Source organism: Cellulomonas alba (assembly GCF_030362835.1).
Taxonomy (GTDB): domain Bacteria; phylum Actinomycetota; class Actinomycetes; order Actinomycetales; family Cellulomonadaceae; genus Cellulomonas; species Cellulomonas alba.
Genome location: NZ_JAUCGQ010000001.1, coordinates 1,426,797 through 1,539,127, shown reverse-complemented (window position 1 = coordinate 1,539,127; position 112,331 = coordinate 1,426,797). Strand labels below are relative to the sequence as shown.

Sequence of the window (112,331 nt, the reverse complement as noted above, 5' to 3'; positions counted from 1 at the left end):
GCGGGCCAGGACCCGTCGTTCGTCGGCCGGATCCGGCAGGACGAGGGCGCGCCCGAGGGCCGCGGCCTGGCGTTGTTCGTCAGCAACGACAACCTGCGCAAGGGTGCCGCGCTGAACGCGGTGCAGATCGCGGAGCTGCTCGCGGCGAAGCGTCTCGTCACGGCCTGACGCCGCAGGGGCGCGGCTACGGCACCCGCCGCGCCCCGCGGCTGTGCCAACCGGCCGCGCCCCGCGGCTGTGCCCACCGGCCGCGCCCCCGTGGCTACGCCACCGCCGCGCCCCCGCGCCCGCGGGCACCGCCACCGCGCAGCGAGCGCCACGCGCCCCACGTCAGCAGGCCGAGCGCCGCGCAGGTGACGAGCGCGGCGCTCGCCGGCCCCGGGCGCGCCGCACTGGTGAACACGCCCCCCGTGGCGGTCGGCACGAGGCCGTCGAAGCTCGCGAACACCAGATGGTCCGGCACGTGCGTCCACCAGCCCCGCGGCGCCGCCGTGGTGGCAGCCCGGACCGCCGGCTCGACGAGGAAGGCGCCCGCGACCACCGCGACCACGGCGGCGGTCTGGGAGCGCAGCGCGAGCGCCAGCATCAGCGCGCCCAGGCCCCAGGCGAGCACGCGCGCCACCTGGCCGAGCACGAGGTCGGCCCGGACGCCGCCGAGCGGGAGGCCGGTCGCCGCGAGCAGGGCGCAGGCTGCCAGGACGCCGGCCACCGCGAGGGCCGCCGCCGCGAGCGTGACGAGCGCCGCCTTGCCGGCGAGCAGCCGCCCGCGTCGTGGCGTCACGAGCAGCGAGAGCTCGAGGAGCCGGTGGCGGTGGTCCATCCCCCCGAGCACGGCACCGAGGATCGCCGCGGCGAGCGGCAGGAACGGCGGCCCGGAGACGACGAGCCGCGCGACGTCGACCGGGGTGTACCCGCCGGCGGGCGCCGGTCCGTACGCGACGAAAGCCGCGACGGCGCCCGTCACGAGCGTGTGCACGCCGAGCCCGAGGCCCACGAGCAGCCACGTCGAGCGCAGCCCCGCGGCGCGCACGAGCTCGAACCGCAGCCCGCTCACCGGGCGCCCGCGATCGTCAGGTACGCGCTCTCGAGGGAGCCCTCGTCGGTGCCGAGCGCCAGGAGGAGGCCCGGTGCCGTCTTCGCCACTGTCGCCACGTCGGCGACCGCGAGGCCGCGGACGCGCAGCTCGTCGCCGTCGCGCGTGACGTCGGCGCCGCGGGCGACGAGGGCGTCACGGAGGGCGCCTGGTTCCGTGGAGCGCGCGACGACGACCGATGGGGCGACGGAGCGCACGATCTCGGCGCAGGTCCCCGAGGCGACGAGGCGACCGTGCGCGATGACCTCGACGCGGTCCGCGACGTGCTCGACCTCGGAGAGCAGGTGGGACGACATGAGCACCGTGCCGCCGCTGTCGGCGAACCCGCGCAGGAACCGCCCGAGCCACCGGACGCCGTGCGGGTCGAGCCCGTTCGTCGGCTCGTCGAGCACGAGGACGCTCGGCGACCCGACGAGCGCGGTCGCCACCGCGAGGCGCTGCCGCATGCCGAGGGAGAGCGCCCGGGCGCGCACTCCTCCGGCGTGAGGCAGGTCGACGAGCGCGAGCAGCTCGTCGACGCGCCTCGCGGGCGCGCGCAGCGCGGCGGCGACCGCCCGCAGGTGCCGGCGCGCGCGGAGGCCGGGGTGGATGCCACTCGCGTCGAGGACGGCTCCCACCACGGTGGCGGGCTCGTCGAGCGCGACGTACGGGCGGCCGTCGAACAGCGCCGTTCCCTGCCCCGGATCGATCCCGAGGATGCGGCGCAGCAGCGTGGACTTGCCGGACCCGTTCGGTCCGAGCAGCCCGGTGACGGTGCCCGACGGGACCGTGAAGCTCACGTCGTCGACGGCGAGCGCGTCGCCGTAGCGACGTGAGACCGAGCGGACGTCGATGGTCGTCATGCGGGGAGCTCCTCGGGGTCGAGCGAGAGCCGGCGCGCGGCAGCGCTGCCGGTCGGGGCGGTGTGGCTGACGAGCAGGACGAGCGCGTCGCGCGCCCACGTGGCGATCTCCTCCGTGAGCGCGGCACGCGAGTCAGCGTCGAGGCCGTCGAACGGCTCGTCGAGCAGCAGCAGGTCGGCGGCGCCCACGGTGCACAGCGCGATCCAGGCCTTGCGCGCGGTGCCGGTCGAGAGCGTGCCGGCGCGGGAGTCCAGCCACGGGCCCAGGCCGAGCCGCTCCGCGCGGGCGAGCGCGTCGTCGCGTGGTACCGCGCGGGCGAGCGAGCCGAACGCGAGGTGGTCGCGGACCGTCATCTGGGGGAACAGCGCCACGCGGCTGCGGCACACGCGGCGACGGTCGCGCGCGGTCGGCAGGTGCGCGGGGACGCCGAAGACGTCGACCGTGCCCACGCGGGGTCGCAGGTAGCCGCTCGCGAGCTCCACGAAGGTCGACTTGCCGCGTCCGTTCGGGCCGACGAGCCACACCAGGCCGGTGCCGGTCAGCTCGAGGTCGAGCCCCTCGAGCACGGCCGGCCCTTCCCCGTAGCCGGCGGTCACGCCGCGGAGGCGGAGTGCGACATCGTGGTCACGGCGCGCGTCGCGCATGCGGCACCTCCTCCCAGGAGGACGGCGACGACCGTCGCGGCGGCTGCGGTCCGGACGGCGGCAGGCCCGGCGGCGAGCACGCCGAGCACGGGGACCGCGAGCATCACGCCGAGCGTCGCCCCGGAGACGGAGGGGGTGACGGAGCCGTCGGGCGCGCGCCGCGGCGGGACCACGACGTCGGCCAGCACGAGGGCACCCGCGACCCCGAGCGAGACGAGCACCGGCGAGGCGTCCAGGGGCGGCGCGACGAGGCCGGCGACGAGCGCGACGCCGGCACCGACCGCCGCGACGTCGACGGCGACCAGCGCGACCGTGCTGGCGCCGAGCCACCAGCGCGGCACGCCGAGCTCCCACGTCATGCGGCGCTGGCCGGCGAGCGCGTTCGGGCCGGCCGCCGACAGCACGACCTCGACGAGCGCGAGCGAGACCACGAACGTCAGCGAGAAGGCGGCGGTGTGCAGCGACAGCCCCGGCACCCGCCGCACGAGGGGCGCGAGCCCGAGCGCGGCGACCAGGGCGAGCACGAGGCCGACGTGGATGCGCGTGCGGACCCGGCCCGGTCGACCGGCGAGCATCGCCGACGCGGTCGCGGCCACGGACCACGTCTCCGGTCGGCGCGCGCCGCTGCGGCGCCGGGGCCGTCGCGGCCCCGCACCCTCGTCGCGCAGCGGGAAGCCGTCGAGAGCCAGCACCCACAGCCGGTGGCCCACCGTCGCGAGGCTCGCCACGACCGCGACCGACGTCGCGAGCCGGAGCACGAGCGACGTCGTCGCCGCCGACGCCGTCGGGGCCGTCGCCAGCGCCGTGCCGTCGACGACGCCGGCAGCCCGGCGCCCGGCCAGCGCGACGGCGCCGACCGCGAGGAGCACCACCACGACGGCCGTGCGCGACGTGCGCGCGCTCGTGGCGAGCACGGCGGCGACGGCGACCTCGAGGCACGCGCCGGCCGCGAGGACGCCGAGCAGGAGCGCCGGCGGATCGACCTCGGTGCGCAGCTCGGGCGTGAACTCCTGCAGGAACGGCACGGCGACCACGAGGACCACGAGCCACCGGCGCACGATCGGCCAGGCCACCCAGAGCACGAACACCGTGACGGCGTTGAGGTCGACCGCGCGGTACACGTCGACGTGCGCGGGGTGGGCGACGAGGTCCCGCCGCCGGGTGAGCGTCTCCCGGCAGACCCCGAGCCCGACCAGGTAGCCGACCCCGGCGACGGCGAGCGGCACGAGGTGGCCCTGCGGCACCGGGTCGACCACGGACCGCGCGAGGTCCGCCGCGAACGTCGCCGCGCCGGCGAGGCAGACGAGCCCGACCACCATGCCGAGACGCGCCGAGCGGCGGAACCACGAGGTCGTGACGTCCCAGCCGAGCGCGTCCACCTGCAGGAACGCGCGCAGCGTCGCGCCCGCGCGCCACTGCGCGACAACCAGGTGCACGGCTCAGTCGATCGACGACGTGCGCGCGGACTCGGCGGCCTCGGCACGCACGAGCGTCGCCACGACCGCGATCGCGAAGAACAGCACGAGCGGGACGACCGCCACGCCCCCGGCCACGGTGGCGCGGACGGCACCCCACAGCCCCGCCGTCGCGACGAGGCCGAGCACGGCGGTGACGACGGCGCCCAGCGAGACGGCACGCCGACGCTGGCCGACCAGCACGACGGCCGCCGCGACCCCCACGGCGCAGAGGGCGAGCGGCACCGCGACCGGCACGTCGAGGTGGTCGGCGACGAGCACCAGCACCGCGACGAGCACGAGCACGCCGCCCGCGACCGCCGCGGCGGGTGCGAGGGCCTTCCGGTAGAGGGACGAGAGCACGACTTGCCTCCGATCGGGCCTAGATGAGGGTGGCCAGCAGGCCGAAGACGGTGGCCGCCGCGAACAGCACCGCGATGCGGCCGGCACCGACGTCACGCCAGTGCCGGCGGTAGAGCAACGGCGCCCCCGCCGCGAGCACGAGCACCGCGACGTAATACCACGGGCTCGTGCGCAGCGTCACCCGGGAAAGAACGACGCACGCCGCCTGGAATGGCAGCGTCACCGCGACAGAAATGACGAAGAACAATCCGACGCGAATGCGCGGGCGGCCGATGCTCGGCGTGAAGACATGGCGTTCCAGCGCTCGCGCGAGCGATTGATAGAGAAGGAGCAGCGCGAGGCTGGTCGCGACCGCCAGGCCGAGACCGATGTTCACGGCGAGGCGCCGCAGGTGCGGGTCGTCGAGGCCGTCGAGAACGCCGGGGTGGTCGGCGAGGAGGTCGTCCACGTAGCCCCGCAGGACGGGTGTGCGCGCCGCGAGCAGCACGCCGGTCAGCGCGAAGGCGACCCGCCACATCAGAGGTGCGGTCGGCCGCGGGCGGTCGGCGCCGGGGTCGCGCGCCGGCGGTGCGCCGTCGGTCTCGCGGACGCGCGCGCCGGCGAGCGTGGACGTGTCGGTCATGGTGTCCGTCCGTGGATGACGAGGGCCTCGACTGCCGCGGCGACCACGAGCAGCGCGATCGACAGCAGCAGCAGGCCGAGGCTGGGTGGGAGTGCGGCGGCGTACGCGTCTCGGCGGCGCACGGGCTCGGGACGAGCGGCGACCGCCGCCGCCGGGAGCAGGCCCCCGACCGCGGCCACCACGAGGCCGGCCAGCTCGATCGGTGCGTAGGACGCGATCGACCCGAACGCGCTCGCCGTGCCGACCGCGGTGGCGGCCGTCGCGAACGTCGCGCCCACGTACCCTCCGAGCAGCAGCAACGCGACGACGGTCGAGCTGGCCGCGGTGGCGACGCCGGAGAACAGCAGGAGAGCGGCCGGGACGTTGCGCGCCAGGATCTCGCCGAACGTCGCGCTCGACGTGATCGCGGCAGCCGTGCCGCCGTGGCTGCCGCGCAGGCTCACGTAGCCGAGCGCGGCGCCGGCGAGGGCGACCACCGGCGCCGCGACGAGCGCTCGGCCGAGGCCGCGTCGCCACGTCGCGGCACCGGCGACGACCGTGTCGGTCATAGGGATCGGCTCGGACGTCAGGCGACGGCCGCGGCCTTGCCCCACTGGGTGATGGCCCAGCGCGCGGTGGCGACGACGACGCCGGCGATGCCACCGGAGATCGCGGCCATGACGACGGCCAGGACCCAGCCGCCCACGCTGACCGCTGCGACGATCTGGCTCGCGAACGCCGTCGACAGGCCGAACAGGCCCGCGATGTACATCACGCTCAGGCTGGCGGCGACCAGCCCGAGGCCACCGGCGGCGAGCGCCAGGGTCTGGACACCGCGACGTGAGACATTGCTCATGTGACACCTCTTTCCGTGTGCGTTGAACTTTCTTGTCGATATTCGTGCACCGCGGAACTCGGGTGAACAAGAGCTGCCGTGCCCCCGCGGCGGGCCGATGCTTGCGCAATCCGAACCGCGCCGCCAAGCGGACGTCCACGGAATGACATGGACCCGCGTTCAAATGCCTGGCGCACTAATCCTCGCGGGAATCGGTGTCGAGGGGCGCGCCGGTGGTGAACCGTTTCGGTGCCTGGACGCCCCCTGTGCGCCTGGCGAGGGTGGCACGGCCGCCGGCACGGCACCGGCACGCGCATCGTCGCGCGGCCCACCACCCGCGAAAGGCCCGCACATGTCCTCACCACACCGACGGACGGCGAGGGCGGCGCTGTCGCTCCTCGGCGCCGCGTCGCTCCTGGCTGTCGCCGGGGTCACGTCCGCGCAGGCGGCGACACCGTCGCTGATCCAGGCGCTGCCGTCGAACGTCAAGCTCGCAGCCCCGCTGGCGGCGGCGACGAGCGACGACGACTACAAGCAGCGCTTCCTCACGATGTACAACAAGATCCACGACCCGGCGAACGGCTACTTCTCGCCGCAGGGGATCCCGTACCACTCGGTCGAGACGCTCATCGTCGAGGCACCCGACTACGGCCACGAGACCACGTCCGAGGCGTACAGCTACTACGTCTGGCTCGAGGCGCTGTACGGCCAGGTGACGGGCGACTGGTCGACGCTGAACACCGCGTGGAACACGCTCGAGAAGTACATGATCCCGGCCAGCGTGGACCAGCCCACCAACTCGTTCTACGACCCGAGCAAGCCCGCGACGTACGCGTCGGAGTACAACACCCCCGACAAGTACCCGTCGCAGCTCAACAGCGGCGTGTCGGTCGGCAAGGACCCGCTCGCGGCCGAGCTGAAGTCGACGTACGGCACGTCGGACATCTACGCCATGCACTGGCTCGCGGACGTCGACAACAAGTACGGCTTCGGCGCGACGCCGGGCACGGGCTGCGAGCTCGGCCCGTCGGCGACCGGCACGTCGTTCATCAACACGTTCCAGCGCGGCCCGCAGGAGTCGGTGTGGGAGACCGTGCCGCAGCCCTCGTGCGACGAGTTCAAGTACGGCGGCAAGAACGGCTACCTCGACCTGTTCACGGGTGACTCGTCGTACGCCAAGCAGTGGAAGTACACGGATGCGCCCGACGCCGACGCGCGCGCGATCGAGGCCGTCTACTGGGCGAACCAGTGGGCCACCGCGCAGGGCAAGCAGGCCGACATCGCCGGCACCGTGGCCAAGGCCGCGAAGCTCGGCGACTACCTGCGGTACTCGTTCTACGACAAGTACTTCAAGCAGCCCGGCTGCACGTCGCAGTCGTGCCCCGCGGGCAGCGGCAAGGACAGCTCGAACTACCTGCTGTCCTGGTACTACGCGTGGGGCGGCGCGCTCGACACGAGCGCCGGCTGGGCCTGGCGCATCGGCTCGTCGACGTCGCACTTCGGCTACCAGAACCCGCTCGCGGCGTACGCGTTGTCGACCGACCCGTCGCTGACGCCGAAGTCCCCGACCGCCAAGACCGACTGGGCGACGTCACTGACGCGCCAGCTCGAGTTCTACACGTGGCTGCAGTCGTCCGAGGGGGGCATCGCCGGTGGCGCGACGAACAGCTGGGACGGCTCGTACTCGGCGCCGCCCTCGGGCACGCCGACCTTCTACGGCCTCTCGTACGTCGAGGCGCCGGTCTACCACGACCCGCCGTCGAACCAGTGGTTCGGCATGCAGGCGTGGAGCATGCAGCGCGTGGCGGAGCTCTACAACACGTCGGGCAACGCGCAGGCGAAGGCCGTGCTCGACAAGTGGGTCCCGTGGGTGGTCGCCAACATCAAGATCAACGGCACCGACTGGCAGATCCCGTCCGACCTCACGTGGAGCGGCGCGCCCGAGACGTGGAACCCCACGTCGCCCAAGGCGAACACCAACCTGCACGTGACGGTCAAGAGCTACGGCCAGGACGTGGGTGTCGCGGGTGACACGGCCCGTGCGCTCCTGTTCTACGCGGCCAAGGCGAAGGACACGACGGTCCAGGCGAAGGCGAAGGCGCTGCTCGACGCCATCTGGGCCTCGGACCAGGACACCAAGGGCGTGTCGACGACCGAGACCCGCACCGACTACGGGCGGTTCGACGACGTCTACAGCGGCGCCGGCTCCGACGGCACGTACATCCCGTCCGGCTGGACCGGCACGATGCCGAACGGCGACGCCATCAAGCCGGGCGTCTCCTTCCTGGACATCCGCTCGTTCTACAAGAACGACCCGGCGTTCTCGAAGGTCGACACCTACCTGAAGGGCGGCGCCGCGCCGACCTTCAACTACCACCGGTTCTGGGCGCAGACGGCCATCGCGGCCGCGCTTGCGGACTACGCACGCCTGTTCGGCACCACGACGACGACCGACACCACCGCGCCGACCACGCCGACCGGCCTGCAGGCCGGGACGGTCACGTCGAACTCGGTGGCGCTCAGCTGGACGGCGTCGACCGACGCCGACTCCGGCGTCGCCGGCTACGACGTCTACCGGGGTACGACGAAGGTCGGCTCGCCGACCACCACGTCGTTCACCGACACCGGGCTGACGGCCTCGACGGCGTACAGCTACACGGTGCGGGCGCGCGACGTGGCGGGCAACGTCTCGTCGGCCTCGTCGGCGCTGTCGGTGACGACGAAGGCGGCGTCCGGCGACACGACGGCTCCCTCGGTGCCGACGGGTCTCAAGGCCGGCACGGTCGGCCAGGACAGCGTGTCGATCAGCTGGACGGCGTCGACCGACGAGACCGGCGGCTCGGGCCTCGCGGGCTACGACGTCTACCGCGGCACGACGAAGGTCGGCTCGACGACCACCACGTCGTTCACGGACACGGGCCTCAACCCCTCGACGGCGTACTCGTACACCGTCCGGGCCCGTGACGTGGCGGGCAACGTCTCGGCGGCGTCGTCGGCGCTCTCGGTGACGACGTCCGGCCCGACGCAGGACACCACCGCGCCCTCCGTCCCCTCGGGCCTGACGGCCACGACGGTCACCGACACCTCGGTGACGCTGACGTGGACCGGCTCGACGGACACGGGCGGCTCGGGCCTCGCGGGCTACGACGTGTACCGCGGCAGCGCCAAGGTCGGCTCGACCGGTGCGGCGGCGACCACGTACACCGACTCGGGCCTCACGGCCTCGACGGCGTACCAGTACACGGTCCGCGCCAAGGACGTCGCCGGGAACGTCTCGGCCGCCTCCTCGGCGCTGTCCGTCACGACCAAGGCGGGCTCCTCCACGGGCGCGTGCAAGGTCACGTACGGCCACAGCGACTGGAACACGGGCTTCACCGCGCAGCTGCACCTCACCAACACGGGGACGTCGGCGATCAACGGGTGGACGCTCAAGTTCTCGTTCGCGGGCAACCAGCAGGTGACGCAGGGCTGGAGCGCGACGTGGTCGCAGTCCGGCTCCGCGGTGACGGCGACGGCGATGGACTGGAACAAGTCGATCCCGGTCGGTGGCAGCACCGACATCGGCTTCAACGGGTCGTACTCCGGCTCGAACGCGACGCCGACGTCGTTCACGCTCAACGGCGCGACCTGCACCGTGGGCTGACGCCGCTGACGCACGAGGGCCGGTCCCGGGTTCGCCCGGGGCCGGCTCTCCGTCGTTCGCCGGCGGCCTCTCGCTGCCCCGCCCGTCAGTCGCGCTCGACGAGGTACGGCCGCCCGTCCGGTCCGACGACGCGCTCGAACCCGCCGCGCAGCTCGGCGTCGCGCGCGCGGTCCTCGGCCGTCACGACGACCGGCCGCGCGGTGCGCTCGACCGACGGCGGTCCGACGAAGCGCAGGAAGAAGAGCGTGACCTTCTCGTTGAACGCGTCGTACGCGTCGACCAGTCGCATGATGAGGCCCCTATTCGTGAGGGCACTCATCATAGGCTCGTCGGATCTACCATCGACCCATGCGCGAGACCGTGCCCGAGACGCTCGACCCGCTCGCCGTCGAGGCGCAGCTGTGCCTGGCCGTCGCGGCCGCCGCCCGCGCACTCGTCGGCTTCTACCGTCCGCTGCTCGAGCCGCTCGGGCTGACGCATCCGCAGTACATGGCGATGCTCGCGCTCTGGCAGCACGGCGACCTCGCGCTCAAGGACCTCGCGCGGCTGCTGCACCTCGAGCCGCCCACCACCTCGCCGATCGTCAAGCGGCTCGAGGCGATGGGTCTCGTGACTCGCCGGCGGAGCGCGGCCGACGAGCGACTCCTCGCGATCAGCCTGACGGACGCGGGCCGGGCGATGCGCGAGCACGCCGTCGGCATCCCCGCCGCGATGGTCGAGGGCCTCGGCCTGACGTTCGACGAGGTGGAGCGCATCCGCGGGGCGGTGGACGTGCTGGTCGACGCGACGACGCGCGCGACCGACGCCGTGCGCGCCCTGCCTCCCGCCCCGGCGGGCGGCGCCTGAGGCCCGGGCCCCTCGCCCGACCCATCGGTCGCTGCCCGCGCGGGCCAGGTCTACTTTCGGTCGTGGTCGGCCGAAGCAGCCCGGCCGACGACGGGGGGCCGCAACGACCCCTCGGTTCCTCATTCGAGAGGTGCCGGATGCCCCAGTCCCCGATGTTGCTCTCCCGCCGCCGGCGGTTCGCCGCCGTGCTCGCCGCCGCCACCGTGATCGCCGCCCCGGCGCTCGGGGTCGGCCTCACCGCCACGTCCGCGGCCTCAGCCACGAACACCGAGGTCCGGCCGTTCGAGCCGGGCGAGGACGAGGTCGCGCCCGACGTCAGCGCCCCCAGGTCCAACAAGCCGTCCCATGTGCCCGCCAAGGACGTGCCGCGCTTCGCGGGCCTGCCCGTCACGAGCGCCACCGGCGTCAGCACCCGCATCGACGGGCTGACGATGAAGGACCAGCGCACGGCCAACGACGGGAACTCGTTCTCCGTCGAGCCGCCCGACCAGGGGCTCTGCGTCGGCAACGGCCGCGTGATCGAGGCCGTCAACAACGTGTTCGCCATCTACGACGTCACGGGCCAGCGGCTCGCGGCGCCGCAGTCGTTCGCGCCCTTCTGGACCGGCCAGGCGGAGATCGTCCGGCACCCCGACGGGACGGCCACCTACGGGCCGGACGTGACGGACCCCAAGTGCTACTTCGACCCCGCGCTCGGCCGGTTCTTCATGACGGAGCTGCAGCTCGGCACCGAACCGGCGACCGGCGACTTCACGGGCGAGAGCTTCGAGAACATCGCCGTGAGCAAGTCGGGCACGCCGAGCACGTCGTCGGCGGACTGGTACATCTACCGCGTCAACGTGCGAAACGACGGCACGCAGGGCACGCCGTCGCACCCCGGCTGCCCGTGCCTCGGCGACCAGCCGCTCATCGGCGCCGACGCGAACGGCTTCTACGTGTCGACGAACGAGTTCTCGATCGACGGCCCCGAGTTCAACGGCGCGCAGGTCTACGCGTTCGACAAGGCCGCGCTCGCCGCGGGGACGATGAAGGTCCAGCGGATCGAGAGCGCGAGCCCGTCGCTCGCCGAGGGGATCGCGTACAGCGTGCAGCCGGCCACGTCGCCGACCGCCGCCGAGTGGTCCAGCGCCGCGAACGGCACCGAGTTCTTCCTGTCCGCGCTCGAGTTCACCGGCGGCTTCGACAACCGCATCGCGGTCTGGGCGTTGACGAACACGCGCTCGCTCAGCACGGCGAACCCGGACGTGCACCTGACGAGCAAGGTGCTCGCCTCCGAGGTGTACGGCGCGCCGCCGAAGGCGCAGCAGAAGAGCGGGCCGACCCCGCTCGCCGACGCCCTCAAGTTCAAGGAGGAGCTGATCGAGTCGAACGACGACCGGATGAACCAGGTCGTCTACGCGAACGGCGCGCTCTGGTCGGGGCTCAACACGGCGATCAAGACCGCGAACGGCCCGACCACCGCGGGCATCGCGTACTTCGTGGTCGCGCCGAGCGCGAGCAGCGCGACGGGCGTCTCCGGCACCGTCGCGAACCAGGGGTACGTGGCGGCGAACGGTCAGAGCACGATCTTCCCGGCCATCGGGGTGCGACCCGACGGGCGGGCGGTCATGGTGTTCACGCTCACCGGCCGGGACTACTACCCGTCGGCCGCGATCGTGCACCTCTCGAGCGCGGGCGACGTCACGTCGGGCATCCAGGTGGTCGCCGCCGGCGCCAAGCCGGACGACGGCTTCACCGGCTACCCCGCGTACGGCGGCAACGGCGTCGGGCGATGGGGCGACTACTCGGCCGCCGTCGCGGACGCCTCCGGCAAGGTCTGGGTGGCCACGGAGTACATCCCGGGCACGTTCGGGTACCCGGACTTCATCGCCAACTGGGGCACGTCCGTGGCCGGCGTGACGCCCTGACCCGCGCAGGACGACCGAGCCCCCGGCGCCTCCTCGGTGCCGGGGGCTCGGCCCTGTCCCGCCGTGCCGGCGCGCGAGCCCGCGGACAGCACGCCCGCGACGACGATCGCCGAGCCGACGAGCTCGCCCGCCGACGCGTGCTCGCCCAGCAGGACCCATGCCGCGGTGATCCCGACGACGGGCACGAGCATCGAGAACGGCGCGACGCGGCTCGCGGGGTGGCGCCGCATCAGCGCGGTCCACAGGCCGGAGCCGAGCAGGGTCCCGACCAGCACGGTGTAGGCGAGACCCGCGAGCGCCTCGACGCCGGTGCGCGACGTCAGCCCGTGGAACGACCCGGCGATCCGCGCCGGGCTCTCGACGCCGAGCGACACGGCGAGCATCGGGAGCGGCGGCACGACGCTCATCCACAGCACGAGGTGCAGCGGCCGGCCGGCGCCGGCGAGGCGGTTGCCGAGGTTGCCGAAGGCCCAGCCGAGACCGCCCGCCACCGTGAGCAGGAACGGCAGGAGCGCCGCAGACTCCCAGCGCTGCCAGCCGACGACCGCGAGGCCCGCGACCGCGACGAGGATGCCCGCGACCTGGCGCCCGCTGACGCGCTCGCGGAGCAGGACCGCGCCGAGCACCACGGTGAACGGGGCCGACGACTGGAGCACGAGCGACGCGAGCCCCGCGGGCATCCCCGCCGCCATGCCCCAGTAGAGGAAGAGGAACTGCAGGATGCCGAACCCGGTGCCGTAGAGCAGCCACCAGCGGACCGGGACGCCCGGCCACGGGACGAGGAGCAGCGTCGGCACGGCGATGAGCGCGAACCGGAGCGCGACCAGGAACATCGGCGGGAACTGGTCGAGCGACGCGTCGATGGCGACGAAGTTGAGCCCCCAGGCGACGGCCACCGCCACCGCGAGGAGCCGGTCGCGTGGAGTCATGACCCGAGCCTGCGTCGCTGCGGAGCGCGGCACAATCACATATCCGTACAGAACTCTGTAGGTTGCCTACATGGACGTCCGGCATCTCGAGCTCCTGCGGGACCTCGCGCTGCACGGTGGCGTGGTCGCCGTCGCGCAGGCCACGCACCGCACGCCGTCCGCCGTGTCGCAGCAGCTCAAGGTCGCGCAGCGGCAGCTCGGTGCGACGCTCGTCGAGCCGGACGGCCGCGGCCTGCGACTCACCGAGGCGGGCCGGGTGCTCGCGGAGTGCGGCGAGGACGTCGACGTCGCGCTCGCGCGCGTCCAGGCCCGCTGGGACGAGTTCCGGGGCGCGACCGGCGGCACCGTGCGGGTCGCCGCGCTCCCCAGCGCCGCCACCTTCCTGCTCCCGGCCGTCCTGGCCGACCTCGCCGCGGCCGGGATCGACGTGACGATCGACGACGTCGACGTCGCCGAGGACGAGTACGCGGCGCTCGTCAGCACGCACCACCTGGTGATCGCGCACAGCCTCGCGGGGCCGACCCCGGCCGGGGCCGAGGGGCTGCGGACGCGGCTGCTCGCGCGCGAGCCGCTCGACATCGCGATGGCCGCGAGCCACCGGCTGGCGGCGGACGACCATGTGACGCCGTCGCAGCTGGCCGACGAGTCGTGGATCGGCGTCCCGCGGGGGTACCCGTTCGACAGCGTGCTGCGCTCCGTGGCGGCGCACGTGGGCCGGGACCTGCGTGTGGTCCAGCGCGTGCGCGACAACCGGCTGGTGGAGGCGCTGGTGGCGGCCTCCGGCTGCGTCGCGGTGCTGCCGCGGTTCACGACGCGCGCCGACGGCGACGTGGTGCTGCGGCCGCTGCGGCACGTGCCGGCGGTGCGGTTCGTGGTGGCCGTGATGCGGCCCGACCGCGCCGAGCGGCTCGTGGTGCTGCGGGTCGTGGACGCGCTGCGCCGGGCGGGCGTGGCGGCGGCCGCGCGGTAGCGCGGCGGCTCAGGCCGCAGCGGCTGCGCCGGGAAGGGGCGGTCAGTCGCTGGGCGTCCAGTGCAGCCCGGGCCAGTGCGCCCACTCCTCGAAGTGCCGCACGCGGCCGTCCCCCGCGAACCGGAGGATCCACAGGTCGCGGAACTCCTGGTGGCGCTCGTCCTCGTAGTGGACCTCGACGCGCACCACGGCGGTGTCGCCCTCCGCCGCGACCGGCTCCGCCGTCATGGTGAACGGCGTGGGGTCCGGCCAGAACTCCCGCACCGCGTCGATCCCCGTGAGCCCGTCGTCGTACGCCGAGCGCAGGTAGCGCACGTCGGGCGTGAAGAGCTCGTCGAGCGCCGCGCCCGCGTCCTGCGCGCGCCACGCGTCCTCGTACCTCGCGACCCAGGCCATGACGTCCATCCCCCGAGCGTGCCCCCGACCACCGACACGCGCCCGGCCGCCGCGACGGGCCGCCAGGCGCCGGTGCGCTCATCGGCGCGCCCCGAGATGCCGATGAAACCGATGTTCACGCCTGCGGCGAACACGGCCATATCAGCGCGAGCCCCGCAGTTAGCATCGAACAACGCCGCCTCGTCGACGCCTCTCGCTCGGTCCCCGAGCGGGGAGAACCGGCGAGCACGCCGCTCGTGAGGAGTGCACATGTTCGAGAGATTCACGGACCGAGCCCGCCGGGTCGTCGTCCTCGCCCAGGAAGAGGCGAGGATGCTCAACCACAACTACATCGGCACCGAGCACATCCTCCTGGGCCTGATCCACGAGGGCGAGGGTGTCGCGGCCAAGGCGCTGGAGTCGCTCGGCATCTCCCTGGAGGCCGTGCGGGCGCAGGTGCAGGAGATCATCGGCGAGGGCCAGCAGGCTCCGTCGGGGCACATCCCGTTCACGCCGCGCGCCAAGAAGGTGCTCGAGCTGTCGCTGCGCGAGGCGCTGCAGCTGGGTCACAACTACATCGGCACCGAGCACATCCTGCTCGGCCTCATCCGCGAGGGTGAGGGCGTCGCCGCGCAGGTGCTCAACAAGCTGGGCGCCGACCTCAACCGTGTGCGCCAGCAGGTCATCCAGCTCGTCTCCGGCTACCAGGGCAAGGAGCCGGTCGCGGCCGGCGGCCCGCAGGAGGGCCAGCCCTCGGGCTCGGCCGTGCTCGACCAGTTCGGGCGCAACCTCACGCAGGCCGCGCGCGACAACAAGCTCGACCCGGTCATCGGGCGCGAGAAGGAGATCGAGCGGGTCATGCAGGTGCTGTCCCGCCGCACCAAGAACAACCCGGTGCTGATCGGCGAGCCCGGCGTCGGCAAGACGGCGGTCGTCGAGGGCCTCGCGCAGGACATCGTGCGAGGCGACGTGCCGGAGACGCTCAAGGACAAGCAGCTCTACACGCTCGACCTCGGCGCGCTGGTCGCGGGCAGCCGCTACCGCGGTGACTTCGAGGAGCGCCTGAAGAAGGTGCTCAAGGAGATCCGCACGCGCGGCGACATCATCCTGTTCATCGACGAGATCCACACGCTCGTGGGTGCGGGTGCCGCGGAGGGCGCGATCGACGCCGCCAGCATCCTCAAGCCGATGCTGGCCCGCGGCGAGCTGCAGACGATCGGCGCGACGACGCTCGACGAGTACCGCAAGTACGTCGAGAAGGACCCGGCCCTCGAGCGCCGCTTCCAGCCGATCCAGGTCGCGGAGCCGAACCTCCAGCACGCGATCGAGATCCTCAAGGGCCTGCGCGACCGCTACGAGGCGCACCACCGCGTCTCGATCACGGACGGGGCGCTCGTCGCCGCCGCCACGCTGGCCGACCGGTACGTCAACGACCGGTACCTGCCGGACAAGGCGATCGACCTGGTCGACGAGGCGGGCGCGCGCCTGCGCATCCGCCGCATGACGGCTCCGCCGGAGCTGCGCGAGCTGGACGAGGAGATCGCCACGACGCGCCGCGACAAGGAGTCGGCGATCGACGAGCAGGACTTCGAGAAGGCCGCGCGCCTGCGCGACGCCGAGAAGCAGCTCGGCCTGCGCCGCCAGGAGAAGGAGAAGGCCTGGAAGAACGGCGACCTCGACGCCGTCGCGGAGGTCGACGAGGAGCTCATCGCCGAGGTGCTGGCGAACGCCACGGGCATCCCGGTGTTCAAGCTCACCGAGGAGGAGTCGAGCCGCCTGCTCCACATGGAGGAGAACCTGCACAAGCGGGTCGTCGGCCAGGACGCCGCCATCAAGGCGCTGTCGCAGGCCATCCGCCGCACGCGGGCGGGCCTCAAGGACCCGAAGCGTCCCGGTGGGTCGTTCATCTTCGCGGGCCCCACGGGCGTCGGGAAGACGGAGCTCGCCAAGGCGCTCGCGGAGTTCCTGTTCGGTGACGAGGACGCGCTGATCCAGCTCGACATGTCCGAGTTCTCGGAGAAGCACACGGTCTCGCGGCTGTTCGGCTCGCCCCCCGGCTACGTCGGGTACGACGAGGGCGGTCAGCTCACCGAGAAGGTGCGCCGTCGTCCGTTCTCGGTCGTCCTGTTCGACGAGGTCGAGAAGGCGCACGCGGACATCTTCAACTCGCTGCTCCAGATCCTCGAGGACGGTCGCCTGACCGACTCGCAGGGCCGCGTCGTCGACTTCAAGAACACCGTCATCATCATGACGACGAACCTCGGCACGCGGGACATCGCCAAGGGCGTCATGACCGGCTTCCAGGCCGGCGGTGACCTGTCGACGTCCTACGAGCGGATGAAGGCGAAGGTCGGGGACGAGCTCAAGCAGCACTTCCGGCCCGAGTTCCTGAACCGTGTCGACGACGTCGTGGTCTTCCCGCAGCTGTCGCAGCCGGAGATCTTCGCGATCGTCGACCTGATGATCGCCAAGCTCGACGCGCGCCTGAAGGACAAGGACATGGGCATCGAGGTCACCGACGCGGCCAAGAAGCTGCTGTCGGAGAAGGGCTACGACCCGGTCCTCGGCGCCCGGCCGCTGCGCCGCGCGATCCAGCGGGACATCGAGGACGCGCTGTCCGAGAAGATCCTGTTCGGCGAGCTCAAGGGCGGCCAGCTGGTGATCGTCGACGCCGAGGGCGAGGGGCTCCTGGGCGAGTTCCTGTTCCGCGGCGTGCCGATCGGCGACCGCGGCAAGCACGCGAAGGAGCCGGTCCCGGTCGGCGCGAGCGTCGGGACGCCCGGCTCGGGCACCGACGTCCCGCCGGCGCCGAGCGTCTCCGGCCGCGGCGACGGCGGCACGGGCACGCAGCCGCTCGCCGGCTGACGACCCGCCGCACGACGACGAGCCCCGTCCCCTTCCGAGGGGGCGGGGCTCCGTCGTGCCCGGCGCGGGCTCAGGACGTGGCCAGCACCGACCACCAGTCGTTCTGATCGCGGCCCGCGAAGCCGGTGACCTCGTTCTGGCCCGGCGCGACCGGGTGCTGGTGCGAGTGCAGCGCCGCGCCGGACGCCGCGTGCACGAGCCGCACCCGCGCACCTGCGGTCCAGGTGCCGCCGCCGTCCACCTCGATGCGCCACGTCGCGTCGTCGTCGGTCGGCACCGCGTCGGTGTCGACGCGCTGCTGGCCCGTGACGGGCGATCGGGTCCCCGCGCGGCTCGTCAGCCACCGGCCCGTCGCGACGTGGCGGAGCTTCACGGCGTCGCCGGACGCGAGCGGTGCCGGGGCTCCGCCGCCCGACGTCACCGACGCCGGCACGCCGGCGACCGAGGGCAGCGCCGGGCCGTCGTCGCCACCCGCCGCGACGAGGTGCCACAGCTCGTCGAGGTCCGCCGAGCCGGACGTCATCACGCGGTTCGCGTCGGCCACGCCCGCGTACTGCGACGTGTCCGCGCGGAGCACGAGCCCGGTCCAGGCGTGTGCGAGCCGGACGCCGCTGTCGCTCGTCACCGTGGTGCCGCGTGCCGCGGGGGAGCTCGTCAGCACGCGCGGCGGCCGGCCGTCGTAGTCCTCGACGAAGAACCCGCGCCAGCGCGGCCCGTTGGACGCCAGCCAGCCCGCGTCGTGCGACCGGGACGTCAGGCGGACCTCCTCGCCCGGTGAGTTGTTGTCGTAGACGAGCACGGTGAGCGTGCCGTCGGCGCCGCGCTCGTAGCCGTAGGCGACGACCTGGTGGTTGTCGCCGATGCGGTCGAGCCGGCGGGCGACGACGAGCCCGAGCGGCACCGGAGTGCCGGCGTCGACGGCCTCGACGACGCGGGGGAACTGGTCCTCCTTCGTCCACCGCGTCACGCCGCGGACCACGCCGGCGCCGTCGTCCGGAGCGAGCGTCCACGTGACGAAGTGCGTCGCCGAGACCGTGAGGAACGAGTCGTAGAGGCGCTTGCGGATGGTGTCGGCGAGCCAGTGCCCGTCGGGCGGCACGCGTGACGGCGCCCAGAGGCCGTCGCCCCATCGCGGCACGGGAGCGTGCGCGTGCCAGTAGTCGAGGGCGGCGTACGCCATGCCGCCGCAGCGGCCCGCGGTCTGGATCTTCCTGCCCCCGGGCAGCGTCGCGAACGTGTCGACGAACGCGTTGGGGAACGCGAACCCGTGCGTCGCGGGGTCGAACGGAGCGGTCTTCACCGGCACGGCTGCCTCCTTGCGGCGTCGCCGCGGCGGCGGCGCCCACCACTGAAGGATCGACCCGATGCGGCCCGGATACGAGGGTGGTGGGGAACGGGTGCGCGACCGGCGCGGAGAGGTCAGCGCACGCCGAGGTCGCGCAGAGCCGCGCCGACCGCGTCGCGCAGCTCGTGCGACTCGCCCAGGTCACCGACGACGTCGGTCAGCGCGAGGAACCGGTCGGCGAGGCCGTCGACGGGTCCCGCGGCTGCGGCGGCGAGCGCGTCGGCGCGCGGGTCGTCGAGCGTCACGGCGCGGCCGTCGAGCACGAGGCCGTCGCACGCGACCGTGCGCACGTACGCGATCCACGCGGCGAGCGTGGCGGCCGCGGCGTGGGGCACGGCGCCGGCAGCGAGACGGTCGCGCACCGTGCCGAGGAGCCGCTGCGGCAGCTTGGCCGAGCCGTCGGACGCGACCTGCCTCGTGGTGTGCCCCGTCGCCGGGTTGGCCATGCGGTCGAGCACCTGGTCACGGTAGGCGCGCAGGTCCACGCCGGGCGGCGGGTCAAGGGTCGGCAGCACGTCCTCGTCGACCAGCGCGCGCGCCGCGGCGAGCAGGTCCGGGTCCGCGACGGCGTCGGCGATGGTCGGCAGACCGCGCAGCGCGCCCCGGTACGCGAGCGTCGAGTGCACGGCGTTGAGGATCCGCAGCTTCGCCCGCTCGAACGGCGCCACGTCGGCGACGAGCGTCGCGCCGGCGAGCTCCCACGGTGGCCGCGGGCCGGCGAACGCGTCCTCGACGACCCACTGCGTGAACGGCTCGGCCACCACGAGCCCCGCGTCGCGCAGGCCGAGCAGGGCCTCCGCCTCGGTGTGGTGCGCCGGGGTCGTCGCGGGCACGATCCGGTCGACCATCGTCGCCGGGAACCGCACCGAGGTGTCCACCCAGGCGCGCAGGTCGTCGTCGCGCGCGTGCTCGAGCGCCTGGGCGACGAGGGCCGCGAGCACGGGGCCGTTGCCGGCGAGGTTGTCGCAGCTGACGACCGTCAGCGGCCCCGCGTCGGCGCGGCGGCGTGCCGCGAGGCCGCGGAGCAGCAGGCCGACGGCGGTGCGCGCCGGCGGGCCGTCGGGGCCGGGGACGAGCCGTGGCGTCGGCCGTGTCGGCGTCGTGCTCGGGAGTCCGGTCGCCGTCCGGGCCCCCGCGTCGAGCGCCGCAAGGTCCGCGGCCACGTCGGGGTCCGAGACGTCGAGCCCGCCGTCGGGTGCGATCCGGTACCCCTTCTCCGTCACCGTGAGCGTGACGACGTGCGTGGCCGGCGCGGCGATGGAGGCCACGACGCGCCCGGTCTCGTCGCCCGGGTACGCGACGCCGGTGTGCACGCCGACCACCCGGAGCGACGACGCCCGCGCGCCCTTCGTCAGCAGGCCATACAGCCCGTCCTGCGGCACGAGCTGGTCCACGACGCCGCGGGACCGCTGCGTCACGCCGAGCACGCCCCACCGGTCGTCGCCGGACGCGGCCATCGCGTCCTGCGTCAGCACGGCCTGGTGGGCGCGGTGGAACGCGCCGATGCCCAGGTGGACGACGCCCGTGCGCAGCGCGCGCGGGTCGAACGGCGGCGCGCCGACGCCCGCGCGGATCGCGCCGAGGCGCGCGGCGGACAGGCGCGCCGGCTCGCGGCGACGTGCGTCCGGCGGAGCGCTCACCCGAGGAATCTCGCACGGGGCGACGGGAGGTGGCAAACGGACGGCAATCGCTTGCCAGACGAGCGGGCACGGTGTGAGAGTGGTGGCCTGATGCTCGTGCCGGGGCGTCTGCGGTCGACGGCGACCGCGGTCGTCCCCCAGGAAGGACGGCCGTGACGCCTCCCGCGCTGACGCTCCACCCCGACCGCGCGCTGCCGGCCGACCCGGGCACCCGCGCGGTGGCGCGCGAGATCCTCGCGGCGACCCTCGACCTGCCGATCGTGTCGATGCACGGCCACGTCGACGTCGACGTGCTCGAGCGGGACGAGCCCTTCAGCGACCCCGCCCGCCTGCTCGTCGTCCCCGACCACTACCTCGTGCGGATGCTCGTCTCGCAGGGTGTGCCGCACGCCGCGCTCGGCGTCCCGCGGCTCGACGGCGGCCCGGTCGAGACGGATCCGCGCGCCGTCTGGCGCACGTTCGCGTCGCACTGGCACCTGTTCCGCGGCACGCCGACGCGCTACTGGCTCGAGCACGTGCTCGTCGAGGTGTTCGGCGTCGACGTCCGCCCGTCGGCCGAGACCGCCGACGCCGTGTACGACCGGATCGCCGAGGCGCTCGACCGGCCCGACCACCGGCCGCTCGCGCTGTTCGACCGGTTCGGCATCGAGATCCTCGCGACCACCGACCACGCGACGGCGACGCTCGACGACCACGCGGCCCTCGCCGCGCGCGGCTACCGCGACCGCATCGTGCCGACGTTCCGGCCCGACGCCCTGCTGCGCATCGACCGGCCCGGGTGGTCGGGCGACGTCGCGCTGCTCGAGGAGCGCTCGGGCGTGCCCGTGACGAGCTACCGCGGGTTCGTCGCGGCGCTCGAGCAGCGGCGCGCGGCCTTCCTCGAGCGCGGCGCGCGCGCCACCGACCACGGCCACCTCGGCGCCGACACGACGCCGATGGACGACGCGAGCGCCGAGCGCCTCGTCACCAGCGCCCTGCGCGCCGCCGCGGGCGGACCGCCTGTCGACGCTGCCGACGCGCGCGCGTTCGAGGCGCACATGCTGTTCCAGATGGCCCGGATGTCGAGCGAGGACGGGCTCGTCATGCAGCTGCACCCCGGCGTGCTCCGCGACCACGACCGGACCGCCGCAGCGGTGCTCGGCCCGGACCTCGGCTACGACATCCCGGTCGCGGCGGAGTTCACTCGCGCGCTGCGCCCCGTGCTCGAGGCGTTCGGCCACCACCCGGGCTTCCGGATGGTCGCCTTCACGGTCGACGAGGACACGTACAGCCGCGAGCTCGCGCCCCTCGCGGGCGTCTACCCCGCGCTGCGGCTCGGGGCACCGTGGTGGTTCCTCGACACGCCCGACGGCCTGCGCCGCTACCGCGAGGCCGTCACGGACACCGCAGGGTTCGCCAACACGACCGGCTTCGTCGACGACACGCGCGCGTTCTGCTCGATCCCGGCGCGCCACGACCTGGCGCGGCGCGTGGACGCGGGCTACCTCGCGCGGCTGGTCGTCGAGCACCGGCTCGACCTCGACGAGGCGCTCGACACCGCGGTCGACCTCGCGTACCGCTTCCCGCGCGAGGCCTACGCGCGCCGGGCCGGCTCGGCAACCGGTCCGGGCGCCACGGTCCCCGAGCCCGTCTCCCGGGGCCGGGAGCACGCGTGACGCCGCACCCGGCGCCGCCGGCCGGCGCGGTCGAGGCGCTCGTGCACCACCGGCTCGTGCCCGTCGTCGTGCTCGACGACGCGGCGGACGCACCCGCGCTGGGTGACGCGCTCGTCGCGGGCGGGCTGCCGGTTGCCGAGGTGACGTTCCGGACCCCGGCGGCGCGGACCGCGATCGCGCGCCTTGCCGACCGGGGCGACCTGCTGGTCGGAGCGGGCACCGTGCTGACGCCCGCGCAGGTCGACCAGGCCGTCGCGGCGGGTGCGGCATTCGTCGTCTCGCCCGGCACGAGCGCGGCCGTCATCGAGCGGTGCGGGGAGCACGGCGTGCCCGTCGTGCCCGGCGGAGTGACGCCCACCGAGGTGATGCGTGCCCTCGAGCTCGGCGTCGGGCTGGTGAAGTTCTTCCCCGCTGGCACCTCGGGCGGGGCGCCGGCGGTCGCCGCGCTCGCGTCGGTGTTCGCCGGGGTGCGCTTCGTGCCGACCGGCGGCATCGGTCCGCGCGAGCTCCCCGACTACCTGGCCCTCGCGTGCGTCGCGGCCGTCGCGGGATCGTGGATGGTGCCGCGCGACCGCGTCCGGGCGCGCGACGTCGCCGGTATCGCGACCCTGACGCGCGACGCGGTCGCCGCCGCCGACGCGGTCCGCCCTCGCACCCCGCCCGTCTGACCGTCCGCCGTGCTCGGCCGCTCCGGCAGCCGCAGCACCGCGGAGCCCGTCGCCGGCCGTCGCCGGCCGGACCGCCGCCGAAGGAGACGACGATGACCGACGACCCGACGCTGCCGCTCCGCCCCGCGGACGCATGCCGCTACGACGCGGTGAGCCTCGGCGAGGTGATGCTCCGGCTCGATCCGGGCGAGGGTCGCATCCGGACCGCGCGCTCGTTCGCAGCGTGGGAGGGCGGCGGCGAGTACAACGTGACGCGCGGCCTCGCCCGGACGTTCGGGCTGCGCACCGCGGTCGTGACCGCGCTCGCGGACAACGAGGTCGGACACCTGATCGAGGGTCTCGTGCTCGCCGGCGGCGTGGACACGTCGTACGTCCGGTGGCTCGCGTACGACGGCGTCGGCCGCGCGGTCCGCAACGGGCTGAACTTCACCGAGCGCGGGTTCGGCGTGCGGGGCGCGGTCGGCGTGTCGGACCGCGGCCACTCCGCGGCGTCGCAGCTCGCGGACGTCGACTGGGACCGCCTGTTCGGCGAGGTCGGTGTCCGCTGGTTCCACACGGGCGGCATCTACGCCGCGCTCTCGGACACGGCGGCCGCGACGACGCTGGAGGCGGTCCGCGCCGCACGGCGCCACGGCACCGTCGTCTCGTACGACCTCAACTACCGGCCGTCGCTGTGGCAGGCCGTCGGCGGGCGGTCGCGCGCGCAGGAGGTGAACAGGGCGATCGCACCGCACGTCGACGTCGTGCTCGGCAACGAGGAGGACTTCACGGCCGCGCTCGGCTTCGCGGTCGAGGGCGTCGACGCGGACCTAACGGCACTCGACGCGGGCGCGTTCGCGGCGATGATCGAGCGCGTCGCGGACGCGTACCCGGACCTGCGCGTCATCGCGACGACGCTGCGGTCGGTGCGCTCGGCGACCGTCAACGGCTGGGGCGCGATCGCGTGGTCGCCCGCGACGGGCGTCGTGCGCGCGACCGAGCGCCCGGCACTCGAGATCCTCGACCGCGTGGGCGGCGGCGACTCGTTCGCGTCGGGGCTGGTGTACGGCCTGCTGGAGGGCGCGAGCCTGGCGACCGCGGTCGAGTACGGCGCGGCGCACGGCGCGCTCGCCATGACGACTCCCGGCGACACGAGCATGGCGACGAGGGCCGAGGTGCTCAGGCTCGCCACGGGCGGCGGCGCGCGCGTCGACCGCTGATGCCTGCCGCCGGCACCCGCGTCAGCCCGCCAGCGGTGTCGGGACCACCCCGGCGAGCCACTCGAGCTGGCGGCGCGAGTGGAACGCGTCGCCGCCCTCGTGGTGGTTGAACGGGTACACCTCGATCGCGCGCGGGCCGGCGTACTGGTTGTAGGCCGCGAAGACCGTGGACGGCGGGCACACCGTGTCGCGCAGCCCGACGCCGAACAGGGCGGGCGCGTGCGCGCGTCGCGCGAGCACCACGCCGTCGAGGTAGGAGAGCGTGCGTCGCACGGCGTCGGCCGCGTCGCGGTGCACCGACAGGAACTGCACGATCTCGCCGTACGGGTGCGCGTCGGTGATCGCGAGAGCGCGTTCGACGTGGCACAGGAACGGCACGTGCGGCATGGTCGCCGCGAGGTCGGGCACGAGGCCCGCGACGACGAGCGCCATGCCGCCGCCCTGGCTGTTGCCGGTCGTCACGACGCCGTCGGGGTCGACGTCGTCGAGCGCGCGGACGGCGTCGACGGCGCGCACCGCGTCGGTCGCGAGGCGCCGGTAGTAGGAGGTGTGCGGGTCGAGGATGCCGCGCGTCACGAAGCCCGGTGCCGCGGGCCCGGCGCCGACCGGGTCGGCCGTGTCGCCGCCGTTGCCGTGCTGGGCGCCCTGGCCGCGCGAGTCGACCAGCAGGTGCGCGTACCCCGCGGCGGTCCAGAGCAGGCGCTCGTGCGGCAGTCCCCGGCCGCGGCCGTACCCGACGAGCTCGACCACGACGGGGAGCGCGGTCCCGGCCGTCCCGCGCGGCCGGGAGAACCAGCCACGGACGGGCTGGCCGTCGAAGCCGCGGAACGTCAGGTCCCACGTCTCGACGAGCGCGAGCCCCGTGCTCACGGGCTCGAGCCGCTCGACGGGCGTGTGGGTGCGCGCTTCGTCGAGGGTCTCCGCCCAGAACGCGTCGAGGTCCGCGGGCTCGGCGACGTCGGGCGCATAGCGCTCGAGCTGGTCGAGGGGGAGGTCGAACAACGCCACGGCAGATGCTCCTGGGTCGCGGCGACGGCGACGCCGGTGGGCGTCGTGACCTGAGCTCGCGAGCTTCGACGACGATGTGGGACGCGGAGTGCGCTTCACCCGCACCCTATGGCAAGGCACGTGGCAACCGTTAGCCATCCGTCCGGGGTGGGCGCATCGCCGCGCCAGGCCCCGGCGGCCGACGCGACGCCCGCCGTCCCCGGAGAGGTGGACGGAGGCGGCGGGCGTCGCGGCAGGCCGGGTCGTCGGGCGATCTGTGGTCAGTAGATCGTCCGGCCCCGCGCATCCGGCACACCAGACTTGCGCCGGAAGTAGGTGGTGAGCTGGTCGCGCCACTCGTGCGCGCTGCGGACCTGCTCGGCGAGGCGCTCGGCGACGCGTGCGAACAGCGCGTCGGGCACGCGCCCCTCGACGTCGGTCCACGCCTTGGCGAGCTCCTCGGTGCGCGCAGCACCCGCGAAGTGCGTGTCGTACACGTGCTGGATCACGGTGGTGCCGTCGCGCAGCACATGGCCGTACGGCACATGGTGGAAGAACAGCAGCAGCTCGTCGGGCACGGTCGCGAGGTCCTCGTAGACGTCACGCCACGGCGCGGGGTACTGGCTCGTGTACCCCGTGCCGGTGGCGCGCGTGCGGTCGACCCCGATGCCGTCGCGGTCCGCGAAGTGGTACGTGCCCCACGGCGTGTACTCGTACCCGTCGACGTCCGGCCCGTAGTGGTGGCCCGGCCGGACCATGAAGCCGACGCCGAGCGGCGACGTGTACGCCTCGTACGTGCGCCACGACTCGTCGAGCACGGCGTGCAGCGTCTCGCGGACGACGGGCTCGGTGCCGCCGCCCGGCTCGGGGCCGGGGAACGTCAGCCCGATCCACTCGTCGAGCACCGCGCGGACGTCCGCGGACGGGTCCCACGCGAGGCGCGCGAACGTGTAGAGGTTGGCCTGCGCGAGCGGGTGACCGGTCCAGAACTCGTCGTCGCCGACGTTCGACACGGCGACCAGCCCGGCGGCCGGGAAGGGCCGCGGGTCGGTGCCTCGGCCGGGGAGCCCGGCGGCGATCTCCGCCACGGTGCGCGAGCCCTCGCCGTGGAAGCCGAACGCGAGGATCTCCGACCACTGCGGCCCGAGCCACACCGCGTGCTGCTGCTGGCCCGTGTACTCCTGCGTGACCTGCAGCTCGACCGCGAGACGCGTGCGCGGCATCGCGGCGATCACCGGCGAGACCGGCTCGCGCACCTGGAAGTCCATCGGCCCGTACTTGACCTGCAGCACGACGTTGTCGTCGAACCGGCCGTCGAGCGGAGCGAAGTGGTCGTACGCGGCCCGGGCGCGGTCGGTCGAGCGGTCGCGCCAGTCCTGCGTGTGGTCGTAGACGAACGCACGCCAGAACACGGTGCCGCCGTAGGGCGCCAGCGCACGGGCCAGCAGGTTCGCGCCGTCGGCGTGGTCGCGACCGTACGCGAACGGCCCGGGCCGGCCCTCGGAGTCCGCCTTGACGACGAACCCGCCGAAGTCGGGGACGGCCGCGTAGACGTCCGCGGCGCGCGCCGCCCACCACGCCTGCACCTCGGGGTCGATCGGGTCGGACGACGGCAGCCCCCCGATCGTCATGGGCGCCGCGAAGCTCACCGACAGGTAGACGCGGATGCCGTGCGGGCGGAACACCTCCGCGAGGCGCACGACGTCGCCGAGCCGGTCGGTCAGCAGCCGCGCCTCGGTGCGGTGCACGTTGACGTTGTTGAGGCCGACGGCGTTGATGCCGACCGAGCCGAGCAGTCGGGCGTAGGCGCGCGCGCGAGAGAGGTCGTCACGCAGCTGGCCGGCGTCGTAGAAGATCGAGCCGCCCGAGTAGCCGCGCTCGACCTGGCCCATGACGTCGTGCACGTCGACGTTGTCCCAGTGGTCGAGCATGCGGACGTCCTGCACGGGCAGGTCCCAGAGCAGCTCGTCGGGTCCCTCGAACGCGCGCTCGCCGTGGCGGACGAGCGCGTGCATGCCGTAGAGCAACGCGGCGCCGGGCGCGGCGACGACGACCGCGACGCCGTCCTGGCGGCCGACGGCGAACATCCCGTCCTGCAGCGGCGCGCCGGCGTCGACCGTCAGCGCGCCGCCGAGCAGAGCGCGCAGCACGGGCGCGTACGGCGCGGTCGACGCGTGCGCCTCGCGCGCACTGCCGGAACCGGGCGTCGCGGCGTGCGAGGCGACCGCCAGCACGACGTCGTGGCCGGTCGCCGGGGTGCTGCCATCAGCGACCACGACCGTGCCGCCCCAGCGTGCAGACGCGCGCCGGAGCTCGTCGAGCACGGTCGCCACGACGGGCTCCGCGACGTCGGCGGCGAGCAGCACGCGGCGCGCCCCGAGCGCGCGGAACGCCTCGTCGGGCAGCCACATCGGGTGCACCGAGGCGTCACCAGTCATGGACCGTCCCGTCCTTGAGCCGGTTGAACGGGAGGTATGCCTGCTCGTACGGGAAACGCTCGGCGACGGCGTCGTCGTACGTGACGCCGAGCCCGGGCTCGTCACCGGGGTGCAGGTAGCCGTCCGTGAACGTGAACGACTGCCGGAACACCTCGTCGGTGCGGCTGCCGTGCTGCATGTACTCCTGGATGCCGAAGTTGTGGATCGCCAGGTCGAGGTGCAGCGCGGCAGCCATGCCGACGGGGGAGATGTCGGTCGGCCCGTGGATCCCGGACTTCACCTGGTACTGCGCGGCGAAGTCGAGGATCCGGCGCAGCGCGGTGATGCCGCCCGTGTGCGTCACGGCCGAGCGCACGTAGTCGATGAGCTGCTCGCGGATGAGCGTCTGGTAGTCCCAGACGGTGTTGAACACCTCGCCGATCGCGAGCGGCGTCGTGGTGTGCTGACGCACCAGCCGCAGCGCCTCCTGGTTCTCGGCCGGCGTGCAGTCCTCGAGCCAGAACAGGTCGTACGGCTCGAGCGCCTTGCCGAGCTTGGCGGCCTGGATGGGCGTCATGCGGTGGTGCCCGTCGTGCAGCAGCGGCAGCTCGGGGCCGAACTCGTTCCGCACCGCCTCGAACACCGTCGGGACGTGCCGCAGGTACGCGCGGGTGTCCCAGTCCTCCTCGGCGGGCAGCGGCGCGCGCTGCGCGGGCTCGTAGTCGTAGCGGCTGCCGGTGCTCGTGCGCTGCGCGGCGATGCCGTAGACCTTGTCGATCCCGGGGATGCCCGTCTGCACGCGGATCGAGCGGAAGCCGAGCTCCTGGTGGCGGCGGATCGAGTCGAAGAGCTCCGGCAGGTCGCGGCCGCTCGCATGGCCGTAGGCCATGATCCCGGTCCGGCTCGCGCCGCCGAGGAGCTGGTAGAGCGGCATGCCGGCGAGCTTCGCCTTGATGTCCCACAGCGCCACGTCGACCGCCGCGATGGCCGCCATCGTCACCGGGCCGCGCCGCCAGTACGCCGAGCGGTAGAGGAACTGCCAGGTGTCCTCGATGCGGTGCGCGTCCCGGCCGATGAGCAGCGGGACGACGTGGTCCTTCAGGTAGCTCGCCACCGCGAGCTCGCGCCCGTTGAGCGTCGCGTCGCCGAGGCCCACGACACCGTCGGCGGTCGTGAGGCGGAGCGTGACGAAGTTCCGGTCCGGGCTCGTGACGAGGACCTCGGCGCGGACGATCGCGGTCCCGGTGGAGGTGCCCGACGTGGTGTCGCCGACCGTCTCGGGCGCCCCGGCGCCGGTGGTGAGGTCGGGACTCGTGCCCGACCCGGCGGGCGTGGTCGGCGGGTTCGTGCTCACCAGGCAGGCTCCTCCGCGTGCGGCGTCGTCGCCGGGACGTCTGACGGCTCGACCCTAACCGCCGCGATATGGCGTGGCAATCGTTTGCCGTGAGTTGCCCAGCGTGGTTCGTGACGGGCAGGATGGCGCGGAACCAGCGACGTCCGACCGGAGCGGGAGCGGGGATGCCGGAACGAGCACCGACGCTGCGTGACGTCGCGGAACGCAGCGGCGTCGCGGTCTCCACCGCGTCCCGTGCGCTCACCAGGCCGGGCCGCGTCAACCAGGCGACAGCCGACCGGGTGCTCGCCGCCGCTCGCGACCTCGGCTACTCCGTGAGCCCGGCCGGCCGCGCGCTCTCGTCGGGCCGCACGGGCACCGTGGCTCTGGTCGTCCCCGACATCACGAACCCGTTCTTCTTCGGCATCGTCCGCGGCACGCAGGCGCGCCTGCGCGAGGGCGGGTACGTGCACGTGCTGGTGGACACCGAGGAGTCCGTCGAGGCCGAGGAGCGGACCCTGCGCACGCTGCGCCGATCGGTCGACGGCATGATCCTCGCGGCGTCACGCCTCGACGACGAGAGCCTCGCCGCCTGGTCGCGCGAGGTCCCGATCGTGACGATCAACCGCTCGTTCCCGGGCCTCGACTGCCCGAGCGTCACGATCGACACGCCCGGCGGCGCGGTCCAGGGGCTCGAGCACCTCGCCTCGCTCGGCCACACGCGCGTCGCTTACGCCGGCGGTCCCCGCACGTCGTGGTCCGACGGGCGCCGGCGCTCGGCGCTCGCGGAAGCCTCCCCACGGCTCGGGGTCGAGGTCGTGGGGCTTGGTCCCTACGCCCCGCAGCGCGAGGCGGGAGCCGCGGCGGCGGACGCGGCCGTGGCGTCGGGAGCCACCGGCATCCTCGCGTTCAACGACCTGCTGGCGTTCGGCATCCTCGAGCGGCTCGCGTCGCGCGGCGTCGACGTCCCCGGCGACGTCAGCGTGGTCGGCTGCGACGACGTGTTCGGCGCGGACCTCGTCCGCCCCTCGCTGACGACGGTCGCCGCGCCGCTCGAGAAGGCCGGCCACCACGCAGCGGAGCTGCTCCTCGCGGCCCTCGACCCGGTGCACCCGCGGGCCGGAGCGCCGGTCGAGCTCGGGACGCACCTGGTGGTGCGGGACTCGTCGGGGCCGGCGCCGCGGTGATCGCCGGGCCTGAGTGCCGGGGCTGAGTGCCGGGGCTGAGTGCGGGGCCTGAGTGCCGGGCCTGATCGCGGGGCCTGAGTGCCTGGCCCGAGTGCCGGGCCTGAGCGCCGCGGCTGAGTGCCGTGCCCGAGTGCCGCGCCTCCTGCAGCCTTGCTCGAGGTATTGCCGGCCGAGGCGCCGAGAATGGCGCGCACCCGCTCGCGAACATGTTCAGACGAAATGTGTCGAAAGTGCGGCGCCAATCGCGCACAAGGGTCGAGGAAATGGCGTCGCGACTGCACGTTCCTGCTCGTCGAGACGGCGCGGGCTCCGCGAGCCGTCCGGTCGCGTCGCTCGCCTCGGTGGTGTCAGTCGAGCGGCAGGGCGTAGACGCGGTTCGCTGTCCCGCCGAGCACGAGCGCGCGATCGCGCTCGTCGAGCCCGTCGAGCGTCGCGCGGAGCTCGGCCCACGCCTGCGCGTAGGTGCCGCCCGCGACCTGCACGCTCGGCCAGTCGCTGCCGAGCATCACGCGGTCCGGCCCCATGCTCTCGAGCGCGACGTCGACCGCCGGCTGCACGTCGACGTGGGTCCAGCCCGCCGGGAGGTCGGCGCCGATGCCGGCCAGCTTGATCGCGACGTTCGGAAGCTGACCGAGCGTCGCGAGCCACGCGCTCCAGTCCTTCCAGGCCACGGTGTCGCCCGCAGAGCGGGCGGCGAGCGGCGGTCGACCCAGGCGTCCGACGACGAAGGACACCTTCGGGTGGCGCTCGGCGAGCGCCGCGACGTGGGCCAGCAGCGTCGGGGTCCACGCGGTGACGTCGAACGTCAGGTTGTGCTCGGCGAGCAGGCCGAGCGACTCGTCGACCTCCGGGCGCAGCAGCCACTCGGGCTCCTCCTCGTGCACCCGGTGGCCGACTCCGACGACCGGCTCGTGCCGCCACGCGTGCAGCTGGCCGGCGGCCTCGTCGGGGCGCGTCATCGGCACCCACGCGACCACGCCAGCGACGATCGGCGAGGTGAGCGCCTGGAACAGCATCAGCTCGGAGTCGGCGCGGTTGCCGGCCGACTGGACGAGCACCACGCGGTGCACACCGTGCTCGGCCAGGTCGTCACGGACGTCGTCGAGGGACCACGGGCGGTCGGTGCGGGCGAGGCCCGGCGCCATCCACGGGTAGTGGACGGCCTGCGGGTTCCACACCTGCGCGTGGCAGTCGACGACGGTGTCAGCCATGTGGGCGACGCTAGTCCGCGCCGGCCACGCCGGAACCGTTCCGAAGGTGTTCCTCATCGAATCCTCATCGTCCCCGCTCAGGTGTTGCGTCAAAGATTGTGACACGAGCGATAACAGCCGTGACATCCCTGCGATGAAGGTTCCCCCGTCCGGTGGACCCCGGGCGACGGGTGGCCCCGGGTTGTGCGCTCGTCCGACCGCGGATGAACGCTGGGCGAACGCTCGGCGAAGGACCCGGCTCGGCCCGGAACAGGGCGCTGAGCAGCACCGATACTCGCCCGGTGGATTCCGAGCTGACCCTCCTGACCCAGCGGCTCTCGCAGGCCGTCGGCGACTACCGCGTCTCGGCCGTCTCGACCGTGGTCGAGCTCGCGCACCCGGTCGACGTGGTCGACGCCGGCCTGCCGATCGCGCGCCTCGAACTGGTCTTCCGGTCGCCGCACGTGAGCGGCGTCGCCGTCCGTGACCCGTCGGACGAGAGCCGCATCGGCCTCGTCACGCGCGGGCGGTTCACGTCCGCGATGAACGGCCGGCTCGGGTTCGGCCGCGCGGTGCTCGCCCGACGAGCCACGACCGAGGTCACCGACTGGCACCCCATGGTCGTCGCCCCCGACGCGCCCGTGTCGGAGGTCGCCGTCCGCGCGATGGAGCGCCACGACGAACGCCGGTACGACGACGTGCTCGTCGCCGCCGACGTGTGGCAGGTCGCGACGACGGCCGACCTCGTGCGCTCGTTGTCGACGCAGCTCGCGGTCCGCTCGCTGCACGACCCGCTGACCGGCCTCGCGAACCGGTCGATGCTCGGCCATGCGCTCGCCCGCCGGTGCACGCAGGCGTGGGGCACGCCGGCCCGCGTCGCGCTCGTGCTGATCGACGTGCGCGACTTCGGCGGCGTGAACGCGCTGCACGGCGAGCGGGTCGGCGACGTGGTGCTTGCCGCCGTCGGCGCCCGGCTCCGCGCCTCGGCTCCCACGGGTGCCGACCTCGGCCGCACCGGCGGCGACGAGTTCGCGCTCGCGGCGACGCTGCCCGGCGCCGCCGACGACCGGCACGCGTCGGCGCTCGTCGGGGGGCTGCGTGACGGCATCGTCCAGGCGCTGGCCGAACCCGCGGCCGGCGTGCCCGTCGACGCGTGGCCCGCGGTGCACGCCGTCTCGGTGGTCTCGGACGCCGGCCTCGCGTCCGCCCCGATGCTGCTGCAGGACGCGCACGCGCGGCTTCGCGAGGTGAAGGTGGCGGCCGCGCGGGGCGGTGGCGGGCCGGACTGGCTCGACGGCCTCGGCGACGCCCGGGCGATCCTCGAGGGGCGCGTCACGGCCTGACGGGCTGCTCCGCGCCGCGCCGCGTCAGACGCCGCCTGGGAAGCCCAGCACCCGCCAGGCCTCGTACGCCGCCACGGCCGCGGCGTTCGACAGGTTCATCGAACGGCGGCCAGGCAGCATCGGGATGCGCACCTGGTCGGCCACCCGCTCGTGACCGAACACGGCGGGCTCGAGCCCCGTCGGCTCGGGCCCGAAGAGCAGCGCGTCGCCGTCGCGGTAGTCGACGTCCGTGTACCGCCGGGTGGCCTGCGTGGTGAACGCGAAGATCCGCGCGTCCGGCAACGCGTCGAGCAAGGCGTCGAAGCTCGAGTGCACCTGCACGTGCGCGAGGTCGTGGTAGTCGAGCCCCGCACGCCGGAGCTTGGCCTCGTCGAGGTCGAAGCCGAGCGGCTCGACCAGGTGGAGCGTCGCGCCCGTGCCGGACACCATGCGGATCGCGTTGCCCGTGTTGCCGGGGATGCGCGGCTCGTGGAAGACGACGTGGAGCACCGGGGGATCGTCGCACGCGGGGGGCCCGATCCTGTATCGCGGCTGGGTCGATGACCGTTCGAGCGGGTGGCGGCGCGTGAGGTGTCCGGCATCTCTCGCGGGTAGCGAGGACGCCGTCCCGGCGCGGGCGGGCGTCGGTCACGCTTCGGGCGTCTGCGGGCGTCGCTCCTGCCCGCCGACAGATGGGTGCTTCGGCGCGTAGAACGTGCGGTCGCCAGGACCGGCGTTGTAGACCGCCCCGCTCGGTACCCAGAGATTCCACGACTCATAGTCCGGGTCCACCGCTGCCGTGATCCGGATGTTGTCCTCGAACTCGAGCGTCAGGACACCGTCATCGGTCGCGTGGCCGGCGACGATTCGTCGCCCGACCAAGTCATCGAGAGCGAACTCACCGGTGAGGTCGACGTCACCTACCGGGAGTACCTGCGTCGTGCCGTCGCGCTCGAGCGTCAGGGGGACCTCGATCATGAAGGCGCCGGACGGTTCGCACTTCACCCGCAGCGTGTAGTCGAGCGCGAGTTCTGCGACCCTGGCGCCGTCGAAGTCGATGTCCATGACCTAGTTCCATCCTCTCGGCGCGCCGTACGCGCCGTTATCGTCGATCTCGAAGTGAGTCGCCTCGCGCGTGGTCGGCTTCCCGTATGCGTCCAGCGGCTGGCCGCTCGAGTTTGTGTATCGCGCGTAGCCGAATCTGTACCGGGGCGTCGGCCCCATCAGTCGGAACTGTGCGGCGTCCGAACCGAGCAAGAACTCAGCGCGTTCCTGCCAGACCCAGCCGCTCGCGTTGTAGGCCTCGAACTTGATCCAACCGACCGTAGCGCCGGGCGGCGGCGCCGGATCAGCGACGCCTTCTCTGACCTGTCCCTTTGCGTTCGTCGAGGAGAGTCGCTCACCCTCCGGCAGCTCGTGCAGCGGGGTCCGGGTGTCGTCGGACTCCGCATGCATGATCAGATCGCTCGCGGAAGCCACGGCGAGCGTGCTCCCCGCAGCAATGGCAGCCGCGCTCGCGAGCCCGACCGGGACCCCGACGACCGCGCCCACGCCGGTGGCATCGGCGGCCAGCGAACCGAGGAAGGCGCTCGCGCCGACGTCGGCCAGGGCAACGCCGCCCACCAAGCCGAGAGCATCGGCAGGGTGATGCGCGATCGCCGATCCGCCGGAGGCCAGAGCGTTGACGGCATCGACGCCGGCGTTCGCGACGGCCCGCCAGGCGTGGTCCCACCACGGCGCGTGCCAGGTCTCTACCGACGGCGCCAGGGCGGCGGCACGGTCGAGGTGACAGACGACGGACCACGTCGAGTCGTCGAGCGCTTCTGTCGTCCGGCGCACGATTGCGTGCGCTTCCGCGTCGAGCACTGCGCCCAGGTCCGGTGAGGCCGTAGTCACGGCCCGGCGTTGGAGGTCCCTTGCGTCGTCGAGACGCGCGCGCGCCCAGCGCACCGTGTCGGCGTGGACGTCGAGCGTCGTGGCCACGTCGAGCAGTGTCTGTGCAGCGTCGAACCAGCGGTCGGGCTCGTGCGTGATGCGCTCGCGGTAGATCTCCGCTGCATGGCCGGTCCACGTGCCGAGCTCGAGCGCGCGCAGCAACGTGCCGACGTCCGTGTACGAACTGGCCTGCCGTCGGAGGTCCTCGGCCGCGCTCGAGAGCTGCGACGGATCGTCGATTGTGAGCATCACGCCCGCTCTGTCGCGGCGTGCTCGACGGGTCGAAGCCGCTCAGCGGTCGCGGAGTCGGCGTCGTCGAATGCGCGCATCGCAGACAGGAGCGTGTCCCGCGCGGTCATGGCGTCGGCAACGAGAACGGTGTGGCCTCGCGTCCACGCCTCGCTCAGGCGCTGGATCGCCGAGACGACCGGCGAGCCTGGGGCGCACGTGCCGACGGAGTGCCACGGCGTCGCCGCGGCCTCGCTCAGCCGTCGAGCCGCCGTGACGATCTCGTCGCGGTCCACCGTCAATTCGTCCATCACGCCTCCTCGCCGTCCAGCCGTAGCCCGGGACCGTAGTGGCGATACGTGCCGGCGCGTCGTTGGGGTTGTGGATGACGGCCGGCTGCGTCACGACCACGCCGGTGGGTCGCTGTGTTGTCCACAGCCGTGAGACACGTCATGACGGCCGGTGCCCGATTTCGCTAGGTTTCCGCGCATGCCGCGACACGGACGACGTCTCACCGCCGCCGCCCCTCGCCGAATCGCGCGACTGATCGCGGGCGCCAGCGCGTTGGTGGTCGTGCTGGCCGCCGCGCTGCTCGCGGGCTGCGGCCCGGAGCGCGCGCTGGCGGACCCGACTCCCGTGGCGCCCACCACACGGTCGGCGACAGCGGCTCCGAACCCGACGCCGACGCCGTCGACCGGCGTGTACGACGCGCCCGCCGACGCGTACGTGAAGCCTGTGCGCCCCGCGATCCTCGACGGAAAGCCGAGCGAGGCTGCCGCGATCGCGTTCGCGAAGTACTACCTGCGGATGTACACGTACGCGTACCTGACTGGGGACGCAAGAGATCTGAACGCGCTGGCACGGGCGGGCTGTGTCTTCTGCCGCGGGGTTAGGGCGGACATCGCTGACGAGTACGGCCACGGAGGTCGCGACGAAGGCGGAACGATGGCAGTCACGCGCGAGCGCTCACACGACTACGGCGTGGATGGTGGCTTCAGCGTGACGATGTCGGTCACGCAGTCCCCGCACAGGCAGCTCGACGCAACTGGCAAGCTCGTGTCCGCTGACGCGCAGGCAAAGGACTATTCGCTGACTTTTGTGCTCTTCTGGACGTCCGGGCGAGGTTGGCGGCTGGGCGATCTTGCGGTCGAATCCGCATGAAATGGCCGCGTTTCGCCCTGTTGACGTGTATCGCGTCGAGCATCGCGGCGTTAGTTGCCGCGCCAGCGGTGGCGGCGGACGGGGGTGGCATCGGCGGCGACCCGAAGGGTTCGACCGTCCCCGCGACTCGGACAGGGTCGGGTCCGCATACGTTCCTGCTCGGTGCGTACTTGGCTGGTCGGGAGCAGAGCCAATATGAGGCCGCGCATCCCGACCCGGCCAAGGCGCTGCGCGAGTACCGGCGCGCGATCATCTGCGGCGTCGACACCGGCGGCGCGGCTCCCGGCCCCGACTTCACCGACGACGTTTGCCCCCGCGAGGGCGGTCCCTTGCCGCCGTCCTGCGACGGCCAGGACCCCGTCCTGCCGCTCTGGGTTCGCGCCCGAGCCACCCCGCAGTCGGCGTGGCAACCGTGGCAGCTCGTATCGGGCTGGGCCTGCCCCGGCGATCTGCTCCCGCCCTTCACCGAGGCGGACTTCCGCCGCCTGCCGCTCGCGGCCCCGGCGCTCACGATGCAGCCCGCCCGCGGCTGGGTGCTCGTCAACCAGGACACGATCGCGTTCTCCGCGAACGCCACGCAGACGTTGCGCACGACCCTGCTCGGCAACCGCGTCACGGTGGTCGCGACGCCGCAGAGCTACACGTGGGACTGGGGTGACGGCACGCGCACGACGTCCGCGGGTCCCGGCCATCCCTATCCCCACCAGGACGTCGCGCACACGTACACCGCGCTCGGGACGCGACGCATCACGCTGACCGTGACTTGGACCGGCACCTTCCAGTACGCGGGCCAGGCGGCGGCGACCGCGATCGCCGGCACCGCGAGCACCACGGCGAGCACGGCACCGTTCGTGGTCGAGGAGCGTCGTGGGCACCTCGTCAGCGGTACGTGCGACCAGGAGCCGCACGCGCCCGGCTGCTGATCAGATACAGAGTCGCCGACCCGGGCGTCTCCGGCGCGCGAATCGATACGACCGACCGCGCACACGTCGTAACGTGGTCCCGCCGCCACCCGTGAGAGGACCGCCGTCATGCCCACCGTTCAGCAGTACCGCGCCGCCGACGACCGCTACGACTCCATGCAGTACCGCCGGGTCGGGCGCTCGGGACTGAGCCTGCCCGCGCTGTCGCTCGGGCTCTGGCACAACTTCGGCGACGACAAGCCGTTCGGCGTGCAGCGCGACATCCTGCGCCGCGCCTTCGACCTCGGCGTCACGCACTTCGACCTCGCGAACAACTACGGCCCGACGCCGGGCGCGGCCGAGGAGAACTTCGGCCGCCACCTCGCGACCGACCTGCGTCGGTACCGCGACGAGCTCGTCATCTCGTCCAAGGCGGGCTACGACATGTGGCCCGGGCCGTACGGCGACGGCGGATCGCGCAAGTACCTGCTCGCGTCGCTCGACCAGTCGCTGGGCCGCATGGGCCTCGACTACGTCGACGTCTTCTACTCGCACCGGTTCGACCCGACGGTGCCGCTCGAGGAGACGATGGGTGCGCTGCACACCGCGGTGACGAGCGGGCGGGCGCTCTACGCCGGCATCTCGAACTACTCGCCCTCGCAGACGCGCGCCGCCGCGGCGATCCTCGCCGACCTCGGCACCCCGCTGCTCATCCACCAGCCGAGCTACTCGATGTTCAACCGGCACGTCGAGAACGTCGCGGACGGCGAGACGGAGTCGCTGCTCGACGTGGTCGGCGACCTCGGTGTCGGCACGATCGTCTTCTCGCCGCTCGCGCAGGGCCTGCTGACGGACCGGTACCTCTCCGGGGACGTGCCGGCCGACTCGCGCGCCGCCACCAGCCGGTTCCTCTCGGCGTCGAACATCTCGTCGACGTACCTCGAGCGGGCGCGTGCGCTCGCAGAGGTCGCGGCCGGGCGTGGCCAGACGCTGGCACAGCTCGCGCTCTCCTGGGTGCTGCGCGACTCGCGCGTGACGTCGGCCCTGATCGGTGCGTCGTCGGTGAAGCAGCTCGAGGACAACGTCGCGGCGCTCGCGGCGCCGGCGCTGACGGACGAGGAGCTGGCCGCCATCGAGCCGCACGCCGTGGACGGCACCGGCCGCTGACGCTTCGCGGCTCGTCCGCTCGGCCGTCGTCGTGAACCCCTGGTTCGGTCGGCGGCGGCCGGGGCAGGCGGGCCGGTGCCGAACCGCATCAGCGGCGGTCCGTGTCGGCGGTCGGTGGCACAGTGGCGAGCCCGTACCGACGAGGGGCGCACGATGGTCAGCGACGCGATGCAGTCCGTGATCGACGGGTTCCGAGCCCGGAAGGCCGCGCGGGCGACGGAGCCGCCACCGCCGCTCGACGAGTTCCGCGCGACGTTCGCGCCCGGCGGCCGGGTGTTCCCGCTGCCCGACGGCGTGCAGGCAGAACCGGTCGAGCTTGGCGGGGTCCCGGCGACCTGGCTGCGCCCGCCGGGTGCGTCTGGCGACCGCGTCGTCCTCTATGTGCACGGCGGGGGATTCCAGGCGGGCGACCTCCGGAGCCACGGTGAGCTCGCGGCGCGGCTCGGGGCCGCGGCGGCGGCGGTCGCGCTTCTTCCCGAGTACCGCCTCGCGCCCGAGCACACCTACCCGGCGGCGGTCGAGGACGTCGACGCCGTCTGGCGCGCGCTGCGCGCGTCGGGTGCGCCCGCAGCGTCGATCGCGCTCGCAGGGGACTCGGCTGGAGGCGGCCTCGCGCTGGCGCTCGCGGTGCGTCTGCGCGACGCGGGCGAGGACCTGCCGGCTGCGCTGCTGCTCCTGTCGCCGATGCTCGACATGTCGGCGTCGGGCGAGTCCGTGGTCGGCCGCGAGGAGCGAGACGTCATCTTCACGGCCGACGCCGTGCGCGCGACCGGCGCGGCCTATGCCGGCGACGCGGACGTCCGCGACCCGCGGGTCTCGCCGGCGTTCGCCGAGCTTGCCGGTCTGCCGCCGCTGCTCGTCCAGGTGGGCACGGAGGAGACGCTCTTCAGCGACGGTGCCGACGTCGTCGAGCGGGCGACCGCGGCGGGCGTCGACGCGACGCTCGAGGTCGGCGAGGGGCTGCCGCACGCCTACCAGACGGTCGCGGATGCGCCCGAGGCGATCGCCGCCACCGACCGAGGCGGCTCCTTCCTCCGAGATCGCTTCGGGCGCGGCTAGGAGAGTCGCCGGGCGCAGCGGCCGAGCGCGACGGAGGCGCGCGACAGTCGGCGAGAGCCGCACGACGGCCGATGACCGATGCGGCGACGACTCCGGCGCGGTCCCGTGCTAGTCGGCGTCGCCGTCCGCGTGGTCCGGGTCCGCGGCAGCGGCCGCCCCTTCGCCCGCAACAGCGAGGAGCAGTCCCGGTCCGTACCGTTCGAGCTTCGTGGCGCCCACCCCGCTGATCGTCCCGAGCTCCGCCAACGACGACGGCCGCCGCTCGGCCACGGCGCGCAGCGTCGCGTCGTGGAACACGACGTACGCCGGCACACCCTGCTCGCGCGCAGCCCCCGCGCGCCACGCGCGCAGCCGCTCGAACAGGTCCGCGTCCACGCCCGACAGCTCCGCCGCCGCCCGGGAAGCGGTGCGCGCCGGTCGGCCGGACGAGCGCCCCGCGGCCGGGTCACGGCGCAGGAGCACGGACCGCTCGCCCCGCAGCACGTCGGCGGACCCGGGCGTGAGCCGGAGCGTGCCGTACCCGTCGGTGTCGACGCCCAGCAGCTCGGCGGCCAGCAGCTGGCGGACCACGCCGCGCCACTCGCCGTCCGACAGCCCGGAGCCGATGCCGAACGTGGACAGGGACGAGTGCCCGAGGGACGACACCCGCGGCGTGCTCTTGCCGCGCAGGATGTCGACCACGTGCCCGACGCCGTACCGCTGGCCGCGCTGCTCGAGGCGCACGATCGTCGAGAGCAGCTTCTGGGCGGCCGTCGTCCCGTCGAACGTCTCGGGCGGCGTGAGGCAGGTGTCGCAGTTGCCGCACGGCTCGTCGAGCATCTGCCCGAAGTAGCGCAGCAGCTGCTCGCGCCGGCAGGACGCGGTCTCGCAGAGCGCGAGCATCGCGTCGAGGTGGGCGGTGAGGCGCCGCTTGTGCGTCGCGTCGCCCTCGGAGGAGTCGATCAGCCGGCGCTGCTGGACGACGTCGGCGAGGCCGTACGCGAGCCACGCGGTCGACGGCAGCCCGTCACGCCCGGCACGGCCGGTCTCCTGGTAGTAGCCCTCGACGGACTTCGGGAGGTCGAGGTGCGCGACGAACCGCACGTCGGGCTTGTCGATGCCCATGCCGAACGCGATGGTCGCGACCATCACGACGCCGTCCTCCCGCAGGAAGCGCGACTGGTTGCGCGCGCGCACCGAGCGGTCGAGACCCGCGTGGTACGGCAACGCGGCGATCCCGTTGTCGACGAGGAAGGCCGCGGTCTCCTCGACCGAGCTGCGCGTCAGGCAGTAGACGATCCCGGCGTCGCCGGGATGCTCCTCGCGCAGCAGCCGCAGGAGCTGGGCCCTCGGGTTGTCCTTCGGGACGATGCGGTACCGGATGTTGGGCCGGTCGAAGCTCGCGACGAAGTGGCGCGCGTCGTCGAGCTGCAGCCGGGTCGCGATCTCCGCGTGCGTCGCGTCCGTGGCGGTCGCGGTGAGCGCGACGCGCGGCACGTCGGGCCAACGCTCGTGCAGCATCGACAGCTGGAGGTAGTCCGGGCGGAAGTCGTGCCCCCACTGGGACACGCAGTGCGCCTCGTCGATGGCGAACAGCGCGATCGTGCCGGCGTCCAGCAGCTCGGCCGTCTCCCGGACGCGCAGCCGCTCCGGTGCGAGGTAGAGGAGGTCGAGCTCGCCGTCGAGGTAGGCGCGCTCGACCTCGCGGCGCGCTGCCGCGTCCTGCGTGGAGTTGAGGAAGCCGGCGCGCACGCCGAGCGCCGAGAGCGCGTCGACCTGGTCCTGCATCAGGGCGATCAGCGGAGACACCACGACTCCGGTGCCGGGCCGGACGAGCGCGGGCACCTGGTAGCAGAGCGACTTGCCACCGCCGGTCGGCATGAGCACGAGGGCGTCACCGCCGCCCACGACCGTGTCGATGATCGCCGCCTGCTCGCCGCGGAACTCGTCGTACCCCCAGACCCGGCGCAGCACCTCGAGCGGCGTGCCCTCGTGCGCCGCCGCCGGTCGCGCCGTCCGAGGGGGCACGTCGACACGAGTCGCCGCCGAGGCTCCGTACGCCGGGTCGAACACGGGCGCGTCGTACTCCGGGTCGTACGGGGGCTCGTCGTCCGCGAACGGCGGCTCGTCGAACGCGGCGTCGAACGGCGGTTCCTCGTCGCGCGCCCAGGGTGCGGCGACGCCGGACGCGGATGAGGGGGCATCGGGCACCCGCCCACCCTACGAGCCCCCGCCGACACCGCCGGCCGCCCGGTCCACAGCACGCGGCTGCGGGGGAGGCCCGGCGGCGGGCCGGCGGCCAGCGCAGCGCCGCTCCGTCTGCGCGCGTGTCGGCGACCTCCCTAAGGTGGCCGCATGGGAACCGCACTCGTCACCGGCGCCAGCGCCGGCCTGGGCCTGGAGTTCGCGTGGCAGCTCGCCACGGCGCACCACGACGTCGTCCTCGTCGCGCGTGACGAGGAGCGCCTGACGCGCCTCGCCCGCCAGCTCGAGGCGGCCGCCGGCGTCCGCGCCGAGGTGCTCGTGGCGGACCTCGCGGACCGTGCGCAGGTGGACCGGGTGGCGGACCGGATCCGGTCCGACGAGGACCCTGTCGGACTGCTCGTCAACAACGCGGGGTTCGGGCTCGCGCAGCGGTTCGTCGGCGGCGACCTCGCGCGCGAGGAGCAGGCGCTCGACGTGATGGTCCGCGCGGTCATGGTGCTCTCGCACGCTGCGGCCGGGTCGATGGTCGCGCGCGGGCGCGGCGCGATCCTCAACGTCGGGTCGATGGCGGCGCTGCTCGCGTCCGGCACCTACTCGGCGCACAAGGCGTGGGTCCGCTCGTTCACCGAGGGCCTCGCGGTCGAGCTCAAGGGCACCGGCGTCACGGCGACGGCCGTCAACCCCGGCTTCGTGCACACCGAGTTCCACGCACGCGGCGACATCGACACGAGGGCGTACCCCGAGGTCGCGTGGCTCGACGCGCAGGACGTCGTCGCGGACGCGCTCGCGGCCGTGCGCCGGGGCAGCGTGCTGACGACCCCGAGCCTGCGGTACCGGACGGCCGCCGGGCTCGTGCGGATCGCCCCGCGCTCCGCGGTGCGGGCCTTCGGCCGGTACCGCAAGCAGATCGAGCACCCCAGCCTCGACGAGCCGGCCGACACCTGACGCCCAGGGTCGGGCGCGCTGTCCGACCCGGCCGATACCCTGTGCGGCGTGACGAGCGACCTCTCCCCGACGCCCCGCGACCAGCTGCTCCGACTCATCAAGGCCCTCGCCGTCGTGCACGGCCGCGTCACGCTGTCGTCCGGCCGCGAGGCCGACTACTACGTCGACCTCCGCCGCATCACGCTGCACCACCGTGCCGCGCCCCTCGTCGGGCACCTGCTCCTCGACCTGCTCGAGGAGGCAGGGCTCGGCACGGCTGAGATCGACGCGGTCGGCGGCCTGACGCTCGGCGCCGACCCTGTGGCGGACGCCCTGCTGCACGCTGCTGCGAGCCGCGGCCAGGACCTCGACGCGTTCGTGGTTCGCAAGGAGGGCAAGGCGCACGGTCTCCAGCGCCGGATCGAGGGACCGGACATCGCAGGTCGCCGAGTGGTCGTCGTCGAGGACACGTCGACGACGGGCGGCTCGGTCGCGACGGCGGTCGAGGCGGTGCGGGAGGCCGGCGCAGAGGTCGCGGGCGTCGTCGTCATCGTCGACCGTGCGACGGGTGCGCGTGAGGCGATCGAGGCGCTCGGCGTGCCGTACCACTTCCTCTTCAGCCTCGCCGACCTCGACCTGGCCTGACCCGTGGGCTCGTCCACCGTGCTGTTCGTCGGCTTCATCGTCGTCATGGCCGCCGTGGTCGTCACGGGCATGGTCCGCAACTCCCAGCGCCTCGAGGCGCTGGCCGCGTGGGCACGCCAGGCGGGCTGGAGCTATGTCGGCCGGGACGACACCCTCGCGTGGAGCATGACGGGTGACCCGTTCGGCCGCGGTGACGAGATCGAGGGCCAGGACGTCGTCCAGGGCGCGTGGCAGGGCATGCCGGCGTGCTCGTTCACGTACGTGTCGATCGACATCACGCACGACTCGGAGGGTCGGACGCAGCGGCACTCGTCGTCCCACCACGTCGTGCTCCTCGAGCTGCCCACCGCGCTGCCGTTCATCGAGGTGACGCCCGACGGCCTCGGCGCCAAGCTCATCAAGGCGGCCGGCGGCACCGACCTCGACTTCGAGTCGGACGACTTCAACCGCACGTACCGCGTGGACGCGACCGACCCGGTGACGGCGCACGCGGTGATCCACCCGCGCCTGATGGAGCGGCTGCTCCAGCCCGACGCCCGCGCGGTCGCGTGGCGCATCGACGGCCGGCGGATCGTCGCGTGGCGGCCGGGGAGCGCGCAGCCCGACCGCATCACGCCGGCGCTGACGCTGCTCGCAGACGTCGTGCGGTCGATCCCACGCCACGTCTGGCTGGACCACGGGTTCGACCCCGCCGCGACGCGCTGACCCCTAAGGTTCCAGGTATGAACGGTCTCATCATCGCCATCGTCGTCGTGGTGATCCTCGTGATCCTCGGCCTCTGGCTCGCCGCGATGTACAACTCGCTGGTCCGCCTGCGGAACCTCGTCCAGGAGTCGTGGCGCCAGATCGACGTCGAGCTGCACCGGCGGCACGACCTGATCCCGAACCTCGTCGAGACCGTCAAGGGCTACGCGGCGCACGAGAAGGAGGTGTTCGAGGAGGTCGCGCGTGCGCGTTCGGCCGCCGCGGCACCCGGCTCGTCGCCCGCCGAGCAGGCGCAGCAGGAGAACCAGCTGACGCAGGCGCTCGGGCGGCTGTTCGCCGTCGCCGAGAACTACCCGGTGCTGCGCGCGAGCGAGAACTTCCAGCAGCTGCAGACCGAGCTCACGACGACCGAGGACCGCATCGCGGCTGCCCGCCGGTTCTACAACGCGAACGTGCGCGAGCTGAACACCAAGATCGAGTCGTTCCCGTCGAACATCATCGCCGGCATGTTCCACTTCGAGCGGGCCGAGTACTTCGAGGCCGACGAGCCCGAGGTCCGGCAGGCGCCGCAGGTCCAGTTCTGACGAGCGCCGTCACCCAGACGCACGACGAGCCCCGAGGCGCGCTGCCTCGGGGCTCGTTCGTCTCGGGAGGGGGAAGGCCGCGTCAGACGCGCGCGACCAGGTCGGCGATCGAGTCGACGACCTCGGACGGCCGGAACGGGTAGGTCTCGACGTCGGCGGCACGCGTCGAGCCGGTCAGCACGAGGAACGTCCGGAGGCCGGCCTCGATGCCCGCGACCACGTCGGTGTCCATGCGGTCGCCGACCATCGCCGTCGACTCCGAGTGCGCCTCGATCCGGTTGAGCGCCGAGCGGATCATCATCGGGTTCGGCTTGCCGACGAAGTACGGCTGCCGGCCCGTCGCGGCCGAGATCATCGCGGCGACCGCGCCCGTCGCGGGCAGGTCGCCGTCCTGCGAGGGACCCGTGACGTCGGGGTTCGTCGCGATGAACCGTGCCCCGCCCTGGATCAGCCGGATCGCCTGCGTGATCGCCTCGAACGAGTAGGTCCGCGTCTCGCCCAGCACGACGAAGTCCGGCTCGGCGCCCGTCAGCGTGTAGCCCGCCTCGTACAGCGCGGTCGTCAGTCCGGCCTCGCCGATCACGTAGGCGGAGCCGCTCGGCATCTGGTCCGTCAGGAACTGCGCCGTCGCCAGCGCGGAGGTCCAGATCGCGTCCTCGGGGATGTCGATGCCCGACGCGCGCAGGCGCGCCGCGAGGTCCCGGGGCGTGAAGATCGAGTTGTTCGTGAGGACCAGGAACGGCCGCTCGGCGTCCCGCAGCGCCCGCACGAAGTCCGCCGCGCCCGGCAGCGCGACCCCCTCGTGGACGAGCACGCCGTCCATGTCGGACAGCCACGACCGGATCTCCTTGGTCACGAACCGAACGCCTTCCGCTCCACGGCCGCGCGCTCCTCGGCCTCGTCGTACGCCTGCTCGTCGGGCGCGTGCCCGCGCTTCGCGCGCCGCCTGCGACGCAGGACCTCGAACAGCATCGGTGCCACCGAGATCAGCACCAGCACGACGAGCAGCGCCTCGATGTTGTCGCGCACGAACGCGATGGTGCCGAGCGCGTAGCCGAGCCACGTGACGCCGGCGCCCCACAGCAGCGCGCCGATCGCGTTGTAGGGGACGAAGTGGCGCCACGGCATCTTGCCGACGCCCGCCGCGACGGGGGCGTACGTCCGGACGATGGGGATGAACTGGGCGATGATGATCGTCCGCCCGCCGTACCGGTCGAAGTACGAGTACGTGTGGTCGATGTACTTCTGCTTGAAGAACCGCGAGTCCGGTTTCGCGAAGACCTTCGGCCCCGCCGTCCGGCCGATCAGGTAGCCGCACTGCGTGCCGGCGAACGCCGCGAGGAAGGTCAGCAGCGACAGCACCCAGATGTTGATGTGCACCTGCAGCTGGTTCGACGCGACGAGGGCACCCGCGGTGAACAGCAGCGAGTCGCCAGGCAGGATCGGGAACAGCAGGCCCGTCTCGATGAAGACGATCGCGAGGATGCCGACGAGGGCCAGCGTCCCGAACTTGTCGATGAGGTTCTGCGCGTTGAGCAGGTCGGTGATGCCGGCGTGGACGGGGCCGGCCGCGGGCAGCGCGGCGAGGGCGCTCGTCAGGGGCATGGGCCAAGCCTACGGGGCGGCCCATGAGCCGTTGCTGAGAACGCCGCGAGCGCGCTGTGGGTACGGTCGGGCCGTGCATGACGAGGCCGCCGGCGACCAGCCCGAGCACGACGAGGCTCGCGCCGACGTCGGTGTCGGCCCCTGGCCCGGCGGACCGGCCGCGTGGCCGCGCGACGCGACCGGGGAGCTGGACTCCCGCTACGACCCGGACCTGCTGCGCCACGGCGACCGCCGGAACGTCGTCGACCGGTACCGGTACTGGACCGTCGACGCGGTCGTCGCGGACCTCGACACCCGACGGCACCCGTTCCACGTCGCGATCGAGAACTGGCAGCACGACCTCAACATCGGCTCGGTGGTCCGCACCGCGAACGCGTTCAACGCCGCGGCGGTGCACGTCGTCGGGCGTCGGCGGTGGAACCGGCGCGGCGCGATGGTGACCGACCGCTACCAGCACGTGCTGCACCACCCGAGCGTCGACGACCTCGTCGCGTGGGCGGCCACCGCGGGCCCCGACGGCGGGGCGCTGCCGGTCGTCGGCATCGACAACCTGCCCGGCTCGACGCCGATCGAGGGCGCGCGGCTGCCGCGGTCGTGCGTGCTGATGTTCGGGCAGGAGTCGGTCGGCCTCTCCGGCGCGGCTCGCGATGCGGCCGGCACAGTCCTGCACATCACGCAGTACGGGTCGACGCGGTCGATCAACGCGTCGGCCGCCGCGGCGATCGCGATGCACGCCTGGCTCACCCAGCACGCGGGTCGCTGAGCCGCGCCGACGTGCACCTCAGGCGGTGTCCAGGGGCAGGACGTCCCGGTTCGGTCCCCTGCACCTAGTGGCAGACTCAGACCGATACCCACCCCATCACGCAGGAGATGTGTGCACATGGCCATCGCCACCCCCGAGGTGTACGCCGAGATGATCGACCGGGCGAAGGCGGGCAAGTTCGCCTACCCGGCCGTCAACGTCACGTCGTCGTCGACGCTCACCGCCGCGCTGCAGGGCTTCGCCGAGGCGGAGTCGGACGGCATCATCCAGGTCTCCGTCGGTGGCGCGGAGTACGCGTCCGGCGCGACCGTGAAGGACCGCGTCGCGGGCACGCGCGCGCTCGCCGCCTACGCGCACGAGGTCGCGAAGGGCTACGGCATCACCGTCGCCCTGCACACCGACCACTGCACCAAGCAGAACCTCGACTCGTGGGTGCGCCCGCTCCTGGCCCTCGAGGCCGAGGAGGTCAAGGCCGGCAAGAACCCCACGTTCCAGTCGCACATGTTCGACGGCTCGAACATCCCGCTCGACGAGAACCTCGTGATCGCGGCGGAGCTCCTGGAGCTGTCGCAGGCGGCGCGCACGATCCTCGAGATCGAGGTCGGCGTCGTCGGTGGCGAGGAGGACGGCCACACCGCCGAGATCAACGACAAGCTGTACACGACGGCCGAGGACGGCCTCGCGACGGTCAGGGCGCTCGGCTCGGGCGAGAAGGGCCGCTACCTGACGGCCCTCACCTTCGGCAACGTGCACGGCGTGTACAAGCCGGGCGCGGTGAAGCTCCGCCCGGCGATCCTCGCGGACATCCAGAAGGCCGTCGGCGACGCGATCGGCAAGGAGAACCCGTTCGACCTGGTCTTCCACGGTGGTTCGGGCTCGACGGCCGAGGAGATCGCCGAGGCGGTCGACAACGGCGTCATCAAGATGAACATCGACACGGACACGCAGTACGCGTACAGCCGTCCGGTGGCCGACCACTTCTTCAAGAACTACGACGGCGTGCTGAAGATCGACGGCGAGGTCGGCAACAAGAAGGCCTACGACCCGCGCGCCTGGGGCAAGCTCGCGGAGGCGGGCATGGCGCAGCGCATCGTCGAGGCGTGCCAGCAGCTCCGCTCGGCGGGCCACAAGCTCTGACCCGCGCGCCGGCGTGACGCCGGCCGACGAACGACGACGGGCCCCGACCGCATCAGCGCGGTCGGGGCCCGTCCTGTCGTGTGCCCGGGTGCGGGCCTCGGTGTCAGGCGACGCCGGGGCCGGTGTCACCGGTGGCCGCCGGCGCGTTGTCGCCGCCCACGGGCTGGAAGCCCGGCGCGTCGTCGTCGACGACGTCCAGGAGCTCGCCGATGCGCGTGACCTCGAGGAGGAACCGCACGGTCGGGGGGACGCGCAGCAGCCGGACCCGGTGCTGCGAGCGGATCGAGAGCCGCGCGAGGAACGCGACGCCCGAGCTGTCCATGAACGTGACGTGGTGCGCGTCGACCTCGATGGGGAGCCCGACCTGCTCGGCCTCCTCGGTCGCTTCCTGGAGCTCGGGGCCGAGGTCGGCGTCGACCTCGCCCGACAGGACGATGCGCGTCGCGTCGGCGCCGACGATGACCTGGACTGCGCCCGGCTCCCCGTTCACTGTCCGGACCTCCTTCTCCCCAGGCTCGTCGGGTGTGGTGCTGTTACCGTCGCGCACGGTGCTCCTTCCGGCCCCATCGTGGGAAGGCTTGTGCCGGTGGTTCGACGTTTCGCCTGCTCGGCACGCTAGACGATCGGAGGTGGTAGCGGTCAACTCCTCGGCCCTGCCGATTTCGTCGGATGTCCTCGCAGAGATCGGCGTGCGTGCGCTGGCTGCGACATCCGTCCCGGTCGCGCTCATGGACTCCGCGACGCCTGGGCTGCAGGTCGTGTGGGTGAACCGCGCCTTCGCCGCGGTGACGGGGTACGACGCGACCACCGCCGCCGCCGGAGAGTCGCGCGCGCTCGCCCGCTCCCGGATGACGGAGCAGGAGGCTGCGAGCTTCCGCGCCGCGGTCGCAGCCGGCCGGTCGATGCGCCACACGCTCACCCTCACGCGGTCCGACGGCTCGACGTTCCCGAGCCTCGTCGAGCTCTCGCCGGTGCCCGCAGCGGACGGCGAGATCCGGTACTGGGTCGTCATGCTGCAGGACCTCACCGAGCAGCTGACGCAGGCCGCGGAGGCCGCGGCGCTGGTCGAGGCGGAGCGCCGGGAGAGGCGCCACCTCGGCCTGATCGCGCAGGTGTCCGACCTGCTCATGGACGTCGACGACCCGCACGCGCTCGGCGAGATCGCCCGGCTGCTGTGCCGGACGGTCGTCGGCTGGGCGGCGTTCTACCTGAACGACAACGGCCTGCGGCACGCCGAGGGCATCACCGCGTTGCGCCCGGTGACGGGCAAGGGCCGCCGGCACGGGACCGCGGCGCACACCGAGGAGCGGACACCCGTCGGCGACGGCTTCGTGCCGGGCGGCGACGCCGTGCAGGCGCTGCTCGAGGGCGAGCGGGACCGGCCGGTCGAGATCGACCTCGAGGGTGCCTTCCAGTACGGTTCCGCGTCCTCCTGGGTCGCCCGGCACGCCGGCCGCGCGCCCGGTGTCGACGGTCCGCCACCGTCGCGCCGGGCGGTCGTGTACCCCGTGCCCGGCCGACGGCGGGTGCTCGGCCTGCTGGTCGTCTTCCCGTCGGACGGCGGCAGCATCGCCAGCCTCGACTCGTCGACGCAGACGGTGCTCGAGCTGACCGCACGCCGCGTCGGCCTGGTGGTCGACAACGCGCGGCTGTACGACCGCGAGCACCGCCTGGCCGAGACGCTGCAGCGCGCCATGCTCCCCGAGCAGGCCGACGTCGACGGGCTCGACGTCTGGACGTACTACGCGCCGAACTCGGAGAACGTGCAGGTCGGCGGCGACTGGTACGACGTGCTGCAGATCGCGCCGGACATCGTCGGCGTCGTGATCGGTGACGTCGTCGGGCACGACGTCGAGGCGGCGGCCGCCATGGGTCAGCTGCGGTCGGTCGTGCGGACGTACGCGTTCGACGTCCGGACGCCGGCCGCCGTGCTCGAGCGCGTGGACCAGATCATCGGCGGCATGCGCATCCCGCGGTCGGCGGGTCTCGTGCTCTCCACGTTGACGCGCACGGGTGCCGGGTGGGAGCTCGAGTACTCGCGCGCCGGCCACCTGCCCGCGCTGCTCGTGCGTGACGGCGTCGCGACCGAGCTGTCCGAGGCCGGCGGCATGCTGATCGGCTTCGGCTCGGGCCGCCGCGACACCGGCCGGCTGGCCCTGCGGCCGCAGGACGTGCTCGTGTACTTCACGGACGGGCTCATCGAGCGCCGCGACCGGCACCTGCGAGACGGCATGCTCGCGCTGGCTGACGTCGCCAGCCGCGTGACCGCGCGCGACGCCGCCGGCATCGGCGAGGAGGTGCTGTCGCGGCTCGCGGACCACCCCGAGGACGACGTCGCCGTGGTGGTCGTGCGGGTGCCCGACCCGGCGGCCGGCGTCGAGACGACCAACGGTCCGCGGCGCCGCCGGTGGTCGCTGCCGAGCGAGCCCGCCTCGATCGGCCGCGCGCGCCACGCGGTGCTGCGCACGTGCGAGGCCTGGGGGCTGGGCAACGCCGCGAACGCGGAGCTCGTCGTCTCGGAGCTCGTGGCCAACGCGGTGCTGCACGGGTACGGGCACGTGTCGCTGCAGCTCGACGAGACCGGCGACGGGCTGCGCATCGAGGTCGAGGACGCCAACCCCGCGCCGCCCGTCACGACCGACGGGCACCCCGGCCGGGTGGGGGGCTTCGGCATGCAGATCGTGGAGCGGCTCGCCGACTGGGGCTGGCGGCCGTCCCCCGCGGGCAAGGTCGTGTGGGCGCGCGTGCGGCCGGCGCCGCTGCCGCGCAGCGGGCGGGACTGAGCCGGACGGCGCGAGCCGGGCGCGGGCGCGGCGTCGTTGACGCGCCCGCGCGTCGAAGCGACCCCGGGACGTCCGCGCTGGGGGGGAGGGGGCGGACGCCCCGGTGTCGCCGTCAGGCGGGGGTGGGTGCGCCGTCCGGGCGACGGAAGCCCGACTCGGGCACGCCGACCTCGCAGCGGTGCTCCTCGTCGATGCGGAACAGGTCGAGCGCGCCACAGACCTCGAGCACGAACAGGTCGCGCGGGTCGGCGCCGCGCAGGGCGGTCGCGCCGCCGCGCTTGCGGCCCGCGTCCGCGAGCGAGATGAGGAACGCCGCCCCGGTCGAGTCCATGAACGTCACGCGGCACATGTCGATGACGAGCAGCTGACGGCGCAGGCCGACGACGCGGGCGGCGATCTCCGGGAAGGAGTCGCGCTCCGCGAGGTCCAGGTCTCCGGCGATGGTCAGCACCGTCGTCGTCGGCGAGGTCGAGATCTCGATCATGATCAGTTCCACCGGTGGGCTGAGGGGAGGGCCGGTCGGCTGCTCGACTTTAGGGCGACCTTGCCCGTCCCGCACGTCGAACCGGTCGCGTGTCCGACTCGCCGGTTTCGTCGTCCCCCGGACGGGCGCACCGCCCGTGCGCGGTTGACCAGGGGAGACTGACCCCATGACCCACGAGAACCTGCTCGACGGACCCGCCCCCACGCTGCTGCCCGCCGACGGCCCCGAGGGAGCAGCGCTCGCTGCGCTCGCCGGCGGAGCCGCCGCCCGGGACGCGGTGCGCACCGCGCCCGCGGCGTCCCTCGTCTGGGCGCTGCTCGCCGAGTCGGCCACCGACCCGGTCGAGGCCTACGCGTACGCGCGGACCGGGTACCACCGCGGGCTCGACGCACTGCGGCGCGCGGGCTGGCGCGGGCGCGGGCCGATCCCCGCGGACCACGGGCCGAACCAGGGCTTCCTGCGCGCGCTGCTCGCCCTGGCCGGCGCGGCGGACGCGATCGGCGAGACCGACGAGGGCGAGCGCTGCCGGCAGTTCCTCGCGGACTCGGGCACGTCGGTCGCGGAGGTGGCCGCACTGCGGGACCGATCATGACCATTCCTTGACCGTCGGGTAGCCTCTCGGAGGTATCGGGCTACTGCCGCCCGTGCCGCCGGGGCCCGCGGGCGCACCGCCCGTCGCCGGCCCGCCGCAGGCAGGGGAAGTGGTGAGAGATGCCCGCCGTCGTGGTGCTCGGCGCCCAGTGGGGCGACGAAGGCAAGGGCAAGGCGACCGACCAGCTCGGCTCGCGCACCGACTACGTGGTGAAGTTCAACGGCGGCAACAACGCCGGTCACACGGTCGTCGTCGGGGGCGAGAAGTACGCGCTGCACCTGCTTCCGTCGGGGATCCTCTCGCCGGGCGTCGTCCCCGTGATCGGCAACGGCGTCGTCATCGACATCGACGTGCTGTTCGCCGAGATCGACGCGCTCGAGGCGCGTGGCGTCGACACGTCGCGGCTGCTCGTCTCGTCGGCGGCGCACGTGATCGCCGGCTACAACCGCACGATGGACAAGGTCACCGAGCGGTTCCTCGGCAAGCGCCGCATCGGCACGACCGGCCGCGGCATCGGGCCGACGTACTCCGACAAGATCAACCGCGTCGGCATCCGCGCCCAGGACCTGTTCGACGAGGGCATCCTGCGGCAGAAGATCGAGGGCGCGCTCGACCAGAAGAACCACCTGCTGGTCAAGGTCTACAACCGCCGCGCGGTCACGGTCGACGAGACCGTCGACGAGCTGCTGCAGCATGCCGAGCGCCTGCGCCCGTACGTCGCGGACACCCCGCTCGTGCTGAACCGCGCGCTCGACGCGGGCAAGACGCTCGTCTTCGAGGCGGGCCAGGCGACGATGCTCGACATCGACCACGGCACGTACCCGTTCGTCACGTCGTCGTCGTGCACCGCGGGCGGCGCGTGCACGGGGTCGGGCGTGGGGCCGACGCGCATCGATCGCGTGGTCGCCGTCGCGAAGGCGTACACGACGCGCGTGGGCGAGGGCCCGTTCCCCACCGAGCTCCTCGACGACGACGGCGAGTGGCTGCGCGCGACAGGCGGCGAGTACGGCACGACGACCGGCCGGCCGCGGCGCACGGGCTGGTACGACGCGGTGGTGGTCCGCTACGCCTCGCGCGTCAACGGGCTGACGGACCTCGTCGTGACGAAGCTCGACGTGCTCACGGGTCGCGACAAGATCCCGGTCGCCGTCGCGTACGACGTCAAGGGCCGCCGGTTCGACGAGATGCCCGACGACCAGAGCGACTTCCACCACGCCACACCGGTCTACGAGTACCTCGACGGCTGGTCGGAGGACATCTCCGGCGCGCGCGAGTTCGACGACCTGCCCGCGGCCGCGCAGCGGTACCTGCTGCGGCTCGAGGAGATCTCGGGGACGCGGATCTCGTCGATCGGCGTGGGCCCGGGCCGCGAGGCGACGATCGTGCGGCACGAGCTGCTCGCCTGACGCCTCGCCGCTGCGGCCGGCGGCGACCGGCGGCGACCGGCGGCGACCGTCGGTGCGGAGGACCCGTCGCGTGGGAGGGTGCGCCGCACGAGCGACCCGCTCGGCGGCGCACCCTCCGCACCGACGGCTCGCGCCGGCGTGCGGCGTGGCGTCAGTCGCGCAGCTCCGCCGCGTCGATGGTGCGCTGGCGCAGCACGCTCGCGGGGTAGCACGCGGCGGCGACGCTGAGCACGACCGCCGACCAGAACACGGCCTGCAGGCCCCACGCGTCGGCGACGACGCCGCCCAGCACCGCGCCGACCGGCATCAGGCCGTAGCCGAGCGTGCGGCTCGCGCCCGACACCCGGCCGAGCAGCCCCTGCGGCACCATCCGCTGGCGCATCGAGGCCGAGACGACGTTGCCGATGGTGGTGCAGAAGCCGGCGAGGAAGAGCGTGCCGGCGACGGCCCACGCGTTCGGCACGAGGATCGGCACGACGAGCACCGCCGCCGTGCTGACGCACGCCGTCACGAGCACGCGCAGCTCGGGCAGCGCCGTGACGATCCGCTCGACCACGAGCGAGCCGAGGACGGCACCGACGGCGAGCGCCGCGAGCATCAGCGGGTACTGCGACGGCGGCAGGCCCATGCGGCTCTCGGGCCCGACGGCCCACAGCACGAACACGGCGAAGTAGGCGGTGAACGCCATGTTCATGAGCGACCCGGCGATGACGAGCGGCCGCAGCACGGGGTGCCGCACCAGGAAGGCGAGCCCGTCACGGACCTCGTGGGCGGCGCGGCGCACCGCGCGCTCCGAGACGGCCGGCACGTCGTCGCCCGCGCTCGGCGCGGCCTGGGTCGGCCGGAAGTTGCCGCGGACGCCGCGCCACAGCAGGACGGCCGCGCCGAGGGCCAGGCCGGCAGGCAGGCCGAGCACCCACGCGGCGCCCAGCGCGAGCACGGCGCCGGCGATCGGTCCGCCGACGAACGTGTTGGCGACCTGCTGGACCGCGAGCACGCGTCCGTTCGCGGCCTGGAGCCGCGAGCGCGGCACGATGTCGGGCACGAGCGACGTCTGCGCGATGTCGGCGAACACCTCGGTGATGCCGTAGGCCAGGACCACCGCGACGAGCCACGCCATGCTCAGGTGCCCGCTGACGACGAGCCACATGCCGACGCCGAGCACCGCGGCCCGCGCGAGCATCGCGATCATCTGCGTCCGACGCCGGTCGGTGCGGTCGACCGCGACGCCCGCGATCAGGCCGAGCAGCAGCCAGGGCAGCCACGTCGCGGCCGACAGCAGCGCGATCTGCGTGGCCGAGCGGGTCAGCGTGAGGGCGACCAGGGGAGCGCCGACGCCGACGATGCCGTCGCCGAGGTTGGCGAGGCCGGTCGCGCCGAGCGCCGCGGCGAACGGGCGGCCGAGTGGATCGCGGGCGGGCGTGGTGGGCGGTGCCTCGGGAGCGGTCGTCCCGGTGGTCGACGACTCCGTCGCCGCCGACGCGCGCTGCTCGCTCGTCATGGTCATGGCGTCCCTCGCTAGGATTGAAGAGATCTGTTTGCAAAGAGAACTCTGCAAAGGTATCTCTGCACATGTCCGAGCACAACCCCCCGGAGCGCGCGATCGGTGTCGACGCGCTCAAGGCGTTCGCGCACCCGCTCCGCATGCGGATGTACGACTACATCAACGAGCACGGCGCGGCGACGGCCACGCAGCTCGCGCACGCGCTCGGCGAGAGCACCGGCCAGACGAGCTACCACCTGCGTCAGCTCGAGCGGCACGGCTTCATCGCCGACGACCCGACGCGCGGCACCGGCCGCGAGCGGTGGTGGACGTCCGTCGGCTTCACGATGGCGGCCGAGACGCTGCTCGACCCGTCGGCGAACGCGGCGACGCGCACGCTCATGCAGGGCATCGTCGGCGAGCAGGCCCAGGTGATGACCCGGTTCGTCGCGCAGGCCGACCCGCGCGACCCCTGGTACGACGCCTCGATCGTCGCGCGGCAGACCGTCGCGATGACGCTGGACGAGCTGAAGGCGCTGGTCAAGGCGCTGTCCGGGGTGCTGGACGAGCACTCGGCGCTGGCCAAGGCGCGCGCCACGGCGGCGGCCGAGGCGGCCGACGCGGAGCCGGTCGAGGAGCGGCGGGTCCGCGTCTACCTCGACGTCGTGCCGCTGCCCGTCGAGGGTGCGGGCGAGGAGGCCGTGGCGGGCTGATGCCGGCCGTCGTGGCGCGACGGTCGGGACCGGGCGTCACGAGGGGCGAGCGGCTGGCCGGTCCTGGGCGTCGTCGGCCGAGGCCGCGGTGTCCCGTATCCGGACCGCCCGCAGACGGGCGGCGCCGCGCCGATAGGCTCGGGCGACGTGAAGATCCTCGTCGTCGGCACCGGCGCCCGTGAGCACGCGATCGTCCGCGCGCTCTCCCTCGACCCGCAGGTCAGCGCGTTGCACGCCGCACCAGGGAACCCCGGCATCGCCGCGCTCGCGACGGTCCACGCGGTCGACCAGCTCGACGGCGACGCCGTCGCGGCGCTCGCCACCGAGCTGGGCGTCGACCTCGTCGTGGTCGGTCCCGAGGCGCCGCTCGTCGCGGGCGTCGCCGACCCGGTGCGCGCCGCCGGCATCCCGGTGTTCGGGCCGTCGCGTGCCGCCGCGCAGCTCGAGGGGTCGAAGGCGTTCGCGAAGGACGTCATGGCCGCCGCGGGTGTGCCGACGGCCGAGCCGCGGCTCGTCACAGCACCCGACGAGGTCGAGGCGGCGCTCGACGCGTTCGGCGCGCCGTACGTCGTCAAGGAGGACGGGCTCGCCGCGGGCAAGGGCGTCGTCGTGACGACCGACCGCGCCGAGGCGCTCGAGCACGCGCTCGCGTGCCTCGCCAAGGACGGCGGTCGCGTGGTGGTCGAGGAGTACCTCGACGGGCCCGAGGTGTCGGTCTTCGTGGTGTCCGACGGGGTCGACGTCGTGCCGTTCGTCGCGGCGCAGGACTTCAAGCGCGTCGGCGACCACGGCACCGGCCCGAACACCGGCGGGATGGGCGCGTACACGCCGATCCCGGCGTCGCCCGGCCTGGTCGACGAGGTGATCGACGCCGTCGCCCGGCCGACGATCGAGGAGATGGCCCGTCGCGGCACGCCGTTCGTCGGCGTCCTCTACTGCGGCCTCGCCCTGACCCGCCGCGGCATGCGGGTCGTCGAGTTCAACGCGCGGTTCGGCGACCCCGAGATCCAGGCGGTGCTCCCGCTGCTGACGACGCCGCTCGCCGGCGTGCTGCTGGCCGCGGCCACGGGACGGCTCGGTGAGCTCGCGCCCCTCGAGTGGAGCGACGACGCGGCGGTCAACGTCGTCGTCGCGTCCGCCGGCTACCCCGAGGGCCCGCGGTCGGGAGACGTCATCGGCGGGATCGACGCCGCGGAGGACCTGCCGGGCGTGCACGTGCTGCACGCGGGGACGGCGCTCGACGGGGACGGCCGGCTCGTGACGGCCGGCGGGCGTGTGCTCTCGGTCGTCGGCCGGGGGGCGGACCTCGCCGCGGCGCGGGCTGCGGCGTACGCGGGCGTCGAGCGGATCGCGTTCGACGGCGCACACCACCGGACGGACATCGCCGAGGCTGCCGCGCGGGGCGAGTGGCACACCGAGGGCGGCCTGGCCTGACGGGGCCGGCGCGGTCAGCGCCGGCGACCAACCGGGGCGGGCGGTGCGACGCTGCCGGCCGCTCAGCCGACGGCGAGCGCGAGCACGCGGTCGAGGATCTCGTCGGGCGGTGTGCCCGCCGTGTCGAGAACGCGGGCGCCGGGCCACGGGTCGAGCGCGAGAGCGCGCACCTCGGCCCACGTCGGTTGCCGATGCCCCGGGATGTCGGCGGCCCGGGACTCCACGCGTCGGCGGTGCTCGTCGGCGTCTGCGCACGTCAGCAGCAGCTCCACGAGCCGGGCGCCGGTCGCGTCGGCGACGCCTCGCCACCCGTCCCGTGCCGCGTCGACCGGGTTGACGGCGTCCGCGACCACCGACGTCCCGACCCGCAGGCAGTCGGCCGCGACCGCCATCGCGACGCCGTAGCCCGCCTCGGCGGGCGCGTCGACCCCGAGCGACGACCGAAGGATCGCCTGCTCGATCGTGTCGACCCGCACGTGCGCCGCGGGCAGCACCTGAGCGAGCCGGCGCGCGAGCGTCGTCTTCCCCGTGCCCGGCAGGCCGCCGAGCATCACGAGAACGGGTCCGCCCATGGCACTCCGCTCGCGAGACGCGGGCGCCCGCGGCGGCGCCCGCACGCCACACTAGGCGCGTGACGCACACGCTGCCCGGTTGGACGCACACCTACTCCGGCAAGGTCCGCGACCTGTACGAGCCGGCCGACGACGAGGTGGGCGCTGCGATCCGCGCCGAGCTCGGCGACGTCGTGCTCGTCGTCGCGAGCGACCGCATCTCGGCGTACGACCACGTGCTCTCGACGCCTATCCCGGGCAAGGGGACCGTCCTGACGCAGCTGAGCCTCTGGTGGTTCGAGCAGCTCGCGGACCTCGTGCCGAACCACGTCGTCTCGACCGCGGTGCCCGACGCCGTCGCGGGTCGGGCGATGATCTGCAAGCGGCTGACGATGTTCCCCGTCGAGTGCGTGGTGCGCGGCTACCTGACGGGCTCGGGCCTCGCGGAGTACCGCGTGAACGGCCAGGTCACCGGCATCCCGCTGCCGGACGGACTCGTCGACGGATCGCGACTGCCCGCGCCGATCTTCACGCCCGCGACCAAGGCGGAGCTCGGCGAGCACGACGAGAACGTGCCGTTCTCGACTGTCGCGGACCGCCTCGGCGAGGACATCGCCACGACGCTGCGCGACCTGACGCTCGCGGTCTACGCCCGCGCTGAGGGCATCGCGCGCGAGCGCGGCGTGCTCCTCGCCGACACCAAGCTGGAGTTCGGCACCGCCGAGGACGGGACCGTCACGCTCGGCGACGAGGTGCTGACGCCGGACTCGTCGCGGTTCTGGCCTGCCGACGGCTGGGAGCCTGGGCACGCTCAGCCGAGCTTCGACAAGCAGTTCGTGCGCGACTGGCTGACCTCGCCCGCGTCAGGCTGGGACCGGGCCAGCGACACCCCGCCGCCCGCGCTGCCCGCGGAGGTCGTCGAGCGGACCCGCGACCGGTACCTCGAGGCGTACGAGCGGCTGACGGGGTCGCGGCTCGCGCTCTGACGACCGGCACCCGCACGTGGGGATCTGTCGCGACACGCCGACGGCGCGCCGTGCCGAGGCGGACGGACTCGCCGAACGCGGGACGCCGTGGGTCGCCGCGCGATAGGTGTGGCGCATGGCGTTCCGGATGTCCGAGCGGGCGCACCGCGTCCTGCTCGAGCCTGTTCGGCCGAGGCTCGCGGACGGTCCCGCGTGATCGCGGAGCGACCGCCGCTCCGCGGCGTGCTGCTCTACCGTGCGCTTGGGCGGCGGCCTGACCGTCGGCACGACGGGTGGCTGCGGGCCGACCTCGACTCGCGGTGGTACCCGGTGCGTGACTCGGTGACCTACATGCCGCTGATGGCGGCCATCAGCGTCGGCATCGTGTGGCTCGGCGGATGGGCGTGGCCCGCCGCGGTGGCGGGCTTCGTCGTCGGGGCGGGGTCCGGCGTGGTCGGCGCGGCGCGTGGCCGGGCCAGGCTCCGGGCAAAGTTCTTCCCCGAAGACGAGCCTCCGGAGATCGGCCACTTCCAGCCGTACCGCGGCGCGGACGCCGTCAGCCCAGTGGCCTCCTCGACCGGCGCGTCCGACCCGTGGCCGTCCGCCGGGGGCGCTCGCCGCCGCCGGTAGAATCCGCCTCGACCCCCACCGCCGCGCGAACCAGGGAGCAGACCCGTGGGACGAGTCGTCGTCGACGTCATGCCGAAGCCCGAGATCCTCGACCCGCAGGGCAAGGCCGTGGCCGGCTCGCTGCCGCGCCTCGGTTTCGGGCAGTTCGTCGGCGTGCGGCAGGGCAAGCGGTTCGAGCTCGAGGTCGAGGGCGATGTCACGCAGGAGCACCTCGACGCGGCGCGCGAGGCCGGCGTGCAGGTGCTGTCCAACCCCGTGATCGAGGACGTCGTCGCGGTCTACGCGGACACGGCGGCGGTGCAGGCCTGATGGGCCGCATCGGCGTCGTCACGTTCCCCGGGACGCTCGACGACCGGGACGCCGCGCGGGCCGTGCGCCTCGCGGGCGCCGAGGCCGTCGCGCTCTGGCACGCCGACAGCGACCTGAAGGGCGTCGACGCGGTCGTGCTCCCCGGCGGGTTCTCCTACGGCGACTACCTGCGTGCGGGCGCCATCAGCTCGCACGCGCCGATCGTGCGCGAGATCGTCGACGCCGCCGCCAAGGGCCTGCCCGTCCTCGGCATCTGCAACGGCTTCCAGGTGCTCACCGAGGCCCACCTGCTGCCGGGCTCGATGATCAAGAACGACCACCTGCGGTTCATCTGCCGCGAGCAGGTGCTCGTGGTCGAGAACGCGGACACGCCCTGGACGCGCGAGTACGCCGCAGGCGAGCGCATCACGGTGCCGCTCAAGAACCAGGACGGCCAGTACGTCGCCGACGAGCACACGCTGGACGAGCTCGAGGGCGAGGGTCGCGTGGTGTTCCGCTACGACGGCTGGAACCCGAACGGCTCGCGCCGCAACATCGCGGGCGTGTGCAACGCCGCGGGAAACGTCGTCGGGCTCATGCCGCACCCCGAGCACGCCGTCGAGCCGGGCTTCGGCCCGGACGGCGCGAAGGGTCCGCGCACGGGCACGGACGGGCTGCGGGTCTTCACGTCGGTGCTGACCTCGCTCGTCGGCGCCGCGTGACGACGACGGCGGACCCGACCCTCGAGGTCGCGCTCGTCGGCTGGGACCACCCGGACGCCGCGCGCCTGCGCACCGCCCAGCAGCGCGAGCTGCGGGACCGGTACGGCGACGACGACATCGGCCACACCATGACGGGCGACGGGATCGTCGTCTTCGCGCTCCTCCGCGTCGCGGGTGAGCCCGTCGCGTGCGGCGCGGTCCGCGACGTCTCCGACGAGCACGGCACCGGCACGGGCGAGGTCAAGCGCATGTTCGTCGTCCCGGAGCGGCGCGGCGAGGGACACTCCCGTCGGGTGCTCGCCGAGCTCGAGCGTCGCGCGCCTGAGCACGGCCTGACGCGGCTGATCCTCGAGACCGGGACGCTGCAGCCGGAGGCCATCGGCCTCTACCTGCGCGCGGGCTACGTGCCGATCGACAACTTCGGCGAGTACGCCGAGGTGGGCGACTCGCGGTGCTTCGCCAAGTCGCTCGTGCCCGTCGAGCGCGCGCCGCACGCGCCGCGTCCCACCGGGACCCTGACGGTCGAGCGCGTGGAGTGGGACGACGCCGACGCGCTCGCGTTGCGTCGCGCGATGCGTGACTTCAACCGTGCGACGTACGAGCACTTCGAGCCGGCGCTCGAGGCCGCGGGCGGCTTCGAGGCCGACGACGCCCGCATCGGCGCGGGGGTGCTCGCGACGTTCGTCGCGCGGCTCGACGGCACGCCCGTCGGGCACGCCGCCCTCCGCGCCTCCGGCGACGGGTACGCCGCCGGATCGGGTGAGCTGAAGAAGCTGTTCGTCACGGACGAGGCCCGCGGCGTCGGCGCGGCGCGCGCCCTGCTCGCTGCCGTCGAGGCCGAGGCGCGGACGCTCGGCCTGACGAGCGTCGTGCTCCAGACCGGCGTCCGGCAGCCGCCCGCGGTCGCCCTGTACGTCTCGGCGGGCTACCGCGCGGTCGTGCCGTTCGGCCCGTACGTCGGCGACGCGCACTCGCTGCTGTTCGCGAAGCAGCTGTAGGCGCACTCAGCCGCCGAGGGCGATCGTGCGGGGCGCGCGCTCGGCGGCCGCCGCGAGGTCCGAGACCCTGACGCCTGCGGCCGAGTCGGCGAGCGCCTGCCGCGACGCGTCGATGCGCGCCGCGGCGTCGAGGACGCCCCAGGTGACGACGCCGTCGTCCGCCACCCGGCCGAGCAGGCCGCCGCCGAACGCCACTCGCCAGAGGCCGTCGTCGCCGGGCGCGGCCAGCAGGAGCACCGTCTCGCCGCCGGCGACGAGCCCGCGGGCGACGGCGGCCGCGTCGTACGGGGCGTCGACGGTGATCGCGACGCGCAGCGCCGTGTCGCTGGTGACCCCCGGCGCGGCCGCGACCACGGTGTCGACGTCGAACGTCATGAGGAGCACGCGGGTCTCGGCGCGAGCGTCGTCCCAGGTCACCGGCGCCCCGGTGGAGGCGTCGCGCGGGCCGGACCAGATGGACGCGGTGCCGTGCCGCCACGCCGTGAACCGCCCGGTGACGACGAGGTCCGACACCCTCATGGCCCGGCCCGTGCCGAACCGCCACGACGTCGACGGCAGCGCCTCGGTGATGGTGCCCGGACCGAACGCGGTGTCGAGCAGCGGGTACGGCGCGGCGAGCGCGCGGTCCGCGTACGCGGGATCCGCCGCGGCGGTCGGCCCGGGCTCGGCGTGCGTGCCGTCGCCCGACGACGTCGTCGATCCCGGCTCGCCGACGCCGGTGCCGGCGCACGCGCCCACGGCAGCCACGACCGCGAGGGTCGCGGCCGCGGTGACGAGCAGCATCGGTCGGCGGCGCATGGCAGGGGCTCCGATCTCGCAGGACGTCCGCCGCGGACGCGGCGTCAGCAGTGAAGACGAACGAGAGGCGTCGAACGGCTCACCTGGGCGCGCCGGCGTTCACTGCGACAGGCCCGCGACGATGTTGACCGTCAGGCCGATCACCACCGTGCCGAGGCCGAACGAGAGCAACGAGTGCCACAGCGCGGTGCGGCGCATGACGGACGACTCGAGGTCCGTGTCGGCGATCGCGAACGTCGCGCCGACCGTCATGGCGACGTACGCGAAGTCGGTGTACTGCGGGTTCCCGTCCTGGTGGAAGTCGATGCCGCCGACCGCGTCGGAGTAGTACAGCCGCGCGTACCGCAGCGCGAAGATCGTGTGCACCGCGGCCCAGGAGCCGATGACGCTGACGATGACGGCGACGACCTCGAGCGCCTTCCGTCCGCCGGTGCCGGAGAGGAGGGCGATCACGCCGGCGAGGCTCCCGAGCGAGCCGACGAGCACGACGAGGCTCGCCCCGCGCCGGGTGGGCTCCTCCCGGGTGGCGTGCGTCTGCGTGTCCTCGGGACCCATCGGCGCGACGGCGAGCCACACCGCCAGCACGAAGACGATGCACGTGGCGGCCCACCCGGTCAGCACCGCGCCCACCCCCGACTCGGTCGGGACGAGCGTCGCCACGACCACGCCGACGAGCGCGCCGACGACGAGCGACACGATCAGCCGCGCGAGCGGCGACACATCGAGCGGGTGCAACCGTTCGCGGCGAGCCATGGCCGCCAGTCTCGCGGTCCGCGCGCCGCCGACGAGGGCGACGCGCGGACCGGGGTCGTGCCGTGCGCGCCCGGCTCGCCCGCAGGCGTCAGGCGCCGAGGGCGTCCAGCGCCTGCGCGAGGTCGGCGATCAGGTCCTCGGCGTCCTCGAGCCCGATCGAGAGACGCACGGTCGACTCGGCGATGCCGACGGCCGCGCGGCCCTCCGCGCCGAGCTTGCGGTGCGTCGTCGTCGCCGGGTGCGTGACCATCGACTTGGCGTCGCCGAGGTTGTTCGAGATGTCGATGATGCGCAGCGAGTCGAGCACGGCGAACGTCGCCTTCTTCGCCACGTCGGCGCTCGCGCCCTCGGGCACCCGCAGGTCGAACGTGACGACCGTGCCGCCGCCCGTCTGCTGCGCCTTCGCGAGCTCGTGCTGCGGGTGCGACGCGAGGAACGGGTACCGCACCGACGCGACGCCGGGCTGCTCCTCGAGCCACCGCGCGACGCGCAGCGCCACGGACGCCTGGTGCCGGACGCGCAGGGACATCGTCTCGAGGCCCTTGAGCAGCACCCACGCGTTGAACGCCGAGAGCGACGGCCCGGTGTTGCGGATCAGCTGCTGCACCGGTCCGTCGATGTACTCGCGGGGCCCGAGGATCGCGCCGCCGAGCACGCGGCCCTGGCCGTCGATGTGCTTGGTCGCCGAGTAGACGACGACGTCGGCACCCAGCTCGAGCGGCTTGGACAGCACGGGCGTCGCGAAGACGTTGTCGACGACGACGGTCGCGCCGGCCCGGTGCGCGAGCTCGGAGACGGCGCGGATGTCGACGAGGTCCTGCATCGGGTTCGACGGCGTCTCGAAGAACACGACGTCGGCCGGCGTCGCGAGCGCGTCCTCCCACTGCGACAGCACGTGGCCGTCGACGTAGTCCGTGCGGACGCCGTAGCGCGCGAGGATCTCGTCGAAGATCACGACCGTCGAGCCGAACAGCGCGCGAGACGCGACGATCCGCGAGCCGCTCTTCGTCAGCGCCGCGAGCGACGTGAACACGGCCGACATGCCGGACGCGGTCGACGTGCACGCGTCGGCGCCTTCGATCAGGCGCAGCCGCTCCTCGAAGGTCGAGACCGTCGGGTTCGCGTACCGCGAGTACAGGAACCGGTCGACCTCGCCCGAGAACGCGGCCTCCGCCTGCGCGGCCGAGTCGTACGTGTACGCCTGCGTGAGGAACAGCGCCTCGGAGATCTCGTGGAACTGCGAGCGGACGAGCCCGCCGCGGACCGCGAGCGTGTCCGGGCGCAGCTGGTCGCGCGGCGCGCGGCGGTCGTCCCAGTCGGCGGGGCCCGGAACCCGGCCGGTCTCCGACCCGGTCACAGGTTGCGCCACGGGAGGCCTGCGGCCTTCCAGCCCGTGTGGCCGCGGTGGCCGTCGGCGCCGACGTCGCCCTCGAACCCCTCGAGCACGTTGTACGACGGGCCGAAGCCCGCGGCGGTGGCGGCCTCGGCGGCGGCGATCGAGCGCGCGCCCGACCGGCACAGGAACACGACGGGCCGCGCGTCACCGGGCTCGAGGCCCGTCTCGGCGAGCTGCACGAGGAACTGCGGGTTCGGCCGGCCCGACGGGTAGGTGATCCACTCGATGAGCGCCGCGCGCCCGTCGACCGCCGCGGGGTCGGGGATGCCGACGTAGCGCCACTCGGCGTCGGTGCGGACGTCGACCAGCACCGCACGGTCGTCCGAAGTGAGCAGGTCGAACGCCTGCTGAGGGGTCAGGTCGCCGGCGTAGGGCATCGATCCTCCATCGATCCTGGCGGTAGCACCGTGCCGGTCCGCGTGCTGCGTCCGGCGGGTTGCTGCGGCGTCGTCGAGCCAGATCTCTCGGCCGCTCTGGATGGTGGCCGCGATGCTACCCGCCGGTGCGGGCTGCTCTCCAACACCTGGACATCAGATCCCGCCATGCGAGACATGGGCGTGCCCGCGTTGACACGTCCCGCCGCGGGCCGCGACCCTCGACGCAGGTCATGAGCGCCAGCGCGAAGCCCCGGCTCGCTGGCCGGCAACCCTCCTACCGCGGTGGGGTGCCCCGGGTGACGACCTGGCCGTGCACCGTCCGGTGCCGGCAAGCGCGGGGCCTGCTACACGGGTCCCTCGACCCGTCCGGAGGCCTGCCGTGACCGCACTCGCCGAGAACGTCGACTGTCTGACCACGGTCGAGGCGCTGCTGCCCGTGGTGGGCGCGTCGACGACCGTCCCGCTCGTCGACGGCACGCAGCGCGTGTACGCGAACCTCGACTACGCCGCCAGCGCACCCGCGCTCGAGGCCGTCGCGGCGCGCGTCACCGAGGTGCTGCCGCTCTACGCGTCCGTGCACCGCGGCGCCGGCTACCTGTCCCAGGTGTCGACCGCGCTCTACGAGGCGTCGCGCCAGACGATCGCGCGGTTCGTCGGCGCTCGCGAGGACGACGTCGCGATCATCACGCGGAACACCACCGACTCGCTCAACCTGCTGGCCGGCGTGGTCCCGGGGTCCGTGCTGGTGCTGGACCTCGAGCACCACGCGAACCTGCTGCCGTGGGTCCACTCGCGGACGTCGCAGGGCCACACGACCACCGTGCTGCCGATCGGCGCGACGGTCGCGGCGACGCTCGACGCGCTCCGGGCGGAGCTCGCGCGCGGGTCGTACGCCCTCGTGACGATCACCGGCGCGTCCAACGTGACCGGTGAGGCGCTGCCGATCGACGCGGTCGTCGAGCTCGCCCACGCCGTCGGCACGCGTGTCGCGGTCGACGGTGCGCAGCTCGTGCCGCACCGCGGGTTCTCGCTCGCCGCGACGGACGTCGACTACGTCGCGTTCTCCGGCCACAAGACGTACGCGCCGTTCGGTGCGGGGGCCCTCGTCGGCCGCCGCGACTGGCTCGACGCGGGCGTGCCGTACCTCGCAGGGGGAGGTGCGGTGCGCGACGTGCGCACGGACCGGACGATCTGGCAGCCCGCGCCCGCGCGGCACGAGGCCGGCTCGCCGAACGTGATCGGGGCGATCGCGCTCGCGGAGGCGTGCGACCAGCTCGCCGCGCTCCCCGCCGGCGCGCTCGCGGCGCACGAGGAGGCGCTGCGGGCGCGGCTCGTCGAGGGCCTCACGGCGATCGACGGCGTGCACGTCGCGCGGATCTGGCCGGACTCGGCCGCGCCCGTCGGCGTGCTGACGTTCACGGTGCCGGGGCACGACGCCGGCCTCGTCGCGGCGTACCTCGCGGCCGAGCACGGCATCGGCGTGCGCGACGGACGGTTCTGCGCGCACCCGCTGCTGGCGCACCTCGACGCGTCGCACGGCGCGATCCGGGCGTCGGTCGGCGTCGGCACCACGAGCGAGGCTGTCGACCGGCTGGTCGCGGGTGTCGCCGCGTACCTCGCGGCGGGCCCGGGCTCGCGGTACGAGGTCGTCGACAGCTGCTGGGCGGTCGCAGACGACCCGCGTCCGCTCGTCCACGTGCACGGGCTCGACCACCTCGCCGCGACCGCCGCGGCTGCGTGCGGGCCGGCGCTCGACGACTGACCCGACCCCGCGTCGGCGGCACGCCGCGCCCGGCTGCCGGTCGCGTCCACCAGCACGTCGGTCCGCGGCCGCGACGGGCTCCGGCCGCGACGGCCCCGGCCCTGGTCGCGGGCCCGCGGCGCGGCTTGGCAGGATCACCTGCGTGACCGTCCCGCCCCCGTCCGCCCCGGGCACCCCGGGCGGGTTGGCCCGCAGGCTCGGTACGTTCGACGCGGTCGTCGTGGGGCTGTCCTCGATGCTCGGCGCGGGCGTGTTCGTCGTGTTCGGCCCGGCGGCCCGCGCCGCCGGGAGCGCGCTGCTGGTCGGGCTCGTCGTCGCCGGCGCTGTCGCCTACGCGAACGCGACCGCGAGCGGGCAGCTCGCGGCGGCCTACCCGCTCGCCGGTGGCACGTACACGTACGGCCGCGAGCGGCTCGGGCCGTGGTGGGGCTTCGCGGCAGGGTGGTCGTTCGTCGTCGGGAAGACGGCGTCGTGCGCCGTCATGGCCACGACCGTCGCGACCTACCTGGTGCCGGACAGCTGGTGGCGCCGGGTCGTCGCGGCGGCGGTCGTGATCGCGCTCGGCGTGGTCAATGCCCTGGGCGTCACCCGCACGGCGCGGACCGCGCGCGTGCTGCTCGTCGTCACGCTGCTGGTGCTCGGCGCGTTCGTGGTCGGTGGCGCGGCCGGCGCCGACCACCCGCCCGTCGCGGGCGGGACGGCGCACGGCGTGGTCGGCGTGCTGCAGTCGGCGGGGCTGCTGTTCTTCGCCTTCGCCGGGTACGCGCGGATCGCGACGCTCGGCGAGGAGGTACGTGAGCCCCGCAGCACCATCCCGCGGGCGATCGCCGTCAGCCTCGCCGTCGCTGCGGTCGTCTACCTCGCGGTCGCGCTCGTCGTGCTCGCCGCGCTCGGGCCGGACGGGACGGCGGCCTCGCACGCGCCGGTGGCCGACGCGGCGGCCGCCGTGGCGCCCGGGCTCGAGCCGTGGGTGCGCGTGGGCGCCGTCGCCGCGTCGCTCGGCTCGCTGCTCGCGCTGCTCGCCGGCATCGGGCGCACGAGCCTGGCGATGGCGCGCGAGCACGACCTGCCCCGCCCGCTCGCGGTCGTCCACCCCGCGCGGCAGGTGCCGGCGCGTGCCGAGCTCGTCGTGACCGCGCTCGTGGTGCTGCTCGTGCTGACGACCGACCTCACGGGCGTGCTCGCGTTCTCGTCGTTCGGCGTGCTGCTCTACTACGCGATCGCGAACCTGTCGGCGTGGACGCAGACGGGCCCGGACCGGCGATCCCCGCGCGCGCTGCAGGTGTTCGGGCTGGTGGGGTGCGTCGTGCTCGCGCTCACGCTGCCGCTCGCCGGTGTGGCCGGCGGGCTCGCCGTGCTGGCGGTCGGGCTGCTCGGCCGGGCGGTCGTCGCGCGCCGGCGCGCTCGGGCGGACTGACGACCGCTCGGCCGGCCCGACGGCTCAGCCGGTGACGGTGATCCCCGCGGCCTCGGCCAGCGCCGGCGCGAGCTCGACGAGCTGCTCGCCCGAGATCGTCGCGCCGCGCAGCGACGTGACGCCGTCGATCCGGGTCAGCCCGGTGACGCCACGCAGGTCGACGTCCGTCAGCGCAGCACCGGTCACGTCGAGCCGCCGCACGCGGCACTCGTCGAACCGGACGCGCCGCGCGGTGACGCGTGCCAGGTCGAGCTCGTCGATCGTCACGCCCTCGAACGTCACGTCGGTGAGGCGTGCGTCGCGCAGGTTGACGAAGTCGAGCTTGCCGCCCGTCACGCGCACCCGGTCCCACGACGAGCCGTAGGCGACGAGCGCGCCGATCCGCAGGTCCGTCCACGTGCCGTCCTGCCACGTCGACGAGGGTGCGCTCAGCTCGCCCGCGCGGCACGCGGTGAGCGTGGTGTCGAGCACGCGCGCGTGGTCGAGGCGGACGCCGTCGAGCGAGCACCCCTCGAGCGCGCACTCGAGGATCCGCGCCGACTCGCCGTCCTGCCCGTCGAGGGCGTCGCCCGTGAGCGTCAGGCCGTCGAGATCCGCGCCGGGCGTCAGCAGGTCCACCCCGCCATCGTGCCCGACGGGCGCGACGTACGGTGGAGCGCATGACGGACCCCGGGATCCGGCGGTGGGCGGACATCGCCGAGCAGCGCATCCGCGAGGCGCAGGGCCGCGGGGAGTTCGACGACCTGCCGGGCGCCGGCAAGCCGCTCGACCTCTCCGACGTGAACGACCCGGACTGGTGGGCCAAGCGCCGCATCCGCGAGGAGGGCGGCGACCTCTCGGCCTTCGCGCCTGCGTCGGTCATCCTGCGGCGCGAGCGGGAGCGGGTCCGCGGCGGCGTGCCGTCGCTGCGCAGCGAGCAGGCCGTGCGGGACGCGGTCGAGGGGTTCAACCGGCTCGTGCTCGAGGACCGCCTGCGGCCCGCGCTGCCCGGCCTGCCGCCCGTCGTCGTCCGCCTGCTCGACGTGGACGAGGCGCTCGCGGCCTGGCGCGAGGCGCACGCGGGCGGCTGATCCCGGGGGCCGCGAGAGGCCGGCTCGGCCGCCGGGCCGCGGAATGCGCACGCCCGCGTCGCGGGCCGGGTGCGACGATCGCCGCCATGCAGCACGACCTCGAGCTCACCGCGCCCGGCGTCCGCCTCGTCCCGCTCGCCGCCGAGCACGCCGCGCCGCTCGCCGCCTTCACGGACGAGCTCGTGTGGCGCGGCATGACCTCGCCGACCCCGACCGGCCGCGTCGACCTCCTCGCGCAGGTCGACGGGGCCCTCGCGACGCCCGGGCGGTACGGCTTCGCGGTGCTCGACGCCGCGACCGGCGACGTCGTGGGCTCGACGTCCTTCTACGACGTCGACCACCGCCTCGCGCGCCTCGAGATCGGCCACACCTGGTACGACCCGCGGGTGTGGGGGACGCTCGTGAACCCCGCCACCAAGCTCGCGCTCCTGACGCACGCGTTCGACGTCTGGGGCATGGACCGCGTCGCACTGCGGGCCGACGCGGGCAACGCGCCCTCGGTCGCGGCGATCACGAAGCTCGGCGCCGTGCCGGAGGGCCGGCTGCGCTCGCACCGCGTCCGGCCCGACGGCACGCGCAGCGACACGGTGTACTTCTCGATCCTCGCCGACGAGTGGCCGGCCGCCCGCGCGCGGCTGCTCCGCCGGCTCGCGGGGTCGGGCGCCGCTGAGGGTGACGAGCGCTCGCACCTGCTCGTGGTCGGAGGCCGGGCCGGCGTCGGCAAGTCGACCGCGGCGTTCGCGCTGCACGACCTGCTCACCGCGCACGACGTGCGGCACGCCGTGGTCGAGGGTGACGCGCTCGACCTCGCGCACCCGTTCCCGGCGGGTGCCGCGGCGGCGAACCTCACGGCGGTGTGGGCCCGCTACCGCGCGCTCGGCCACCGGCGGCTCGTGGTCACGAACACCGTCGCGGTGCTCGAGGCCGCGGCGTACGCGACCGCGATGGGCGACGCGCCGCGCGTGACGAGCGTGCTGCTGACGGCCGGTGACGACACCGCGCGCGAGCGGCTCGCGCGGCGCGAGCACGGTGCCTCGTACGACGCGCACGTGTCGCGCTCCGACGTGGCCGCCCGCCGCCTCGACGCCGAGGCCGGCGCCGACGTGCACCGCGTCCCGACGGACGGCCGCACGCCCGACGAGGTCGCCGCGGACCTGGCGAGCCTCACGGGCTGGCTGGCCTGACGGCGCGGCCGGGTCGGCGCGGCGCGCCGCGGGTGCGTCCGCGTCCGGGCACGATGTGCCGGTGCCGACGTCCCTGAGCCGCCGACCGCTCGACGGCTACCCGGTGGTCGTCGTGCTGCCGGAGGTGACCCGGGTCGTCTGGTGGGGCCCGGACGAGGACGACGTCGACGTGCTCGCGGCGGACGAGGGCCGCGTGCTCTCGTGGCCCGACGTGCGCGCGTGCGTGGCGGCCGTCCGCGCCCGCGGGTGGGACGAGGCGCCGCCCGACGACACCCCCGACGAGCTCGACCTCGGCCCGTCGGACGCGTGGCTGGCGGGGGCCGGCGACCTCGACCTGACCTCGGCGCTCGCCGTCTGGGACCTCGCGGCGGACGTCGCGGCGTCGACGGGCGTCGCGTGGGCGGGCGACGACCTCGACGAGGCGTGCCACGAGAAGCTGACGCTCGCCACGGTGCCCTGGCTGATCGGCCTCGACGAGTACGCGCCCGAGTGGACCGCCGGCGAGGCGGACCGGCTGCGCCACCGGGTGCGCACCGGCCTGGCACTGGTCCGCGAGGCGCTCGCGCACGACGGCCGCCCCGCCGGCTGACGCGCGGCCATACCGAGGCGCTGTCGCCGGTCCGCTGCCCGCGGCGTCCCGGCCGCGGCGACCCGGCCGCGCCGCAGACGGAGCCGTGACTCGTCAGACCGGCCTGACGGTCCCCGTGAGGTGCGGCTTCCCGCTGCGCGCGTCCCACACCGCGTACGCGAACCCGTCGACGTCTCGCGCGACCCGCACCGCGGGGGAGCCGGGCAGCAGCACGGGCCTGGCGAACTCCGCGGTCCACACGAACGCCGGCCCGTGCGCGGCCCCGACGGCGGCCAGCGCGCGGGCCGCGGTGTCCATGCCGTGCGCGATCGCCCGCGGGAAGCCGAACCCCTTGGCCGCGAGCGACGAGACGTGGATCGGGTTCCGGTCGCCCGAGACCGCCGCGTACAGGCGGCCCTCGTCGGCGGGCAGCTGCCAGCGCCCGGTCGGCACGGGTGCGACGAACGGCGTGCGCTCCTCGGCGGGGTCGTCGGCCGGGCCCGGGCGGTCCGTCAGGTGCACGCCCTTCGCCAGGTACGTCGACACCCCGGTCCAGACGCGCTCGCCGTCCGCGTCCGACGCGGTCACCACGAGCTCGGCCTGCGTCCCGGCCCGGTGCGACCGCAGCCCCTGCGACCAGGCGCGGAGCGTGAGCGGCTCGTCGAGCCGCGCCTCCCGGTGCTGCTCGACCCGGTTGGCCACGTGCACCGCGCCGACCAGCGGGAACGGGAAGCCGGGCGTCGTCATGACGGCCACCGCGAGCGGGAAGGCGAGCACGTGCACGAACCCTGCGGGGAGCGCGTCGGACGCCGACTCGCCGACCAGGTGCTGGTACGCGGTGAGCCGCGCGGCGTCGGCGCGCACCCCCGCGACCTCGTACGCGACGTCCGGGAGCGCGCCCGAGCCGCGCCCGAGCCGTCGCCCGACGACGCTCGTCGCGACACCCGCGAGCCCCTTGACGTACAGGCCACCGAGTGCGGGCACCGCGGGCAGCGTGACGACGCGCCGGTCGCCGAGGCCGTCCCCGGTCGGCGGCACGGCTGCCGTCACTGGCCCACCATGTTCTGCCCGCAGACCCGCAGCACCCGCCCCTGGAAGCCGCACGCGGCGGGCGACGCGAGGAACGCGACGGTCTCGGCCACGTCGACCGGCTGCCCGCCCTGCTGCAGCGAGTTGAGCCGCCGCGCGATCTGCCGCGTCACCGGGGGGATGTGCGCCGTCATGTCGGTCTCGATGAACCCCGGCGCGACCGCGTTGGCGGTGCCGCCGAACGGCGCGAGCAGCGGCGCGGTCGCGCGGACCATGCCGATGACGCCGCCCTTGGACGCGCCGTAGTTGGTCTGCCCACGGTTGCCGGCGATGCCCGACGTCGACGCGAGCGCGACGATGCGCGGCGCGGCCGTGAAGTCGCCGCTCGTCAGAAGCGCCTCGTTGATGGCGAGCTGCGCGCCGATGTTGACCGCCAGCACGGACTCCCACCGGTCGGGCGTCATGTTGGCGAGCAGCTTGTCGCGCATGATGCCCGCGTTGTGCACGACGACGTCGAGCCGGCCGTGCCGCTGCAGCGCGTGCTCGAGGATGCGCGCGCCCGCGTCGGCGGCCGTCACGTCGAGCTGCAGCGCGGTGCCGCGCACCCGGTTGGCGACGGCCGCGAGCTGCTCGCCCGCGGCGGGCACGTCGACGGCCACGACCGTCGCGCCGTCGCGCGCGAGCGTCGCGGCGATCGCCTCGCCGATGCCGCGGGCCGCGCCCGTCACGACCGCGACCTGCCCGGCGAGCGGGCGGTCCCAGTCGGTCGGCAGCGTGCCGGCCTCGGAGTCGACGGTCAGCAGCTGCCCGTCGACGAAAGCGGACCGCCGCGAGAGCAGGAACCGCAGCAGGGCGACCGCCGCGGCGGCCTGCACCGGCACGCCGTCCGCGAGCACGATGCCGTTGGCCGTCGACCCGCCGCGGAGCTCCTTCGCGAGCGAGCGCAGCATGCCGTCGACGCCCTGCCGCGCGGCCGCGACGGCGGGCGCGTCCGCGGCCGTCGCCGCGCGGGAGATCGTCACGATCCGACCGGCGGACGCCAGCTCGCGGAGCACCGACCCGGCCGCCAGCATCGGCTCCGCGAGCTGAGACGGGTGCGTCAGGCCGGTCAGCACCACGACCACGGCCGCATAGCGCGCGCCCGCGGTGGGCCGACGGTGGACGTCGAGGTCCCAGCCGTCGAGCACCGGGCCGCCCGCACCGCCGGCCGGACCGGAGAGCAACCGGGCGACGGCGTCCGCGTCGTCGCCCGCGCCGAGCACGAGCAGCGGTCCGTCGACGAGCGGCTGGCCGGGCACGTACCGGCGCAGGGGGACGGGCCGCGGCAGTCCGAGCTGCTTCGCGACCTTGGCGGCGAAGCCGTGGTTGACGAGGTCGAGGTAGCGATCGCCCATGGTCACGCCGCCTCGAGGATCGCGGTGAGGCCGAGCCCGCCGGCCGCGCAGACCGACACCAGCGCCCTGATCGGCGGTCCGCCGGGCGCGGCGACGCGGGCGCGGTGGAGCTCCTTGCTGACGGTCGCCACGATGCGCCCGCCGGTCGCGGCGAACGGGTGGCCCGCGGCGAGCGACGACCCGTGCACGTTGAGCCGCGCCGGGTCGACCTTGCCGAACGCGCCGTCGAGCCCGAGCCGCTCGCGCCCGAACTGCTCGGACTCCCACGCGGCGAGCGTCGTGAGCACGGTCGACGCGAACGCCTCGTGGATCTCGACGTACGCGAAGTCGTCCAGCGTCAGGCCGTTCCGCGCGAGCAGGCGCGGCACCGCGAACGCGGGCGCCATCAGCAGCCCGTCGACGCCGTGCACGAAGTCGACCGCGCCGGCCTCGGCGTCGACCACCGCGGCGAGCGGCGTCACGTCGTGCGCCGCCGCCCACGACTCGGAGCCGAGCAGCACGGTCGCCGCGCCGTCCGTCAGAGGAGTCGAGTTGCCGGCGGTCATGGTCGCCGGGGTGTCGAGCGCCAGCCCGAACGTCGGCCTCAGCGCTGCGAGCTTCTCGAGCGAGGTGTCCCGGCGCAGGTTCCCGTCCTGAGTCTGGCCGCGGTACGGGGTGACCAGGTCGTCGAAGAAGCCGGCGTCCCACGCGGCCGCGAGCCGCTGGTGCGAGGCGAGCGCGAGCTCGTCCTGCGCCTCGCGCGAGATGCCCCACTGCGCGGTGGTCAGCGCCTGGTGCTCGCCCATCGACAGGCCCGTGCGCGGCTCGTCGGTGCGGGGCGTGGCGGGCGCGAGGTCGCGGGGCCGGACCTTGGCGAGCGCCGCGAGCCGGGCGCCGGCGGACCGGGCGCGCGACGCTTCCAGCAGCGCGCGCCGCAGCCGGTCGGACACCGCGACAGGCGCGTCCGAGGTGGAGTCGACCCCGCCCGCGATCGCGGACTCGAGCTGGCCGAGACGGATCTTGTTCGCGAGCGAGACGACGGTCTCGAGCCCCGTCGCGCACGCCTGCTGCAGGTCGAACGCGGGCGTCGTCGGGGCGAGAGACGAGCCGAGCACCGACTCGCGCGTGAGGTTGAAGTCGCGGCTGTGCTTGAGCACCGCACCCGCGGCGACCTCGCCGATCGTCTCGCCCTGCAGGCCGTAGCGGGCCACGAGGCCGTCGAGCGCGGCGGTGAGCATGTCCTGGTTGCTCGACCGGGCGTAGGCGCCTCCGGCGCGGGCGAACGGGATGCGGTTGCCGCCCAGCACGAGCGCGCGGCGCGGCGCGGGGCCGGTTGCTCGAGCGGCGGCCTGGCGGGCGGTGGGTGGCATGGCGTGCGTTCCTCTCATCGGCTCTGATGGTCGGATCCAGGGACGAAGGTCCCGTCTGTTGTGTCCAGGACCGAGAGTACCTGATACCTTCGGTGTCGTGAGCCCGATCACAGCGGGCCCGTCGAAGGAGACGGGCCCCTCCTCGCATCGCGACGATGCCGCACGCCCGCGTGTGGCGCACCAGGGGACGCCGCCGGAGATGCCGATCGACGGCCGGTCCACCCGGTGGGCCGACCACCGGGAGGCGCGCCGAGCCGAGCTCGTGCGCATCGCGCGGCGCACGGTCCACCACAAGGGCCCCGACGTCTCCATGGAGGAGATCGCCGCGGCCGCCGGCACCTCGAAGTCGATCGTCTACCGCTACTTCGCGGACAAGACGGGCCTGCAGATCGCGGTCGCGGAGGCCGTCGTGCTGCAGATCCAGGGCGCGCTCGAGGGCGTGGTCCGCGTCGCGCCGACGCCCCGCGAGGGCCTGCGCGCCATGGTCGCCGTGTACCTCGAGATGATCGAGTCGTCGCCGCACGTGTACGCGTTCGTCACGCGCGACGGGTCGATCGAGTCGGGCGGGCCGCTCGGCCACTTCCTCGACTCCGTGACCGCGCTCGTGGCCGCGCCGTTCGCCCGAGGGCTCACGGCCGAGCAGCCCGACGGCCGACGCGTCGCGCGCCGCCCGGACGACGCCCCGCTCCCCGGCACCGCCACGGCCGACCCCGAGGACGCTGCGCGCCTCGCGCTCGTCGACTCGTGGGCCGCCGGCGCGGTCGGCTTCGTGCGCGGCGCGGGCGAGTGGTGGCTGGCGCACCGCGACGTCCCCGGCGCGCCGGACAGGGAGACCCTCACCGCCCAGGTCGCGGCGTGGCTGTGGGCCGGGCCCGTCGGCCTGCTCGCGCGCGACCGCGGCCGACCCGTCGCGGCGGAGCCCGCGCCCAGCACCTCCAGCACCACCGGCACGAAGGAGTCCCGATGACCACCACCGAGCACCGCCCCGACGCGCCCGAGCTGGGTGACCCCCGGCTCGACCGCGACGCGGGTCTCGACGTCGCCCACCTGCAGCGCGTCCTGCTCGGCCACTACGCCGACCTGCGCCTCGGCGCCCGCCGCCTCATGGCCGACCCGCGCTTCCACAAGCAGGACGACCTGACGCTCGCCGAGCACCGCGAGCGCGTGCTGGGCCAGCTGCGTCTGCTCGCGGCCGAGGGCGACGTGCACCGCTCGTTCCCCGAGCGGTTCGGCGGCGCCAACGACCACGGCGGGTTCCTCGCGCGCTTCGAGGAGCTGACGTCGGCGGACCCGTCGCTGCAGATCAAGTCCGGCGTGCAGTGGGGCCTGTTCGCGTCGGCGATCTACCACCTGGGCACCGAGCGGAACCACGACGAGTTCCTGGCGGACTCGCTGTCCGTCCGGGTCCCGGGCGCGTTCGCGATGACGGAGACCGGCCACGGCAGCGACGTCGCGGCGATCGGGACGACCGCGACGTACGACGCGCAGACGCAGGAGCTCGTGGTGCACACGCCGTTCCGCGCGGCGTGGAAGGACTACCTCGGCAACGCGGGGCAGCACGCGACCGCGGCCGTGGTGTTCGCCCGGCTCATCACCCGAGGCGTCGACCACGGTGTGCACGCGGTGTACGTGCCGATCCGCGACGAGGCGACCGGCGAGTTCCTGCCGGGCGTCGGCGGCGAGGACGACGGGCTCAAGGGCGGCCTCAACGGCGTCGACAACGGCCGGCTCTGGTTCGACCACGTGCGCGTGCCGCGCACCAACCTGCTCGCCCGGTACGGCGACGTCGCCGAGGACGGCACGTACTCCTCGCCGATCGAGAGCCCCGGCCGCCGGTTCTTCACGATGCTCGGCACGCTGGTGCAGGGGCGCGTCTCCCTCGACGGGGCCGCCGTCTCGGCCGCCCGGCTGGGGCTCGCGATCGCCGTGACGTACGGCAACCAGCGCCGCCAGTTCGCGGGACCGGGCGCCGAGGAGGTGGTCGTCCTCGACTACGCCGAGCACCAGCGCCGGCTGCTCCCGCTGCTCGCCGAGACGTACGCCGCGGGCTTCGCGCACGAGGACCTGCTCGCGGCGTTCGACGACGTGTTCTCGGGCCGCAACGACACGCCCGAGACGCGCGAGGACCTGGAGACGCTGGCCGCCGCCCTCAAGCCGACGTCCACCTGGCACGCGCTCACCACGCTGCAGACGTGCCGCGAGGCGTGCGGCGGTGCGGGCTTCCTGGCGGAGAACCGCATCGTCGGGCTGCGCGCCGACATGGACGTCTACGTGACGTTCGAGGGCGACAACACGGTGCTCTACCAGCTCGTGGGCAAGCGGCTGCTCGCCGACTACTCGACGTCCTTCAAGCACCTCGACGCGGTCAAGGTCGCGCGGCTCGTCGCCGAGCGGGCGGCTGACGCGGCGCGGTACCGGACCCCGTTGACGCGTGCCGTGCAGACGATCAGCGACGCCGGCGACCCGCGCCGCTCGGCGGGCCAGCTGCGCGACGCCGAGACGCAGCGCGCGCTGCTCGTGGACCGCGTCGAGACGATGGTCGCCGAGGTCGCCACCGCCCTGCGGCCCGCGCACAAGGCGGACCCCGCGACGGCGGCGGCGCTGTTCAACGCGCACCAGCACGACCTCGTCGAGGCGGCTCGGGCGCACGCCGAGCTGATCCAGTGGGAGTCGTTCACCGCGGCGCTCGACCGCGTGTCGGACGCGGGCACCACGCAGGTGCTCACGTGGCTGCGCGACCTGTTCGGGCTCTCGCTCGTCGAGCGGCACCTCGCCTGGTACCTCGTCAACGGGCGCCTGTCGGCGCACCGCGCGCGGACCGTCACGTCGTACATCGACCGGCTGCTGACGCGACTGCGCCCGCACGCGCAGGGCCTCGTCGACGCGTTCGGCTACGACCAGGTGCACGTCCGCGCGGCGATCGCGTCGGGCGCCGAGGCCGCGCGCCAGGACGAGGCGCGCGCGTACTACCGGGCGCAGCGCGCCTCGGGCGACGCACCGGTCCCGGAGAAGCGCCACTGAAGGCGCCACCCCCCGGGCGGCCGTGGCCGCCCGACCCGCACGCGGGGCCGACGAGCGTCCCGCTGCCGGCCCGACGACGAACAATGCCGCCACCACGTGAGTGCACAGTCACGTGGTCGCGGCTTTGTTCGTGTCTGGGCGAGGGGGGGCGGCGCTCGACGCGAGGCCCGCACCCGTCAGACGTTCGCCCGACGCTTGCTGCGGCGGCTGCGCAGGAGCCAGCCGATCAGGAAGCCGAGCACGAGCGACGCCACCACGAGGATCCACAGCGGCGCGCTCACGCTCATCCAGAACAGCTCGAACGTCGTCTCCTTGGTGTTCTGGAGCACGAGCACGAGGACGGCCGCGAGCAGCACGATGCCGACCACGAGCCGCCAGCTGACGCCGTTCGACCGCTCGACCTTCTGATCCGGAGCTGACATGTCGACCCCCGTCGTCCGGGGCCGCGGCGTTCCGGGGCGGGCGCGACCCTGATGGAGGACATGGTGCTCGCGACGGCGCCGACCGGCGCGCCGAGGCGCACCGGCCGGCCTGCGTCGGGCGACGGGAGGGGCCGCCGGGCGCCGGTACGTCGTCAGCGGGGTGCGCCGCGACGCGCGCGCGCCACGACCGTCGCGGCGGCGCCGAGCAGCACGAGGGCCCCGGCGAGCGCCGCCGGTCCGCGAGCGTCGCCGCCCGTCGAGGCGAGCGTCGCGTCGTCGTCCGCCAGCACGTAGGCGGTGGGCGACGGGGTCGCGTCGGGCGTGGTGTCGTCGTCGGGGGTGCCCGCTGCCGTCGCCGACGACGTGGGCGCGGAGTCCTCGACGTGCGAGGCCGGGGTGTCGCCACCCGGCGCGGGCCGGTGCGCCTCGGGCGTCGAGCCGTGCCGGACGGGCCCCGTCGCCGGGTGGGCCGGCGCGGGGGCGCTCGCGGTCGTGGAGGGTGCGGGCGCCGACGTCGTCGAGGTCGGCTGCGGGTGGCGGCCCGGGTGGTGGTGCCGCGGCCACGCGTGCGGCGTCGGCGGCGCCGCCGGTGTGGCGCTCGGCGGGGGCGTGGGGGAGCCGGTCGGGGTCCCGCGCGGGCAGTCGTTCGGCGGCTGCGTGACGCTGACCGGCTTCTGGCCACCCTCGCCGAAGTGCTCGTCGTACCCGCTCACCTGGACCCACGTGACGCACGCGCCCGTCGGGACGCCGAGCTCCGCCCACGTCACGGTGTGCGCCGACGCCCAGCGGTGGCCGCTGTCGCCCGCGTGGCCCGTGTGCAGGCTCGCTGCGTGCGTCACGTTCGCCCGCGTCCAGCGGACGTTGACGTCGGCGTCGTCGCCGAGCGTCGCGCCGGCGGGCAGCTCGATGCCCGACGACGTCACGCGGTACGGCGTCGGGTCGTCCGAGCCGTGCGCGTGCGCCGCAGACGCGGCGGCCGGGACGAGCAGGAGGGCGAGGGAGGCGGCCACGGCGGCACGGCGGAGCATCGGACCCCTTTGTTCGGTGAGGCGCGCGCTGGTTCGCGTGCGGCGCGCAACGGTGCTGGTCAGCGGCTCGTCACGACACTGGACGACCGCCCAGGTCACCCTAGGGCAGAGGGGATGATTCGGACGCAACGGACGATGAGAGGTCGATGAGAAACGTGCACCGAGGCAATCGGTCGACGTCCGTGGACAGCTGACCGGTCGCCCTCCGCGCCGCCGGTATCCTTGTGGCTCGTTGCCGATGTCGGCCGCGCGGGTCGTCCCGGGCCACTCCCGGACCGCCTGCGAACGGCCCCCGGGCCCCCGAGGGAAACGATGACCACCGCACCCGTGCGCCCCGCTCACACCTCCGACACCGTCGAGCACGCCGCGGCGACGCCCGACCTCGAGCAGCCGTTCGCGGAGCTCGGCCTGAAGCCGGACGAGTACCAGCAGATCCGCGAGCTCCTCGGTCGGCGTCCCACCGCCGCCGAGCTCGCCATGTACTCCGTGATGTGGTCCGAGCACTGCTCGTACAAGTCGAGCAAGGTGCACCTGCGCCAGTTCGGCGACAAGACGACCGACGCCATGAAGGAGCACCTGCTCGTCGGCATCGGCGAGAACGCCGGCGTCGTCGACATCGGCGACGGCTGGGCCGTCACGTTCAAGGTCGAGTCGCACAACCACCCGTCGTACGTCGAGCCGTACCAGGGCGCCGCGACCGGCGTCGGCGGCATCGTGCGCGACATCATCTCGATGGGCGCCCGCCCCGTGGCCGTCATGGACCAGCTCCGCTTCGGCGCGGTCGACCACCCGGACACGGCCCGCGTCGTGCACGGCGTGGTGGCGGGAGTCGGCGGGTACGGCAACAGCCTCGGCCTGCCCAACATCGGCGGCGAGCTCGTGTTCGACGCGAGCTACCAGGGCAACCCGCTCGTCAACGCGCTGTGCCTCGGCGTGCTCCGCCACGAGGACATCCACCTCGCGAACGCGTCCGGCACGGGAAACAAGATCGTCCTGTTCGGCGCGCGGACCGGCGGCGACGGCATCGGCGGCGCGTCGATCCTCGCGTCCGAGACGTTCGACGACACCAAGCCCTCCAAGCGCCCGAGCGTGCAGGTCGGCGACCCGTTCATGGAGAAGGTGCTCATCGAGTGCTGCCTCGAGCTCTACGCGGCCAAGGTCGTCGAGGGCATCCAGGACCTCGGTGCCGCGGGCATCAGCTGCGCCACGAGCGAGCTCGCCTCGAACGGCGACGGCGGCATGCACGTCGACCTCGAGAACGTGCTGCTGCGCGACCCCACCCTGACGGCCGGCGAGATCCTCATGTCGGAGTCGCAGGAGCGGATGATGGCCGTCGTCCGCCCGGAGAAGCTCGACGAGTTCCTCGCGATCACGGGCCGGTGGGACGTCGAGACCGCCGTGATCGGCGAGGTCACCGGCAGCGGCCGCCTGACGATCGACCACCACGGCCAGCGCATCGTCGACGTCGACCCGAAGACGGTCGCGCACGAGGGCCCCGTCTACGACCGCCCGTACGCGCGGCCGGCGTGGCAGGACGGTCTCGTCGCCGACACCTCGGCGAGCCTGTCCCGCCCCGAGACGGCCGACGAGGTCCGCGCGACCGTGCTTCGCCTGCTCGCGAGCCCCAACCTCGCGTCCAAGGCGTGGGTGACCAACCAGTACGACCGCTTCGTGCAGGGCAACACCGCGCTCGCGCAGCCCGACGACTCGGGTGTCGTCCGCGTCGACGAGCAGACCGGGCTCGGTGTCGCGCTCGCCACCGACGCGAACGGCCGCTACGGCAAGCTCGACCCGTACACGGGCGCGCAGCTCGCTCTCGCGGAGGCGTACCGCAACGTCGCGACGACGGGCGCCAAGCCGCTGGCCGTCACCGACTGCCTCAACTTCGGCAGCCCGGAGCACCCGGACTCGATGTGGCAGCTCGTCGAGGCGATCCGCGGCCTCGCCGACGCGTGCCAGACGCTCGAGGTGCCCGTGACCGGCGGGAACGTCTCGCTCTACAACGGCACCGGTGAGGTCGGCCAGATCGACTCCGCCATCCACCCGACCCCCGTCGTCGGCGTGCTCGGCGTGCTCGACGACGTGGCCGACGCGGTCCCGTCCGGCTGGACCACGCCCGGCCAGGCCGTGTACCTCCTGGGCACGACGCACGCGGAGCTCGACGGCTCGGCGTGGGCCGAGGTCGTGCACGGACACCTCGGCGGCGTGCCGCCGAAGGTCGACCTCGCGGCCGAGCGCCGGCTCGCCGCGGTGCTGCAGAACGCGGCCCGCGACGGCCTGGTCGACGCCGCGCACGACCTCTCGGAGGGCGGGCTCGCGCAGGCGCTGCTCGAGTCGTCGCTGCGCTACGGCGTGGGCGTGCAGGTGTCGCTCGAGACCTTGTGCGCGCGCGACGGCGTCACGCCGTTCGAGGCGCTGTTCTCGGAGTCGACGGCCCGCGCGATCGTCGCCGTGCCGCGCACCGAGGAGGTGCGGCTCGCCGACCTGTGCACCGCCCGCGGCGTTCCGGTGCTGCGGATCGGCGAGACGGCCGAGTCGTGCACGCCCGGTGCGGGCGTGCCGGTGGACGCGCCCGACCACGTGCACGGCCCCGCGGTCGAGGTCGACGGGCTGTTCACCATCGGCCTGGACGAGGCGCGCGAGGCGCACGAGGGGACGCTGCCGGCGTACTTCGGCTGACGCCGCGCCGGTGCGGCTGAGCCGAGCCGGTCGGCCGTCGCGCTGGTTCGGCTGACGTCGCGCCGGTTCGGCTGGCGCCGCCTGCCGCTCGCGGGCGTGACCAAGGCCTCGCCCGCGAGCGGACGATCGTCCCGCTGAATTGCCTCCAGCACCTGGTCCCCTGGAGTCGACCCTCCGTGCGCATCGACGCACGAGCACGCCGACCCCGGAGCAGGCCGACATGAGCACCGAGCAGTACCTCGACGACGTCTTCACCCAGGTGGTGGCCCGCAACGGTCACGAGCCGGAGTTCCACCAGGCCGTCCGCGAGGTGCTCGACTCGCTCGCCCCCGTGCTCGACCGCCACCCCGAGTACCGCGAGGCGGCCGTGCTCGAGCGCATCGTCGAGCCCGAGCGGCAGGTCGTGTTCCGCGTGCCGTGGGTCGACGACGAGGGCCGCGTACGCGTCAACCGTGGGTTCCGCACCCAGTTCAGCTCGGTGCTCGGCCCGTACAAGGGCGGTCTGCGGTTCCACCCATCGGTCGACGCGGGCATCGTCAAGTTCCTCGGCTTCGAGCAGATCTTCAAGAACGCGCTCACCGGGCTCGCGATCGGCGGCGGCAAGGGCGGCTCGGACTTCGACCCGCACGGCCGCTCGGACGCCGAGGTCATGCGCTTCTGCCAGTCGTTCATGTCGGAGCTGTTCCGCCACGTCGGCGAGCACACGGACGTCCCGGCGGGCGACATCGGCGTCGGCGCGCGCGAGATCGGCTACCTGTACGGCCAGTACACGCGGCTGACGAACCGGTGGGAGGCCGGCGTCCTGACCGGCAAGGGCCTCGCATGGGGCGGCTCGCTCGCGCGCACCGAGGCGACGGGCTACGGCGCGGTGCTGTTCGCGGCGGACGCGCTCGCGTACCGCGGCCTGGTCCTCGACGGCCGGCGCGTCGTGGTGTCGGGCTCCGGCAACGTCGCGGTGCACGCGATCGCGAAGGCGCAGCAGCTCGGGGCCGACGTCGTGGCGTGCTCCGACTCGAGGGGTGCGGTGCTCGACGAGCGCGGCATCGACGTCGACCTGCTCCGGCAGGTGCGCGAGGTCGAGCGCCTGCCCGTCGAGGTCTACGCGCAGCGCCGCGGCGCCCACTACGAGCCCGGCGCCCGGCCGTGGGCGTTCGGAGCCCAGGTCGCACTGCCGTGCGCCACGCAGAACGAGCTCGACGAGGACGACGCCCGTGCGCTGCTCGACGCGGGCGTGCTCGCGGTCGTCGAGGGCGCGAACATGCCGACGACCCCGAAGGCGGCCGCGCTCCTCACCGAGAACCGGGTGGTCTTCGCGCCCGGCAAGGCGGCGAACGCGGGCGGCGTCGCCACGAGCGCGCTCGAGATGCAGCAGAACGCCGCGCGCGACTCGTGGACCTTCGAGCAGACCGAGGCGCGGCTCGCGGCGATCATGCACGACCTGCACGACCGGACGCTCGAGACCGCGGACCGGTTCGGCGCGCCTGGCGACTACGTGGTGGGGGCGAACATCGCGGGCTTCACGCGGGTCGCCGACGCGATGCTGGCACTCGGCGTGATCTGACCGCCGCCCGCCGCGCGCCGCGTCGCGTCGCGTCGCCGGTTAGCGTCGCCCGGTGCCGGTCCTCCTCTGGCTGCGCCGCGACCTGCGGCTCGCCGACAACCCCGCGCTGCTCGCCGCGGCGGACCGGGCCCGCGCGACGGGCGACGAGGTCGCCGCGCTGTTCGTGGTCGACCCCGCGCTCTGGTCGTCGCCGCCGACGCCGCGGCTCGCGTACCTCGCGCGGTCGCTCCGGGCGCTCGACGAGCGACTCGGCGGCCGCCTGACGATCCGCACCGGCCGGCCCGAGCAGGTGGTCCCGGCCGTGGCACACGAGCTCGCGGCACCGAGCGTGCACGTCGCCGCGGCCACCGAGCCGTACGGGCAGCGCCGGGACGACCGCGTGGAGCGCGCCCTCGGCGTCGAGCTCGTCCGTACCGGCTGCCCCTACGCGGTCGCGCCCGGTCGGCTCGTCACGCGCGCCGGCACGCCGTTCCAGGTCTACACGGCGTTCCGCGACGCCTGGCTCGACCACGGTTGGGCGGCACCGGCACCCGAGCCTGCCGGCGTCCCGTGGGCCGACGTGCCCGGTGACCCGCTGCCCGAGGCCTCGACCGAGGTGCCGCTGTCGGCCGCCGGGGAGGTCGCGGCCCGCGAGCGATGGTCCGCGTTCGTCGCCGAGGCCCTCGCCGACTACCGCTGGACGCGCGACCGGCCGGACCTTGCCGGGACCTCCGCGATGTCCGCCGCTCTGAAGTACGGCGAGGTCCACCCGCGGACGCTGCTCGCGGACCTCGCGGCGGCCGCGCGCGCGGGCGTCGACCCGGCGTCGGCCGCGACGTTCCGCGACGAGCTCGCGTGGCGCGACTTCCACGCGGACGTGCTGTGGCACCGGCCCGATGCGACGCACCGGTCGCTGCGGGCGGTCGCGTCGGACGACGACTGGGCGACAGGTGCCGCCGCGGACGCCGCGTTCGACGCGTGGGCGGCCGGGCGGACGGGGTACCCGTTCGTCGACGCCGGCATGCGGCAGCTCGCCGAGACCGGGTGGATGCACAACCGGCTGCGCATGGTCGTGGCGTCGTTCCTCGTCAAGGACCTCCACGTCGCGTGGCAGCGCGGCGCGGCGCTGTTCCTCGACGGCCTCGTCGACGGCGACACCGCGCAGAACCAGCTCAACTGGCAGTGGGTGGCCGGCACCGGGCGTGACGCGGCGCCGTACTTCCGCGTGTTCAACCCCGTCGCGCAGGGGCAGCGTCTCGACCCCGAGGGCGACTACGTCCGCCGGTGGGTGCCCGAGCTCCGCGCCCTGCCGGGTGCCGCGGTGCACGAGCCGTGGGCCGCCCCGGGCGGACCGCCGCCGGGGTACCCGCCGCGCCTGGTGGACCACGCGACGGAACGCCGGGTGGCGCTCGACGCGTACCACGCGCACCGCGCCGCGCGCGGGGCGCCGTCGGGCGACTGAACCCCGATCGGTGGGCTCATCGCGCTCGAAGCGTTTCGCATGTCGCGCGCGAGACGGGCGGTCGGGTGTCCTCGTCGGGTCCCGCGGTGGACGCGACGCTGCGGCCGGCAGGTCCCGTCGCCGGCCGCGGGCGTGCACCGCCCGGGACACCCGGGCGCCCGTCGTCCCGAGGAGAGCGCATGCCCACCCGTAGAACCGTCGCCGGCATCGTCGCCGGCGCCGCCCTCGTCGCCGGTGGCGTCGTGGCCGCCACGCAGGCGCAGGCCGCGAGCGGCTGTCGCGTCGACTACACCGTCACGAGCCAGTGGTCCGGCGGGTTCGGCGCCCAGGTGTCGGTGACGAACCTCGGCTCGCCGGTGTCGTCGTGGACCGTGGACTGGACGTACACCGCCGGGCAGAAGGTGACGCAGCTCTGGAACGGCAACGTGTCCGCGAGCGGCTCGAGCGTCACCGTCACGAACGCGCCGTACAACGGGTCGATCCCGACCAACGGGCACGCCGACTTCGGCTTCAACGGCTCGTGGACCACCGCCAACCCGACGCCCTCGCAGTTCCGGCTCAACGGCACGGTCTGCACCGGCACGGTGTCGTCGTCGACCGGCACGCCGTCGACGACCCCGACGCCGACCGTCACCCCGACCCCGACACCGACCCCGACGCCGACGCCGACGGTCACGCCGAAGCCCACACCCACCCCGACCCCCACGCCGACGCCCACACCGACCCCGACCCCCACCCCCACCACGCCGGTCCCCACGGGCGACTTCTTCCTCAACACCGGCACCCAGGCGTACACCGCGTACCAGCAGGCGAGCGGCACGGACAAGCAGCTGCTCGCCAAGATCGCGCTCACGCCGTCCGCCTACTGGGTCGGCAACTGGTCCGACGCGGCGCACTCGAAGTCCGAGGTGCACGACTACACGAGCCGCGCGGTCGCGGCGGGACAGATCCCGTTCTTCGTCCTCTACGCGATCCCCGGCCGTGACTGCGGCAACTACTCCGCGGGTGGCGTCGCGACCAGCGAGTACGCGAGCTACGTCGACACGGTCGCGTCCGGCATCGTCGGCCACCCGTGGGTCGTGCTCGAGCCCGACGCTCTCGCGCAGCTCGGCGACTGCAGCGGCCAGGGCGACCGCGTCGGCTACCTGCAGTACGCCGCGAAGTCGCTGACGCTCGCCGGCGCGCGCGTCTACGTCGACGCCGGACACTCGCGCTGGCTCTCGGTCGACGAGGCGGTGCGGCGGCTCACCCTGGTCGGGTTCCAGTACGCCGTCGGCTTCGCCCTGAACACGTCGAACTTCGGCGCGACCTCCGGCGAGCAGTCCTACGGCGAGCAGATCTCGCAGCGGCTCGGCGGCAAGGGCTACGTCATCGACACCTCGCGCAACGGCAACGGGGCGAACGGCGAGTGGTGCAACCCGTCCGGCCGGGCGCTGGGCGACAAGCCGGCGCTGGTGAACGACAGCACCGGGCTCGACGCCAAGCTGTGGGTCAAGCCGCCGGGCGAGTCGGACGGCACCTGCAACGGCGGTCCGGCCGCGGGCCAGTGGTTCCAGAGCTACGCCCTCGACCTGGCGCGCAACGCGCACTGGTGAGGTCACCGTGCCGGGCCGTCCTCCTCGGGGCGGCCCGGCACGTCGTCGCCGCCTCGCTACCGGCTCACTGCCGGCGAGGTGGCGTGTTGACGAACTGGAACTGCAGCCGGACGTCGGCGTCGCGCGGCACGTCCAGGGTCGTCGCGCTGGGCGACCACTGCCCCGGCACGAGGAACATCGCGTCAGGCCCCTGCACGAGCAGGTGCAGCCCGCGGTAGCGGTAGCGGAACTCGTCGGCGCGCGCCGCGCACGCCGCGTCGGGCGCGTCGCCGCTCGTCCAGCACAGGTCCTCGGGCGCCGGCACCGTGTTGCGCAGGTGCAGGTCCTCCTTGCTGTCGAGGATCACCGCCGGCAGGTCCTGCAGGTGGCGGGCCATGAGCTCGGCGCGAGCCTGGCCCGACCACTGCGCCGTCACCGACACCGCCCACAGGACGCCCGCCAGGGCGACGACCCACAGCCCGGCGATCGCGCCGACCGCGCGGTACGGCAGGTAGCGCAGCGCCATCGCGGTCGCCGCCGCACCCGTCGCGACGAGCACCGCCGAGACGATCGGCAGGTAGCGCCACGCGTCGAGCCATGCGTCGGCCAGGAGCAGCACGAGCCCGGCGGCGAGCACGCCGAGGCCCGCGACCGCGCACCGGCCGGCGAGCCGGCGCACCCGCACGAGCTCGTCGGGATCGGTCCGCGCGTCCCGCACGTGCGCCTCGAGCCGCCCCGACAGCGCGACGACGGCCGCGGCGAGCGCGGTGAGCACGATCAGCGGCACGAGGAGGGGCTGCGGGCTCCGCATGACGAAGTCGCGCGGCGTGAGCCCGACGGTGTCGACGTCGAGGCCGAAGTACCGGTACTGCGCCTTCGAGAACACGTACCCGAAGTAGAAGAGCATCGTGCCGACGAGCGTGATCGGCGCCGCGATCTGCGTCGCGAGGCTGAGCCAGCTCGGGATCGACCGGGTCTCGGCCACGGGTCACCCGCCCTGCGACGGCTCGGGCGTGGGCGCGACGTCGCCGCCACTGCCCGAGTCGTCGGTGCCGGCGGTGCTGCCCGAGTCGTCGGTGCTGCCGGACCCGTCGCCGGACCCGTCGCCCGAGCCGTCGGCGCCCTCCAGGTCGAGCGGCAGTGCGCTGCCGGGTTCCTTGGCGTGCGCGACCAGCGCGGCGCGGAGGGCGGCGCACTGCGCGTGCGTCGCGGGCGCGCCGCACCGGACCGAGCCGACGAGCCGCACCACCGAGCCGGTCGGGCCCGTGGCGTGCGGACCGTCGGTGCGCGCGAGCGCGACGGCGCAGAGGTCCGCGCCGTCCTGCGACTTCAGCGCCGCTCCGACGCACACCGGGTTCTGGCAGTCCACCGCCACGGGCTTCCACAGCTTCGGCGAGACCTTGACGTGGTCCACGACGAACGCGGCGCCCTCGGGCAGCGTCGGCGGCACGAGGTGGAAGTACACGCACTCGACTCCCGGGTGGCCGTCGACGAGCTGGGGCGAGCCCTCCGCCGCGGCGGCCAGCAGGACGGCCGCCTTGCGCGGCGCCTCGGGCAGCGGCGTCTCGAGGCCGCTCGACGCGCGGGTCGGCGTGGCCTCGGGCGCCTCGAGCTCCGACGGCTGCCCCGTCGCCGTCACCGGAGGCAGCGCGTTCGGTGACGGGCCGGCGCCCGACGGCCCGCCGCCCGAGCAGGCGGCCGACCCGGTGACGAGGGCCACGGCGAGCAGCGCCGCTCGTGCCGCGGACGCCATCCGCTTCTTCTCCCGGTCCGGCGACATCGCACCTCCCGCGACCGCGCGGCCGGCAGGTGCGTCCGCGCGACATCTAGAGGATGCCAGCCGCCCTCCGGCAGATACCGGGCGCGAGCACCCGCCGGGGGAAAATCGACGCATGCCACCCCGTCGCCGCACCGAGCCCGCAGCGGGCCGCGCCGCGCTCGCGGCCTGGCGGGTCGACCCGACGGCGGCCGGTTCGCGCCGCACCGCCGTGCGTTTCACGCTCGAGGAGCTGGCCGAGGTCGCGCCCGGAAACTCGGTCGAGGTGCGCGTGCCGCCCGACGGCGCCGTGCAGGCCGTCGAAGGTCCTCGTCACACCCGCGGCACGCCGCCCAACGTCGTCGAGACCGACCCCCAGACGTGGCTCGAGCTCGCCACCGGCGCGCTGACCTGGGCCGACGCGCTGGCGGCGGCACGGGTCCGGGCATCGGGGGAGCGGGCCGACCTCGCGGCGTGGCTCCCGCTGCAGGCCGCTCGCGCGCGTCGCTGACGACCTGCGGCCGGACCGCCCCCGGGCGGCGGCCCGCGCTGACCTACGATCGCCGGGTGCCGCAGCCCGATCCCCTCGTCCCCGCCGAGCCCGAGCCCGGGCCACCGGCGACGGCAGCCGAGCCGGAGCCCGTCCCGAGCGAGGCCGAGCTCGCGTCCACCGCGACGCCCGGCACCGTGCGCCGCGCGCCGAAGTTCGGCGCCTTCCTCGTCGCCGGCGGGCTCGTCGGCGCGGTCGTCGGCCTGCTGGTCGCGGGGCTCGCGCCGGGGGACCGCCCCGACGGCTCGGGCTTCCTGCCGTTCCTCGACGGCGTGAACGCCGTGCGGACCTGGCTCGCGGTCGCGGGCCTCGTGCTCGGCATCCTCGTGGGTGGCCTGCTCGCCGCGCTCGCCGACCGCCGCAGCGTCCGACGAGCGCGCCGACCGCGCCCCTGACGATCGGCGTCGCACGGGCCGCAGGACCCCGTCCACGGGTCGTTCGCCGGGCCGAGCGCCGTGGCCCGTGTGCGACCATGGAGGCGTGGCCCCCCGCGCAGACGGACGACTCAACCACGACCTCCTTCCCGGTGAGAAAGGCCCACAGGACGCCTGCGGCGTCTTCGGTGTCTGGGCACCCGGCGAGGAGGTCGCCAAGCTGACCTACTTCGGGCTCTACGCGCTGCAGCACCGCGGCCAGGAGTCCGCCGGCATCGCGACGAGCAACGGCGAGCAGCTGCTCGTGTACAAGGACATGGGCCTCGTCTCCCAGGTCTTCGACGAGACGGCGCTCAACGCGCTGCAGGGCCACATCGCCGTCGGCCACACGCGCTACTCGACGACCGGCGGCTCGACGTGGGAGAACGCGCAGCCGACGCTCGGCCCCACGGCGTCGGGCACCGTCGCGCTGGGCCACAACGGCAACCTCACGAACACGGCCGAGCTGGTCGACCTCGTCGCCGAGCGGTACGGCAACCAGCGCCGCGGCGAGCTCGCGCGGGGCAACACGACCGACACCGCGCTCATCACGGCGCTGCTCGCGGGCGACCCGGACCGCACGCTCGAGGCCACCGCGCTCGAGGTGCTGCCGCGCCTGCGCGGCGCGTTCTGCCTCGTGTTCATGGACGAGCGCACGCTGTACGCGGCACGCGACCCGCAGGGCGTGCGCCCGCTCGTGCTCGGCCGCCTCGAGCGCGGCTGGGTCGTGGCCTCCGAGACGCCGGCCCTCGACATCGTCGGCGCGAGCTTCGTGCGCGAGGTCGAGCCGGGCGAGCTCATCGCGATCGACGCCGACGGCCTGCGCTCCACGAAGTTCGCGGCGGGCCAGGAGCGCGCGGGCTGCATCTTCGAGTACGTCTACCTGGCGCGTCCCGACACGACGATCTCGGGCCGCTCGGTGCACGCCGCGCGCGTCGACATGGGCAAGCAGCTCGCCAAGGAGCACCCGGTGGAGGCGGACCTCGTCATCCCCGTCCCCGAGTCGGGCACGCCCGCGGCCGTGGGCTACGCGCAGGAGTCGGGCATCCCGTTCGGCCAGGGTCTGACGAAGAACGCGTACGTCGGCCGCACGTTCATCCAGCCGAGCCAGACGCTGCGCCAGCTCGGCATCCGCCTCAAGCTCAACCCGCTGCGCGAGGTGATCCGGGGCAAGCGGCTCGTGGTGGTCGACGACTCGATCGTGCGCGGGAACACCCAGCGCGCGCTGATCCGCATGCTGCGCGAGGCGGGCGCCGCCGAGGTACACGTGCGCATCTCGTCCCCGCCGGTCAAGTGGCCGTGCTTCTACGGCATCGACTTCGCGAGCCGCGCCGAGCTGATCGCGAACGGCCTGGCGGTCGACGAGATCGCCGCGTCGCTCGGGGCCGACTCGCTCGGGTACATCTCGGAGGAGGGCCTCGTCGCCGCCACCGAGCAGCCGCGCGCCGCGCTGTGCACCGCGTGCTTCAGCGGTCACTACCCGATCGAGCTGCCTCCCGCGGACCGCCTCGGCAAGCACCTGCTCGAGCAGGACGCGCTGCCGCTGGGTGCGCCCGAGGACGGGCTCCTCGCGATCGTCCCGTCGGCCGGTGGCGCTGGCGCGCTGGACCACCCGTGACCGGCGGCGAGGGCCTCACGTACGCCGCGGCCGGCGTCGACACCGAGGCGGGCGACAAGGCCGTCGAGCTGATGAAGGACGCGGTCCGCGCGACGCACGGGCCGCAGGTGCTCGGCGGGGTCGGCGGCTTCGCGGGCCTCTACGACGCGAGCGCCCTGACGCGCATGCGCCGGCCCCTGCTCGCGACGAGCACCGACGGCGTCGGCACCAAGGTCGCGATCGCGCAGGCCCTCGACGTGCACGACACGATCGGGTTCGACCTGGTCGGCATGGTCGTCGACGACATCGTCGTGGTCGGCGCACAGCCGCTGTTCATGACGGACTACATCGCGTGCGGCCGCGTGGTCCCCGAGCGCATCGCGGACGTGGTGCGCGGCATCGCGTCGGCCTGCTCGGTCGCGGGCACCGCGCTGGTCGGCGGCGAGACCGCCGAGCACCCCGGCCTGCTCGGCCCCGACGAGTACGACGTCGCGGGCGCCGCGACGGGCGTCGTCGAGGCCGACGAGCTGCTCGGCCCCGACCGCGTCCGCTCGGGCGACGTGCTGATCGCCCTCGGCTCGAGCGGCCTGCACTCGAACGGCTACTCGCTGGTGCGCGCCGTCGTCCGGAGCGCCGGCTGGGAGCTCGACCGCCACGTCGACGAGCTCGGCCGCACGCTCGGCGAGGAGCTCCTGACGCCGACGCGCGTCTACGCGTCCGACTGCCTCGCGCTCGCGCGCCGGGCGGGCGTCGCCGGCCTGCACGCGTTCAGCCACGTGACGGGCGGCGGCCTCGCGGCCAACGTCGCGCGCGTGCTGCCCGCCGGCCTCGTGGCCGACGTCGACCGCGGCGGCTGGCAGCTGCCGCCGGTGTTCTCGCTGGTGCAGCGCCTCGGTCAGGTGCCGTGGACGGACCTCGAGGGCACGCTGAACCTCGGCGTCGGCATGGTCGCGATCGTCGCGGCCGACGCCGCCGACGGCGTGCTCGCGCATGCCGCAGAGCTGGGGCTGCCCGCGTGGGAGCTCGGTCGCGTGCGCGACGTCGACGTCGAGCGCGACGTCGTGGGCTCGCCCGGGTTCGTGTCGGGCACCAAGGGCGTGCACGGCGGAGCGGTCCGACTCACGGGCGAGTACCTGGTCTGACGAGCCGCTCGCTCCGGCCGCGGCGCGGGCCGGGGTCGGAGCAGCACGGCGCCCGCGCGGGACCTGGTCCGCACGCACGCCGCCGGTGGGCACACCGAACGGCGGCACCCACCAGGGGTGCCGCCGTTCAGAGAGTGTGCGAGGTGGTGCAGCGCCTCAGCGCTGGTCGTCCTCGTCGTCGGCCCACCGGCCCCAGCGACCCGCGTCGTCCTCGTCCGTGTCCAAGGCGGTGCTGCCCCGGTGGACGGAGTCGTTGTGGCTCAGGGACGTGAGCTCCTGCTCGAGAGCTCGGTAGTCCGTACCGGGGCTGTAGTACTTCAGCTCCCGCGCTACCTTCGTCTGCTTTGCCTTCTGACGGCCGCGCCCCATGGCATCGACCCCCTCTTACGTGGATGCGGGGCGGCTCCGTGTCACACGTGCGGCCCCGGGGTGCTGAATCGTCTGTTCGAAGCGCAACGCTACATGCTCGCCGCGCATTCCAGCCACCTGACGCCCCCTCCACGGGCCCCGGCGTGGCGGGTCTCACGCTGCGACACGCACACCGTCCCGGGACGTGCCGAATGTCGGGTTTATCCTGTCCTCATGACCCGTTCGGCATCGTCGGGCGGTCCGGACGAAGGTCTCGTGAAGATCCGTTATCCACTTGTGTCCTGGAATGCGGCTTCTGAGCGCTTCGTTCATGCTAGAGGCTCCACCGCGGACTTCGATGGCCACGGGCGGAGCGCAGCACCACCCGCACCAGTCCTGGCCGGACTCCCCGTCCGACCGCACGCTCGCCAGGAGGCAGCATGAACGTCCATCACGCAGAGACCGAGACCCTGCTCACGCCGTCCGAGGTCGCATCGCTCTTCCGCGTCGACCCGAAGACCGTGACGCGCTGGGCCAAGGCGGGCAAGCTCTCGTCGATCCGCACCCTCGGCGGTCACCGCCGTTACCTGGAATCCGAGGTTCGTGACCTGCTGGGCGGCGTACCGCAGCAGCAGCGCCCCGAGGACTCCTGACCCCTCCGCACGCCGTCGGCGACCGCCGGCGGCGTTCTCGTACCCGGGTCGCGTCGCGACCGCGAGCCGTGCCCGGGTAGCAGCGCCGGTCGCGCCGGCGGCGACGACGCCGTCAGCGACGACGGAGCCAGGCGATCGCCGCGACCGCGGCGATGCCCGCGGCGACCCCGCCCAGCACCTTCTGCGCCTTGCGCCTCGCCTCGGGCGTCGCGTCCGGGTCGACGGCGTCGCGAAACAGCTGCTTGGACTGGCCCACGGCCTTCGCGGCCTGCGTGCGCGGGTCGAGCCGCCCGGCCAGCTCGTCGACCGTCGAGGCGAGCGCAGCCCGCTTGACGGTGAGCTCCGCCTCGATCGCCATCATCTGCGGCGTGACGAACGGCTCGGCCGCCTTCTTGCCGTCCTTCGCCGCCTGGGCGTCCGCGCCGGTGCCCTCGGTCGTCATGAGCGGAACCCCTCCTTCAGCGCGGTCACGTCCTCCTGGAGCCGCTCCTTGGCGCGCGTGGGCGCGGGCGGCGAGGCCTTCTTGATCGCCCGGACGCCGATGAGCGCGAGCACCACGGTGACGAGCAGCAGGACGCCGGTCACGACGAGCGCGGCGAGCCACGGGGCCCAGACGGTGGAGAGGCCGAGGATGGCGGTCGCGATCGCGGCGGCCAGCACGTAGAGCGCGAGCACGCCCGCGGCGGTGACCATGCCCGCGCCCATGCCGAACACCTGCGCCTTGGCGGTGACCTCGGCCTTGGCGAGCGCGATCTCCGCGCGGACGAGCTGGGACGTCTGCTCGCTCAGGTCGCTGACCAGCTGACCGATCGAGCGTTGTTCGGTGGACGGCGCCGATGTGCTCATGGTGAGACCTCCCGGGACGGGTGGACTGCCAGTCTGCTGGCCGCAGGCGCGCGGCGCGCGTCGACCGCGGGTGAGAGGGGCGTCAGTCGGCCCAGGGGTGCACCTGGTCGCCCGCGGGGTGCACCGGCTCGGGGGCGCGCACGATCGAGATGGCGGGGCCCTCGGGGAGCCGGCTGCGCGCCCACGCGGCGAAGCCGCCCGCGATCAGGACCAGTGCGACACCCACCAGCAGGGCCGCGAGCCAGGGCTCCATGACGTGCGACAGCCCGAGCACGGCGGACGTCACCATGAGCGCCAGGCCGAAGAACGTGAGCAACGCGGCGATGCCGAAGCCGATGGCGGACGGGCGCACCTGCACCGCACGGCGGCGGATGCTCGCACCGACGGCGTCGATCTCGCCCTGGATCGTCGCCCGCACCCGGTCCTCGGCCTGCACGAGCTTCTCGCGTGCGCGGTCCGCGATCGGCTCGGTGAGCCGGTCGAAGATGCTGGAGCGCGGTCGCTGGGACTCGTTCTGGCTGCTCACGGGGCCCTCCGTCGTGCGGTCTGCCGGTCGCACCCCAGCCTAGGCAGCCGATGCCGGTCGTGCGTGGGACCTGCGGCTCCCTGCGGCGAGTCCCCGGCCGCGGCGATACTGGCGCGGTGGAGCTCCAGCTGAGCATGGTCGTCCTGGAGGTGCGCGACCTCGACGCCTCGCGCCGGTTCTACCGGGCCCTCGGGCTCGACGTGCCCGAGCCCCGTCGGGACCGGCCGGTGATCGCGCACCGGATGCCGAGCGGCGTGACGTTGCTGCTCACCACGCGGTTCGCGTCGGTCTACGACCCGGAGTGGTCGCGTCCCACCCGTGGGTACCAGCAGCTGCTCGAGTTCTTCGTCGGCGACGACGGCGCGGTCGAGTCGATCTGGCACGAGCTCACCGCCGCCGGTTACCACGGCCGGATGCCGCCGACGCGGACAGCCGGCCCGTACGCGGCGATGGTCGACGACCCGGACGGGAACGTCGTGCTGCTGACGTCGGACGCGGCCGCCTCGCCGGACGCCTGACGAATGACGAAGCCCCTCTCCGCGCGGTGCGGGAGGGGCTTGCGGCGGTGGCTCCGACGGGCGTCGATCCCGTGACCTCACGATTTTCAGTCGTGCGCTCTACCAACTGAGCTACAGAGCCTCAAACGAGAACGCCGGTCCGAAGACCGGCGCTTCGAGCGACCCCGACGGGACTTGAACCCGCGACCTCCGCCGTGACAGGGCGGCGCGCTAACCAACTGCGCTACGGGGCCTTGTGTGGCACAAGGCCTTTCACTTGCACGTGCTGCGTACCCCCAACGGGATTCGAACCCGTGCTACCGCCGTGAAAGGGCGGGGTCCTAGGCCGCTAGACGATGGGGGCGTCTCCGCCCCCTGACGTCGAGGCGTCGGAACCGTGGATGAGCATACGTGACCCCTGGGGCGTTCTCCAAAGTGAGATCCGGCCGGTGGCCCGCCCGCCGGGACCGCACCGCCGTGAGCAGGCAGGATGGGCGCGTGGTCGAGATGTCGCGCGAGGACTTCGAGGACGCGGTGCGCGACGCCCTCGACGAGATCCCGCCCGAGCTCGCCGAGCTCATGGACAACGTCGTGGTGCTCGTCGAGGACGACCCGCCACCCGGGGAGGACCTGCTCGGCCTGTACGAGGGCACGCCGCTGACCGAGCGCGGCGCGTGGTGGGCGGCGGGTTCGCTGCCCGACCGGATCACGATCTACCGGCGACCGACGCTCGCGCTGTGCGAGGACCGCGAGGACGTGGTCGAGGAGGTCGCCGTGACAGTGGTGCACGAGATCGCGCACCACTTCGGCATCGACGACGAGCGCCTGCACGAGCTCGGCTGGGACTGAGCGCCGCCGGGTCGGAGGGGCGGAGCGCCGCTGCGTCCGCGCCCGACGCCGGGATCGCGGGTCGGGTGCCGCGTAGGGTCGGCGCATGGTCGCCGTCGGGCTCGTCATCCTTCCGCAGGAGCGCTGGGCGACGGGGCGCCGGCGCTGGCAGCAGGCCGAGGAGTGGGGGTTCGACCACGCCTGGACGTACGACCACCTCTCGTGGCGATCACTCGTCGAGGAGCCGTGGTTCGCGACGGTGCCCCTGCTCGCGGCCGCGGCGGCGGTGACGAGCCGGATCCGCCTCGGCACGTTCGTGGCGTCCCCGAACTTCCGCCACCCGGTGCCATTCGCCAAGGACGTCATGGGACTCGACGACGTGAGCGGCGGTCGGCTGCTGCTCGGGCTCGGCTCGGGCGGCGAGGGCTTCGACGCGTCGGTGCTCGGGCCGGCGGTGTCGCGCGGCGAGCGCACGCGGCGGTTCGAGGAGTTCGTCGCGCTGCTCGACGAGCTGCTGACGAGCCCCGTGACCACCCGCACCGGCGAGTTCTGGGCGGCGCACGAGGCGCGCATGGTGCCCGGCACGATCGCGACGCCGCGGCCGCCGTTCGTCGTCGCCGCGAGCGGCCCGCGCGCGATGGCGGTCGCGGCGCGGCACGGGCAGGGCTGGGTCACGTACGGGCCGAGCTTCGGCGGCGACGACACCGCGGCCGCCGGGACCGCCGAGGACCGCTGGTGGACGGCACTCGAGCGGGAGAGCGCGGCCGTCGACGCGGCGCTGGCAGACGCCGGTCGGGCCCGGGACGGGATCCGCCGGTACCTCTCGTACGACGGGCCGGACCGGTTCGCGCTCGACTCGGTGGACCGGGCGGTCGACGTCGTCCACCGCGCGGCGGCCGCGGGGTTCACCGACGTGGTGCTGCACTGGCCGCGCGAGGCGGGCATCTACGCGGGCGACGAGCGTGTGCTCGAGCAGCTCGCAGCGCGGCTGCCGGAGCTCCACGCGCTGACGCCCGCTGCGCGCTGAGCGTGGTCCGTCTGCGCCGCGGGGCGACCTACGGGTGGCGCGTGCCCGGCGGTGACGGGCGCGAGGAGGGCGGCGGCTCGCGACCGTCGAGCGCCGCGGCGAGCTCGGTCACCACCACGGGGACGCCGTCGTCGTCCAGCCGCACGGGCTCGGACGTGCGCACGCCCAGCCGCCGCGCGACGAGCGGCCCGGCGACGCCGTAGACGACCGCCGTCGCGAGGACGACGCCGAAGACCACAGGCACGAGCTGGGGGAACGGGGTGCCGGCGTCCTCGAACCGCAGCGCGAACACCGACGCGGTCGATGCGGCGACGATCCCGCGGGGAGCCATGGCCGCCACCATGGCGCGCTCGTTCCGGTCGAGGACGCTCCGGGCGGTGGCGGCGGCCGCGGCGAGCGGGCGGATGACGAGCACGAGCACCGCGACCAGTGCGAGCGTCGGAAGGGCGTAGCGAGCGAGCGCGTGCAGGTCGACGCGCGCCGCCAGGACGATGAACAGCGCGCCGATGAGCACGAGCCCGATGTGCGACCCGAACTCGTGCACCGCGTCGATCCGCACGACCGTCTGGTTGGCGACCGCCACGCCGAGGGCCGTCGTGGCGAACAGGCCGGCCTCGTCGTGCAGCGCCTCCGCGACGGCGTACACCGCGAGCGCGACCGCCAGGGCGATGGCGACGTGCGTCGCTGGGTCGATGCGCCGCCACCGGACGACGAGCACGAACACCACGGCCCCGACGAGTCCGACGCCGACCCCGGTGAGCCCCGTGACGCCGAGCCGGACCGGCTCGCCGTGGAGGACCATGTTCGTCACGGCGAGCGCGGCGGTCGCGCCGATCGGGTCGATGAAGATGCCCTCGAACGCGAGGACCGACTCGAGCGGCTGCTTCGGGCGGATCAGCGCGAGGAGCGGCCCGACGACGGTCGGCCCGGACACGATGAGGATCGCGCCGATCACCCCGGCGCGGCCGATCGGCAGCCCGAGCAGCCAGTGCGCGGCGAGCGTCGCGGTGAGGGCGGTGATCAGCGCGCCGACAGTCACGAGCGCGAGCACCGGACGGCGCGCCCCTCCGCGCAGGCGCGTGAGGTCGAGCTTGAGCGACTCCTCGAACAGGAGCAGCCCGACCGCCATGGAGACGAGCGGGTACAGGCGGCTGCCGAGCACCGCGTCCGGGTCGAGCCAGCCGGTGACGGGCCCCACCAGGATCCCGAGCAGCAGCAGCACGATGATGGACGGCACCCGCGCGGACCGGCCGACCACCTGGCCGGCCACGCCCGCGACGACGATGAACGCGAGCCCGCCGACGAAGCCCAGCATGGCGACCACTGTGCAGCACCGCCGTCAGGTCCGCGCCCGGGCGCCGGCGACACGCCGCCGGGGGCCGTTCGGGCCGCACGCCCGCGGGAGCCGGGTCGTGCCCGCGTCGGGGGCGCGTGATGATGGGCGCATGGCCGGCTCGGACGCGTTCATCGGGCGGCTGCTCGTCTCGACGCCGTGGCTCGCGGACCCGAACTTCCGCCGCACAGTCGTGCTGATGCTCGACCACCACGAGGACGGCGCCTTCGGCGTCGTGCTCAACCGACCGACGGGCGTCGACGTCGACGCGGTGCTGCCGGGCTGGCAGGCGTGCGCCGCCGAGCCGGGCGGGCTGTTCGAGGGCGGCCCGGTCGGACTGGACTCGGCGATCGGCGTCGCGGTGCTGCCGCCGGAGGGCGTGGCCGTGCCGGGTGTCGACCCGGTGGTCGGGCGGTTCGGCATCGTCGACCTCGACGCGGACCCGGCGCAGGTCGCCGCGGGCGTGGTGGGGGCGCGCATCTTCGCCGGCCACTCCGGCTGGGGTGCCGGCCAGCTGGAGCACGAGCTCGACGACGGCGGGTGGTACGTGGTCGACGCGTGGCCCGACGACCTCGTGACGCACGAGCCCGAACAGCTGTGGCGGCGCGTGCTCCGCAGGCAGGGCGGCGACCTCGCGATCGTCTCGCTCTACCCCGAGGACCCACGGCTGAACTGAGCGGCCGGCCGCCCGCTCCCGCCGTGCGGGCCACCGGGACTGCGGGTCAGGATGGCCGCATGACGACGATCGCGGTGCTGGGCGGGACGGGGTACGCAGGCGGGCACATCGCACGCGAGGCGGTGGCGCGGGGCCACGAGGTCACGGCGTTCGCGCGGCACGCGCCCGCGGAGCGCGTGCCCGGCGTGACGTACGAGACGGGTGCGATCCAGGACCTCGAGACCGTGCGGCGGGCGACCGCGCACCAGGTGGTCGTCGTGGCGCTCCCGGCGCGCGCGACGGACACGGGTCCGTTGGTTGACGCGCTGCCGGCGCTCGCGGGCTCGGTCGTCGCGGCAGCCGGTCGGCTCGGGGTCGTCGGTGGGGCCGGCAGCTCGCTCGTCGCCCCGGACGGGCCGCGGCTCGTCGACACGCCCGGTTTCCACGACGATTGGAAGCCCGAGGCGCTCGCGCACGCGGACGTGCTCGAGTGGCTCCGCGGCTCCGACGAGCGGCTCGACTGGTTCTGCGTCAGCCCGTCCGCGCTCTTCGGCGCGTACGCGCCCGGCGAGGACCTCGGCACGTACCGCACCGGCGGCGACCTGCTCGTCACGAAGGACGACGGCAGCTCGGAGATCTCGGGCGCCGACTACGCGCGCGCGTTCGTCGACGAGATCGAGCGGCGCGAGCACCCGCGCCAGCGGTTCACCGTCGGGCACTGACCCTCGCCGGTGGCTCGGCCACCGCCCGAGGGCCGGCGAGCCGGGGACCCGGTGCGTCGTGCGCGCCCGGTCCCCGGCCTCGTCCGGGTGCGGTCAGCGCAGCGAGCGCCACTGCTCCCGGCGGTCCGCCTGCTCGTCCGGGTCCGGGACGGGCAGCGACGCCAGCAGGCGCTGCGTGTACGCGTGCCGCGGGGCGCCGAGCACCTGCTCGCCCGTGCCTTCCTCGACGAGCACACCGCGGTGCAGCACCGCGATCCGGTCGGCGAGCAGGTCGACCACCGCGAGGTCGTGGCTGATGAACAGGCACGCGAACCCGAGCTCCGCCTGCAGCCGCGCGAACAGGTCGAGCACGCGCGCCTGCACCGAGACGTCGAGCGCCGACGTGGGCTCGTCGGCGATCAGCAGCTCCGGGTCGAGCGCGAGGGCGCGGGCCAGCGACGCGCGCTGACGCTGCCCGCCCGAGAGCTCGTGCGGGTACCGGTCGCCGAACGCCGCGGGCAGCTGGACGGCCTCGAGCAGCTCGTCGACGCGCGGGCGGGCCTCGCGGGGGTCGCCCGCGCGGCCGTGCACCACGAGCGGCTCGGCGACGCACTGGGCGATCGTCAGCAACGGGTTGAAGCTCGTCGCGGGGTCCTGGAACACGAAGCCGATGCGGCTCCGCGCGGGACGGAAGTGCTTCTCGCGCGCGCCGTTGAGCTCGACGCCCAGCACCCGGAGCGACCCGGACGAGACCGGCGTCAGGCCCGCGATCGCGCGCCCGATGGTCGTCTTGCCCGAGCCCGACTCGCCGACCAGGCCGAGCACCTCGCCGGGCCGGATGGTGAGGTCGACGCCGTCCACGGCCACGAAGTCGGGCTCCCGGAACCGCCCGGGGTAGACGATCCGCAGGTCGCGCGCCTCGACCACCGGCGTCACCGACTCGTCCGGAACGTGCCGCTCGCGCAGCCCGCCCGTGCCGATGCGCGGCACCGCGTCGAGCAGCGCGCGCGTGTACGGGTGCTGGGCGTTGGTGAACAGCTCGCGCACCTCGGCCTGCTCGACGATCTCGCCGTCGTACATGACCGCGACGCGGTCGGCGAGGTCGGCCACGACGCCCATGTTGTGCGTGATCAGGACGACCGCGGAGCCGAGGTCGCGCGGCAGGCTGCGCAGCAGCTCGAGGATCTCGGCCTGCACCGTGACGTCGAGCGCCGTCGTGGGCTCGTCCGCGACGATCAGGCCGGGGTTGAGCACCAGCGCCTGCGCGATGACGATGCGCTGCTTCTGCCCGCCCGAGAACTGGTGCGGGTAGTGGTCGACGCGGTGCTCGGGCTCGGGGATGCCGACGCGGCGCAGCACCTCGATCGCGGCCTCCCGGGCCTCCGCCCGCGTCAGGTCCTGGTGGGCCCGCAGGCCCTCCATGATCTGCCAGCCGACCGGGTAGACCGGGTTGAGCACGCTGCCCGGCTCCTGGAACACCATCGCGACGTCGCGGCCACGCACGGACCGCAGCTGGTTGCCCGTGAGGGCCGTGACGTCGTGGGTCGCCGCGCCGTCGTTGCGGGTCAGCAGCACGGCGCCCTGCGTGGTGGCCGTCTCCGGCAGGAGGCCGAGGATCGTGCGGGCGGTCACCGTCTTGCCGGAGCCGGACTCGCCGACGACGGCGAGCACCTCGCCCGGCGCGACCTGGAGCGAGACGCCGCGCACCGCGCGGACCGTGCCCGCGTCGGTCGCGAACGAGACGTGCAGGTCCTGGATGTCGACGACGTGCTCGGCCGGGGCCGTCGGGCCGCCGGCGGCGGTGGCGGTCATGCGCGGTCTCCGTCCGGGGTGCCCGCGTCGTCGGACGCGGCGGGGAAGGGGCTCTCGAGCGGGTCCGCCGCCCGGGCGGCCTGCGGGTGCTCGAGTGCGTCCTCGAAGACGTCGAGCACCGGGTCGGAGCCCTCGAACGCGCTGAGCCCGTCGATGCCTTCCGCGCCCGCGGTGATGACGCCGCCGGGGACGACCGAGGCGCCGCCGACGGCGTCCGCGGGCACGCGGCCCGCGCGACGCCGGTTGCGCAGCCGCGGGTCGGCGAGGTCGTTGAGCGACTCGCCGACGAGCGTGACGCCCAGCACGGTGAGCACGATCGCGACACCCGGCGGGATGGCCGTCCACCAGATGCCCGACGTGACGTCGGCGAGCGACTTGTTCAGGTCGTAGCCCCACTCCGCGGCCGACGTCGGCTCGATGCCGAAGCCGAGGAAGCCGAGCCCCGCGAGCGTGAGGATCGCCTCGGAGCAGTTGAGCGTGAGGATCAGCGGCAGCGTGCGGGTCGAGTTGCGCAGCACGTGGCGCGTCATGATCCGCAGGTGGCCCGTGCCCACCACGCGCGCCGACTCGACGAACGGCTCGGCCTTGATCCGCACGGCCTCGGCGCGGATCACCCGGAAGTACTGCGGGATGAACACGACGGTGATCGAGATCGCCGCCGCCATGATGCCGCCCCACATCGACGACTGGCCGCCGGAGATGACGATCGCCGCGAGGATCGCGAGCAGGAGCGACGGGAACGCGTAGATCGCGTCCGCGAGCACCACGAGCACGCGGTCGATCCAGCCGCCGAAGTACCCGGACAGCAGGCCGATCGCGATGCCGATGAAGATCGACAGCAGCACGCCCGCGACGATGACGAGGAACGCGGTGCGCGCACCGAAGATCGTGCGGGAGAGCACGTCGTACCCGCCGACGGTGGTGCCGAGCCAGTGCTGGGCGGACGGCGGCTGCTGCGCGCCGAAGGCCTGGCCGTCGGCGCTGAGCTGGTTGAAGCCGTAGGGCGCGAGCAGCGGCGCGAACGCCGCGACGAGCACGAACACGCCCGTCAGCACGAGGCCGGTGACGAGCATGCCGCGCTGGAGGCCGACGCTCGCGCGCAGCTGGTGGACGACCGGCAGGCGACGCCAGAGGCTGGGCCGCGCGGGCCGCGGGACGGTCACGGTGGTGGTCGTCATGTCAGTACCTGATCCGCGGGTCGACGAGGGCCGCGATGACGTCGACGACGAAGTTCGTCACGGCGACGATCACGGCGAGGAGCGCCACCATGCCCTGCACCGCGACGAAGTCGCGGGCGAGCAGGTAGTGCACCAGCTGGAACCCGAGGCCCTTCCACTCGAAGGTCGTCTCGGTGAGCACCGCGCCGCCGAGCAGCAGCGCGACCTGGAGGCCGATGACGGTGATGATCGGGACGAGCGCGGGCCGCCACGCGTGCTTGCGCAGCAGCCGCCGCTCGGAGACGCCGCGCGAGCGCGCCGCCTCGACGTAGCCGGTGCCGAGCGTGCCGATGACGTTGGTCCGCACGAGGCGCAGGAACACGCCGGCGAACAGCAGGCCGAGCGTGACGGCCGGCAGCACGGCGTGCCGCAGCACGTCCTGCACCGCGGCCGGGTCGCCCGTGCTGATCGCGTCGACGATGTAGATGCCGGTCTGGGCGCCGCTGGTCTGCAGCTGGATCTCGGTGCCGGTCGACGCGCGGCCCGCGACGGGCAGCACGTTCAGCCACACCGAGAAGATGAGCTTGAGCAGGATGCCGGCGAAGAACACGGGCGTCGCGTACGCGAGGATCGCGGAGACGCGCAGCGTGGCGTCCGCCCCGCGGTCGCGGCGGGCCGCGGCGATGCGGCCGAGCGGGATGCCGAGCGCGAACGCGACGATCAGCGAGTAGACCGCGAGCTCGAGGGTCGCGGCGCCGTACGTCAGCAGCACGTGCGTGACCGGCTGGTTGTCCGAGATGGTCGTGCCGAAGTCGCCGTGCACGATGTTGCCGAGGTACTCGAGGTACTGCGTGAGGATCGGCCGGTCGTAGCCGGCCTGGTGGACGCGCTCCGCGAGCTGGTCCGGCGTGAGGCGTCCGCCGAGCGCGGCGGTGATCGGGTCGCCCGTCGCGCGCATCAGCCAGAAGACCGTCGTCACGAGGATGAAGATCGTCGGGAAGATGAGCAGGAAGCGGATCAGCAGGTAGCGGCCGAGCTTGCTGCTGCTCCGGCCTCGCGCGGGGGCGGTGGGGGCGCCGGCCCGGCGGTCGCCTGCGGACGGGTCGCCGGGCGCGACGTCCGTCGGCGCGCCTTGCGTGGTGGAGGTCATGAGCTGCCTGTCGTGCGAAGGATGCGGTGAGTCTGCCGCGAGGTGCGTACGTGCGCCGAGCGGCCCCGCCCGCGCGTGTGGCGCGAGCGGGACCGCCCGGAGGTCACCGCGTCAGCTCTTCGAGAGAGCCCCGTAGCGGAACTTGAACGACGCGTCGAGCGTCGTGTCGGCGCCCGAGACGTTGGCACGCGTCACCGCGACCTCGTTGCCCTGCATGTACGGCAGGGTCGAGATGTCCTTCGCCTCGAGCTCCTGGATCTGCTTGATGACGTCGGCGCGCTCCGTCGGGTCGGACGTCGTCGCCTCCTTGGTGATCAGGTCCTGGACCTGCTTGTTGTCGTAGTGGTTCGCCAGGAAGTTGTCCTTGACGAAGAACGGCGACAGGTAGTTGTCAGCGTCCGAGTAGTCCGGGTACCAGCCGAGCTGGTAGGCGGGGTACACGTCCTTGACGCGGTCCTTCGAGTACTGCGTGTACTCGGTCGAGGCGAGGTTGACCTGGAACAGGCCGTCCTTCTCGAGCTGCGCCTTGATCTGCGCGTACTCGTCGCTGCCCGACGGGCCGTAGTGGTCGGTGTTGTACTGCAGGCTCAGCTTGACCGGGGTCGTCACGCCGGCGGCCTGGAGCGTCGCCTTCGCCTTCGCCGCGTCCGGGCCGCCGTTGCCGTCGCCGTAGAGCGTCTTGAAGACGTCCTCCTGGCCCGTGAGGCCGGCCGCGATCGGGCTGTAGAGCGGCTTCCACGTGCCGTGGTAGACGTTCTCGGTGATGGCCTGGCGGTCGATCAGGTCAGCGGCCGCCTGGCGCACGGCGAGCGCCTTGGCCGGGTCGGCCTCGGGCGTCTTGGCGCCGTACGGCATCGAGTTGAAGTTGAACACGATGTAGCGGATCGAGCCGCCGGGGCCCTCGACGACCTTGACGTTCTTGTCCTTGCGCAGGTCGGCGATGTCCGTGGCCGTCAGGCTGTGGAACGCGACGTCGATGTTGCCCTGCTGCACGTCGAGCTTGAGGTTCGAGGCGTCGGCGTAGTACTTGACGTTGACGATCGACGACTTCGGCGCGCCGAGCAGGCCCTGGTAGTTCGGGTTGGCCTTGTAGGCGATGAGCTCGTTCACCTTGTACGACGTGATCGTGTACGGGCCCTCGAAGGCGCCGCCCTTGACGATGTCGTCGTCCGCGGTGACCTTGTCCGGCGAGAAGACCTCCTCGTCGACGATCGGGCCGACCGGGCTCGAGAGGACCTGCGGGAAGATCTGGTCGTTCGCGGCCTTGAGCTTGAAGACGACCGTGGTCGGGTCGGGCGCGCTGACGCTGTCGAGGTTGTAGAGCAGCGACGCGGGGCCGTTCGGGTCGTTGATCTTGAGCTGGCGGTCGAACGTGAACTTCACGTCGGACGACGTCAGGTCGTGGCCGTTCGAGAACTTCAGGCCCGGCTTCAGCTTCACCGTGTACTCGGTCGGGCTCGTGAACGACGCCGACTCCGCGAGCTCGGGCTTGGGGTCGGGGCTGCCGTACGGGGTGTTGAGCAGGAACGCGTAGATCTGGTTCATGACGGCGAACGAGCCGTTGTCGTACGAGCCCGCCGGGTCGATCGACGTGATCTTGTCGGTCGTGCCGATGATCAGCGGCGTCTTGCTGCCGCTCCCGCCGGTGCTGGTGCCGTTGCTCGAGCTGTTGCCCGAGCAGCCGGTGAGCACGAGCGCCGCGGCCGCGAGGCCGGTGGTCGTCACCAGCAGGCGACGACGAGCAGTTCGGGTCATGCGGAGCCTCTTCCTTGATGTCCGGACCTCATGCGGGTCCCAGGTGGCCCTTGGGTAGCACACCTGTGTGTCGTGGGTACCGAGAGTCTTACTACCAAGTAACTTTCAGGTCACGGATCGGTATCGATCCCGGACGGGCGTCCAGGTCGTCGACCCTGACGTGCGCGGACGCCCACCACGACAGTCGCACGGTGAGCGTCCGCGGTCCACGCACCGGACGGGTCAGTCCTCCTCGGCGCCCGCCTGGGTGCTCGTGGCCAGCCCTTCGGCGATGAGGTCCATCACGGACGAGTCCGCCAGGGTGGTCGCGTCGCCCGGCGGCCGGTGCTCCGCGACGTCGCGCAGCAGCCGGCGCATGATCTTGCCCGAGCGCGTCTTGGGCAGCTCCGCGACCACGAGGATCGAGCGCGGCTTCGCGATCGGGCCGATCTCCTTCGCCACGTGGTCGCGCAGCTCCTTGACCACGTCGGCGCCGCCGTCGCCCGCGCTGCCGCGCAGGATGACGAACGCCTCGATCGCCTGCCCCGTCGTCGGGTCGGTCGCGCCCACCACGGCGGCCTCGGCCACCTTCGGGTGCGAGACCAGCGCCGACTCGATCTCCGTGGTCGACAGCCGGTGGCCCGACACGTTCATGACGTCGTCGATGCGACCCAGCAGCCAGATGTCGCCGTCCTCGTCCTTCTTGGCGCCGTCACCCGCGAAGTACAGCCCCGGGAACCGCGACCAGTAGGTGTCGCGGTAGCGGTCCGGGTCGCCCCACAGTGTCCGCAGCATCGCGGGCCACGGCTCGGTGAGCACCAGGTAGCCGCCCGCGCCGTTCGGCACCGAGTGGCCGGCGTCGTCGACCACGTCGGCCGAGACGCCCGGCAGCGCGCGCATCGCGGACCCCGGCTTACCGGCCGTGACACCCGGCAGCGGGCTGATCATGTGCATGCCCGTCTCGGTCTGCCACCACGTGTCCATCACCGGGATGCGGCCGCCGCCGATGGTGTCGCGGTACCAGATGTACGCCTCGGGGTTGATGGGCTCGCCCACCGAGCCGAGCAGCCGCAGGCTCGTCAGGTCGAACTCGGCGGGGACGTCGGCGCCCCACTTCATGAACGTCCGGATCGTCGTGGGCGCCGTGTACAAGATGGTGGCCTTGTACTTCTGGATGATCTCCCACCAGCGGCCCTTGTGCGGGGTGTCCGGGGTGCCCTCGTACATGATCGACGTGGTCCGGTTCGCGAGCGGGCCGTAGACGATGTACGAGTGGCCGGTGACCCAGCCGATGTCGGCCGCGGTCCAGTAGACGTCCGTGTCGGGCTTGATGTCGAACACCGCCCAGTGCGTCCACGTGACGCCGACCAGATAGCCGCCCGTCGTGTGCAGGATGCCCTTGGGCTTGCCCGTGGTGCCGCTCGAGTACATGACGTACAGCGGGTGCTCGGCGTCGAAAGCCTCGGGCGTGTGGTCGGGGCTCTGACGGTCGACGAGGTCGTGCCACCAGACGTCGCGCCCCGCGGTCCACGGGGTGTCCTGGCCCGTGCGGCGCACGACGAGCACCGAGCGGACCGCCGGGCACGACTCGAGCGCCTCGTCGACGGCGGGCTTGAGCGCCGCCGCGGCGCCACGCCGGTAGCCGCCGTCCGCCGTGATGACGACCTCGACGCCGCAGTCGAGGATGCGGTCGGAGAGCGCCTTCGCCGAGAACCCGCCGAAGACGACCGTGTGCGGCGCGCCGAGCCGGGCGCACGCGAGCATCGCGACGACCGTCTCCGGAATCATCGGCATGTAGATCGCGATCCGGTCGCCCGTCTTGACCCCGAGCTCCACCAAGGCGTTCGCCGCGCGGCAGACGTCGTCCTTGAGCTGCGCGTACGTGACCGTGCGCGTGTCGCCCGGCTCGCCCTCCCAGTAGAAGGCGACCTGGTCGCCGTGCCCGGACTCGACGTGCCGGTCGACGCAGTTGTAGGCCGCGTTGAGCTTGCCGCCGACGTACCACTGGGCGAACGGTGCGTCCGACCAGTCGAGCACCTGCGTGAACGGCTCGGCCCACGTGATGCGCTGCGCGGCGTCCGCCCAGAAGCCCAGGCGGTCCGCTTCGGCCCGGGCGTAGGCCTCTGCCGTGACGTTCGCGTGCTCCGCGAGCTCAGCCGGCGGCGGGAACCGCCTGCCCTCGTGGAGCAGGTTGGACAGGGTCTCCTCGCTCATCGCGCGACCACGGCGACCGGGGCCGCGACCGGGGCGAGGGGCCGGACCGGCAGGATCGTCCGCTTGAACGTGAACGCCGTGACGCCGGCGAAGGACGTGTACCAGGCGGCGACGGCGGTCGCGAGGCCGAACCAGCCGCCGACCTTGGTGAGCGTCTCGTTCGGCCCGAAGTCGCCGAACGCCAGCAGGAAGAAGGTGATCGTCAGCAGCGCGAACACCACGAACGTGGCGACGTTCGTGCGGAGCGCCCCGATCGCCATGTACAACGTGAAGATCCCCCACGCCAGCAGGAAGGCGCCGACGCCCGTGTGCAGGTCGGCGCCGGCCTTCGACAGATCGGTGTGGCCGGTCAGGTACCAGTACGCGAGCCAGAACCCGCCGTACGAGACGAACGCGGTGGCGCCGAACGTGTTGCCCTTGGCGAACTCCCACAGGCCCGCGATCAGCTGTCCGACCCCGCCGTAGGCGAGCGCGAGCCCAAACACGACGGGCTCGACGGACACCGGGATGATGCCGGCGTTCACCAGGCTCAGCACGAACGTCGTCAGCGCGAACGCCGCGAGCCCGAGCGGGGCCGGGTCGGCGATGTGCGCGCCCGGCACCGGCGGGGCCGCCGCCACACCGACGCGTGATTCGACCGTGGACATGTCTCCTCCTCATCGAGGCGATCGTCCGTCGCTGCCTGGCGGGCGCGTCGTGGAAAGCGTGGCACCGATCGGTCGAACCGGCAGGTCCGGAACGTTCCGGACACGCCCGGCGGACTCAAGCGGGCATCGGTCCGCCGACGTCAGGCGGGGTCGTCGTCCGTCCGGCCGGACGTGCGCAGCGCGGCGAGCTCCGCGCGAAGCAGCAGCACCTCGTCGTGCAGCGCCGAGACCTGGGCGTGGGTCGCGGCGCGTTCCTGCTCGCCCGCCTCCGTCACGCGCTCGACGAGCCACGACGCGAGCGTCGCGGTCACGACGCCGAGCAGCGCTATCCCGCTGATCATCAGCGCGGCCGCGACGAACCGACCGGTCGTGGTCACCGGATAGCGGTCGCCGTAGCCGACGGTCGTGATCGTCGTGGCGGCCCACCACAGGCCGTCGCCGACGTCCTCGATGGTGGCGCCCGGGTGGCCCCGTTCGGCCTCCGTCACGGCGAGCGCACCGCAGACCACGAGCAGGGTCGTCGCGCCGATCACGTAGGTCACCACGCGGCCACGGAGGCTGTTGGCGCCCGCGCGGTTGAGGACCGCGACGAGCGCGATCAGCCGCAGCAGGCGCAGCGGCCGGAGCACGGGCAGGGCGATGACGGCGAGGTCGAGGACGTTGCTGCGGACGAACGCCCACCGTCGGTCGCTGAGGACGAGGCGTACCGCGTAGTCCAGCGCGAACGCGATCCACGTGACGGTCAACACCGTGGTGCAGACGTCACGCACGGCGGGGTCGACCTCCGGGTCGACGATCGGGATCGCGTACGCCGTCAGGAACGCGAATGCCGCCACGACCAACGGCCACTCGACCGCGTGCTCCCACCGCTCGACGCGCGACACGGCTCGATCGTGGCAGCGCGCGGCCCGGCGGTGCGGGTGGCGCACCGACGGCTAGCCTCCCCGCATGGCGCACGCGTCTGGCGCGGACCTGGCCGTCGTCGCGCTCGTCGTGCGGGCGCGGCTCGTGGACCCGCTGCTCATCGGACGGTTCCCGCTGCCGGCGATCCTGGCGTCCCTCGTCGTCGACGGGATCGACAAGTCGGTGCTCCAGGCGTTCACGCACCGCGACCTGACCGACTACCAGTCGTACGACAAGGCGCTCGACGTCTACTCCCTGGCGGTCACGTACCTCGCGGTGCGACGAACGGGCGCGACGGCGCCCGCGCAGGCGGCCGTCGGGCGCCGCGACCGGCTCAGCGCCGTGCCCGCCGTCTGAGCTCGTCGAGCGCGGAGTCCGTGTAGACCGGCACCGGACCGGGCGTCACCGCGTCCGACTCGAGCGTCGACCAGTGCCAGTGCGGCGCGACGGTCGCGTCGCTGCCCGCGACGTCCAGGCGGAGGTCGAGCAGCAGCGCGTACCGATAGCCGAACCGGTGCTGCAGCGCGGCCGTAGCGGTCAGGTCGCGGGGCTGGTCCTCGTCGGCCTCGGCCGCGAAGACGTGGGCGAGCAGCAGGTTGTGCTCCGGGCCGAGCAGGCCACGGTGGTGCGCGATCAGGTCGGGGACCTGGCGCGCCTCGAAGCGGACCGACTCCTCGAGCAGCATGCCGCTGCGGTCGTAGGCGCTGTCGACGTCCCAGTCGCGGGGGATCGTCTGGCGCAGGTACCAGCCGAGGTGGAAGGCGACGCTCCGCGCGCTGGGTCGGCTGGTGCCGGCGGTCGGCGCGAAGAGCGTCCACTCGTCGACGAGGGTGCTCGTCAGCGCGATGCGCACGCGCGCCTGGAGGTCGGCGAGGTCCATGCCGGGAACGTACCGGCGGGCCGTCCGGGGGGCCCGGGACCTTCCGGCCCGCCCGGGCCTCGGGCCAGGCCGGCCCCGCGCGGCGGCTCGGTCGATCACGGTCCGGGCAGCCGCTTGTCGCGGACTGGTCGCGTGTATAGCCTGTTGTACGTGCGTATAGCGCGAGAGGTGGTCGACCTGACCGCGCGGGCCCGGATCCGCGACGCGGCGATCGAGTGCTTCGCGCAGTCGGGGTTCGGTGCGTCGTTCCGGACGATCGCGGCGCACGCGGAGGTCTCGCCCGGGCTGATCACGCACCACTTCGGCTCGAAGGAGGCGTTGCGCGAGGAGTGCGACGCCGAGGTGCTGCGGCGTTACCGCGACATCAAGACGAACGCCGTCGACGCGCCGTCCGCGCACCTGCTCACGGAGCTCACGCAGCCGACGAGCTCGCCGACGATCCTCGTCTACCTGATCCGCGCCGTCGGCGCCGGAGGGCCGGGAGCGCGGCGCTTCCTCGACCGGCTGACCGACGACATGCGCGACGTCATGGCGCGGGGCGTCGAGTCCGGGCTGGTCCGGCCCTCGCGGGACGAGGAGGCGCGGCTCCGCTACCTCACGTACCAGACGATGGGGGCGTTGCTCGTGCAGTTCCTCGTGACGAGCCCCGCGACGCCGGACGAGTTCGTCGCGACGCTCGGCGACGCCGGCAGCGACGTCATCCTGCCGATCCTCGAGCTCGCCACCGAGGGGTACCTCGCGGACCGCTCGATCCTCGACGACTACGTGCGGTTCCTGGCCGAGCCGCACGACGACCAGGGCGCGTCCGCGTCCTGACCTGCTTCGAACGGAGCCTCCCCATGGGTCTCGCCATCGAGGTCGACGGCCTCACCAAGCGGTTCGGCGTCGTCCAGGCGCTGCGCGGGCTGGACCTCGCCGTGCCGACCGGCGAGGTGGTCGGGTTCCTCGGGCCGAACGGCTCGGGCAAGTCGACGACCATCCGCATCCTGCTCGGCCTGCTGCACGCGGACGGCGGCCGCGCGACCGTGCTGGGCGGCGACCCGTGGGTCGACGCGGTGCGGCTGCACCGCTCGATCGCGTACGTGCCGAGCGACGTGAACCTGTGGCCGAACCTCACGGGCGGCGAGGCGATCGACATCCTCGCCCGGCTGTCGGCGCCCCTCGAGCCGGCGCGGCGCGCAGCGATGCTCGAGCGGTTCGAGCTCGACCCGACGAAGAAGGCGCGCACGTACTCGAAGGGCAACCGGCAGAAGGTCGCGCTCGTCGCGGCGCTCGCGTCCCGTGCCGACCTGCTGGTGCTCGACGAGCCCACCTCCGGCCTCGACCCGCTCATGGAGGCCGTCTTCACCGACGCGGTGCGCGAGGTCAAGGCGGAGGGGCGCTCGGTGCTGCTGTCGAGCCACATCTTCGCCGAGGTGGAGAAGCTCGCGGACCGCGTCACGATCATCCGCGAGGGCGCGGCGGTCGAGTCCGGCACGATCGCGGAGCTGCGCCACCTGACGCGGTCGCAGGTGACCGTCGCGGTCGACGCCGGCGCGGACCGGCTCGCGGCGCTCGCGGGCGTCCACGACCTGCACCAGCAGGACGACCACGTCACGTTCGCGGTCGACGAGGCCGAGCTGCCCTCGGTGCTCGCGGCGGTGGCGGCCCTCCAGCCGCGGTCGCTCGTCGCGAACCCGCCGTCGCTCGAGGAGCTGTTCCTGCGGCACTACGGCGACGACCTCGCGGCGGCCGAGCGGCGTGCCACGGCAGCGGACCGGGAGGGGGCGCGGTCATGACCGCCGTCTCGACCCGGCCGGCCGCACCCGCACCCGCACCGACGCCCGACGCTGCCTCGCAGGCCCGGCGGCCCGCCGACCCGTTCGCGGGGATCGGTGCCGCGCTGCGGCTCGTGGTGCGCCGCAACCGCGTCCGCCTCGTGACGTGGTTGTACGTCGTCGTCGGGCTGTTCGCGTACGTCGCCGTCTACTACCGCTCGATCTTCGACACGCAGCAGTCGCTCGACGACTTCGCCCGCGTCAGCGACACACCCGCGATCAAGGCGCTGACCGGCCTGGAGGCGGCACCGAACACGATGGGCGGCGCGGTCTGGACGAAGATCTGGATGACCTGCGCGCTGTGCCTGATGCTCGGCGTCGCGTTCCTCGTGACGCGCAGCGGCCGGGCCGACGAGGAGCTCGGGCGCACCGAGCTGCTGCGCGCGCACATGCTCGGCATCCACGCGTACTCGACGGCGGCGTGGCTGGTGAACGCCGCCCTGTGCCTCGCGTGCGGCGTCGGCGTGGCGGTCGCGTCGATCCTGCTCGAGCTCGACCCGGACGGTGCGGGCGTCACGGGGTCGCTGGTGCTGGGCGCGTCGATCGCGGGTGTCGGCGCGGTCGCGCTCGGCGTCGCCGCGGTGGCGAACCAGGTGGCCACGACGTCGCGTGGCGCGAACATGATCGGCGCGGCCGTGATCGGCGCGTTCTACGTGCTGCGCATGCTCGGCGACCTCGGCGACGGGCGGCTCACGTGGGTGTCGCCGATCGGCTGGGGCCAGGAGATGCAGCCGTGGGGCGCGAACCGGTGGTGGGTGCTCGCGCTGCTGCTCGGGCTGACGGTCGTGCTGCACCTCGTCGCGCTGCGGCTCGAGGTCCGGCGCGACCTCGGCGCGGGCCTCGTGGCCGACCGACCCGGCCCGGCGCGCGCACCCGAGCGGTGGACGCGGCCGCTGGGCCTCTCGCTGCGGCTGCAGCGCGGACCGATCATCGGCTGGTCGGTCGCGGTGCTGCTCAGCGCGGTGCTGTTCGGCTCGGTGGTCGACGCGATGACGGACCTGCTGGACGACGCGAGCTCGACGATGACCGACGTGATCGGTGGCACGGGTGTCGACGACCTCGTCGCGCTGCTCGTCGAGATCATCGCGCTCGTGGTGAGCGTGTTCGCCGTGCAGACCGCGCTCGCGCTGCGCACCGACGAGGCCGCGGGCATGGCGGAGCTCCAGCTCGCGGGTGCCGTGCCGCGCGCGCGGTGGGCGCTCGACCGGCTCGTGATCCCGGCCGTCGGGTCGGCGGCGCTGCTCGTCGTCTCGGGCGCGCTGCTCGGGTGGTCGTACGGCGCGTCGACCGGGTCCGCGGGCCAGGTGGGCTCGCTCGCGCTCGCGGCGCTGGCGTACTGGCCGGCCGTCATGGTGGTGGTCGGCGTCGCGGTCGTCCTCTTCGGCTGGGCGCCGCGCGTCGCGGTCGCCGCGACCTGGGCCGTCGTCGGCGCGATGTGGGTCGTGGTCGTCGTCGGGCCCGCGCTGCGGCTGCCCGACTGGTTGCTGGACGCGCTGCCGTTCGCGGCGACGCCGGCGCAGCCCGCCGAGCCGTTCTCGTGGACGCCCGTCGTCGTGCTGGCGGCGGTTGCGGCGGTGCTCGTCTGGCTCGGGGTCGACCGGTTCCGGCGACGGGACGTCGTCACGGCGTAACGCGCGGCCGGACGGCCTCCCGTTTGCGGGCCGCCGACGCCGGGCAGACGATTCCCCCGAGCAGCGGGAGGGCGCGATGGCCGAGCGGAGCACGGGCACTGCGCTCGCGGAGGCGCCGAGCCAGCAGCACCTCTCGTCACGCACGATCTGGACGATCTTCGCCGGCCTGATGCTCGCGATGCTGCTCGCGGCGCTCGACCAGACGATCGTGGCGACCGCGCTGCCGACGATCGTCAAGGACCTCGGCGGGGCGGAGCACCTGTCGTGGGTCGTGACGGCCTACATGCTCGCGTCGACCGCGACCACACCGCTGTGGGGGAAGCTCGGCGACCA

Annotated in this window: 109 protein-coding genes, 3 tRNA genes and 2 riboswitches (2 of these 114 cut by a window edge); of the genes, 56 read left to right on the top strand and 56 right to left on the bottom strand. The window is 73.9% G+C overall.

The features are described 5' to 3' along the window. Positions 1-168: the final stretch of an aspartate-semialdehyde dehydrogenase gene (locus QRT04_RS07025; RefSeq protein WP_289454456.1), read on the top strand. The gene continues 885 nt to the left of window position 1, outside the view; 168 of the gene's 1,053 nt are visible here — the last part of the coding sequence; its start codon lies off the left edge, out of view; its stop codon occupies positions 166-168. A gap of 94 nt (positions 169-262) precedes the next feature. Here the strand turns inward: QRT04_RS07025 and QRT04_RS07020 are convergent, their stop codons facing one another. From QRT04_RS07020 to QRT04_RS06985, 8 genes are all read right to left on the bottom strand, one after another. After that, positions 263-1,054: a hypothetical protein gene (locus QRT04_RS07020; RefSeq protein WP_289454455.1), complete on the bottom strand. Its 792-nt coding sequence runs from the start codon at positions 1,052-1,054 to the stop codon at positions 263-265. Continuing rightward, entirely contained in the window at positions 1,051-1,935 is an 885-nt protein-coding gene (locus tag QRT04_RS07015) for an ABC transporter ATP-binding protein (protein ID WP_289454453.1), read from the bottom strand. Before QRT04_RS07015 ends, QRT04_RS07020 begins: the two co-directional genes overlap by 4 nt. Next, on the bottom strand, positions 1,932-2,531 hold the full coding sequence (locus QRT04_RS07010) for an ABC transporter ATP-binding protein (RefSeq protein ID WP_289454450.1): 600 nt from the start codon (positions 2,529-2,531) through the stop codon (positions 1,932-1,934). Before QRT04_RS07010 ends, QRT04_RS07015 begins: the two co-directional genes overlap by 4 nt. Continuing rightward, positions 2,528-4,015 (bottom strand): hypothetical protein, encoded by a 1,488-nt coding sequence (locus QRT04_RS07005; RefSeq protein WP_289454448.1) that lies wholly within the window; start codon positions 4,013-4,015, stop codon positions 2,528-2,530. The genes QRT04_RS07010 and QRT04_RS07005 overlap by 4 nt, the downstream gene beginning before the upstream one ends. Positions 4,016-4,018: 3 nt before the next feature. Next, positions 4,019-4,396 (bottom strand): hypothetical protein, encoded by a 378-nt coding sequence (locus tag QRT04_RS07000; protein ID WP_289454447.1) that lies wholly within the window; start codon positions 4,394-4,396, stop codon positions 4,019-4,021. A gap of 19 nt (positions 4,397-4,415) precedes the next feature. Continuing rightward, the gene (locus QRT04_RS06995) at positions 4,416-4,913 is read right to left on the bottom strand and encodes a hypothetical protein (RefSeq protein ID WP_289454445.1); all 498 of its coding nucleotides are present in this window, start codon (positions 4,911-4,913) and stop codon (positions 4,416-4,418) included. 101 nt (positions 4,914-5,014) lie between these two features. Further along, complete coding sequence (locus QRT04_RS06990) at positions 5,015-5,566, bottom strand: stage II sporulation protein M (protein ID WP_289454444.1); 552 nt, start codon at positions 5,564-5,566, stop codon at positions 5,015-5,017. Between the two features lie 17 nt (positions 5,567-5,583). Continuing rightward, the gene (locus QRT04_RS06985; protein ID WP_289454443.1) at positions 5,584-5,853 is read right to left on the bottom strand and encodes a hypothetical protein; all 270 of its coding nucleotides are present in this window, start codon (positions 5,851-5,853) and stop codon (positions 5,584-5,586) included. Between the two features lie 331 nt (positions 5,854-6,184). Here QRT04_RS06985 and QRT04_RS06980 point away from each other — a divergent pair, with 331 nt between their 5' ends. Beyond that, positions 6,185-9,475, top strand: coding sequence for a glycoside hydrolase family 48 protein (locus tag QRT04_RS06980; protein WP_289454442.1), 3,291 nt, complete (start codon positions 6,185-6,187; stop codon positions 9,473-9,475). An 85-nt stretch (positions 9,476-9,560) separates the two neighbouring features. Here the strand turns inward: QRT04_RS06980 and QRT04_RS06975 are convergent, their stop codons facing one another. Beyond that, complete coding sequence (locus QRT04_RS06975; protein WP_289454440.1) at positions 9,561-9,794, bottom strand: hypothetical protein; 234 nt, start codon at positions 9,792-9,794, stop codon at positions 9,561-9,563. Between the two features lie 29 nt (positions 9,795-9,823). Between QRT04_RS06975 and QRT04_RS06970 the strand changes: the two genes are divergently transcribed. Then, complete coding sequence (locus QRT04_RS06970) at positions 9,824-10,321, top strand: MarR family winged helix-turn-helix transcriptional regulator (protein WP_289454438.1); 498 nt, start codon at positions 9,824-9,826, stop codon at positions 10,319-10,321. Between the two features lie 1,780 nt (positions 10,322-12,101). Here QRT04_RS06970 and QRT04_RS06965 read toward each other — a convergent pair. Continuing rightward, on the bottom strand, positions 12,102-13,157 hold the full coding sequence (locus QRT04_RS06965) for an EamA family transporter (protein ID WP_289454437.1): 1,056 nt from the start codon (positions 13,155-13,157) through the stop codon (positions 12,102-12,104). A 70-nt stretch (positions 13,158-13,227) separates the two neighbouring features. On the opposite strand from QRT04_RS06965, the gene QRT04_RS06960 reads away from it, so the two are divergent. Continuing rightward, the gene (locus QRT04_RS06960) at positions 13,228-14,127 is read left to right on the top strand and encodes a LysR family transcriptional regulator (protein ID WP_289454436.1); all 900 of its coding nucleotides are present in this window, start codon (positions 13,228-13,230) and stop codon (positions 14,125-14,127) included. 42 nt (positions 14,128-14,169) lie between these two features. Here QRT04_RS06960 and QRT04_RS06955 read toward each other — a convergent pair whose 3' ends face one another. After that, complete coding sequence (locus QRT04_RS06955; protein ID WP_289454435.1) at positions 14,170-14,532, bottom strand: nuclear transport factor 2 family protein; 363 nt, start codon at positions 14,530-14,532, stop codon at positions 14,170-14,172. Positions 14,533-14,772: 240 nt separating this feature from the next. Between QRT04_RS06955 and QRT04_RS06950 the strand changes: the two genes are divergently transcribed. Continuing rightward, a complete protein-coding gene (locus QRT04_RS06950) occupies positions 14,773-17,367 on the top strand; it encodes an ATP-dependent Clp protease ATP-binding subunit (protein ID WP_289454434.1) in 2,595 nt (864 codons plus the stop codon). A gap of 70 nt (positions 17,368-17,437) precedes the next feature. Here QRT04_RS06950 and QRT04_RS06945 read toward each other — a convergent pair whose 3' ends face one another. Further along, the gene (locus QRT04_RS06945) at positions 17,438-18,673 is read right to left on the bottom strand and encodes a hypothetical protein (protein ID WP_289454433.1); all 1,236 of its coding nucleotides are present in this window, start codon (positions 18,671-18,673) and stop codon (positions 17,438-17,440) included. A 113-nt stretch (positions 18,674-18,786) separates the two neighbouring features. Beyond that, entirely contained in the window at positions 18,787-20,352 is a 1,566-nt protein-coding gene (locus QRT04_RS06940; protein ID WP_289454431.1) for a mannitol dehydrogenase family protein, read from the bottom strand. Between the two features lie 152 nt (positions 20,353-20,504). On the opposite strand from QRT04_RS06940, the gene uxaC reads away from it, so the two are divergent. The 3 genes from uxaC to QRT04_RS06925 all read left to right on the top strand — a co-directional run bounded on the left by uxaC (position 20,505) and on the right by QRT04_RS06925 (position 23,874). Further along, positions 20,505-22,007 carry a glucuronate isomerase gene (uxaC, locus tag QRT04_RS06935; protein WP_289454430.1) on the top strand — a complete coding sequence of 501 codons (1,503 nt, stop codon included), beginning with the start codon at positions 20,505-20,507 and terminating at the stop codon, positions 22,005-22,007. After that, positions 22,004-22,675 carry a bifunctional 4-hydroxy-2-oxoglutarate aldolase/2-dehydro-3-deoxy-phosphogluconate aldolase gene (eda, locus tag QRT04_RS06930; RefSeq protein ID WP_289454429.1) on the top strand — a complete coding sequence of 224 codons (672 nt, stop codon included), beginning with the start codon at positions 22,004-22,006 and terminating at the stop codon, positions 22,673-22,675. The genes uxaC and eda overlap by 4 nt, the downstream gene beginning before the upstream one ends. 92 nt (positions 22,676-22,767) lie before the next feature. Continuing rightward, a complete protein-coding gene (locus QRT04_RS06925) occupies positions 22,768-23,874 on the top strand; it encodes a sugar kinase (protein WP_289454428.1) in 1,107 nt (368 codons plus the stop codon). Between the two features lie 21 nt (positions 23,875-23,895). On the opposite strand, the gene QRT04_RS06920 is transcribed toward QRT04_RS06925, so the two are convergent. The 3 genes from QRT04_RS06920 to manD all read right to left on the bottom strand — a co-directional run bounded on the left by QRT04_RS06920 (position 23,896) and on the right by manD (position 28,512). Beyond that, entirely contained in the window at positions 23,896-24,882 is a 987-nt protein-coding gene (locus QRT04_RS06920; RefSeq protein ID WP_289454427.1) for an acetylxylan esterase, read from the bottom strand. Between the two features lie 260 nt (positions 24,883-25,142). After that, positions 25,143-27,299: an alpha-glucuronidase gene (locus QRT04_RS06915; protein ID WP_289454425.1), complete on the bottom strand. Its 2,157-nt coding sequence runs from the start codon at positions 27,297-27,299 to the stop codon at positions 25,143-25,145. Then, a complete protein-coding gene (gene manD, locus QRT04_RS06910) occupies positions 27,289-28,512 on the bottom strand; it encodes a D-mannonate dehydratase ManD (protein ID WP_289455733.1) in 1,224 nt (407 codons plus the stop codon). Before manD ends, QRT04_RS06915 begins: the two co-directional genes overlap by 11 nt. A gap of 284 nt (positions 28,513-28,796) precedes the next feature. Between manD and QRT04_RS06905 the strand changes: the two genes are divergently transcribed. Then, positions 28,797-29,798: a LacI family DNA-binding transcriptional regulator gene (locus QRT04_RS06905; protein WP_289454424.1), complete on the top strand. Its 1,002-nt coding sequence runs from the start codon at positions 28,797-28,799 to the stop codon at positions 29,796-29,798. 347 nt (positions 29,799-30,145) lie between these two features. Here the strand turns inward: QRT04_RS06905 and QRT04_RS06900 are convergent, their stop codons facing one another. Further along, positions 30,146-31,009 (bottom strand): amidohydrolase family protein, encoded by an 864-nt coding sequence (locus QRT04_RS06900; RefSeq protein ID WP_289454423.1) that lies wholly within the window; start codon positions 31,007-31,009, stop codon positions 30,146-30,148. Positions 31,010-31,290: 281 nt separating this feature from the next. Here QRT04_RS06900 and QRT04_RS06895 point away from each other — a divergent pair, with 281 nt between their 5' ends. Then, positions 31,291-32,331, top strand: a complete 1,041-nt coding sequence (locus tag QRT04_RS06895; RefSeq protein WP_289454422.1) for a GGDEF domain-containing protein — start codon at positions 31,291-31,293, stop codon at positions 32,329-32,331. Between the two features lie 24 nt (positions 32,332-32,355). On the opposite strand, the gene QRT04_RS06890 is transcribed toward QRT04_RS06895, so the two are convergent. The 4 genes from QRT04_RS06890 to QRT04_RS06875 all read right to left on the bottom strand — a co-directional run bounded on the left by QRT04_RS06890 (position 32,356) and on the right by QRT04_RS06875 (position 34,784). Beyond that, the gene (locus QRT04_RS06890; protein ID WP_289454421.1) at positions 32,356-32,820 is read right to left on the bottom strand and encodes a tRNA (cytidine(34)-2'-O)-methyltransferase; all 465 of its coding nucleotides are present in this window, start codon (positions 32,818-32,820) and stop codon (positions 32,356-32,358) included. 138 nt (positions 32,821-32,958) lie between these two features. Next, on the bottom strand, positions 32,959-33,375 hold the full coding sequence (locus tag QRT04_RS06885) for a DUF6188 family protein (RefSeq protein ID WP_289454420.1): 417 nt from the start codon (positions 33,373-33,375) through the stop codon (positions 32,959-32,961). 3 nt (positions 33,376-33,378) lie between these two features. Further along, positions 33,379-34,494 carry a putative T7SS-secreted protein gene (locus QRT04_RS06880; protein ID WP_326522470.1) on the bottom strand — a complete coding sequence of 372 codons (1,116 nt, stop codon included), beginning with the start codon at positions 34,492-34,494 and terminating at the stop codon, positions 33,379-33,381. After that, entirely contained in the window at positions 34,494-34,784 is a 291-nt protein-coding gene (locus QRT04_RS06875; RefSeq protein ID WP_289454418.1) for a hypothetical protein, read from the bottom strand. Before QRT04_RS06875 ends, QRT04_RS06880 begins: the two co-directional genes overlap by 1 nt. 178 nt (positions 34,785-34,962) lie before the next feature. Between QRT04_RS06875 and QRT04_RS06870 the strand changes: the two genes are divergently transcribed. The 4 genes from QRT04_RS06870 to QRT04_RS06855 all read left to right on the top strand — a co-directional run bounded on the left by QRT04_RS06870 (position 34,963) and on the right by QRT04_RS06855 (position 38,762). Further along, the gene (locus tag QRT04_RS06870; protein ID WP_289454417.1) at positions 34,963-35,634 is read left to right on the top strand and encodes a DUF6318 family protein; all 672 of its coding nucleotides are present in this window, start codon (positions 34,963-34,965) and stop codon (positions 35,632-35,634) included. A 170-nt stretch (positions 35,635-35,804) separates the two neighbouring features. Further along, positions 35,805-36,557, top strand: coding sequence for a hypothetical protein (locus QRT04_RS06865; protein WP_289454416.1), 753 nt, complete (start codon positions 35,805-35,807; stop codon positions 36,555-36,557). Between the two features lie 108 nt (positions 36,558-36,665). Then, positions 36,666-37,703 carry an aldo/keto reductase gene (locus QRT04_RS06860; RefSeq protein ID WP_289454415.1) on the top strand — a complete coding sequence of 346 codons (1,038 nt, stop codon included), beginning with the start codon at positions 36,666-36,668 and terminating at the stop codon, positions 37,701-37,703. Between the two features lie 153 nt (positions 37,704-37,856). Next, a complete protein-coding gene (locus QRT04_RS06855; protein ID WP_289454414.1) occupies positions 37,857-38,762 on the top strand; it encodes an alpha/beta hydrolase fold domain-containing protein in 906 nt (301 codons plus the stop codon). 108 nt (positions 38,763-38,870) lie between these two features. On the opposite strand, the gene recQ is transcribed toward QRT04_RS06855, so the two are convergent. Then, positions 38,871-40,952 carry a DNA helicase RecQ gene (gene recQ / locus QRT04_RS06850; RefSeq protein WP_407653569.1) on the bottom strand — a complete coding sequence of 694 codons (2,082 nt, stop codon included), beginning with the start codon at positions 40,950-40,952 and terminating at the stop codon, positions 38,871-38,873. A 144-nt stretch (positions 40,953-41,096) separates the two neighbouring features. Between recQ and QRT04_RS06845 the strand changes: the two genes are divergently transcribed. From QRT04_RS06845 to QRT04_RS06830, 4 genes are read left to right on the top strand one after another with little or no spacing between them, the layout of a single operon-like run. Further along, complete coding sequence (locus QRT04_RS06845; protein WP_289454413.1) at positions 41,097-41,891, top strand: SDR family NAD(P)-dependent oxidoreductase; 795 nt, start codon at positions 41,097-41,099, stop codon at positions 41,889-41,891. A gap of 48 nt (positions 41,892-41,939) precedes the next feature. After that, positions 41,940-42,515, top strand: coding sequence for an orotate phosphoribosyltransferase (pyrE, locus tag QRT04_RS06840; RefSeq protein ID WP_289454412.1), 576 nt, complete (start codon positions 41,940-41,942; stop codon positions 42,513-42,515). 3 nt (positions 42,516-42,518) lie between these two features. Continuing rightward, positions 42,519-43,220 carry a hypothetical protein gene (locus QRT04_RS06835; protein ID WP_289454411.1) on the top strand — a complete coding sequence of 234 codons (702 nt, stop codon included), beginning with the start codon at positions 42,519-42,521 and terminating at the stop codon, positions 43,218-43,220. Between the two features lie 17 nt (positions 43,221-43,237). Then, positions 43,238-43,804 (top strand): LemA family protein, encoded by a 567-nt coding sequence (locus tag QRT04_RS06830; RefSeq protein ID WP_289454410.1) that lies wholly within the window; start codon positions 43,238-43,240, stop codon positions 43,802-43,804. Positions 43,805-43,886: 82 nt separating this feature from the next. Here the strand turns inward: QRT04_RS06830 and QRT04_RS06825 are convergent, their stop codons facing one another. After that, the gene (locus QRT04_RS06825) at positions 43,887-44,660 is read right to left on the bottom strand and encodes an HAD-IIA family hydrolase (RefSeq protein ID WP_289454408.1); all 774 of its coding nucleotides are present in this window, start codon (positions 44,658-44,660) and stop codon (positions 43,887-43,889) included. Beyond that, entirely contained in the window at positions 44,657-45,409 is a 753-nt protein-coding gene (locus QRT04_RS06820; protein ID WP_289454407.1) for a VTT domain-containing protein, read from the bottom strand. The genes QRT04_RS06825 and QRT04_RS06820 overlap by 4 nt, the downstream gene beginning before the upstream one ends. On the opposite strand from QRT04_RS06820, the gene QRT04_RS06815 reads away from it, so the two are divergent. Together QRT04_RS06815 and fbaA are read left to right on the top strand one after the other, a co-directional pair. Then, positions 45,408-46,172, top strand: coding sequence for a TrmH family RNA methyltransferase (locus tag QRT04_RS06815; RefSeq protein WP_407653568.1), 765 nt, complete (start codon positions 45,408-45,410; stop codon positions 46,170-46,172). The genes QRT04_RS06820 and QRT04_RS06815 overlap by 2 nt on opposite strands. Before the next feature lie 117 nt (positions 46,173-46,289). Continuing rightward, positions 46,290-47,309: a class II fructose-bisphosphate aldolase gene (fbaA, locus tag QRT04_RS06810; protein WP_289454405.1), complete on the top strand. Its 1,020-nt coding sequence runs from the start codon at positions 46,290-46,292 to the stop codon at positions 47,307-47,309. A gap of 103 nt (positions 47,310-47,412) precedes the next feature. Here fbaA and QRT04_RS06805 read toward each other — a convergent pair whose 3' ends face one another. After that, a complete protein-coding gene (locus QRT04_RS06805) occupies positions 47,413-47,856 on the bottom strand; it encodes an STAS domain-containing protein (RefSeq protein WP_289454404.1) in 444 nt (147 codons plus the stop codon). A 142-nt stretch (positions 47,857-47,998) separates the two neighbouring features. Between QRT04_RS06805 and QRT04_RS06800 the strand changes: the two genes are divergently transcribed. Continuing rightward, entirely contained in the window at positions 47,999-50,092 is a 2,094-nt protein-coding gene (locus tag QRT04_RS06800) for an ATP-binding SpoIIE family protein phosphatase (protein WP_326522454.1), read from the top strand. A gap of 112 nt (positions 50,093-50,204) precedes the next feature. On the opposite strand, the gene QRT04_RS06795 is transcribed toward QRT04_RS06800, so the two are convergent. Beyond that, a complete protein-coding gene (locus QRT04_RS06795; protein ID WP_289454403.1) occupies positions 50,205-50,576 on the bottom strand; it encodes an STAS domain-containing protein in 372 nt (123 codons plus the stop codon). A 166-nt stretch (positions 50,577-50,742) separates the two neighbouring features. Here QRT04_RS06795 and QRT04_RS06790 point away from each other — a divergent pair, with 166 nt between their 5' ends. Beyond that, positions 50,743-51,168, top strand: a complete 426-nt coding sequence (locus QRT04_RS06790) for a DUF3151 domain-containing protein (protein WP_289454402.1) — start codon at positions 50,743-50,745, stop codon at positions 51,166-51,168. A 119-nt stretch (positions 51,169-51,287) separates the two neighbouring features. Next, entirely contained in the window at positions 51,288-52,574 is a 1,287-nt protein-coding gene (locus QRT04_RS06785; protein WP_289454401.1) for an adenylosuccinate synthase, read from the top strand. 151 nt (positions 52,575-52,725) lie between these two features. Here QRT04_RS06785 and QRT04_RS06780 read toward each other — a convergent pair whose 3' ends face one another. After that, positions 52,726-54,081, bottom strand: a complete 1,356-nt coding sequence (locus tag QRT04_RS06780) for an MFS transporter (RefSeq protein WP_289454400.1) — start codon at positions 54,079-54,081, stop codon at positions 52,726-52,728. Between the two features lie 65 nt (positions 54,082-54,146). Between QRT04_RS06780 and QRT04_RS06775 the strand changes: the two genes are divergently transcribed. Next, positions 54,147-54,770 carry a winged helix-turn-helix domain-containing protein gene (locus QRT04_RS06775; protein ID WP_289454399.1) on the top strand — a complete coding sequence of 208 codons (624 nt, stop codon included), beginning with the start codon at positions 54,147-54,149 and terminating at the stop codon, positions 54,768-54,770. Between the two features lie 147 nt (positions 54,771-54,917). Then, on the top strand, positions 54,918-56,204 hold the full coding sequence (purD, locus tag QRT04_RS06770) for a phosphoribosylamine--glycine ligase (RefSeq protein ID WP_289454398.1): 1,287 nt from the start codon (positions 54,918-54,920) through the stop codon (positions 56,202-56,204). 62 nt (positions 56,205-56,266) lie between these two features. Here the strand turns inward: purD and QRT04_RS06765 are convergent, their stop codons facing one another. Continuing rightward, entirely contained in the window at positions 56,267-56,776 is a 510-nt protein-coding gene (locus QRT04_RS06765; RefSeq protein ID WP_289454397.1) for an AAA family ATPase, read from the bottom strand. Between the two features lie 59 nt (positions 56,777-56,835). Here QRT04_RS06765 and QRT04_RS06760 point away from each other — a divergent pair, with 59 nt between their 5' ends. The 5 genes from QRT04_RS06760 to QRT04_RS06740 all read left to right on the top strand — a co-directional run bounded on the left by QRT04_RS06760 (position 56,836) and on the right by QRT04_RS06740 (position 60,358). Continuing rightward, positions 56,836-57,741, top strand: coding sequence for a phosphoribosylaminoimidazolesuccinocarboxamide synthase (locus QRT04_RS06760; RefSeq protein WP_289454396.1), 906 nt, complete (start codon positions 56,836-56,838; stop codon positions 57,739-57,741). Positions 57,742-57,933: 192 nt separating this feature from the next. Next, positions 57,934-58,350 carry a hypothetical protein gene (locus QRT04_RS06755; RefSeq protein ID WP_289454395.1) on the top strand — a complete coding sequence of 139 codons (417 nt, stop codon included), beginning with the start codon at positions 57,934-57,936 and terminating at the stop codon, positions 58,348-58,350. 45 nt (positions 58,351-58,395) lie between these two features. Beyond that, the gene (locus QRT04_RS06750; protein ID WP_289454394.1) at positions 58,396-58,659 is read left to right on the top strand and encodes a phosphoribosylformylglycinamidine synthase subunit PurS; all 264 of its coding nucleotides are present in this window, start codon (positions 58,396-58,398) and stop codon (positions 58,657-58,659) included. Further along, positions 58,659-59,360: a phosphoribosylformylglycinamidine synthase subunit PurQ gene (gene purQ, locus QRT04_RS06745; protein WP_289454393.1), complete on the top strand. Its 702-nt coding sequence runs from the start codon at positions 58,659-58,661 to the stop codon at positions 59,358-59,360. Before QRT04_RS06750 ends, purQ begins: the two co-directional genes overlap by 1 nt. Then, the gene (locus QRT04_RS06740; protein WP_289454392.1) at positions 59,357-60,358 is read left to right on the top strand and encodes a GNAT family N-acetyltransferase; all 1,002 of its coding nucleotides are present in this window, start codon (positions 59,357-59,359) and stop codon (positions 60,356-60,358) included. Before purQ ends, QRT04_RS06740 begins: the two co-directional genes overlap by 4 nt. A 6-nt stretch (positions 60,359-60,364) precedes the next feature. Here QRT04_RS06740 and QRT04_RS06735 read toward each other — a convergent pair whose 3' ends face one another. From QRT04_RS06735 to QRT04_RS06720, 4 genes are all read right to left on the bottom strand, one after another. Beyond that, positions 60,365-61,156 carry a hypothetical protein gene (locus QRT04_RS06735; RefSeq protein WP_289454391.1) on the bottom strand — a complete coding sequence of 264 codons (792 nt, stop codon included), beginning with the start codon at positions 61,154-61,156 and terminating at the stop codon, positions 60,365-60,367. Positions 61,157-61,255: 99 nt separating this feature from the next. Continuing rightward, positions 61,256-61,909, bottom strand: coding sequence for a DUF1345 domain-containing protein (locus QRT04_RS06730; protein ID WP_289454390.1), 654 nt, complete (start codon positions 61,907-61,909; stop codon positions 61,256-61,258). A gap of 88 nt (positions 61,910-61,997) precedes the next feature. After that, positions 61,998-63,266 (bottom strand): O-succinylhomoserine sulfhydrylase, encoded by a 1,269-nt coding sequence (locus tag QRT04_RS06725; protein ID WP_289454389.1) that lies wholly within the window; start codon positions 63,264-63,266, stop codon positions 61,998-62,000. Continuing rightward, positions 63,263-63,682, bottom strand: a complete 420-nt coding sequence (locus QRT04_RS06720) for a rhodanese-like domain-containing protein (RefSeq protein ID WP_289454388.1) — start codon at positions 63,680-63,682, stop codon at positions 63,263-63,265. Before QRT04_RS06720 ends, QRT04_RS06725 begins: the two co-directional genes overlap by 4 nt. A gap of 4 nt (positions 63,683-63,686) precedes the next feature. Further along, positions 63,687-63,789, bottom strand: a riboswitch (SAM riboswitch). 119 nt (positions 63,790-63,908) lie between these two features. Beyond that, positions 63,909-64,023, top strand: a riboswitch (SAM riboswitch). 38 nt (positions 64,024-64,061) lie between these two features. Between QRT04_RS06720 and QRT04_RS06715 the strand changes: the two genes are divergently transcribed. Continuing rightward, the gene (locus QRT04_RS06715; RefSeq protein ID WP_289454387.1) at positions 64,062-65,444 is read left to right on the top strand and encodes an aminotransferase class V-fold PLP-dependent enzyme; all 1,383 of its coding nucleotides are present in this window, start codon (positions 64,062-64,064) and stop codon (positions 65,442-65,444) included. A gap of 142 nt (positions 65,445-65,586) precedes the next feature. After that, positions 65,587-66,861 (top strand): APC family permease, encoded by a 1,275-nt coding sequence (locus QRT04_RS06710; RefSeq protein WP_289454386.1) that lies wholly within the window; start codon positions 65,587-65,589, stop codon positions 66,859-66,861. Between the two features lie 24 nt (positions 66,862-66,885). Here QRT04_RS06710 and QRT04_RS06705 read toward each other — a convergent pair whose 3' ends face one another. Next, the gene (locus tag QRT04_RS06705) at positions 66,886-67,479 is read right to left on the bottom strand and encodes a pentapeptide repeat-containing protein (protein WP_289454385.1); all 594 of its coding nucleotides are present in this window, start codon (positions 67,477-67,479) and stop codon (positions 66,886-66,888) included. A gap of 41 nt (positions 67,480-67,520) precedes the next feature. Between QRT04_RS06705 and QRT04_RS06700 the strand changes: the two genes are divergently transcribed. From QRT04_RS06700 to QRT04_RS06690, 3 genes are all read left to right on the top strand, one after another. Then, positions 67,521-67,931 carry a DnaJ family domain-containing protein gene (locus QRT04_RS06700; protein ID WP_289454384.1) on the top strand — a complete coding sequence of 137 codons (411 nt, stop codon included), beginning with the start codon at positions 67,521-67,523 and terminating at the stop codon, positions 67,929-67,931. Between the two features lie 86 nt (positions 67,932-68,017). Further along, positions 68,018-69,115, top strand: a complete 1,098-nt coding sequence (locus QRT04_RS06695; RefSeq protein ID WP_289454383.1) for a GNAT family N-acetyltransferase — start codon at positions 68,018-68,020, stop codon at positions 69,113-69,115. 61 nt (positions 69,116-69,176) lie between these two features. Further along, positions 69,177-69,704, top strand: a complete 528-nt coding sequence (locus QRT04_RS06690; protein ID WP_289454382.1) for a hypothetical protein — start codon at positions 69,177-69,179, stop codon at positions 69,702-69,704. 93 nt (positions 69,705-69,797) lie between these two features. Here QRT04_RS06690 and QRT04_RS06685 read toward each other — a convergent pair whose 3' ends face one another. The 3 genes from QRT04_RS06685 to QRT04_RS06675 are packed head-to-tail and all read right to left on the bottom strand — an operon-like array spanning position 69,798 to position 73,455. Beyond that, positions 69,798-70,733, bottom strand: a complete 936-nt coding sequence (locus QRT04_RS06685) for a MaoC/PaaZ C-terminal domain-containing protein (protein ID WP_289454381.1) — start codon at positions 70,731-70,733, stop codon at positions 69,798-69,800. Beyond that, positions 70,730-72,106 carry a 3-oxoacyl-ACP reductase gene (locus QRT04_RS06680; RefSeq protein ID WP_289455729.1) on the bottom strand — a complete coding sequence of 459 codons (1,377 nt, stop codon included), beginning with the start codon at positions 72,104-72,106 and terminating at the stop codon, positions 70,730-70,732. The genes QRT04_RS06685 and QRT04_RS06680 overlap by 4 nt, the downstream gene beginning before the upstream one ends. A gap of 2 nt (positions 72,107-72,108) precedes the next feature. Beyond that, positions 72,109-73,455, bottom strand: coding sequence for an acetyl-CoA C-acetyltransferase (locus tag QRT04_RS06675; protein ID WP_289454380.1), 1,347 nt, complete (start codon positions 73,453-73,455; stop codon positions 72,109-72,111). Between the two features lie 199 nt (positions 73,456-73,654). Between QRT04_RS06675 and QRT04_RS06670 the strand changes: the two genes are divergently transcribed. After that, positions 73,655-74,422, top strand: coding sequence for a TetR/AcrR family transcriptional regulator (locus QRT04_RS06670; protein ID WP_407653606.1), 768 nt, complete (start codon positions 73,655-73,657; stop codon positions 74,420-74,422). Next, a complete protein-coding gene (locus QRT04_RS06665; protein ID WP_289454378.1) occupies positions 74,419-76,476 on the top strand; it encodes an acyl-CoA dehydrogenase family protein in 2,058 nt (685 codons plus the stop codon). Before QRT04_RS06670 ends, QRT04_RS06665 begins: the two co-directional genes overlap by 4 nt. Positions 76,477-76,652: 176 nt before the next feature. Here QRT04_RS06665 and QRT04_RS06660 read toward each other — a convergent pair whose 3' ends face one another. Both QRT04_RS06660 and QRT04_RS06655 read right to left on the bottom strand, forming a co-directional pair. After that, positions 76,653-76,898 carry a LapA family protein gene (locus QRT04_RS06660; RefSeq protein WP_289454377.1) on the bottom strand — a complete coding sequence of 82 codons (246 nt, stop codon included), beginning with the start codon at positions 76,896-76,898 and terminating at the stop codon, positions 76,653-76,655. A gap of 152 nt (positions 76,899-77,050) precedes the next feature. Beyond that, positions 77,051-77,908, bottom strand: a complete 858-nt coding sequence (locus tag QRT04_RS06655) for a hypothetical protein (protein WP_289454376.1) — start codon at positions 77,906-77,908, stop codon at positions 77,051-77,053. A 330-nt stretch (positions 77,909-78,238) separates the two neighbouring features. On the opposite strand from QRT04_RS06655, the gene purL reads away from it, so the two are divergent. The 4 genes from purL to QRT04_RS06635 all read left to right on the top strand — a co-directional run bounded on the left by purL (position 78,239) and on the right by QRT04_RS06635 (position 85,202). Further along, positions 78,239-80,605, top strand: coding sequence for a phosphoribosylformylglycinamidine synthase subunit PurL (gene purL, locus QRT04_RS06650; RefSeq protein ID WP_289454375.1), 2,367 nt, complete (start codon positions 78,239-78,241; stop codon positions 80,603-80,605). A 220-nt stretch (positions 80,606-80,825) separates the two neighbouring features. Then, positions 80,826-82,166, top strand: coding sequence for an NADP-specific glutamate dehydrogenase (gene gdhA, locus QRT04_RS06645; protein WP_289454374.1), 1,341 nt, complete (start codon positions 80,826-80,828; stop codon positions 82,164-82,166). A gap of 52 nt (positions 82,167-82,218) precedes the next feature. Beyond that, positions 82,219-83,607, top strand: coding sequence for a cryptochrome/photolyase family protein (locus QRT04_RS06640; RefSeq protein WP_289454373.1), 1,389 nt, complete (start codon positions 82,219-82,221; stop codon positions 83,605-83,607). A gap of 179 nt (positions 83,608-83,786) precedes the next feature. Then, on the top strand, positions 83,787-85,202 hold the full coding sequence (locus tag QRT04_RS06635) for a glycoside hydrolase family 6 protein (RefSeq protein WP_289454372.1): 1,416 nt from the start codon (positions 83,787-83,789) through the stop codon (positions 85,200-85,202). Positions 85,203-85,266: 64 nt separating this feature from the next. On the opposite strand, the gene QRT04_RS06630 is transcribed toward QRT04_RS06635, so the two are convergent. Together QRT04_RS06630 and QRT04_RS06625 are read right to left on the bottom strand one after the other, a co-directional pair. Beyond that, positions 85,267-86,166: a hypothetical protein gene (locus tag QRT04_RS06630; RefSeq protein ID WP_289454371.1), complete on the bottom strand. Its 900-nt coding sequence runs from the start codon at positions 86,164-86,166 to the stop codon at positions 85,267-85,269. Positions 86,167-86,169: 3 nt separating this feature from the next. Next, positions 86,170-86,961 carry a hypothetical protein gene (locus QRT04_RS06625; protein WP_289454370.1) on the bottom strand — a complete coding sequence of 264 codons (792 nt, stop codon included), beginning with the start codon at positions 86,959-86,961 and terminating at the stop codon, positions 86,170-86,172. Positions 86,962-87,073: 112 nt separating this feature from the next. Between QRT04_RS06625 and QRT04_RS06620 the strand changes: the two genes are divergently transcribed. From QRT04_RS06620 to purM, 4 genes are all read left to right on the top strand, one after another. Beyond that, positions 87,074-87,448 (top strand): sterol carrier family protein, encoded by a 375-nt coding sequence (locus QRT04_RS06620; RefSeq protein WP_289454369.1) that lies wholly within the window; start codon positions 87,074-87,076, stop codon positions 87,446-87,448. Between the two features lie 56 nt (positions 87,449-87,504). Further along, positions 87,505-87,882: a histidine kinase gene (locus QRT04_RS06615; RefSeq protein WP_289454368.1), complete on the top strand. Its 378-nt coding sequence runs from the start codon at positions 87,505-87,507 to the stop codon at positions 87,880-87,882. 85 nt (positions 87,883-87,967) lie between these two features. After that, positions 87,968-89,518, top strand: coding sequence for an amidophosphoribosyltransferase (gene purF / locus QRT04_RS06610; protein ID WP_289454367.1), 1,551 nt, complete (start codon positions 87,968-87,970; stop codon positions 89,516-89,518). Beyond that, entirely contained in the window at positions 89,515-90,639 is a 1,125-nt protein-coding gene (gene purM, locus QRT04_RS06605) for a phosphoribosylformylglycinamidine cyclo-ligase (RefSeq protein ID WP_289454366.1), read from the top strand. The genes purF and purM overlap by 4 nt, the downstream gene beginning before the upstream one ends. A 156-nt stretch (positions 90,640-90,795) precedes the next feature. Here the strand turns inward: purM and QRT04_RS06600 are convergent, their stop codons facing one another. Further along, a complete protein-coding gene (locus QRT04_RS06600; RefSeq protein ID WP_289454365.1) occupies positions 90,796-91,008 on the bottom strand; it encodes a DUF3073 domain-containing protein in 213 nt (70 codons plus the stop codon). 419 nt (positions 91,009-91,427) lie between these two features. Here QRT04_RS06600 and QRT04_RS06595 point away from each other — a divergent pair, with 419 nt between their 5' ends. Then, on the top strand, positions 91,428-91,640 hold the full coding sequence (locus QRT04_RS06595; protein WP_289454364.1) for a BldC family transcriptional regulator: 213 nt from the start codon (positions 91,428-91,430) through the stop codon (positions 91,638-91,640). A gap of 112 nt (positions 91,641-91,752) precedes the next feature. Here QRT04_RS06595 and QRT04_RS06590 read toward each other — a convergent pair whose 3' ends face one another. The 3 genes from QRT04_RS06590 to QRT04_RS06580 form a co-directional block, all read right to left on the bottom strand. After that, complete coding sequence (locus QRT04_RS06590) at positions 91,753-92,082, bottom strand: DUF3618 domain-containing protein (RefSeq protein ID WP_289454363.1); 330 nt, start codon at positions 92,080-92,082, stop codon at positions 91,753-91,755. Then, positions 92,079-92,486: a phage holin family protein gene (locus tag QRT04_RS06585; protein WP_289454362.1), complete on the bottom strand. Its 408-nt coding sequence runs from the start codon at positions 92,484-92,486 to the stop codon at positions 92,079-92,081. The genes QRT04_RS06590 and QRT04_RS06585 overlap by 4 nt, the downstream gene beginning before the upstream one ends. Before the next feature lie 82 nt (positions 92,487-92,568). After that, positions 92,569-93,012: a phage holin family protein gene (locus tag QRT04_RS06580; RefSeq protein WP_289454361.1), complete on the bottom strand. Its 444-nt coding sequence runs from the start codon at positions 93,010-93,012 to the stop codon at positions 92,569-92,571. A gap of 116 nt (positions 93,013-93,128) precedes the next feature. Here QRT04_RS06580 and QRT04_RS06575 point away from each other — a divergent pair, with 116 nt between their 5' ends. Beyond that, positions 93,129-93,530: a VOC family protein gene (locus QRT04_RS06575; RefSeq protein ID WP_289454360.1), complete on the top strand. Its 402-nt coding sequence runs from the start codon at positions 93,129-93,131 to the stop codon at positions 93,528-93,530. Between the two features lie 48 nt (positions 93,531-93,578). On the opposite strand, the gene QRT04_RS06570 is transcribed toward QRT04_RS06575, so the two are convergent. The 3 genes from QRT04_RS06570 to QRT04_RS06560 all read right to left on the bottom strand — a co-directional run bounded on the left by QRT04_RS06570 (position 93,579) and on the right by QRT04_RS06560 (position 93,873). Further along, positions 93,579-93,651, bottom strand: a tRNA-Phe gene (locus QRT04_RS06570). A 38-nt stretch (positions 93,652-93,689) separates the two neighbouring features. Then, positions 93,690-93,763: transfer RNA gene (locus QRT04_RS06565), tRNA-Asp, on the bottom strand. A 37-nt stretch (positions 93,764-93,800) separates the two neighbouring features. Next, a tRNA-Glu gene (locus QRT04_RS06560) sits at positions 93,801-93,873 on the bottom strand. A 143-nt stretch (positions 93,874-94,016) separates the two neighbouring features. On the opposite strand from QRT04_RS06560, the gene QRT04_RS06555 reads away from it, so the two are divergent. Together QRT04_RS06555 and QRT04_RS06550 are read left to right on the top strand one after the other, a co-directional pair. Continuing rightward, positions 94,017-94,358 (top strand): metallopeptidase family protein, encoded by a 342-nt coding sequence (locus QRT04_RS06555; protein WP_289455728.1) that lies wholly within the window; start codon positions 94,017-94,019, stop codon positions 94,356-94,358. Positions 94,359-94,443: 85 nt separating this feature from the next. Next, entirely contained in the window at positions 94,444-95,364 is a 921-nt protein-coding gene (locus QRT04_RS06550) for an LLM class flavin-dependent oxidoreductase (RefSeq protein WP_289454359.1), read from the top strand. 28 nt (positions 95,365-95,392) lie between these two features. Here the strand turns inward: QRT04_RS06550 and QRT04_RS06545 are convergent, their stop codons facing one another. Beyond that, the gene (locus tag QRT04_RS06545) at positions 95,393-96,679 is read right to left on the bottom strand and encodes a cation:proton antiporter domain-containing protein (RefSeq protein ID WP_289454358.1); all 1,287 of its coding nucleotides are present in this window, start codon (positions 96,677-96,679) and stop codon (positions 95,393-95,395) included. 130 nt (positions 96,680-96,809) lie between these two features. Between QRT04_RS06545 and QRT04_RS06540 the strand changes: the two genes are divergently transcribed. Beyond that, entirely contained in the window at positions 96,810-97,373 is a 564-nt protein-coding gene (locus QRT04_RS06540) for a YqgE/AlgH family protein (RefSeq protein WP_289454357.1), read from the top strand. 59 nt (positions 97,374-97,432) lie between these two features. Next, positions 97,433-98,074 carry an NAD(P)-dependent oxidoreductase gene (locus QRT04_RS06535; protein WP_289454356.1) on the top strand — a complete coding sequence of 214 codons (642 nt, stop codon included), beginning with the start codon at positions 97,433-97,435 and terminating at the stop codon, positions 98,072-98,074. A gap of 93 nt (positions 98,075-98,167) precedes the next feature. Here QRT04_RS06535 and QRT04_RS06530 read toward each other — a convergent pair whose 3' ends face one another. From QRT04_RS06530 to QRT04_RS06500, 7 genes are all read right to left on the bottom strand, one after another. Then, positions 98,168-99,865: an ABC transporter ATP-binding protein gene (locus QRT04_RS06530; RefSeq protein WP_289454355.1), complete on the bottom strand. Its 1,698-nt coding sequence runs from the start codon at positions 99,863-99,865 to the stop codon at positions 98,168-98,170. Next, positions 99,862-101,043: an ABC transporter permease gene (locus tag QRT04_RS06525; RefSeq protein WP_289454354.1), complete on the bottom strand. Its 1,182-nt coding sequence runs from the start codon at positions 101,041-101,043 to the stop codon at positions 99,862-99,864. Before QRT04_RS06525 ends, QRT04_RS06530 begins: the two co-directional genes overlap by 4 nt. A gap of 1 nt (position 101,044) precedes the next feature. Continuing rightward, the gene (locus QRT04_RS06520) at positions 101,045-102,172 is read right to left on the bottom strand and encodes an ABC transporter permease (protein ID WP_289454353.1); all 1,128 of its coding nucleotides are present in this window, start codon (positions 102,170-102,172) and stop codon (positions 101,045-101,047) included. Between the two features lie 111 nt (positions 102,173-102,283). Next, positions 102,284-103,927 (bottom strand): ABC transporter substrate-binding protein, encoded by a 1,644-nt coding sequence (locus tag QRT04_RS06515; protein WP_289454352.1) that lies wholly within the window; start codon positions 103,925-103,927, stop codon positions 102,284-102,286. Positions 103,928-104,149: 222 nt separating this feature from the next. Beyond that, positions 104,150-106,120 (bottom strand): acetate--CoA ligase, encoded by a 1,971-nt coding sequence (acs, locus tag QRT04_RS06510; protein ID WP_289454351.1) that lies wholly within the window; start codon positions 106,118-106,120, stop codon positions 104,150-104,152. Beyond that, positions 106,117-106,767: an acetate uptake transporter gene (locus tag QRT04_RS06505; protein ID WP_289454350.1), complete on the bottom strand. Its 651-nt coding sequence runs from the start codon at positions 106,765-106,767 to the stop codon at positions 106,117-106,119. Before QRT04_RS06505 ends, acs begins: the two co-directional genes overlap by 4 nt. 140 nt (positions 106,768-106,907) lie before the next feature. Continuing rightward, the gene (locus QRT04_RS06500; RefSeq protein ID WP_289454349.1) at positions 106,908-107,651 is read right to left on the bottom strand and encodes a potassium channel family protein; all 744 of its coding nucleotides are present in this window, start codon (positions 107,649-107,651) and stop codon (positions 106,908-106,910) included. 64 nt (positions 107,652-107,715) lie between these two features. On the opposite strand from QRT04_RS06500, the gene QRT04_RS06495 reads away from it, so the two are divergent. Further along, on the top strand, positions 107,716-108,027 hold the full coding sequence (locus tag QRT04_RS06495) for a hypothetical protein (RefSeq protein ID WP_289454348.1): 312 nt from the start codon (positions 107,716-107,718) through the stop codon (positions 108,025-108,027). Here the strand turns inward: QRT04_RS06495 and QRT04_RS06490 are convergent. Then, positions 108,005-108,550 carry a hypothetical protein gene (locus QRT04_RS06490; protein ID WP_289454347.1) on the bottom strand — a complete coding sequence of 182 codons (546 nt, stop codon included), beginning with the start codon at positions 108,548-108,550 and terminating at the stop codon, positions 108,005-108,007. The two genes, QRT04_RS06495 and QRT04_RS06490, sit on opposite strands and share 23 nt — an antisense overlap. A gap of 150 nt (positions 108,551-108,700) precedes the next feature. Between QRT04_RS06490 and QRT04_RS06485 the strand changes: the two genes are divergently transcribed. The 4 genes in view from QRT04_RS06485 to QRT04_RS06470 are tightly spaced (at most 23 nt apart) and all read left to right on the top strand, a layout consistent with a single transcriptional unit that may run on beyond the window. Then, positions 108,701-109,366 (top strand): TetR/AcrR family transcriptional regulator, encoded by a 666-nt coding sequence (locus tag QRT04_RS06485; protein ID WP_289454346.1) that lies wholly within the window; start codon positions 108,701-108,703, stop codon positions 109,364-109,366. Positions 109,367-109,389: 23 nt separating this feature from the next. Further along, positions 109,390-110,328, top strand: coding sequence for an ABC transporter ATP-binding protein (locus tag QRT04_RS06480; protein WP_289454345.1), 939 nt, complete (start codon positions 109,390-109,392; stop codon positions 110,326-110,328). Further along, positions 110,325-111,998, top strand: coding sequence for an ABC transporter permease (locus QRT04_RS06475; RefSeq protein ID WP_289454344.1), 1,674 nt, complete (start codon positions 110,325-110,327; stop codon positions 111,996-111,998). The genes QRT04_RS06480 and QRT04_RS06475 overlap by 4 nt, the downstream gene beginning before the upstream one ends. Continuing rightward, positions 111,934-112,331, top strand: the beginning of a protein-coding gene (locus tag QRT04_RS06470; protein WP_289454343.1) for an MDR family MFS transporter. The gene runs 1,774 nt beyond the window's last position; 398 of the gene's 2,172 nt are visible here — the first part of the coding sequence; the start codon lies at positions 111,934-111,936; its stop codon lies beyond the right edge, outside the window. Before QRT04_RS06475 ends, QRT04_RS06470 begins: the two co-directional genes overlap by 65 nt.

Excerpts from the sequence above, each read along its gene's own strand:
- QRT04_RS07015 (WP_289454453.1), bottom strand. The coding sequence starts at position 1,935 with ATGACGACCATCGACGTCCGCTCGGTCTCACGTCGCTACGGCGACGCG.
- QRT04_RS06995 (WP_289454445.1), bottom strand. The coding sequence starts at position 4,913 with ATGTGGCGGGTCGCCTTCGCGCTGACCGGCGTGCTGCTCGCGGCGCGC.
- QRT04_RS06990 (WP_289454444.1), bottom strand. The coding sequence starts at position 5,566 with ATGACCGACACGGTCGTCGCCGGTGCCGCGACGTGGCGACGCGGCCTC.
- QRT04_RS06985 (WP_289454443.1), bottom strand. The coding sequence starts at position 5,853 with ATGAGCAATGTCTCACGTCGCGGTGTCCAGACCCTGGCGCTCGCCGCC.
- QRT04_RS06980 (WP_289454442.1), top strand. The coding sequence starts at position 6,185 with ATGTCCTCACCACACCGACGGACGGCGAGGGCGGCGCTGTCGCTCCTC.
- QRT04_RS06975 (WP_289454440.1), bottom strand. The coding sequence starts at position 9,794 with ATGAGTGCCCTCACGAATAGGGGCCTCATCATGCGACTGGTCGACGCG.
- QRT04_RS06970 (WP_289454438.1), top strand. The coding sequence starts at position 9,824 with ATGCGCGAGACCGTGCCCGAGACGCTCGACCCGCTCGCCGTCGAGGCG.
- QRT04_RS06965 (WP_289454437.1), bottom strand. The coding sequence starts at position 13,157 with ATGACTCCACGCGACCGGCTCCTCGCGGTGGCGGTGGCCGTCGCCTGG.
- QRT04_RS06960 (WP_289454436.1), top strand. The coding sequence starts at position 13,228 with ATGGACGTCCGGCATCTCGAGCTCCTGCGGGACCTCGCGCTGCACGGT.
- QRT04_RS06955 (WP_289454435.1), bottom strand. The coding sequence starts at position 14,532 with ATGGACGTCATGGCCTGGGTCGCGAGGTACGAGGACGCGTGGCGCGCG.
- QRT04_RS06950 (WP_289454434.1), top strand. The coding sequence starts at position 14,773 with ATGTTCGAGAGATTCACGGACCGAGCCCGCCGGGTCGTCGTCCTCGCC.
- QRT04_RS06925 (WP_289454428.1), top strand. The coding sequence starts at position 22,768 with ATGACCGACGACCCGACGCTGCCGCTCCGCCCCGCGGACGCATGCCGC.
- QRT04_RS06915 (WP_289454425.1), bottom strand. The coding sequence starts at position 27,299 with ATGACTGGTGACGCCTCGGTGCACCCGATGTGGCTGCCCGACGAGGCG.
- QRT04_RS06905 (WP_289454424.1), top strand. The coding sequence starts at position 28,797 with ATGCCGGAACGAGCACCGACGCTGCGTGACGTCGCGGAACGCAGCGGC.
- QRT04_RS06900 (WP_289454423.1), bottom strand. The coding sequence starts at position 31,009 with ATGGCTGACACCGTCGTCGACTGCCACGCGCAGGTGTGGAACCCGCAG.
- QRT04_RS06885 (WP_289454420.1), bottom strand. The coding sequence starts at position 33,375 with ATGGACATCGACTTCGACGGCGCCAGGGTCGCAGAACTCGCGCTCGAC.
- QRT04_RS06880 (WP_326522470.1), bottom strand. The coding sequence starts at position 34,494 with ATGCTCACAATCGACGATCCGTCGCAGCTCTCGAGCGCGGCCGAGGAC.
- QRT04_RS06875 (WP_289454418.1), bottom strand. The coding sequence starts at position 34,784 with ATGGACGAATTGACGGTGGACCGCGACGAGATCGTCACGGCGGCTCGA.
- QRT04_RS06870 (WP_289454417.1), top strand. The coding sequence starts at position 34,963 with ATGCCGCGACACGGACGACGTCTCACCGCCGCCGCCCCTCGCCGAATC.
- QRT04_RS06860 (WP_289454415.1), top strand. The coding sequence starts at position 36,666 with ATGCCCACCGTTCAGCAGTACCGCGCCGCCGACGACCGCTACGACTCC.
- QRT04_RS06855 (WP_289454414.1), top strand. The coding sequence starts at position 37,857 with ATGGTCAGCGACGCGATGCAGTCCGTGATCGACGGGTTCCGAGCCCGG.
- QRT04_RS06845 (WP_289454413.1), top strand. The coding sequence starts at position 41,097 with ATGGGAACCGCACTCGTCACCGGCGCCAGCGCCGGCCTGGGCCTGGAG.
- QRT04_RS06830 (WP_289454410.1), top strand. The coding sequence starts at position 43,238 with ATGAACGGTCTCATCATCGCCATCGTCGTCGTGGTGATCCTCGTGATC.
- QRT04_RS06815 (WP_407653568.1), top strand. The coding sequence starts at position 45,408 with ATGGGCCAAGCCTACGGGGCGGCCCATGAGCCGTTGCTGAGAACGCCG.
- QRT04_RS06820 (WP_289454407.1), bottom strand. The coding sequence starts at position 45,409 with ATGCCCCTGACGAGCGCCCTCGCCGCGCTGCCCGCGGCCGGCCCCGTC.
- fbaA (WP_289454405.1), top strand. The coding sequence starts at position 46,290 with ATGGCCATCGCCACCCCCGAGGTGTACGCCGAGATGATCGACCGGGCG.
- QRT04_RS06795 (WP_289454403.1), bottom strand. The coding sequence starts at position 50,576 with ATGATCGAGATCTCGACCTCGCCGACGACGACGGTGCTGACCATCGCC.
- QRT04_RS06790 (WP_289454402.1), top strand. The coding sequence starts at position 50,743 with ATGACCCACGAGAACCTGCTCGACGGACCCGCCCCCACGCTGCTGCCC.
- QRT04_RS06785 (WP_289454401.1), top strand. The coding sequence starts at position 51,288 with ATGCCCGCCGTCGTGGTGCTCGGCGCCCAGTGGGGCGACGAAGGCAAG.
- QRT04_RS06780 (WP_289454400.1), bottom strand. The coding sequence starts at position 54,081 with ATGACCATGACGAGCGAGCAGCGCGCGTCGGCGGCGACGGAGTCGTCG.
- QRT04_RS06775 (WP_289454399.1), top strand. The coding sequence starts at position 54,147 with ATGTCCGAGCACAACCCCCCGGAGCGCGCGATCGGTGTCGACGCGCTC.
- QRT04_RS06765 (WP_289454397.1), bottom strand. The coding sequence starts at position 56,776 with ATGGGCGGACCCGTTCTCGTGATGCTCGGCGGCCTGCCGGGCACGGGG.
- purQ (WP_289454393.1), top strand. The coding sequence starts at position 58,659 with ATGGGCCGCATCGGCGTCGTCACGTTCCCCGGGACGCTCGACGACCGG.
- QRT04_RS06735 (WP_289454391.1), bottom strand. The coding sequence starts at position 61,156 with ATGCGCCGCCGACCGATGCTGCTCGTCACCGCGGCCGCGACCCTCGCG.
- QRT04_RS06730 (WP_289454390.1), bottom strand. The coding sequence starts at position 61,909 with ATGGCTCGCCGCGAACGGTTGCACCCGCTCGATGTGTCGCCGCTCGCG.
- QRT04_RS06720 (WP_289454388.1), bottom strand. The coding sequence starts at position 63,682 with ATGCCCTACGCCGGCGACCTGACCCCTCAGCAGGCGTTCGACCTGCTC.
- QRT04_RS06700 (WP_289454384.1), top strand. The coding sequence starts at position 67,521 with ATGACGGACCCCGGGATCCGGCGGTGGGCGGACATCGCCGAGCAGCGC.
- QRT04_RS06695 (WP_289454383.1), top strand. The coding sequence starts at position 68,018 with ATGCAGCACGACCTCGAGCTCACCGCGCCCGGCGTCCGCCTCGTCCCG.
- QRT04_RS06680 (WP_289455729.1), bottom strand. The coding sequence starts at position 72,106 with ATGGGCGATCGCTACCTCGACCTCGTCAACCACGGCTTCGCCGCCAAG.
- QRT04_RS06675 (WP_289454380.1), bottom strand. The coding sequence starts at position 73,455 with ATGCCACCCACCGCCCGCCAGGCCGCCGCTCGAGCAACCGGCCCCGCG.
- QRT04_RS06670 (WP_407653606.1), top strand. The coding sequence starts at position 73,655 with ATGCCGATCGACGGCCGGTCCACCCGGTGGGCCGACCACCGGGAGGCG.
- QRT04_RS06665 (WP_289454378.1), top strand. The coding sequence starts at position 74,419 with ATGACCACCACCGAGCACCGCCCCGACGCGCCCGAGCTGGGTGACCCC.
- QRT04_RS06660 (WP_289454377.1), bottom strand. The coding sequence starts at position 76,898 with ATGTCAGCTCCGGATCAGAAGGTCGAGCGGTCGAACGGCGTCAGCTGG.
- purL (WP_289454375.1), top strand. The coding sequence starts at position 78,239 with ATGACCACCGCACCCGTGCGCCCCGCTCACACCTCCGACACCGTCGAG.
- gdhA (WP_289454374.1), top strand. The coding sequence starts at position 80,826 with ATGAGCACCGAGCAGTACCTCGACGACGTCTTCACCCAGGTGGTGGCC.
- QRT04_RS06635 (WP_289454372.1), top strand. The coding sequence starts at position 83,787 with ATGCCCACCCGTAGAACCGTCGCCGGCATCGTCGCCGGCGCCGCCCTC.
- QRT04_RS06625 (WP_289454370.1), bottom strand. The coding sequence starts at position 86,961 with ATGTCGCCGGACCGGGAGAAGAAGCGGATGGCGTCCGCGGCACGAGCG.
- QRT04_RS06620 (WP_289454369.1), top strand. The coding sequence starts at position 87,074 with ATGCCACCCCGTCGCCGCACCGAGCCCGCAGCGGGCCGCGCCGCGCTC.
- QRT04_RS06600 (WP_289454365.1), bottom strand. The coding sequence starts at position 91,008 with ATGGGGCGCGGCCGTCAGAAGGCAAAGCAGACGAAGGTAGCGCGGGAG.
- QRT04_RS06595 (WP_289454364.1), top strand. The coding sequence starts at position 91,428 with ATGAACGTCCATCACGCAGAGACCGAGACCCTGCTCACGCCGTCCGAG.
- QRT04_RS06590 (WP_289454363.1), bottom strand. The coding sequence starts at position 92,082 with ATGACGACCGAGGGCACCGGCGCGGACGCCCAGGCGGCGAAGGACGGC.
- QRT04_RS06585 (WP_289454362.1), bottom strand. The coding sequence starts at position 92,486 with ATGAGCACATCGGCGCCGTCCACCGAACAACGCTCGATCGGTCAGCTG.
- QRT04_RS06555 (WP_289455728.1), top strand. The coding sequence starts at position 94,017 with ATGTCGCGCGAGGACTTCGAGGACGCGGTGCGCGACGCCCTCGACGAG.
- QRT04_RS06550 (WP_289454359.1), top strand. The coding sequence starts at position 94,444 with ATGGTCGCCGTCGGGCTCGTCATCCTTCCGCAGGAGCGCTGGGCGACG.
- QRT04_RS06545 (WP_289454358.1), bottom strand. The coding sequence starts at position 96,679 with ATGCTGGGCTTCGTCGGCGGGCTCGCGTTCATCGTCGTCGCGGGCGTG.
- QRT04_RS06540 (WP_289454357.1), top strand. The coding sequence starts at position 96,810 with ATGGCCGGCTCGGACGCGTTCATCGGGCGGCTGCTCGTCTCGACGCCG.
- QRT04_RS06535 (WP_289454356.1), top strand. The coding sequence starts at position 97,433 with ATGACGACGATCGCGGTGCTGGGCGGGACGGGGTACGCAGGCGGGCAC.
- QRT04_RS06530 (WP_289454355.1), bottom strand. The coding sequence starts at position 99,865 with ATGACCGCCACCGCCGCCGGCGGCCCGACGGCCCCGGCCGAGCACGTC.
- QRT04_RS06525 (WP_289454354.1), bottom strand. The coding sequence starts at position 101,043 with ATGACGACCACCACCGTGACCGTCCCGCGGCCCGCGCGGCCCAGCCTC.
- QRT04_RS06520 (WP_289454353.1), bottom strand. The coding sequence starts at position 102,172 with ATGACCTCCACCACGCAAGGCGCGCCGACGGACGTCGCGCCCGGCGAC.
- QRT04_RS06515 (WP_289454352.1), bottom strand. The coding sequence starts at position 103,927 with ATGACCCGAACTGCTCGTCGTCGCCTGCTGGTGACGACCACCGGCCTC.
- acs (WP_289454351.1), bottom strand. The coding sequence starts at position 106,120 with ATGAGCGAGGAGACCCTGTCCAACCTGCTCCACGAGGGCAGGCGGTTC.
- QRT04_RS06505 (WP_289454350.1), bottom strand. The coding sequence starts at position 106,767 with ATGTCCACGGTCGAATCACGCGTCGGTGTGGCGGCGGCCCCGCCGGTG.
- QRT04_RS06495 (WP_289454348.1), top strand. The coding sequence starts at position 107,716 with ATGGCGCACGCGTCTGGCGCGGACCTGGCCGTCGTCGCGCTCGTCGTG.
- QRT04_RS06490 (WP_289454347.1), bottom strand. The coding sequence starts at position 108,550 with ATGGACCTCGCCGACCTCCAGGCGCGCGTGCGCATCGCGCTGACGAGC.
- QRT04_RS06480 (WP_289454345.1), top strand. The coding sequence starts at position 109,390 with ATGGGTCTCGCCATCGAGGTCGACGGCCTCACCAAGCGGTTCGGCGTC.
- QRT04_RS06475 (WP_289454344.1), top strand. The coding sequence starts at position 110,325 with ATGACCGCCGTCTCGACCCGGCCGGCCGCACCCGCACCCGCACCGACG.